Annotated in this window: 108 protein-coding genes and 1 pseudogene (2 of these 109 cut by a window edge); 48 read left to right on the top strand and 61 right to left on the bottom strand. The window is 72.8% G+C overall.

Annotation, left to right across the window (positions count from 1 at the left end; translation table 11 throughout):
- The 4 genes from AB5J51_RS04810 to AB5J51_RS04795 form a co-directional block, all read right to left on the bottom strand.
- Positions 1-109: the 5' portion of an SAV_915 family protein gene (locus tag AB5J51_RS04810; protein WP_369776943.1), read on the bottom strand. Its footprint begins 254 nt before the window's first position; the window shows 109 of its 363 coding nt (coding positions 1-109); it begins with the start codon at positions 107-109; the stop codon falls past the left edge of the window.
- Positions 110-317: 208 nt separating this feature from the next.
- Positions 318-2,723 (bottom strand): ATP-binding cassette domain-containing protein, encoded by a 2,406-nt coding sequence (locus tag AB5J51_RS04805; protein WP_369776942.1) that lies wholly within the window; start codon positions 2,721-2,723, stop codon positions 318-320.
- A gap of 94 nt (positions 2,724-2,817) precedes the next feature.
- Positions 2,818-3,174 (bottom strand): VOC family protein, encoded by a 357-nt coding sequence (locus AB5J51_RS04800; RefSeq protein WP_053789233.1) that lies wholly within the window; start codon positions 3,172-3,174, stop codon positions 2,818-2,820.
- A gap of 111 nt (positions 3,175-3,285) precedes the next feature.
- Entirely contained in the window at positions 3,286-4,314 is a 1,029-nt protein-coding gene (locus AB5J51_RS04795; protein WP_369776941.1) for a cation diffusion facilitator family transporter, read from the bottom strand.
- A gap of 70 nt (positions 4,315-4,384) precedes the next feature.
- Here AB5J51_RS04795 and AB5J51_RS04790 point away from each other — a divergent pair, with 70 nt between their 5' ends.
- Positions 4,385-4,741 carry a helix-turn-helix transcriptional regulator gene (locus tag AB5J51_RS04790; RefSeq protein ID WP_168724395.1) on the top strand — a complete coding sequence of 119 codons (357 nt, stop codon included), beginning with the start codon at positions 4,385-4,387 and terminating at the stop codon, positions 4,739-4,741.
- Between the two features lie 9 nt (positions 4,742-4,750).
- On the opposite strand, the gene AB5J51_RS04785 is transcribed toward AB5J51_RS04790, so the two are convergent.
- From AB5J51_RS04785 to AB5J51_RS04745, 9 genes are all read right to left on the bottom strand, one after another.
- On the bottom strand, positions 4,751-5,002 hold the full coding sequence (locus tag AB5J51_RS04785; protein ID WP_053789235.1) for a hypothetical protein: 252 nt from the start codon (positions 5,000-5,002) through the stop codon (positions 4,751-4,753).
- Positions 4,999-6,921, bottom strand: coding sequence for a peroxidase family protein (locus AB5J51_RS04780; protein ID WP_369776940.1), 1,923 nt, complete (start codon positions 6,919-6,921; stop codon positions 4,999-5,001). The genes AB5J51_RS04785 and AB5J51_RS04780 overlap by 4 nt, the downstream gene beginning before the upstream one ends.
- A 59-nt stretch (positions 6,922-6,980) precedes the next feature.
- Positions 6,981-8,336, bottom strand: coding sequence for an alpha/beta hydrolase (locus AB5J51_RS04775; RefSeq protein WP_369776939.1), 1,356 nt, complete (start codon positions 8,334-8,336; stop codon positions 6,981-6,983).
- 90 nt (positions 8,337-8,426) lie between these two features.
- Entirely contained in the window at positions 8,427-9,857 is a 1,431-nt protein-coding gene (locus AB5J51_RS04770) for a cytochrome P450 (protein ID WP_369776938.1), read from the bottom strand.
- Positions 9,854-11,260, bottom strand: coding sequence for an FAD-binding oxidoreductase (locus AB5J51_RS04765; RefSeq protein WP_369776937.1), 1,407 nt, complete (start codon positions 11,258-11,260; stop codon positions 9,854-9,856). Before AB5J51_RS04765 ends, AB5J51_RS04770 begins: the two co-directional genes overlap by 4 nt.
- Positions 11,261-11,300: 40 nt before the next feature.
- The gene (gene mdlC, locus AB5J51_RS04760) at positions 11,301-12,908 is read right to left on the bottom strand and encodes a benzoylformate decarboxylase (RefSeq protein ID WP_053789238.1); all 1,608 of its coding nucleotides are present in this window, start codon (positions 12,906-12,908) and stop codon (positions 11,301-11,303) included.
- A 296-nt stretch (positions 12,909-13,204) separates the two neighbouring features.
- Positions 13,205-13,591 carry a VOC family protein gene (locus tag AB5J51_RS04755; protein ID WP_030293648.1) on the bottom strand — a complete coding sequence of 129 codons (387 nt, stop codon included), beginning with the start codon at positions 13,589-13,591 and terminating at the stop codon, positions 13,205-13,207.
- 51 nt (positions 13,592-13,642) lie between these two features.
- Positions 13,643-13,855, bottom strand: coding sequence for a hypothetical protein (locus AB5J51_RS04750; RefSeq protein WP_369780214.1), 213 nt, complete (start codon positions 13,853-13,855; stop codon positions 13,643-13,645).
- 76 nt (positions 13,856-13,931) lie between these two features.
- Positions 13,932-14,405, bottom strand: a complete 474-nt coding sequence (locus tag AB5J51_RS04745; RefSeq protein ID WP_136226794.1) for a MarR family winged helix-turn-helix transcriptional regulator — start codon at positions 14,403-14,405, stop codon at positions 13,932-13,934.
- Between the two features lie 124 nt (positions 14,406-14,529).
- Here AB5J51_RS04745 and AB5J51_RS04740 point away from each other — a divergent pair, with 124 nt between their 5' ends.
- Positions 14,530-14,940, top strand: a complete 411-nt coding sequence (locus tag AB5J51_RS04740) for an organic hydroperoxide resistance protein (RefSeq protein WP_030293642.1) — start codon at positions 14,530-14,532, stop codon at positions 14,938-14,940.
- A gap of 102 nt (positions 14,941-15,042) precedes the next feature.
- Here the strand turns inward: AB5J51_RS04740 and AB5J51_RS04735 are convergent, their stop codons facing one another.
- The 6 genes from AB5J51_RS04735 to AB5J51_RS04710 all read right to left on the bottom strand — a co-directional run bounded on the left by AB5J51_RS04735 (position 15,043) and on the right by AB5J51_RS04710 (position 21,097).
- Positions 15,043-16,098 (bottom strand): M4 family metallopeptidase, encoded by a 1,056-nt coding sequence (locus AB5J51_RS04735; protein WP_369776936.1) that lies wholly within the window; start codon positions 16,096-16,098, stop codon positions 15,043-15,045.
- A 104-nt stretch (positions 16,099-16,202) separates the two neighbouring features.
- The gene (locus AB5J51_RS04730; protein ID WP_240805596.1) at positions 16,203-16,928 is read right to left on the bottom strand and encodes an alpha/beta hydrolase; all 726 of its coding nucleotides are present in this window, start codon (positions 16,926-16,928) and stop codon (positions 16,203-16,205) included.
- Positions 16,925-17,734 (bottom strand): DUF1295 domain-containing protein, encoded by an 810-nt coding sequence (locus AB5J51_RS04725; RefSeq protein ID WP_133895793.1) that lies wholly within the window; start codon positions 17,732-17,734, stop codon positions 16,925-16,927. Before AB5J51_RS04725 ends, AB5J51_RS04730 begins: the two co-directional genes overlap by 4 nt.
- Positions 17,731-19,008, bottom strand: a complete 1,278-nt coding sequence (locus AB5J51_RS04720; RefSeq protein WP_369776935.1) for a class I SAM-dependent methyltransferase — start codon at positions 19,006-19,008, stop codon at positions 17,731-17,733. The genes AB5J51_RS04725 and AB5J51_RS04720 overlap by 4 nt, the downstream gene beginning before the upstream one ends.
- Positions 19,005-19,769 carry a DUF1365 domain-containing protein gene (locus tag AB5J51_RS04715; protein WP_369776934.1) on the bottom strand — a complete coding sequence of 255 codons (765 nt, stop codon included), beginning with the start codon at positions 19,767-19,769 and terminating at the stop codon, positions 19,005-19,007. Before AB5J51_RS04715 ends, AB5J51_RS04720 begins: the two co-directional genes overlap by 4 nt.
- Positions 19,770-19,777: 8 nt before the next feature.
- Positions 19,778-21,097, bottom strand: coding sequence for an NAD(P)/FAD-dependent oxidoreductase (locus AB5J51_RS04710; RefSeq protein WP_240805598.1), 1,320 nt, complete (start codon positions 21,095-21,097; stop codon positions 19,778-19,780).
- Between the two features lie 283 nt (positions 21,098-21,380).
- On the opposite strand from AB5J51_RS04710, the gene sigK reads away from it, so the two are divergent.
- The 4 genes from sigK to AB5J51_RS04690 all read left to right on the top strand — a co-directional run bounded on the left by sigK (position 21,381) and on the right by AB5J51_RS04690 (position 25,331).
- Positions 21,381-22,001: an ECF RNA polymerase sigma factor SigK gene (sigK, locus tag AB5J51_RS04705; RefSeq protein ID WP_078987714.1), complete on the top strand. Its 621-nt coding sequence runs from the start codon at positions 21,381-21,383 to the stop codon at positions 21,999-22,001.
- The gene (locus AB5J51_RS04700; RefSeq protein WP_053789245.1) at positions 21,998-22,747 is read left to right on the top strand and encodes an anti-sigma factor; all 750 of its coding nucleotides are present in this window, start codon (positions 21,998-22,000) and stop codon (positions 22,745-22,747) included. Before sigK ends, AB5J51_RS04700 begins: the two co-directional genes overlap by 4 nt.
- A gap of 425 nt (positions 22,748-23,172) precedes the next feature.
- A complete protein-coding gene (locus AB5J51_RS04695) occupies positions 23,173-24,717 on the top strand; it encodes an alkaline phosphatase (RefSeq protein ID WP_206310810.1) in 1,545 nt (514 codons plus the stop codon).
- 65 nt (positions 24,718-24,782) lie between these two features.
- Positions 24,783-25,331 carry a hypothetical protein gene (locus tag AB5J51_RS04690; RefSeq protein ID WP_369776933.1) on the top strand — a complete coding sequence of 183 codons (549 nt, stop codon included), beginning with the start codon at positions 24,783-24,785 and terminating at the stop codon, positions 25,329-25,331.
- A 36-nt stretch (positions 25,332-25,367) separates the two neighbouring features.
- On the opposite strand, the gene AB5J51_RS04685 is transcribed toward AB5J51_RS04690, so the two are convergent.
- On the bottom strand, positions 25,368-25,991 hold the full coding sequence (locus AB5J51_RS04685) for a helix-turn-helix domain-containing protein (protein WP_369776932.1): 624 nt from the start codon (positions 25,989-25,991) through the stop codon (positions 25,368-25,370).
- Between the two features lie 77 nt (positions 25,992-26,068).
- On the opposite strand from AB5J51_RS04685, the gene AB5J51_RS04680 reads away from it, so the two are divergent.
- The gene (locus tag AB5J51_RS04680) at positions 26,069-26,194 is read left to right on the top strand and encodes a hypothetical protein (RefSeq protein ID WP_267887515.1); all 126 of its coding nucleotides are present in this window, start codon (positions 26,069-26,071) and stop codon (positions 26,192-26,194) included.
- The gene (locus tag AB5J51_RS04675; RefSeq protein WP_369776931.1) at positions 26,191-27,657 is read left to right on the top strand and encodes an MFS transporter; all 1,467 of its coding nucleotides are present in this window, start codon (positions 26,191-26,193) and stop codon (positions 27,655-27,657) included. Before AB5J51_RS04680 ends, AB5J51_RS04675 begins: the two co-directional genes overlap by 4 nt.
- Here the strand turns inward: AB5J51_RS04675 and AB5J51_RS04670 are convergent.
- On the bottom strand, positions 27,642-30,881 hold the full coding sequence (locus AB5J51_RS04670) for an amidohydrolase family protein (protein WP_369776930.1): 3,240 nt from the start codon (positions 30,879-30,881) through the stop codon (positions 27,642-27,644). The two genes, AB5J51_RS04675 and AB5J51_RS04670, sit on opposite strands and share 16 nt — an antisense overlap.
- A 228-nt stretch (positions 30,882-31,109) precedes the next feature.
- On the opposite strand from AB5J51_RS04670, the gene pgm reads away from it, so the two are divergent.
- The 4 genes from pgm (at position 31,110) to AB5J51_RS04650 (ending at position 35,901) form a co-directional block, all read left to right on the top strand.
- On the top strand, positions 31,110-32,750 hold the full coding sequence (pgm, locus tag AB5J51_RS04665; protein ID WP_369776929.1) for a phosphoglucomutase (alpha-D-glucose-1,6-bisphosphate-dependent): 1,641 nt from the start codon (positions 31,110-31,112) through the stop codon (positions 32,748-32,750).
- 65 nt (positions 32,751-32,815) lie between these two features.
- Positions 32,816-34,033: an FAD-dependent monooxygenase gene (locus tag AB5J51_RS04660; RefSeq protein WP_369776928.1), complete on the top strand. Its 1,218-nt coding sequence runs from the start codon at positions 32,816-32,818 to the stop codon at positions 34,031-34,033.
- Between the two features lie 183 nt (positions 34,034-34,216).
- The gene (locus AB5J51_RS04655) at positions 34,217-34,876 is read left to right on the top strand and encodes a hypothetical protein (protein WP_053789250.1); all 660 of its coding nucleotides are present in this window, start codon (positions 34,217-34,219) and stop codon (positions 34,874-34,876) included.
- Positions 34,877-35,169: 293 nt separating this feature from the next.
- Positions 35,170-35,901 (top strand): SOS response-associated peptidase, encoded by a 732-nt coding sequence (locus tag AB5J51_RS04650; protein WP_133895787.1) that lies wholly within the window; start codon positions 35,170-35,172, stop codon positions 35,899-35,901.
- Between the two features lie 179 nt (positions 35,902-36,080).
- Here the strand turns inward: AB5J51_RS04650 and AB5J51_RS04645 are convergent, their stop codons facing one another.
- The 4 genes from AB5J51_RS04645 to AB5J51_RS04630 form a co-directional block, all read right to left on the bottom strand.
- Positions 36,081-36,440, bottom strand: a complete 360-nt coding sequence (locus AB5J51_RS04645) for a hypothetical protein (RefSeq protein WP_369776927.1) — start codon at positions 36,438-36,440, stop codon at positions 36,081-36,083.
- Positions 36,437-37,642: an anhydro-N-acetylmuramic acid kinase gene (locus tag AB5J51_RS04640; protein WP_369776926.1), complete on the bottom strand. Its 1,206-nt coding sequence runs from the start codon at positions 37,640-37,642 to the stop codon at positions 36,437-36,439. The genes AB5J51_RS04645 and AB5J51_RS04640 overlap by 4 nt, the downstream gene beginning before the upstream one ends.
- A complete protein-coding gene (locus AB5J51_RS04635; RefSeq protein ID WP_369776925.1) occupies positions 37,639-38,937 on the bottom strand; it encodes an MFS transporter in 1,299 nt (432 codons plus the stop codon). Before AB5J51_RS04635 ends, AB5J51_RS04640 begins: the two co-directional genes overlap by 4 nt.
- 177 nt (positions 38,938-39,114) lie before the next feature.
- Complete coding sequence (locus AB5J51_RS04630; protein WP_369776924.1) at positions 39,115-39,642, bottom strand: DUF5133 domain-containing protein; 528 nt, start codon at positions 39,640-39,642, stop codon at positions 39,115-39,117.
- A gap of 258 nt (positions 39,643-39,900) precedes the next feature.
- On the opposite strand from AB5J51_RS04630, the gene AB5J51_RS04625 reads away from it, so the two are divergent.
- On the top strand, positions 39,901-40,152 hold the full coding sequence (locus tag AB5J51_RS04625; protein ID WP_030155659.1) for an EF-hand domain-containing protein: 252 nt from the start codon (positions 39,901-39,903) through the stop codon (positions 40,150-40,152).
- A 23-nt stretch (positions 40,153-40,175) separates the two neighbouring features.
- On the opposite strand, the gene AB5J51_RS04620 is transcribed toward AB5J51_RS04625, so the two are convergent.
- Complete coding sequence (locus AB5J51_RS04620) at positions 40,176-40,730, bottom strand: DoxX family membrane protein (RefSeq protein WP_136226803.1); 555 nt, start codon at positions 40,728-40,730, stop codon at positions 40,176-40,178.
- 167 nt (positions 40,731-40,897) lie between these two features.
- Positions 40,898-41,182, bottom strand: coding sequence for a hypothetical protein (locus tag AB5J51_RS04615; protein ID WP_053789256.1), 285 nt, complete (start codon positions 41,180-41,182; stop codon positions 40,898-40,900).
- Between the two features lie 222 nt (positions 41,183-41,404).
- Between AB5J51_RS04615 and AB5J51_RS04610 the strand changes: the two genes are divergently transcribed.
- A complete protein-coding gene (locus tag AB5J51_RS04610) occupies positions 41,405-42,295 on the top strand; it encodes a calcium-binding protein (RefSeq protein WP_053789257.1) in 891 nt (296 codons plus the stop codon).
- 65 nt (positions 42,296-42,360) lie between these two features.
- On the opposite strand, the gene AB5J51_RS04605 is transcribed toward AB5J51_RS04610, so the two are convergent.
- Positions 42,361-43,041, bottom strand: coding sequence for a TetR/AcrR family transcriptional regulator (locus AB5J51_RS04605; RefSeq protein ID WP_369776923.1), 681 nt, complete (start codon positions 43,039-43,041; stop codon positions 42,361-42,363).
- Positions 43,042-43,167: 126 nt separating this feature from the next.
- Between AB5J51_RS04605 and AB5J51_RS04600 the strand changes: the two genes are divergently transcribed.
- Together AB5J51_RS04600 and AB5J51_RS04595 are read left to right on the top strand one after the other, a co-directional pair.
- Positions 43,168-44,727: an FAD-dependent monooxygenase gene (locus AB5J51_RS04600; protein ID WP_369776922.1), complete on the top strand. Its 1,560-nt coding sequence runs from the start codon at positions 43,168-43,170 to the stop codon at positions 44,725-44,727.
- Positions 44,728-44,924: 197 nt separating this feature from the next.
- Positions 44,925-45,266 (top strand): hypothetical protein, encoded by a 342-nt coding sequence (locus AB5J51_RS04595; protein ID WP_369776921.1) that lies wholly within the window; start codon positions 44,925-44,927, stop codon positions 45,264-45,266.
- Positions 45,267-45,282: 16 nt separating this feature from the next.
- On the opposite strand, the gene AB5J51_RS04590 is transcribed toward AB5J51_RS04595, so the two are convergent.
- The 4 genes from AB5J51_RS04590 to AB5J51_RS04575 form a co-directional block, all read right to left on the bottom strand.
- A complete protein-coding gene (locus AB5J51_RS04590; protein ID WP_053789260.1) occupies positions 45,283-45,690 on the bottom strand; it encodes a VOC family protein in 408 nt (135 codons plus the stop codon).
- Between the two features lie 214 nt (positions 45,691-45,904).
- A complete protein-coding gene (gene mptB / locus AB5J51_RS04585) occupies positions 45,905-47,374 on the bottom strand; it encodes a polyprenol phosphomannose-dependent alpha 1,6 mannosyltransferase MptB (protein WP_369776920.1) in 1,470 nt (489 codons plus the stop codon).
- Positions 47,375-47,520: 146 nt separating this feature from the next.
- The gene (locus tag AB5J51_RS04580; RefSeq protein WP_053789372.1) at positions 47,521-48,753 is read right to left on the bottom strand and encodes a cytochrome P450; all 1,233 of its coding nucleotides are present in this window, start codon (positions 48,751-48,753) and stop codon (positions 47,521-47,523) included.
- Between the two features lie 155 nt (positions 48,754-48,908).
- Complete coding sequence (locus AB5J51_RS04575) at positions 48,909-51,230, bottom strand: family 20 glycosylhydrolase (RefSeq protein ID WP_369776919.1); 2,322 nt, start codon at positions 51,228-51,230, stop codon at positions 48,909-48,911.
- 167 nt (positions 51,231-51,397) lie between these two features.
- On the opposite strand from AB5J51_RS04575, the gene AB5J51_RS04570 reads away from it, so the two are divergent.
- On the top strand, positions 51,398-51,796 hold the full coding sequence (locus tag AB5J51_RS04570) for a DUF4440 domain-containing protein (protein ID WP_136226810.1): 399 nt from the start codon (positions 51,398-51,400) through the stop codon (positions 51,794-51,796).
- A gap of 4 nt (positions 51,797-51,800) precedes the next feature.
- Here AB5J51_RS04570 and AB5J51_RS04565 read toward each other — a convergent pair whose 3' ends face one another.
- The gene (locus AB5J51_RS04565) at positions 51,801-53,207 is read right to left on the bottom strand and encodes a glycosyltransferase 87 family protein (protein WP_369776918.1); all 1,407 of its coding nucleotides are present in this window, start codon (positions 53,205-53,207) and stop codon (positions 51,801-51,803) included.
- Positions 53,208-53,320: 113 nt separating this feature from the next.
- On the opposite strand from AB5J51_RS04565, the gene AB5J51_RS04560 reads away from it, so the two are divergent.
- Positions 53,321-54,469, top strand: coding sequence for a molybdopterin-dependent oxidoreductase (locus AB5J51_RS04560; RefSeq protein WP_136226811.1), 1,149 nt, complete (start codon positions 53,321-53,323; stop codon positions 54,467-54,469).
- Entirely contained in the window at positions 54,469-54,873 is a 405-nt protein-coding gene (locus AB5J51_RS04555) for a hypothetical protein (protein ID WP_053789265.1), read from the top strand. The genes AB5J51_RS04560 and AB5J51_RS04555 overlap by 1 nt, the downstream gene beginning before the upstream one ends.
- An 80-nt stretch (positions 54,874-54,953) precedes the next feature.
- Here the strand turns inward: AB5J51_RS04555 and AB5J51_RS04550 are convergent, their stop codons facing one another.
- Genes AB5J51_RS04550 through AB5J51_RS04540 form a run of 3 tightly spaced genes read right to left on the bottom strand, consistent with a single transcriptional unit; the run spans position 54,954 to position 56,988 of the window.
- Positions 54,954-55,613: a bifunctional 2-polyprenyl-6-hydroxyphenol methylase/3-demethylubiquinol 3-O-methyltransferase UbiG gene (locus AB5J51_RS04550; protein ID WP_053789373.1), complete on the bottom strand. Its 660-nt coding sequence runs from the start codon at positions 55,611-55,613 to the stop codon at positions 54,954-54,956.
- Positions 55,610-56,275 (bottom strand): DUF2064 domain-containing protein, encoded by a 666-nt coding sequence (locus tag AB5J51_RS04545; RefSeq protein ID WP_369776917.1) that lies wholly within the window; start codon positions 56,273-56,275, stop codon positions 55,610-55,612. Before AB5J51_RS04545 ends, AB5J51_RS04550 begins: the two co-directional genes overlap by 4 nt.
- Positions 56,272-56,988 carry a glycosyltransferase family 2 protein gene (locus tag AB5J51_RS04540; RefSeq protein ID WP_369776916.1) on the bottom strand — a complete coding sequence of 239 codons (717 nt, stop codon included), beginning with the start codon at positions 56,986-56,988 and terminating at the stop codon, positions 56,272-56,274. Before AB5J51_RS04540 ends, AB5J51_RS04545 begins: the two co-directional genes overlap by 4 nt.
- A 124-nt stretch (positions 56,989-57,112) precedes the next feature.
- Between AB5J51_RS04540 and AB5J51_RS04535 the strand changes: the two genes are divergently transcribed.
- Both AB5J51_RS04535 and AB5J51_RS04530 read left to right on the top strand, forming a co-directional pair.
- Positions 57,113-57,973, top strand: a complete 861-nt coding sequence (locus tag AB5J51_RS04535; protein ID WP_369776915.1) for a response regulator transcription factor — start codon at positions 57,113-57,115, stop codon at positions 57,971-57,973.
- Positions 57,966-59,081, top strand: a complete 1,116-nt coding sequence (locus tag AB5J51_RS04530; protein WP_136226814.1) for a sensor histidine kinase KdpD — start codon at positions 57,966-57,968, stop codon at positions 59,079-59,081. Before AB5J51_RS04535 ends, AB5J51_RS04530 begins: the two co-directional genes overlap by 8 nt.
- 58 nt (positions 59,082-59,139) lie before the next feature.
- On the opposite strand, the gene AB5J51_RS04525 is transcribed toward AB5J51_RS04530, so the two are convergent.
- The gene (locus AB5J51_RS04525) at positions 59,140-60,147 is read right to left on the bottom strand and encodes an NAD(P)-dependent oxidoreductase (RefSeq protein WP_053789269.1); all 1,008 of its coding nucleotides are present in this window, start codon (positions 60,145-60,147) and stop codon (positions 59,140-59,142) included.
- A 137-nt stretch (positions 60,148-60,284) separates the two neighbouring features.
- Here AB5J51_RS04525 and AB5J51_RS04520 point away from each other — a divergent pair, with 137 nt between their 5' ends.
- Entirely contained in the window at positions 60,285-60,857 is a 573-nt protein-coding gene (locus tag AB5J51_RS04520; protein WP_369776914.1) for a MepB family protein, read from the top strand.
- A 5-nt stretch (positions 60,858-60,862) separates the two neighbouring features.
- Here the strand turns inward: AB5J51_RS04520 and AB5J51_RS04515 are convergent, their stop codons facing one another.
- From AB5J51_RS04515 to AB5J51_RS04505, 3 genes are all read right to left on the bottom strand, one after another.
- Complete coding sequence (locus AB5J51_RS04515; protein WP_369776913.1) at positions 60,863-61,966, bottom strand: mechanosensitive ion channel family protein; 1,104 nt, start codon at positions 61,964-61,966, stop codon at positions 60,863-60,865.
- Positions 61,967-62,184: 218 nt separating this feature from the next.
- On the bottom strand, positions 62,185-64,932 hold the full coding sequence (locus AB5J51_RS04510; protein WP_369776912.1) for an exo-beta-D-glucosaminidase: 2,748 nt from the start codon (positions 64,930-64,932) through the stop codon (positions 62,185-62,187).
- 86 nt (positions 64,933-65,018) lie between these two features.
- On the bottom strand, positions 65,019-65,801 hold the full coding sequence (locus AB5J51_RS04505) for a class I SAM-dependent methyltransferase (RefSeq protein ID WP_136226818.1): 783 nt from the start codon (positions 65,799-65,801) through the stop codon (positions 65,019-65,021).
- Between the two features lie 245 nt (positions 65,802-66,046).
- Here AB5J51_RS04505 and AB5J51_RS04500 point away from each other — a divergent pair, with 245 nt between their 5' ends.
- The 4 genes from AB5J51_RS04500 to AB5J51_RS04485 all read left to right on the top strand — a co-directional run bounded on the left by AB5J51_RS04500 (position 66,047) and on the right by AB5J51_RS04485 (position 70,029).
- Positions 66,047-67,216 carry an aminotransferase class V-fold PLP-dependent enzyme gene (locus AB5J51_RS04500; RefSeq protein ID WP_369776911.1) on the top strand — a complete coding sequence of 390 codons (1,170 nt, stop codon included), beginning with the start codon at positions 66,047-66,049 and terminating at the stop codon, positions 67,214-67,216.
- A 180-nt stretch (positions 67,217-67,396) separates the two neighbouring features.
- Positions 67,397-67,768, top strand: coding sequence for an Ig domain-containing protein (locus AB5J51_RS04495; RefSeq protein WP_053789274.1), 372 nt, complete (start codon positions 67,397-67,399; stop codon positions 67,766-67,768).
- 108 nt (positions 67,769-67,876) lie between these two features.
- The gene (locus AB5J51_RS04490; protein WP_369776910.1) at positions 67,877-68,458 is read left to right on the top strand and encodes a hypothetical protein; all 582 of its coding nucleotides are present in this window, start codon (positions 67,877-67,879) and stop codon (positions 68,456-68,458) included.
- A 149-nt stretch (positions 68,459-68,607) separates the two neighbouring features.
- The gene (locus AB5J51_RS04485) at positions 68,608-70,029 is read left to right on the top strand and encodes an NADP-dependent succinic semialdehyde dehydrogenase (protein WP_369776909.1); all 1,422 of its coding nucleotides are present in this window, start codon (positions 68,608-68,610) and stop codon (positions 70,027-70,029) included.
- 58 nt (positions 70,030-70,087) lie between these two features.
- Here AB5J51_RS04485 and AB5J51_RS04480 read toward each other — a convergent pair.
- Positions 70,088-72,290, bottom strand: a pseudogene (locus AB5J51_RS04480) (AAA family ATPase).
- A 385-nt stretch (positions 72,291-72,675) separates the two neighbouring features.
- A complete protein-coding gene (locus tag AB5J51_RS04475; RefSeq protein ID WP_369776908.1) occupies positions 72,676-73,029 on the bottom strand; it encodes a PRC-barrel domain containing protein in 354 nt (117 codons plus the stop codon).
- Between the two features lie 151 nt (positions 73,030-73,180).
- Between AB5J51_RS04475 and AB5J51_RS04470 the strand changes: the two genes are divergently transcribed.
- From AB5J51_RS04470 to AB5J51_RS04460, 3 genes are all read left to right on the top strand, one after another.
- A complete protein-coding gene (locus tag AB5J51_RS04470) occupies positions 73,181-73,909 on the top strand; it encodes an HAD family hydrolase (protein ID WP_053789278.1) in 729 nt (242 codons plus the stop codon).
- Positions 73,910-74,489: 580 nt separating this feature from the next.
- Positions 74,490-74,876: an STAS domain-containing protein gene (locus AB5J51_RS04465; protein ID WP_136227554.1), complete on the top strand. Its 387-nt coding sequence runs from the start codon at positions 74,490-74,492 to the stop codon at positions 74,874-74,876.
- A 19-nt stretch (positions 74,877-74,895) separates the two neighbouring features.
- Complete coding sequence (locus tag AB5J51_RS04460) at positions 74,896-75,516, top strand: ATP-binding protein (RefSeq protein ID WP_369776907.1); 621 nt, start codon at positions 74,896-74,898, stop codon at positions 75,514-75,516.
- On the opposite strand, the gene AB5J51_RS04455 is transcribed toward AB5J51_RS04460, so the two are convergent.
- Complete coding sequence (locus tag AB5J51_RS04455; RefSeq protein WP_369776906.1) at positions 75,464-75,907, bottom strand: STAS domain-containing protein; 444 nt, start codon at positions 75,905-75,907, stop codon at positions 75,464-75,466. The genes AB5J51_RS04460 and AB5J51_RS04455 overlap by 53 nt on opposite strands.
- A 216-nt stretch (positions 75,908-76,123) precedes the next feature.
- On the opposite strand from AB5J51_RS04455, the gene AB5J51_RS04450 reads away from it, so the two are divergent.
- Together AB5J51_RS04450 and AB5J51_RS04445 are read left to right on the top strand one after the other, a co-directional pair.
- Positions 76,124-76,438, top strand: coding sequence for a helix-turn-helix domain-containing protein (locus AB5J51_RS04450; RefSeq protein ID WP_053789280.1), 315 nt, complete (start codon positions 76,124-76,126; stop codon positions 76,436-76,438).
- A gap of 150 nt (positions 76,439-76,588) precedes the next feature.
- Positions 76,589-76,864: an isoamylase early set domain-containing protein gene (locus tag AB5J51_RS04445; RefSeq protein ID WP_053789379.1), complete on the top strand. Its 276-nt coding sequence runs from the start codon at positions 76,589-76,591 to the stop codon at positions 76,862-76,864.
- A 103-nt stretch (positions 76,865-76,967) separates the two neighbouring features.
- Here AB5J51_RS04445 and AB5J51_RS04440 read toward each other — a convergent pair whose 3' ends face one another.
- The gene (locus AB5J51_RS04440; RefSeq protein WP_053789281.1) at positions 76,968-77,966 is read right to left on the bottom strand and encodes an LLM class F420-dependent oxidoreductase; all 999 of its coding nucleotides are present in this window, start codon (positions 77,964-77,966) and stop codon (positions 76,968-76,970) included.
- Between the two features lie 226 nt (positions 77,967-78,192).
- On the opposite strand from AB5J51_RS04440, the gene AB5J51_RS04435 reads away from it, so the two are divergent.
- From AB5J51_RS04435 to AB5J51_RS04420, 4 genes are all read left to right on the top strand, one after another.
- Complete coding sequence (locus AB5J51_RS04435; RefSeq protein WP_369776905.1) at positions 78,193-79,224, top strand: hypothetical protein; 1,032 nt, start codon at positions 78,193-78,195, stop codon at positions 79,222-79,224.
- A gap of 72 nt (positions 79,225-79,296) precedes the next feature.
- Positions 79,297-79,686, top strand: a complete 390-nt coding sequence (locus tag AB5J51_RS04430) for a hypothetical protein (RefSeq protein ID WP_136227557.1) — start codon at positions 79,297-79,299, stop codon at positions 79,684-79,686.
- A gap of 78 nt (positions 79,687-79,764) precedes the next feature.
- On the top strand, positions 79,765-80,277 hold the full coding sequence (locus AB5J51_RS04425) for a flavin reductase family protein (protein WP_133895755.1): 513 nt from the start codon (positions 79,765-79,767) through the stop codon (positions 80,275-80,277).
- 142 nt (positions 80,278-80,419) lie between these two features.
- Positions 80,420-80,575: a DUF6131 family protein gene (locus AB5J51_RS04420; protein ID WP_166663055.1), complete on the top strand. Its 156-nt coding sequence runs from the start codon at positions 80,420-80,422 to the stop codon at positions 80,573-80,575.
- A gap of 214 nt (positions 80,576-80,789) precedes the next feature.
- On the opposite strand, the gene AB5J51_RS04415 is transcribed toward AB5J51_RS04420, so the two are convergent.
- Entirely contained in the window at positions 80,790-81,986 is a 1,197-nt protein-coding gene (locus AB5J51_RS04415; RefSeq protein WP_053789286.1) for an aromatic acid exporter family protein, read from the bottom strand.
- Between the two features lie 266 nt (positions 81,987-82,252).
- Between AB5J51_RS04415 and AB5J51_RS04410 the strand changes: the two genes are divergently transcribed.
- Complete coding sequence (locus tag AB5J51_RS04410; protein WP_053789287.1) at positions 82,253-82,990, top strand: glyoxalase/bleomycin resistance/extradiol dioxygenase family protein; 738 nt, start codon at positions 82,253-82,255, stop codon at positions 82,988-82,990.
- 15 nt (positions 82,991-83,005) lie between these two features.
- Positions 83,006-83,218 carry a hypothetical protein gene (locus AB5J51_RS04405; protein WP_053789288.1) on the top strand — a complete coding sequence of 71 codons (213 nt, stop codon included), beginning with the start codon at positions 83,006-83,008 and terminating at the stop codon, positions 83,216-83,218.
- Here the strand turns inward: AB5J51_RS04405 and AB5J51_RS04400 are convergent.
- The 4 genes from AB5J51_RS04400 to AB5J51_RS04385 form a co-directional block, all read right to left on the bottom strand.
- Positions 83,215-84,708, bottom strand: a complete 1,494-nt coding sequence (locus AB5J51_RS04400; protein WP_369776904.1) for a cellulose binding domain-containing protein — start codon at positions 84,706-84,708, stop codon at positions 83,215-83,217. The genes AB5J51_RS04405 and AB5J51_RS04400 overlap by 4 nt on opposite strands.
- 147 nt (positions 84,709-84,855) lie before the next feature.
- Positions 84,856-85,500: a response regulator transcription factor gene (locus AB5J51_RS04395; protein ID WP_053789290.1), complete on the bottom strand. Its 645-nt coding sequence runs from the start codon at positions 85,498-85,500 to the stop codon at positions 84,856-84,858.
- The gene (locus AB5J51_RS04390) at positions 85,464-86,735 is read right to left on the bottom strand and encodes a sensor histidine kinase (protein WP_369776903.1); all 1,272 of its coding nucleotides are present in this window, start codon (positions 86,733-86,735) and stop codon (positions 85,464-85,466) included. The genes AB5J51_RS04395 and AB5J51_RS04390 overlap by 37 nt, the downstream gene beginning before the upstream one ends.
- An 11-nt stretch (positions 86,736-86,746) precedes the next feature.
- Positions 86,747-87,571 (bottom strand): CPBP family intramembrane glutamic endopeptidase, encoded by an 825-nt coding sequence (locus AB5J51_RS04385; RefSeq protein ID WP_369776902.1) that lies wholly within the window; start codon positions 87,569-87,571, stop codon positions 86,747-86,749.
- Positions 87,572-87,800: 229 nt separating this feature from the next.
- On the opposite strand from AB5J51_RS04385, the gene AB5J51_RS04380 reads away from it, so the two are divergent.
- Positions 87,801-88,394 (top strand): DM13 domain-containing protein, encoded by a 594-nt coding sequence (locus AB5J51_RS04380; protein WP_369776901.1) that lies wholly within the window; start codon positions 87,801-87,803, stop codon positions 88,392-88,394.
- 26 nt (positions 88,395-88,420) lie between these two features.
- On the opposite strand, the gene AB5J51_RS04375 is transcribed toward AB5J51_RS04380, so the two are convergent.
- Entirely contained in the window at positions 88,421-89,233 is an 813-nt protein-coding gene (locus tag AB5J51_RS04375; RefSeq protein ID WP_234382631.1) for an MBL fold metallo-hydrolase, read from the bottom strand.
- Positions 89,234-89,276: 43 nt separating this feature from the next.
- Positions 89,277-90,296: a GlxA family transcriptional regulator gene (locus tag AB5J51_RS04370; RefSeq protein ID WP_369776900.1), complete on the bottom strand. Its 1,020-nt coding sequence runs from the start codon at positions 90,294-90,296 to the stop codon at positions 89,277-89,279.
- A gap of 184 nt (positions 90,297-90,480) precedes the next feature.
- On the opposite strand from AB5J51_RS04370, the gene AB5J51_RS04365 reads away from it, so the two are divergent.
- Together AB5J51_RS04365 and AB5J51_RS04360 are read left to right on the top strand one after the other, a co-directional pair.
- Entirely contained in the window at positions 90,481-90,768 is a 288-nt protein-coding gene (locus AB5J51_RS04365) for a hypothetical protein (RefSeq protein ID WP_369776899.1), read from the top strand.
- 109 nt (positions 90,769-90,877) lie between these two features.
- Positions 90,878-91,345, top strand: a complete 468-nt coding sequence (locus AB5J51_RS04360; RefSeq protein ID WP_369776898.1) for a hypothetical protein — start codon at positions 90,878-90,880, stop codon at positions 91,343-91,345.
- Between the two features lie 22 nt (positions 91,346-91,367).
- On the opposite strand, the gene AB5J51_RS04355 is transcribed toward AB5J51_RS04360, so the two are convergent.
- Positions 91,368-91,898 (bottom strand): DoxX family protein, encoded by a 531-nt coding sequence (locus tag AB5J51_RS04355; protein WP_240805637.1) that lies wholly within the window; start codon positions 91,896-91,898, stop codon positions 91,368-91,370.
- 151 nt (positions 91,899-92,049) lie between these two features.
- Between AB5J51_RS04355 and AB5J51_RS04350 the strand changes: the two genes are divergently transcribed.
- A complete protein-coding gene (locus tag AB5J51_RS04350) occupies positions 92,050-92,505 on the top strand; it encodes a Rieske (2Fe-2S) protein (protein ID WP_053789293.1) in 456 nt (151 codons plus the stop codon).
- Positions 92,506-92,561: 56 nt separating this feature from the next.
- Here AB5J51_RS04350 and AB5J51_RS04345 read toward each other — a convergent pair whose 3' ends face one another.
- The gene (locus tag AB5J51_RS04345) at positions 92,562-93,164 is read right to left on the bottom strand and encodes a putative glycolipid-binding domain-containing protein (protein WP_369776897.1); all 603 of its coding nucleotides are present in this window, start codon (positions 93,162-93,164) and stop codon (positions 92,562-92,564) included.
- Positions 93,165-93,356: 192 nt separating this feature from the next.
- Between AB5J51_RS04345 and AB5J51_RS04340 the strand changes: the two genes are divergently transcribed.
- The 3 genes from AB5J51_RS04340 to AB5J51_RS04330 all read left to right on the top strand — a co-directional run bounded on the left by AB5J51_RS04340 (position 93,357) and on the right by AB5J51_RS04330 (position 96,247).
- Positions 93,357-94,778, top strand: a complete 1,422-nt coding sequence (locus AB5J51_RS04340; protein ID WP_369776896.1) for a DUF6493 family protein — start codon at positions 93,357-93,359, stop codon at positions 94,776-94,778.
- A gap of 35 nt (positions 94,779-94,813) precedes the next feature.
- The gene (locus AB5J51_RS04335; protein ID WP_369776895.1) at positions 94,814-95,746 is read left to right on the top strand and encodes a hypothetical protein; all 933 of its coding nucleotides are present in this window, start codon (positions 94,814-94,816) and stop codon (positions 95,744-95,746) included.
- A gap of 120 nt (positions 95,747-95,866) precedes the next feature.
- Positions 95,867-96,247, top strand: coding sequence for a VOC family protein (locus tag AB5J51_RS04330; protein WP_053789298.1), 381 nt, complete (start codon positions 95,867-95,869; stop codon positions 96,245-96,247).
- Between the two features lie 38 nt (positions 96,248-96,285).
- Here AB5J51_RS04330 and AB5J51_RS04325 read toward each other — a convergent pair whose 3' ends face one another.
- Together AB5J51_RS04325 and AB5J51_RS04320 are read right to left on the bottom strand one after the other, a co-directional pair.
- Positions 96,286-96,714: a universal stress protein gene (locus tag AB5J51_RS04325; RefSeq protein WP_053789299.1), complete on the bottom strand. Its 429-nt coding sequence runs from the start codon at positions 96,712-96,714 to the stop codon at positions 96,286-96,288.
- A 25-nt stretch (positions 96,715-96,739) separates the two neighbouring features.
- Positions 96,740-98,248, bottom strand: a complete 1,509-nt coding sequence (locus tag AB5J51_RS04320; RefSeq protein ID WP_136226996.1) for an APC family permease — start codon at positions 98,246-98,248, stop codon at positions 96,740-96,742.
- A gap of 165 nt (positions 98,249-98,413) precedes the next feature.
- Between AB5J51_RS04320 and AB5J51_RS04315 the strand changes: the two genes are divergently transcribed.
- On the top strand, positions 98,414-99,691 hold the full coding sequence (locus AB5J51_RS04315; RefSeq protein ID WP_369776894.1) for an Nramp family divalent metal transporter: 1,278 nt from the start codon (positions 98,414-98,416) through the stop codon (positions 99,689-99,691).
- Positions 99,692-99,726: 35 nt separating this feature from the next.
- Here the strand turns inward: AB5J51_RS04315 and AB5J51_RS04310 are convergent, their stop codons facing one another.
- Entirely contained in the window at positions 99,727-100,710 is a 984-nt protein-coding gene (locus AB5J51_RS04310) for a helix-turn-helix domain-containing protein (RefSeq protein WP_136226998.1), read from the bottom strand.
- 117 nt (positions 100,711-100,827) lie between these two features.
- Here AB5J51_RS04310 and AB5J51_RS04305 point away from each other — a divergent pair, with 117 nt between their 5' ends.
- Positions 100,828-102,054, top strand: coding sequence for an MFS transporter (locus AB5J51_RS04305; protein ID WP_053789303.1), 1,227 nt, complete (start codon positions 100,828-100,830; stop codon positions 102,052-102,054).
- Positions 102,055-102,347: 293 nt separating this feature from the next.
- On the opposite strand, the gene AB5J51_RS04300 is transcribed toward AB5J51_RS04305, so the two are convergent.
- From AB5J51_RS04300 to AB5J51_RS04285, 4 genes are all read right to left on the bottom strand, one after another.
- Entirely contained in the window at positions 102,348-102,782 is a 435-nt protein-coding gene (locus tag AB5J51_RS04300) for a VOC family protein (protein WP_053789304.1), read from the bottom strand.
- A gap of 234 nt (positions 102,783-103,016) precedes the next feature.
- Positions 103,017-104,651 (bottom strand): hypothetical protein, encoded by a 1,635-nt coding sequence (locus AB5J51_RS04295; RefSeq protein ID WP_369776893.1) that lies wholly within the window; start codon positions 104,649-104,651, stop codon positions 103,017-103,019.
- Between the two features lie 228 nt (positions 104,652-104,879).
- Positions 104,880-106,973, bottom strand: a complete 2,094-nt coding sequence (locus tag AB5J51_RS04290; RefSeq protein ID WP_346766499.1) for a SpoIIE family protein phosphatase — start codon at positions 106,971-106,973, stop codon at positions 104,880-104,882.
- Between the two features lie 189 nt (positions 106,974-107,162).
- The gene (locus tag AB5J51_RS04285) at positions 107,163-107,909 is read right to left on the bottom strand and encodes a MerR family transcriptional regulator (RefSeq protein WP_369776892.1); all 747 of its coding nucleotides are present in this window, start codon (positions 107,907-107,909) and stop codon (positions 107,163-107,165) included.
- Between the two features lie 63 nt (positions 107,910-107,972).
- Here AB5J51_RS04285 and AB5J51_RS04280 point away from each other — a divergent pair, with 63 nt between their 5' ends.
- Positions 107,973-108,464 (top strand): DUF6194 family protein, encoded by a 492-nt coding sequence (locus AB5J51_RS04280; protein ID WP_136227000.1) that lies wholly within the window; start codon positions 107,973-107,975, stop codon positions 108,462-108,464.
- 61 nt (positions 108,465-108,525) lie between these two features.
- Here the strand turns inward: AB5J51_RS04280 and katG are convergent, their stop codons facing one another.
- Entirely contained in the window at positions 108,526-110,757 is a 2,232-nt protein-coding gene (katG, locus tag AB5J51_RS04275; protein ID WP_369776891.1) for a catalase/peroxidase HPI, read from the bottom strand.
- A 216-nt stretch (positions 110,758-110,973) separates the two neighbouring features.
- Between katG and AB5J51_RS04270 the strand changes: the two genes are divergently transcribed.
- On the top strand, positions 110,974-111,126 hold the beginning of the coding sequence (locus tag AB5J51_RS04270) for a Fur family transcriptional regulator (RefSeq protein ID WP_133895739.1). It continues 258 nt past the right edge of the window; 153 of the gene's 411 nt are visible here — the first part of the coding sequence; the start codon lies at positions 110,974-110,976; its stop codon lies off the right edge, out of view.

Genomic DNA, 111,126 nt, shown 5'->3' with positions numbered 1-111,126 from the left:
GCCGGATCACGGCCCCGGCTCCGCTTCCCGGCCGGACGGGCACGTACAGGAGCCCGGCCGGGACCCGTTCCTCGGGCTCGGGATCGTCTTCGTACCGGAACAGACACATGGGGCCCTCCCTGAGGAACCGCAAGCAGCGACGGGTGACGCCCCGAGTGCGGGGAGGCAGTCCGGGGCGCGACACCGAAGCTATCCCCGCCCGCCCGTCCTCCGCGCCGGTCCCTGACGCGACCTTGACGGAAAAGGGCCGAGTCCATACACGCCGCTGACGCGCGCCCGCCCGGCTCCGAGAGCCGGGCGGGCGGTGCGGGTCCGGGTCAGGCGCCGACGTAGGCCGCGAGGTGCTCGCCCGTGAGGGTGGAGCGGGCGGCGACGAGGTCGGCCGGAGTGCCCTCGAAGACGATCTTGCCGCCGTCATGGCCGGCGCCGGGGCCGAGGTCGATGATCCAGTCGGCGTGCGCCATGACCGCCTGGTGGTGCTCTACGACGATGACCGACTTGCCGGAGTCCACCAGCCGGTCGAGCAGGCCGAGCAGCTGCTCGACGTCGGCGAGGTGCAGGCCGTTGGTCGGCTCGTCGAGGACGTAGACGCCGCCCTTGTCGGACATGTGGGTGGCCAGCTTGAGCCGCTGCCGCTCGCCGCCGGACAGGGTGGTGAGCGGCTGGCCGAGGCTGAGGTAGCCGAGCCCGACGTCGGCGAGCCTGCCCAGGATGCGGTGCGCGGCCGGGGTGTGCGCCTCGCCGCCGCCGAAGAACTCCTCGGCCTCGGTCACCGACATCGCCAGCACCTCGCTGATGTCGCGGCCGCCGAGGTGGTACTCCAGCACCGATGCCTGGTAGCGCTTGCCTTCGCACTCCTCGCACGGCGTGGCGACCCCGGCCATCATCGCCAGGTCGGTGTAGATGACGCCCGCGCCGTTGCAGGTCGGGCAGGCGCCCTCGGAGTTGGCGCTGAACAGCGCCGGCTTCACGCCGTTGGCCTTCGCGAACGCCTTGCGGATCGGCTCGAGCAGCCCGGTGTACGTCGCCGGGTTGCTCCGCCGCGAGCCGCGGATCGCGGTCTGGTCGATCGACACCACTTCCTCGCCCGCAGGCCCCGACTTTCCGGGCAGTGATCCGTGGACGAGCGAGCTCTTGCCCGAGCCGGCGACTCCGGTCACGACCGCGAGCACCCCGAGCGGGATGTCGACGTCGACATCCTGCAGGTTGTTCGCCGTCGCCCCGCGGATCTCCAGCGCGCCGGTCGCCGTACGCACCTTCTCCTTGACGGCCGCCCGGTCGTCGAGATGGCGGCCGGTGAGCGTCCCGCCGGCCCGCAGCCCCTCGACGGTGCCCTCGAAGCAGACGGCGCCGCCCGCCTGACCCGCGCCGGGGCCGAGGTCGACGACGTGGTCCGCGATCGCGATCATCTCCGGCTTGTGCTCCACGACGAGCACCGTGTTGCCCTTGTCCCGCAGCCGCAGCAGCAGGTCGTTCATCCGCTGGATGTCGTGGGGGTGCAGGCCCGCCGTGGGTTCGTCGAAGACGTACGTGACGTCGGTCAGCGAGGAGCCGAGATGGCGGATCATCTTGACGCGCTGCGCCTCACCGCCGGACAGCGTGCCCGCCGGCCGGTCCAGAGCCAGGTAGCCGAGCCCGATCTCCACGAACGAATCGAGGGTCTGCCGGAGCGCGTCGAGCAGCGGCGCGACCGAGGGCTCGTCGAGGCCGCGGACCCATTCGGCCAGGTCGCTGATCTGCATCGCGCAGGCGTCGGCGATGCTGATCCGCTTGATCTTCGAGGACCGGGCCCCCTCGCTGAGGCGGGTGCCGTCGCACTCGGGACAGGTGGTGAACGTGACCGCCCGCTCCACGAACGCCCGGATGTGCGGCTGCATCGCCTCCTTGTCCTTGGACAGGAACGACTTCTGCAGCTTGGGGATCAGCCCCTCGTAGGTGAGGTTGACCCCGTTGACCTTCACCTTGACCGGCGCGCCGTACAGGAAGGCCTGCATCTCCTTCTTGGTGTACTTGCTGATCGGCTTGTCCGGGTCGACGAAGCCGGACTGGGCGTAGACCTGTACGGTCCACTGGCTGTCCGACTTCCAGCCGGGGATCGTGAACGCGCCCTCGGAGAGCGACTTGGAGTCGTCGTACAGCTGGGTGAGGTCGATGTCCGAGACCGAACCGCGCCCCTCGCAGCGGGTGCACATGCCGCCGGTGCGGTTGAAGGTCGCCTTCACCGTCTGCTTGGCACCGCGCTCGACGGTGATCGCGCCGCTCGCCCGGACCGAGGGGACGTTGAAGGCGTACGCGCTGGGCGGGCCGATGTGCGGGGTGCCGAGCCGGCTGAAGAGGATGCGCAGCATCGCGTTGGCGTCCGTGGCGGTGCCGACGGTGGAGCGCGGGTCGGCGCCCATCCGCTGCTGGTCCACGATGATCGCGGTCGTCAGTCCTTCGAGGACGTCGACCTCGGGCCGCGCCAGCGTCGGCATGAAGCCCTGTACGAAGGCGCTGTAGGTCTCGTTGATCAGCCGCTGCGACTCCGCGGCGATCGTGTCGAACACCAGGGAGCTCTTGCCCGAGCCGGAGACGCCCGTGAACACCGTGAGGCGGCGCTTGGGGATCTCGATGCTGACGTCCTTGAGGTTGTTCTCGCGCGCGCCGTGCACGCGGATCAGGTCATGGCTGTCGGCGCCGTGCAGCGCAGGCGACTGCGCATCCGTCCCCGTGGCCTTGCTCATCGTGTCTCCATCTGCTCAGCGGAGGCCGCCTTCGTGGTCTCCGTCTTCGTCGCCCGGCTCGATCCAACCAGCTTCCGGCCCGTACGTCCGGTCCTCAGCGGTCCTGGAGGAGCCCGAGCACGTTGCCGTCGGGGTCGGTGAAGGTGGCCACCAGGCGGCCGCCGCCGACGTCGTGCGCGGGCTCCTTCACGGTGGCGCCCGCGGCGGTCACCTCGGCGAGCTTCGCCTCGATGTCCGCCACGTGCCAGTAGGCCACCGGCGAGGTCATGCCCTGCGGTCCGCCGCCCGGCACCAGTCCGATGTGCTGGCCCTCGGCCTCGAAGCCGACGTAGTACGACGAGTCGGCCTGCGGCTCCACGCCGAGCAGCGCGGCGTAGACCGCCTTGGCCTTCGCCAGGTCGGAGACGGGATGCAGCACGGTCTTGATTCCCTGGGTGGAAGAGCCGGTCATGGTCGCTCCTGAAGTCGCGGGGTGGGAGACGGTGACGTCCATGACGGCCACGCTAGCCGCGGCCACCGGGCCCGCGCTTCTCGAATCCTGACCGGTCCGGTCGTCCGTTCCTCACCGGCCGCCGTGGTGCGCGAGGACCGCGTGCGGGTCGCCGCGGTCGGCGGTGTGGTCGATGTGGACGGTGGCGGCGGTCAGCCGGGGAACGGCGTGGATGAGCGCGTGCTCGGCTTCGACGGCCAGGGCGTGTGCCTGCACCACCGTGAGGTGCGGGTCGACGACGATGTCTGCTTCGGCGCGCAGCGCGTGCCCGATCCACCGCATGCGGACCTGCCCGGTGCCCCGTACGCCGCTCACGCCGAGCAGCGCGTCGTGCGCGGTGTCGACCAGGGCCGGATCGACCGAGTCCATCAGGCGCCGGCAGACCTCGCGGGCGGCATCCCGCACCACGAGGAGGATGGCCGCGGTGATGAGCAGGCCGACGATCGGGTCGGCGCTCTTCCAGCCGAGCGCCGTGCCGCCCGCGCCGAGCAGGACGGCGAGGGAGGTGAACCCGTCGGTGCGGGCGTGCAGCCCGTCCGCGACGAGCGCCGCGGACCCGATCCGGCGGCCGGTGCGGATCCGCAGCCGGGCCACCCACTCGTTGCCGAGGAAACCGACCACCGCGGCGCCCGCGACGGCCCACAGCCCGGTGATCTCGCGGGGGTGCAGGAGCCGGTCCACGGCCTGGTAGCCGGCCAGGGCGCAGGAGGCGGCGATGGTGAGGACGACGACGATGCCGGCCAGGTCCTCGGCGCGCCCGTAGCCGTAGGTGTAGCGGCGGTTCGCCGCGCGCCGGCCGAGGACGAAGGCGATGCCGAGGGGTACGGCGGTCAGTGCGTCGGCGGCGTTGTGGACGGTGTCGCCGAGCAGGGCCACCGACCCGGACACGGCGACGACGCCGGCCTGGACGGCCGTGGTCAGGCCCAGGACGCCCAGGGACAGCCACAGCGTGCGCATGCCCTGGCGGGAGGTCTCCAGCGCCGGGTCGACCTTGTCGGACGCCGCGTGGCCGTGCGGGGTGAACGCGTGCGCGAGGTGCGAGCGCCGGTGCCGCAGCCGCGCCCGGAACGACCCGTGGTGGTGCTCGTGGTGGTGGCTCACAGCGCGCTCGCTTCCGACGAGGACGACAGGGCAGGGTGGACGCACGCGTCCACCCGCCTATTGTGTGCGTATGAGCGCACGCATGCACCTGTCACCTGCGCAGGGTTCGCACCCGCAAGAACCGGGCCCGCCGGCGTTCGAGGCCGCGGCGGGGATCCTGGGCCTGCTGGCCGACCGCACCCGCCTCGCCCTCCTGCACACCCTGGCCTCGGAGGAGGCCGATGTCGGCACCCTGGCCGCGGCGGTGGGAGCGGCCCGGCCGGCCGTCAGCCAGCACCTGGCCCGGCTGCGGATGTCGGGGCTGGTGACCACCCGCAAGGAGGGCCGCCGCGTGGTCTACGCCCTGACCGACGAGCACCTGCGGCGCCTCGTCGCCGAGGCGCTCGCCGCAGCCGGGCCCGGCAGCCCGGGCCACCGCCGGGTCTGAGCGCCGCCGTCAGCGGGTGCGTGCGGCCGCGTCCAGTTGCTCCGCGGACCGGGCCAGGCCGGCCGCCGCCGTCGCGCAGCGGTCGGCCAGGGCCTCGATCCGCCACCGGAAGGCCTCGGCCTGCGGACCCTTCCAGTCCAGCGCCACGGCCCCCGCCCTCAGCCGCTCCGCGTGCCGGAGCAGCGCCGCGGAGTGGGCCCGCAGCCCCTCGGCGGGCTCGTACCGCTGCTGCTCCGTGCGCGGCGCGGGAATGGCGGTCACAGGGCCCTCCAGGGCGCGAAGGCGTTGGTCACGCCGTCGAGGGCCGGGGCCAGTTCGGGGTGGTGGCGCAGCAGGACGGACACCATGCCGTTCCGGTCCACCCAATCCAGGCCCTCCGCGGTGTAGACCTCGGGCCGGTAGTCGGTGGTGAAGAAGCGGTCGCTCTTGAGTCGCCTGCTCGCCATCAGGATGAAGATCCGGAACAGCGAGTCGCTGAAGCCGAACCCGGCCGGCCGCGGCTCGGCGAGATTGCCGACCAGCGTGTCCACCCGGTCCAGGCGCCCCTCGTACAGCTCCTTGAGCAGTGGCGTGTCGCCCGGGTGCCCGCCCGTCAGCTCCTCGAAGGAGGTGACCGGGCGCTTGCGCAGCATCTGCCGGTACGCGTTGTAGCGGGGGATCCCGCGCTCGCGGTCGCGCAGGATGTCGACGGTGCCCAGGTCGATGTGCTCGCCGGTGAGCCGGGCCAGATTGCGCAGTGCGTCCGGGTGGTTGTGCAGGACGAGGGCGCCGGGGTGGGCGGTGCCGAAGCTGTAGAAGAGGTCGCTCATGCCGTACGCGTCGACCGACGAACGGGTGGCCCTGCCCTGCATCTCGTCGAAGCCGATCGTCGCGCGCACCGCGCCCGCGCGGTGGTCGCGGACGGCCAGCTCGTCGGGGATCAGCGGGTGCAGCCGGTACGCGGAGACGAACTCCTCCGTCATCGAGAACGGCGCCGCGTGGTGGTCGGTCGCGGAGCCCAGGATTCCGCTGAGCATCTCGCCCTTGCCGACGCGTCCGTACGTCCGGCTGACCCAGCGCGGCAGCACCCCGTACCAGTTGGCGTCCATCGCGCGGCGCAGCACCGGGGTGTCGAGGATGCCCGGCGTCCACTCCACCGTGTGGATCTTCGCCATGAGCGCGGTGTTGACCAGCCGCGCGGTGTGGAAGAGCCGCTCGTCGTCCCAGGTCGGGTAGTGGGCGCGCAGGTAGTCGCAGATCGCGTTGTGCTCCTTGGCGAACAGCGTGTGCAGCAGCGACAGGCCGGCCCAGTAGTCGCTGTTCATGCCCGTCCAGTCCAGGCAGGACTTCCCGGGCCGGGGATCGGCGGGCAGCCGGCCGTCCTCGACGATGAGCCGCCCGTGCTCGCCCGTGCGCAGCGCCCGGCAGCGGGCCTCGTCGGAGCCGTAGACCTGCGAGCCGTCCCACCAGTGCGTGACGGTGTTCTCGTACGTGGGCGGCACGTCGGCCGCGGTGTGCGCGACCGGGTCGGGGCGGGTGCGGTTCACGCGCATCGGGCAGGTGCCGCCGTGCTCGGCCCAGTCGTCGTCCTCGGCGAGCGGGACGGTGAACGGCTCGGCCTCCTCGTTGTCGCCGTGGTTGGCCCAGCCGTGGTTCTCGAACTGGATCCAGGCGGCGGCCAGGAGGTTGAGCGTGGGCGCGGGCACGAACCCCTTGCGGGCCAGCAGCTGCCTGCTGATCTCGCGCGGGCTCGGCGACATCAGCTCCTCGTCGGAGTCGGGGAACACCAGGTGCAGCGGGGCGTTGCGGTCGAGCCGGGTGCCGACCCGGCCCATGTCCTCGTCGTACGGGTCGTAGCCCGAGCCGTCGTACGAGCGGTAGGGCGCGAGCGCCGGGGTCGGACGCCTGCGGCGCTCCCCGCCCGCGTCGTACGTGTCGTACAGGTTCTTGCGGCGCAGGTCGTCGCGGAGCACCCGGAGGTTCAGCAGCCCGAGGGGGAGCGGCAGTTCGTGCCATTCGCGGGTGCGGTTGACACGGGCGAAGGCGGCCGAGCCGAGGCGTTCGAGGAGCCCGGGCGGGCCGTACGCGGGGGCCGGCCCCGGGCGGTTGGCCTGCGCGGGGACGCCCGCGTCGGCGGCCGGGGCCGCCGGGGTCCCCTCGCGCGGGGCCGCGGTCTGCTCGGTGGAGGTGGAGTCGGTCATGGGTGTTCCTCAGCGGTCGGCGGACAGGGATGGGCGGGGCGGGGTGGGCGGCGCCGCGGTCAGCGGTCGTAGAGCCGGAAGAAGCGGGTGTCGGTCACCCGGCCCCGGAAGGGCGCGAGGTCCGCGTCCACGAGCGCGCTCGCCTCCGCAACCTCGTACTCGAGGTTGTGCGCGTACCGCTCGGCGGCATGGCACAGCGGGAAGGCGTGCGTGTCGTCGGTCCAGGTGAACTCGGTGAACTGCGCCGGAAGCGCGTACGGGGAGACCGACGAGCGGCCCTCCAGGCTGGGCACCACGTCGTGCTCGTTGACCAGCGAGTAGACCCGCGTCCGGGGATCGGCGGGGCGCTTGCCGTCGATGGGGGAGCCGACCGCCACGACGTGCGTGACCTGGTGGATGCCGCAGAAGTCCCGGTCGGCGGCCAGGTTCATGGCGGTGATCCCGCCCAGACTGTGGCCCACCAGGGCCAGTTCGCAGCCCGAGGGGATCAACTGGCGCAGCGCCTTGGCGACGGCCCTCGAGTACGGGGTGGCCGGCCTCGCGACCGCGTGCACCGCGCCCAGCAGGTCCTGGGGGCTCTCGTCGCTGACGCCGGCCATGCCGGCGAGCTGGACGACGTACCGCTGGACGCCGTCGGGTCCCACGACCTGCTGGACCAGCAGCGTTCCATCGGTGCCCACCGCGTCGATGTTGCGGACGTACCCGGCGATGGTGCCGGTGGTGTCGAGGCACTCGGCGAGCCGGGGGGAGGGCACGAACGGTTCGGCCCGGCCGGGGCCGCGGTCGAGGAGGGCCCAGACCCGTGCGCTGACGCCGAGGACCGGCTCGGAGCCGGTCAGGGTGCGGCCGGTGGCGACCTCCCAGCCCGCCGCGTCGTTGAGGGGGTTCTCGTCGGTGAGGGCGTTCCACGCGAGGATGTCGGCGAACGAGGGGGCCAGCAGGGCGAAGGCGCGCTCGGCGCCCTTGTTGCCGAGCAGGGAACGGAAGACGCGGATCGCCTCCCGCTGGCGGTCCCCCTCGACGGCCCTCAGCACGCGCCCGGTGTCGGGGTCGCCGAGCAGCTCGGGGTGGGTCACGGCGGCGGCCCGGATCCGGGCCTTGAGGCCCGTCACGGCCAGGCTCACCGCGAGGCTCTCGCGGCTGGTGAACACCCCGGCGAGCCAGCCGATCCCGGCGAGCCCGCGGCCGCGCGGGGCCCAGCCGAGCCCTTTCGGGTCGGTGATCGTCCGCAGCAGGGTGCGCCAGGCGGCGGCGCCGCGGGCGGTGCGCGGCAGCCGCGAGCCGAGGGCGAGTTCGGACGCGTACCGGGAGGCGTCCCCCACCCCTTCGGCGGCCTCCGCGAGCAGGCGGCAGAGGTGGTGCAGGGAGTCGATCTCCGGTTCCTGCCCGGTGACGGGGGTCATGGCATCGGTCATGCAGGTGCCCTCCGGGGGCGTGGTGGGGAGCTTTGACGGCCGTGCGGGCGCGGGGCCCGGCGGCTGCCGGTCCCGCGCCGCCGCACGTGGTCAGCGCTGGGCGAGGGTGAGCCGGATGCCGGCCGAGGAGAGGATGCCGGGCAGCGGACGGCAGGGATCCACCGAGGGCCTGCCACCGGCGACCCGGTGGCCCCGCAGTACCGCCGCGGTCAGCAGGGCCGCCGTCAGCACGCCCAGGTGCTCACCCGGGCAGCGCCCGCCGCCGTGGCTGAACGGCGCCATCCGGGTGTCCTGGGCCGCCCCGGGCCGCAGCCACCGGGCGGGCACGAACTGGTGGGCCGCCGGGACGTGTTCGGGATCCCGCTGGTGGAACAGGGCGGGCACCAGCACCACGGTCCCCGCCGGATAGTGGACCCCGCGCCACTCGGTCTCGGCCCGGGTGACCCGTACGAGGTCCGGCACGATCGGGAACAGCCGCAGGGTCTCCTCCACGCAGGCCCGCAGCCGGGGCAGTTCCGCGCCCCCGCCGTCCAGCTCGGACCGCAGGGCCTCCTGCTCGGCCGGATGCGCGGCGAGCAGCAGCAGGGTGCGGGCCACGATCGGGGCGACGGTGTCGAGGGCGAGCAGCCAGTGGTGGGCCTGGCCCACCGCGTCCAGCGCGGCCGCGTCCGGTCCGGCGGCGGCCGGGTGGCTGCGGGCGAGCGCGGCCAGGGTGTACGGCTCCGCCCGGGCGGCGTACTCCTCGACGCGGGCGGCGGCCTTGCGGTACAGCGCCTCGGCGGCCACGGCACGACCCTTGCGCATCCGCATCCAGTTGGCCTCCTCGCGGATCGCGAGCAGCCACCGGGCGAGCTCCTCGTCGCCCGCGGCCGCGTCGCCGAGGACCATCCTGCGCCCGATCCGGGCCACCGTCCGGCGCAGCAGCGGGAAGTCCAGCTCGGAGCCCTGGATCAGGGCGGGCGCCTCCTGCGCGATGACGGCCTGGAAGTCCGTGCACGAGGGGTGCACGGGCCGGTCGGCCGCGAGCACCTCGTCGTTGACGCGCCGGCGCTCCTCGCGGGTGTCGCCGTGGGAGCAGATGACGCCCGTGGGCTCCAGCAGCGACAGGCCCTTGTACTTGTCGGGCGCGTCCATGGCGAGGGTGCGCACCGGCAGTTCGTAGAACCGCCGGACGTCGGCGTGGTCCAGCAGGACCAGCAGGGTCCCCGACAGGCCGCGCACCTCCACGGGCGCCCCGCCGTGCCGGGCCCGCATCGCCCGCAGGGTCGCGGCCGACCAGCCCTGCTGGCCGAGGGCCGCGTACGCCGCCACGACCCGGGGCCGCAGGTGGAAGGCCCCGCGGACGAACGCGGGCAGCGTGTGGGTGGCGGCGAACCGGACGGTCTCGGCGCGCCCGGCCCGGGCGGGCCGCGGTACGGCCAGGGCGGGGGCCCGGCCGGCGGCCTCGGCCGGGGTCCCGGCGGTGGTCCCGTCGGTTCCGGCGGCGGTTGTGGCGGCGGTGCGTTCCGTGGCCTCGGTCATGCCTCCACGACCTTGCCGGGGTTGAGCAGGTTCTTCGGGTCGAAGAGGCGCTTGAGTCCGCGCTGCAGCTCCAGGCTGACCGGGTCGAGTTCGCGGGTCAGCCATTCGCGCTTGAGGGTGCCGATGCCGTGCTCACCGGTGCTGGTGCCGCCGAGGGCCAGGCCCGCGGCCATGATGTCGTCGTACGCGGTCTGGGCTCGGCGGAACTCGTCCGCGTCCGATTCGTCGAAGACGACGGTCGGGTGCAGGTTGCCGTCCCCCGCGTGGCCGAGGGTGAAGATCCGCAGCCGGTTCCGTACGGCGATCTCCTCGATGGTGCCCATGAACTTGGCCAGTTCGGAGCGGGGCACGGCCACGTCCTCGATGAAGGCGGTCGGCCTCCCGCCGAGGGTGGCGGCGAACGCCCCCAGGGCCGGGGTGACCAGCCGCCGGGCCTCGATGACCTGCCGGGACTCCTCGGCGCTGGAGGCGGTGACCAGGTTCCGGGACCCGGCCTCCTTGCACAGGAGGGCCATCGCCGCGAGGTCCCGGCCGGGGTCGGCGGTGTCGCTCTCGATGATCAGCGTGGCGGCGGCGCCCGGGGTCAGCATCGGGTGCCCGTGGTCGGCGACGGCCTGGGAGGTGGCCCGGTCGAGGAGTTCGAGGGCGGACGGGACGTGCCCGGCCGTGGTGATCGCGGCGACGGCGTCCCCGGCCGCCGTCAGGGTCGGGAACTGGGCGAGCAGGGCCAGGGCGGGAGGCCGTACGGGACGCAGCGCGAGCGTGGCGCCGACGATCACGGCCAGGGTGCCCTCGGAGCCGACGAGCAGCCGGGTCAGGTCGTAGCCGGCGACCCCCTTGGCGGTGTCCCGTCCGGTCCGCATCCGGCGGCCGTCGGCCAGGACGAGGTCGAGGCCGCGGACGTAGTCGGCGGTGACCCCGTACTTGACGCAGCAGATGCCGCCGGCGCCGGTGGCGATGTTCCCGCCGATCGTGCAGTGCTCCCAGGACGCCGGGTCGGGCGGGTACGAGAGCCCGTACTCGGCGGCGGCGTCGTTCAGGCGCTTGGTGACCACGCCGGGCTCGCAGCGCACGAGCCGGTTGGCGGGATCGATCTCGAGGATGCGGTCCATCCGGGCGGTGCTCAGGACGACACAGCCGTCGATCGCGTTCGCGGCGCCCGCGAGACCGGTGCGGGCACCCTGCGGGACGACGGGGACGCCGAGTTCGTACGCGGTGCGCATGATGTGCCGGACCTGCTCGGCGGTGCGCGGGAAGGCGACGACGGCGGGCGTGCCGGCCTCGGAGAACGGCGCGGCGTCGCGGGCGTGCGCGGCGAGGGTCTCGGGGTCGGTGTGCAGGACGTCGGCGTGGTCGGTGAGGAGGGTGCGCAGGCGGGACAGGAGGGGGGTGTCGGGGGACATGTGGGGCCTTCTGGTGATGGTGGGGGGCTGGGATCCGGGCTCAGAGGGAGGGGAGCTCGGTGGTCACGGGTACGTCGATGAGCACCGGTCCGTCCTGCTGGGACGCGGAGTCCCGTACGAGCTTGGTGAGTTCACCCGCTCCGTGGGCCCGGTGGGTGCGCACCCCGTAGCCGTCGGCGACGGCCGTGATGTCGAGACCGGGGATGTCGAGGCCGGGCGCGCCCTGGGCGTGCTCGAGCTGCGCGAACCACTGGAGGATCGCGTACTTGGCGTTGCTCAGGACGACGAAGGTGACGGGGACCTTGTACATGGCCGCGGTCCACAGGGCCTGCACGGCGTAGTGGATGGATCCGTCTCCGATGACGCAGACCACGGGCCGCCCGGGTGCGCCGAGCTGGGCGCCGACGGCAGCGGCGGCCCCGAAGCCGAGTCCGCCGCCCGCGGAGAACAGGTAGGAGCCCGGGGTGCTGATCCGGGTGGCTTCGTGGAACTGTGGGACGTTGGAAGGCGATTCGTTGACCCAGAGTGTGTTCTCCGGAGCCCCCTGTGCGATGGCCGTCATGGCGGCGAGCGGGGTGAGGACGCCGTCGGCCGCCTCGGGGAACCGCACCTGCTCGTGCGGGGCGGGCGCGGCCTCGCTGCCGGCCGGGAGCCGGTCCGTGAGCGCCCGTACGGTCAGCGCGAGGTCCGCGACGACCGCGTCCCCGACGGGGGCCTTGGCGGCCTCCTCGGCGTCCCGGGTGAGGAGGACGAGCTCGGTGCCCTCGGGCAGGTGCGCACCCGGGATGTAGGGGTAGTAGCGGAACACGGGCGCCCCGACCACGACGACCAGGTCGTGCCCGGCGAGCTGGCGGCCGAGCGGGCCGATCGCCGGGGCCAGGTCCCCGCGGAACTGCGGGTGGCTGCGGGGGAAGGACACGCGGGCCGAGACGGGCGCCGCCCAGACGGGCAGCCCGGTGCGCTCGGCGAGCGCGAGGACCGCGTCCCAGGCGCCGGAGGCGTCGACGTCGTCGCCGACGACGAGGACGGCGGAGCGGGCGCGGGAGATCCGCTCGGCGAGCGCCGCGACCGCGGCCGCATCGGGCACGGCGGCGTGCGTGATCCGGCGGGCCGCGGCCGCCTGGCCGGCCAGGTCCTGCGCCTCGGTGAGCTCCGCGTCGAAGTCGTCCATGGGCAGGGAGAGGAACACCGGCCCGTGGGGCGGGGTTTCGGCGACCTGCACGGCGCGGGCCAGGGCGGCCGGGACGTCCGCGGGGCGCGGGGGCTCGTACGCCCACTTGACGGCGGGCTGGGGGAGCAGCGTGGCCTGCGGGTTGGAGAGCAGGGCCTCCATGGTGAGCATGGCGCGCACCTGCTGGCCTGCGGTGACGACCATCGGGGTGCGGTTCGCGCGGGCGTTCAGGATCGCGCCCATCGCGTTGCCGGTGCCGGGACCGGTGTGCAGGTTGACGAGGGAGGTGGCTCCGGAGGCGAGGGCGAAACCGTCGGCCATGCCGACGACGACGGCCTCCTGGAGGCCGAGCACGTACCGGAAGTCTTCGGGGAAGCGCTTGAGCATCGGCAGTTCGGTCGAACCGGGATTGCCGAAGACCGTGGTGATACCGCGTGCTCGTAGAACGTCCAGGACTGATTCTCGAACCGTGCGCATTCGGTGTCCTTCCGCGCAGCCGGGGGCACTGTGGGTGATCAATCCAGCACACTGAGTTGATCTTTACAAAAGGCCTCCACGGACCACCCGCGTCTGCTACGCGCACGCTGCGGACCCGCCCCGGTACCGGCCCCGCGCCCGGGCGTGGTTGACGCCGCGTCCATGGGCCGGGCCGGATGTCCCCCCGATGGGTGGAGCGCGCATTCACTCCACCGGCGGGGGCGCGCCGAATTCGGCCGGTCCACGCCCCCGCCCCCGCGAAAGCCGGCGTACGCCGGTCGAGCCGTACGGCTCGTTCAGGGGCGGAAGCGCAGCGGGTGGTCCGCCGGGACCTCCACCACCGCGATGCGGACACCGTCCGGGTCGGCGATCCACATCTCGATCAGGCCCCAGGGCTCCCGCCGGGGCGGCCGCAGCACCTCGGCCCCCCGCGTCCGCAGCTCCTCGTACGCCGCCTGCACGTCGGCGACTTGCAGCCACAGCCGGAGCCCGGGCGCCGGCGGGGTCTCGGCGCGGCCCGAGACCTCGAGGAAGCCGCCGCCCAGGAAGTAGACCGTGCCGCGGTCCGGCCCGGTGCCGAACTCCCGGTAGACGGCGAGCCCCAGCGTGCCGCCGTAGAAGGCGCGCGAGCGCTCCGGGTCCGTGGGGGTCAGCAGGACCCGGCTGCCCAGTACATGCACCATGCCGACGAACCTAAGCCCTCCGTGCGGTGTGCGCCTCGCGGGTGGCGCCCGTCAGCCACAGCCGGGTGCGTACGGAGTGCCCGGTACGTGGCGCTGCCACAGCTCCCGGTCGTGCGGCCCGGCGGTGGCCGCGCACAGCCGGGGCGGCAGCCGCGTCGGGTCGGTCTCCCGGAGCCGGACGGTGTCGTCCCAGCCGGCCGTGACGAGGGTGTGGCCGTCCGGGCTGAAGGCGAGCGCGCCCACCTGGTTCTGGTGGCCGGTCAGCCGGCCGGCCCGGGTGATGCCCCGCGCCGGGTCGGCGGTGTTCCACAGCCGGACGACCGACGGCGCCGGGCGCCCGTCACACCTCCGGGACGGCGGCGTCCAGCGCGGTGGTGAGGCGGTTCAGGCGGGTCTGGAGGTCGCGGATCTCGGCCAGCTCGAAGCCGGTGGCGGCCGCGATCCGGCGCGGTACCTCCGCCGCGCGGGCGCGCAGCGCCGTACCGGCCTCGGTGGGGCCGACGTGTACGGACCGTTCGTCCTCGGTGCTGCGCTCGCGGTGGACCAGCCCGGCGGCTTCGAGGCGCTTGAGCAGGGGTGACAGCGTCCCCGAGTCGAGCCTCAGGTGGGTCCCCAGCTCCTTGACGGGCGTCGTGCCGTGCTCCCAGAGCACCAGCATGACCAGGTACTGGGGGTAGGTCAGGCCGAGGTCCTTGAGGACGACCCGGTACAGGCCGTTGAAGGCCCTGCTCGCTGCGTTCAGCGCGAAGCAGATCTGGCCGTCCAGGCGGAGGAAGTCCTCGTCGCGGAGGGTTTCGGTGGGCTGCTCGCTCATGGGGGCCAGTGTACCCGGGCAAGGCTTGCGGGTCATTTAGTTGTGCACAACTGAATTGTGTGCTCTAGTAGTGGACGTCAGCCGATGACCGGCTGACACGGTCACCACCGCGAGAGGAACCCCGATGGACGCGCTCTACACCGCTGTCGCCACCGCCAACGGCCGCGAAGGCCGCACGGTCAGCTCCGACGGCCAGATCGACCTCGCGCTCGCCATGCCCCCGGCGCTCGGCGGCAACGGCCAGGGCACCAACCCCGAGCAGCTCTTCGCGGCGGGCTACGCGGCCTGCTTCGCCAGCGCGCTCGGCCTGGTCGGCCGGCAGGCCAAGGTCGACACCGGTGAGGTGTCGGTCACCGCGGAGACCTCGATCGGCAAGGACGACACGGGCTTCGGCCTGGCCGTCACCCTGCGTGTCGAGCTCCCGGAGTCCCTCGCCGGCGAGACGGGCGCCCTGCTGGTCAAGCAGGCCCACGAGGTCTGCCCCTACTCCAAGGCCACGCGCGGCAACATCCCGGTCGAGCTGGTGATCGAGTAGTACCGATGAGGGCCCTGTCGGCCCTCGTGGCCAGGGGCGTCAGCCTGGACCTGCTGCCACTGGACCGCTGCTCCGGACCGGAATCCGGAGCAGCGGACAGGGCTACGCGATACCCGGAATCTGCCGGGCCTTGAAAGCGGCGCGGACCGCGTCCGCGGCGCTCTTGCCGTACATCCGCTGTGCCGTCGCGATCGTCGTCAGCGCCGCGTCCTGGAAGCTCGTGTCGGGGCGGAAGCCGAACTGAGCGTTCACGATGATCCGGTCGGCGGTCCGGGCGCCCAGCGCCCCGCGGATGTCGAAGAGCGCGCGGGACCAGATCTCACCGTCCGCGTGGACCTCGCCGACCCGGTCGGCGTACACCTTGTTCCCGTCCACCCGGCGCAGGCAGTGCGGGGCGGTGCTGTAGGAGATCGAGTCCCAGTCGGCGACACAGGCCAGGTCCGCCTTGCGCGGCCATCCGTACGCGGCGTCCGCGTGGTCACCGACCTCGACCGCAAGGTAGTCGCCGAACGCCTCGCCGATCGCACCCGCCTCCGGCGACGTGCCGAAGCCGGGAACCTGCGCGTTGTGCACCGCGTGGCCGTACTCGTGGACGATCACCTCGGCGTCCTCGGCGTCGTCCACGCCGCCCTTGCCGAAGCGGATCTCGGCCTTCTTGTCGGTGAAGAAGGAGTTGTCGGCCCCGTACTGGTTGATGCGGACCGGCTGCGCGCGGTCGTTGGCTCCCGGCAGCTCGCTCCCGAAGCCCAGGCCCTGCAGGTACTCCTGCGCCTCGTTGACCCAGAAGTACGCCATGACCTGCTCGAACTGGTCATCGGTACGGCTGTACGCACCCACGTCCGTGATCTTCGCGGGGGCGCCGGTCTCCGACCGGACGTACGCCCACTTCCCCGACAGCGAGCCGCTGCCGTCCAGGTTCCGCAGTGCGGCCAGGGCATAGGCGGAAGCGGGCACGGCCCCGGTGGAGTCCTTGCCGTCGGCGAGGCTCTGATCGCCCGAGGACTGGACGGGGTTGACCATGAAAAGGCGGGCCTGGGGCAGCCCGGCGTAGGCCGCGTCGGCCGCCGAGGGCAGCGCCGAAACCGGGCCGGCCAGGGTGAACAGTGCTGCGGTGGTGGTCGCCGCGGCGATCAGGCCGCGGGATGTGCGGCGAGCCATAGACATCCTCCCGTAGTGGGGTGGTGGCGAGGTGCGGCCGTGATCCTTGCGCATCCCCCGCCCCTTTGACCAGGGCCTCGACCGATTTCGCGGCCACTGCTCGATCACTGCTGCCGCATACGGGACGAGTCGCTCGTGTCGACGGTGCACCGAGACCCGGCCGGCCCGGGTACCGGGCCGGTGAACAGTTCCTCCGGGAGGGCGGTCAGGCCGAGCAGGCCCAGCGTGGTGTCGGTGGCCATCCGGTGCCAGGTGCGCGCCTGGCGGAGCATCGCGTGCCGCCCGTGGGGCATGACGATGCCTCCGGCCCGGGCGCCCCGCGCACGGGCCCGCCGTACGTAGTCCCAGGACGCCTGCGCATCGGTGACGCGGTCCGCCGCGTCGTGCAGGAGCACCACGGCCGTGTCCCCGAGATGCAGCACCGGTTCGCCCGGCGGGCACCACGGCGCGAGCCCGACCACGGCGCGGACCAGCGGGTCGGCCGCCGCCCGCAACGCGGCCCGGCCTCCCATGGAATGCCCGACCAGCACCACGGGCAGCGCTCCGACCCCGCAGCGCAGTTCGCGCAGGGCCTGCCAGACGTCGTGGACCGGATCCGCGCGGTGGCCGTTCCAGCCCCGGTGCGCGTACCGGACCTCCGCCACCACCACGTCCTGCGCCGGCCCGGCCTCCGCGATGGCCCGTGCGAAGGGAAGCATCCGCAGCCCCGGCAGGTTCGGCCGCGGCGGTGCCTCGAGCCCCATCGGCCGGCCCCCGTGCAGCAGGAGCACCGCGGCGGCCGGGTCCCGCGGCACCCGGCGCAGCGCCAGCGCGCCCGTCGGCTGCTTCATGCGTGGCCCCGCCAGGGCGGAAGCGGGAGGAACCCGCTGGTACGGGCGATGTAGCCGGCGTAGCCGGGTCGCTCTGCCATATGGGCCTCCATCAGGCGCTTGCCGCTCCCCATGATCAGCAGCAGCGTCATGGCCACGGGCGACACCAGGCACAGCAGGGCGGCCCGCCATGTGCCGCAGGCCATCAGGTAGAGCCCCCACCAGACCAGGAAGTCGCCGAAGTAGTTGGGGTGGCGGGTCCATGCCCACAGCCCCCGGTCCATGACCGTACCGCGGTGCGCCGGATCGGCCCTGAACCGGGCGAGCTGCAAGTCCGCGACGGCCTCGAAGACCAGCCCCACCGCCCAGAGCACGCCGCCGAGCACGGCGAGCGCGCCGATGGGGGAGCCTGCGTACGAAGCGCTCTGCACAGGCAGGGAGACCAGCCAGACCAGGCCCGCCTGGAGCAGGTACACCTTGAACAGGGCGCGCACGTGCGGGTTGCCCCGCCCCCGGGCGAGGAACTTCGCGTAGCGGGGGTCCTCGCCGTGCCCGCGGCCGCGCCAGGCGATGTGCACGGCGAGCCGCACCCCCCACACGACGGTGGCGGCGGCGACCAGGAGCCGCCGGCGGTCGTCCCCGTACCCGGAGGACAGGGTGTACGAGACCGTCGCGACCGCGGCGAAGGCGAGGCCCCAGGCGATGTCCACCGTCCGGTGCAGGCGCCGGGCCGTCCCGACGGCGAAGGCCAGGAGCAGTACGGTGACGGCCGTGGCGGCGGCAGCGGCCAGATTGCTCCCGAGGGCTTCCCAGGAGGCGGGGTTCACGGCCGCGCTCCCAGCGACAGGTCCTCGGTCAGGAGCAGTTGCCGGACATCCAGGTAGCGGGCCCGGAACCCCGCCTCGGAGTAGGCGAGGTAGAACTCCCACATGCGCCGGAACGTCAGGTCGAAGCCGAGCGCCGCCACGGCGCCGGCCTGCTCCGTGAACCGCTCCCGCCACAGCTGCAGGGTCTGCGCGTAGTGGTCGCCGTACCCCTGGTCGGAGACGATCCGCAGCCCCGCGCCCGACGAGTGCGCCTCGATGGCCTCCCGGGAGGGGATCAGGCCGCCCGGGAAGACGTACTTGCTGATCCAGGTGTGCGTACGGGAGGTGTGCAGCATCTGCTCGTGGCCCATCGTGATGGCCTGCAGCGCGATCCGCCCGCCGGGCGCCACCGCATCGCGCAGGGCGGCGAAGTACGTGGGCCAGAAGTCCCTGCCGACCGCCTCGATCATCTCCACGCTCACCACCGCGTCGTACCGGCCCTCCAGATCGCGGTAGTCCCGCAGTTCGACGTCCACCCGGTCGGCCAGCCCCGCGGCGGCGATCCGGCGGCGGGCGAGGTGCTGCTGCTCGGCGGAGAGGGTCACGGTCGTCACGTGTGCCCCGCGGGCGGCCGCGCGCAGGGCGAGTTCGCCCCATCCGGTGCCGATCTCGAGCAGGCGCTTGCCCGGGCCGACGCAGGCGAGGTCCAGCAGCCGGTCGATCTTCCGGTGCTGCGCGGCAGGCAGGCTCTCACGGCGCGCGGGGAACGCGGTGAAGACGGCGGAGGAGTACGACAGGGTCTCGTCGAGGAACAGCGCGAACAGCTCGTTCGACAAGTCGTAGTGGCGATGGACGTTCTGCCGGGCCCCGGCCCGGGAGTTGAGCTGGGCCTCGGGCCTGCTCCGCACCCACGCCCCGCGCAGCCGGCGCAGCGGGCCGGGAACCAGGTCGTCCACGTGCGCGGCGAGGACGGTCAGCAGGCCGGTCAGATCGTCGCTGTCCCATTCGCCCGCCATGTAGGACTCGCCGAAGCCGATCAGGCCGTGCGCCCCGATCCGGCGGAAGAACGCGTCCGGGTCGTGGACCGTCAGCGACGGCCCGCTGCCGTGGGGCGGCTCGGCGCCGAACCGGCAGCGCAGGGGCAGCGCCGCCACGGCACGGCGGACGAGGCGGCGGGCGACGGCCGCGTACCCGAAGGGCGCCGTCGGCGGGCGCACCACATCAGGCCACGCGTGTGCGTCGATCGAGTACCGCTCCACGGGTTCGTCGGCGGTTCGGGGGAGGGAAAGGGTCACGGGGCGATGCCTTCCTCGGGTGCGCGTTCGGGCCGGGGCTGGACGGGCAGCCCGCGGAGCAGCAGGTGGATGCCGTGGCGCCGGATCCCGGCCCAGACGGCGGCGGTGGACCACGGCCGCCGGGCGGCGGCGCGCAGCAGGGCGAGGGGGGTGGCGGGGCGGTGCCGGCCGCGCAGGGTCGCGGTGAACGGCCGTTGCCCGGCGCGCTCGAGCCGGACGATGACCTCCAGGCGCTCCCGCGGCGCCGGCAGCCGCATGAGGTAGCGGCCGTCGACGGGGAAGAACGGCGAGACGTACAGCTCCTTCGCCACCTCGGCCCGGTCGGCTCCGTCCGTACGCAGCAGGTGGCAGTGGCGCTGCCCGTACGTGTTGTGGACCTCGGCCACCACGCAGACCGGGGCGCCGGAGCGGTCGTGGCACCAGTACAGGGTCAGCGGGTTGAAGACGTACCCCAGGACCCGGGCGTGGGCCAGCATCAGGACCCGCCCGCCGTCGAGGTCCACGTCCCGGGAGGCCAGGTACGCGTCGAGGCCGGCCCGGACGGTCGGTGCGGCGGCGTCGAAGTGGTCGCGGGCGTCGAACCGGGCCAGGGCGCGCAGCGGCCATGGGAGCCGGGGGAGGGCGTCCAGGTCCACGAGCCACATGTACGTGCGGTGCCGGAAGGCGTGCCGCACCGGGGCCGTCCGCACGTGGGAGACCACGCAGTCGTACAGGGCCGGCACGGCCACGGCGGGGAGGGCCGGGCGTTGTCCCGGCGCCACCGCGGGGGTCACCACCGGACACCGAGCGCGGCGGCGGCCCGTACGCCCGACCGGCAGCCGTCCTCGTGGAACCCCCACCCGTGGTACGCCCCGGCGAAAGCCGTGACGGAGGTGTTGAGGCGGGGCAGCGATCGCTGCGCGGCCACCGACTCGGGCGTGTAGACGGGGTGCGCGTACTCCATGCGGGCCAGCACGTGCTCGGGGTCGATCCGCCCGCCCGCGTTCAGCGTGACGACGTAGCCGGTGTCGCCCGGCAGGCGCTGCAGCCGCGTCATGTCATAGCTGACCCGGACCCCCTCCGCCCCCGGGCGGCAGTCGGCGAGGTGGTAGTTCCAGGAGGCCCGGGCCCTCGGCGAGCGCGGCAGCAGGGCCGTGTCGGTGTGCAGCACGGTCGGGTTCACCTCGTACCGGAAGGCGCCGAGGACCCGCTGCTCGTCCCGGGTGGGGTCCGCCAGCAGACGCAGCGCCTGGTCGGGGTGCGTGGCGATGACGACGGCGTCGTACGCGTCGGTGATGCCGTCGTCGCTGCCCACCAGGACGCCGCTCGGTATGCGGTCCACCCGGACGACCGGGCTGGCGGTCCGGACGTTGCTGATCTCCTTCGCGACCTTGTCCACGTAGGCCGCGCTGCCGCCGGTGACGGTCCTCCACCGCGGGGAGCCCGTCACGGACAGCAGCCCGTGGTGGTCGAGGAAGCGGAACAGGTACGCGGCCGGGTACTCCAGCGCGGTGTGGGCCGGGCAGGACCACACGGCGGACACGAGCGGGGCGATGAAGTGGCTGACGAAGTACGGGGAGAACCCGCCGTCGGCGAGGAACGCCCGGAGGGTGTACCGCTCCGGTCTGCCGCCGGCGGAACCGTCGCCGGCGCAACTGCCACCGCCGGGACCACCGGCGACCGGACCGTCCGCGTCCAGCAGGCGGCGCGCGCGGCGGTGGAAGAGCGGTACCTCCGCCAGCATCCGCAGGTACCGGGCGCGCAGGGCCGCCCGCCCCGTGAACAGGCCGAGGGGCCCGCGGGCACCGGCGTACTCCAGGCCACAGCCGTCGCACCGCACCGACATGCTCATCTCGGAGTCCTGCGTGGCCACGCCGAGTTCGCGGAAGAGCCGGAGCAACAGGGGGTAGGTGCGCGCGTTGTGGACGATGAACCCCGAGTCCACGCCCACCGTACCGCCGCCCGGAGCGGGCAGTTCATGGGTGTGGGCGTGGCCTCCCAGCCGGGGGTCCGCCTCGTACAGCGTGACGTCGCAGGCCTTTTGCAGGACGTAGGCGGCGGTCAGTCCCGCCACACCGCCGCCGATCACGGCCACGTTCCTCGTACGCACAGTTGCTCACTCCCCACCGTTCGCCACGCCGTCGTCCGTGACGGCGGTTCACCCCTGCTTCGCAGCCGAAGTGCCGGCGGATTGGTGGCAGTTGCCGCATGCGCCAATCAGTTGCGGCGCAGCCGGCCGCAGGTGGTGCACATCGATCGCGAATTGGCGAGCGGGTTGACCAATCCGCACAGATGTCCGCTCCGAAGACCGGTCGAGAACGCAGACCTGGCAGCATCCGGAGCGGTCGGCTCTCTTCGTGGAAGGGCCGGTGCCTTCGACAGGAAGGACTGTCATGCGACGGACGGACCGCGGCGGACCATCCGCCACCACCGGGCAACCGCTGCCCTTCGGCGTCCCCGATGCGGTGGGCCCCCGGCTCGAAGACCTGATGTCCCGGGTGGCCCGCGGTGACAAGGACGCGTTCTCCGCCCTGTACGACGCGCTGTCCGCGACCGTCTTCGGGGTGGTCGTCCGGGTCGTACGCGACCGTGCCCAGTCCGAGGAGGTGGCGCAGGAGGTGATGATCGACCTGTGGCGGCAGGCCGCCCGCTACCGCCCCGAACAGGGCAGCGTGCGCACCTGGGCCGCCACCCTCGCCCACCGCCGGGCCGTCGACCGCGTCCGCTCCGCCCAGGCCGCGATCAACCGCGAGTACGACCAGGCCGCCCGCGACCAGGCGCGCCCCTTCGACGAGGTCGCGGAACAGGTCGAAACCCGGCTGGAGAGCGAACAGGTACGGCGCTGCATGCGCGGCCTGACCGAGATCCAGCGCCAGGCCGTCACGCTGGCCTACTACCAGGGCCTGTCCTACCGCGAGGTCGCCGAGACCCTGCGCACACCACTGCCGACGATCAAGACACGCATGCGCGACGGGCTCATCCGGCTGCGCGACTGCATGGGGGTGACCACATGAAGAACGACGGGGAACTGCACACCCTCACCGGCGCGTACGCCCTCCACGCACTCACACCTGCGGAGCACGAGGTGTTCACCGCACACCTCGCCGACTGCCCGTCCTGTCGGCAGGAGGTGGCCGAATTCTCCGCCACCGCCGCCCGCATGGCCGCCGCTGCCGCCCTCCCACCGCCCGCGCGGATGAAGGAAGAGGTCCTGTACGGCATCGACTCGGTCCGCCAACTGCCCCCGCTGCTGCCCGCGGCGGCCAAGCAGCTCACGTTCGGCGCCGTCCTGCGCCGCAAGGCCGTTCCGCTGGCCCTCGCCGCGAGCCTCGCCGCGGCGGCCGCCCTCGGGGGCGTCAGCGTATGGCAGGACCAGCGCACCGACGAGGCCCGCCAGCAGGCGGAGGCCTCCGAACGCCGCCTCCAGGACCTCACCGCCGTGATGGCCGCCCCCGACGCCCGTACGGTGCACGGCCGCACCACCGGCGGCGCCACCACCTCCGTCGTCAGCTCCAAGCTGCAGAACCGGGCGGTCTTCATCGGCACCGGGCTCCCCGACCCCGGCGAGGGCAGGACGTACCAGCTGTGGTTCGACGACCACGGCACCATGCGCCCCGCCGGGCTCCTCACGCACGAGGGGGCCACGCTCATGCAGGGCGGGCTCCGGGGCGCCTCCGGGGTGGGACTCACCGTTGAACCCGCCGGCGGATCCGCCCGGCCCACCAGCCGGCCCCTGATGCTCCTCGCGCTGCCGGCCTGACCAGCAGAAACGGGTGGCCGGGAATAGACGGCTCATACCCCTTGACTCGCACGAAATAGGGAGGAAACTCATCAATACACCGGACAACCAGAGAGAGCCGCACTCACTTCCGGAGACGTCCTGAAGTCCGCGTGACCCCCATCTCGGCTCTGGCCAGGCCCCCGGCAGATCCTGTCGGTGCGGGAGCCGTCAGTGACGGCTGATACTCCCGGAACCGGAACAGGACCGCCGGGGACTGCTCTGTCCGGCGCCGGGGACTGCTCCGTCCGGGGGGTTCTGGTTTCCGGGAGGGGCAAGGTCCTGCGGAACCCGGGTGCGAGCCTGCCGCGTTCGACTCGGCGCCATCCTTCGATGGGGGCGTGTTCCTTTGGCCCTCCTACGGTCGGCATGCCCGCGCAGCGCCTTCCGAGGGGGATTTCCCACACATGCGTCGCAGTGCCCTGAACACACCGAAGATGCTGGCCGTTCTGGCCCTGGCCGGGGCCGTGGCCGCCGGTACGGCCGTCACCGCCAACTCCGCCACCCAGCAGGGAGACCAGGGGAGGGAGATCCACAACGTCATCTACCTCCTCGGAGACGGCATGGGCCGCACCCATGTCACCGCCGCCCGCGACCGCTACTTCGGGCCCGCCGGCAAGCTCACCATGGAGTCGCTCCCGTTCACGGGCGCGGTCGCCACGTACGCCGTGGAGAAGGGCAGCCAGAAGCCGGCGCTGGTCACCGACTCGGCCAGCTCCGCCACCGCCTGGTCCTCCGGCGTCAAGACGTACAACGCGGCCATCGGCGTCGACTCGTACGAGAAGAAGACCGCCACGCTGATGGAGCAGGCCAAGGCGGCCGGCTTCGCCACGGGCAACGTCTCCACCGCCGAGATCACCGACGCCACCCCGGCGGCCCAGTTCAGCCACGCACTGCTGCGCGGCTGCCAGGGCCCGGTGTACTCCGAGGCCGCCTGCCTCCCCAAGAAGGAGGACGGTACGTACGAGCCGGCGCCCCAGGACAAGACGCTGATCACGCCGATCGCCGAGCAGATTTCCCGCAACGGCACGGCCGACGTCATCCTCGGCGGCGGCCTCGCCCGCTTCGAGCCGGACGACCAGAAGGCGCTGCAGGCCCAGGGCTACCAGGTGCTCGGCAGCTTCGGCGACCCGGCGCTGCCCGCCCAGACCGCCGCCAGCCAGAAGGTCGCCACCAAGGGCGAGCTGGACAAGGCCAACGGCAAGAAGGTCGTCGGCCTGTTCAACCGCGGCAACCTGACCGTCGAGCAGGCCAAGGCCGGCCTGCCCGCGGAGGCCCCGCAGAAGCAGGAGCCGACGCTCGCGGACATGACCAAGAAGTCGATCTCGCTGCTGACCGACCGCAAGCAGCAGGACCGCAAGAAGAGCAAGGGCTTCTTCCTCCAGGTCGAGGGTGCCCAGATCGACAAGCGCTCGCACGCCAACGACGCCGCACAGACGCTCGCCGAGGTCAAGGCCTTCGACGACGCGGTCAAGGCCGCGTACGAGTTCGCGAAGAAGGACGGCCACACCCTCGTGGTCGTCACGGCGGACCACGAATGTGCCGGCTTCAACATCATCGAGAAGGGCTCGTACACGAACGCCGAGGCCGTCGCGCCCCCGGCCAACGTGGACGCGGGCAACACGGCGAACAACAGCGCCCCCGCCCGCGCGGCCTCCGGTGCCAAGGACCCGGCCCGCTCCGGCGGAGCCGTCAACGGCGCGGGCTCGGCCGACGCGAAGAACTTCGCGCCCGCCACGTTCCGTACGCCCGACGACCCGGCCGGTGTCAAGGACGGCAGCCCGGACGCGAGCCTGTGGCTGACGTACCTGTCCGGCAACCACACCGGCGCAGACGTGCCGATCTTCGCCTACGGCCCCGGCGGCAGCGTCTTCGCCGCCAGCCAGAACAACACGGAGCTCTACGGGAAGATGTACCGCGCGCTGTTCAGCCGGGCTCCCCACCAGCACTGACCTTCGGGCAGCCGGGGCCGGGAGGGCAGGTTCCTCCCGGCCCCGGCCCTTTCAGGAGCGTACCGATGAGAAACCTCCCCCGCGCAGCGGCCGCCGTGCTGGCCGCCGCCCTCCTCGTGCTCGCCGCCGGCTGCTCCGGCACTACGGACGCCGACGGCGCCCGCGGCGGCGCCGGGAAGCCGGCCGGTTCCGCCGCCCCGGTCGCGATACCGGCGCCGGGCCGTGCACCCGCACCGGCCGCGGTCCTCGCCCCGCCGCCGAAGCCGGGTGAAATCCGCCTCGAGCCGGGCCCGTTCACCGACCGGGTGCAGCTGACGGCGCTCACGCTCGCTCCCGCCGGGAAGCCGGGCGTCACCGGGCACCTGGCCATCACCTCTGACGTCAGCGACGTACTGAGCCTGGAGCTGCGCGCCGCGTACTACGACGCGGACGGCCGGCTGCTGGGGACGGGCACCTTCCACTACCAGGAGGAAGGCGCGGACGCGCCTGCCGGCGACCACCACGAAGGCCCGCGCGCGGGCGGAGACGGGATCGACTTCACCGTGCCCGCGGAGCAGCTCAGCGGTACCCCGTCGAGCGCCGTCCTCTCCCTCCCGGTCCTGGTCAACGAGTAGGGCCCCGGCCGCCGGTCTTGCGACGGCCCCGCGCCGTCAGCCGCGGGGCTTCGCGCGGACGTGCATGCGCTCGCCCTGTCTCCCGAACAGGCTGAGGATCTCGACGGGCCGTCCGTCGGCGCTGCTGAACCAGTGGGGCAGCCGGGTGTCGAACTCGGCGACCTCGCCGGGGCCGAGGACCAGGTCGTGCTCGGCGAGCACCAGGCGCAGCCGGCCCTCGAGCACGTACATCCACTCGTAGCCCTCGTGCGTACGCAGGTCCGGCTCGCCGCCCCGGTCGGAGATGACCAGCTTGTACGCCTGGAGGGGGCCCGGGCTCCGGGACAGCGGGACGAACGAACCGCCGCTCGGCAGCTTCCGGGGCGTCAGCCGGACCCGGGGATCGCCCACTTCGGGGGCGCCGACCAGGTCGTCCAGCGGCACGTGGTACGCACCGGCCAGCGGCAGCAGCAGTTCCAGGCTGGGGCGGCGCTGCCCGGACTCCAGCCGGGACAGGGTGCTCTTGGAGATGCCGGTGGCCTCGGAGAGCGTGGCCAGGGTGAGGCCGCGCTTGGCGCGCAGCCGCTTGAGCCGGGGGCCGACCTCGTCGAGGACCGCTCGGTACGGCAGCGGCGGAGTGTCCGGTGGCGTGTCCGACGGCGTGCCGGAGGGTGTGTCCATGGAGGCATTCCACCCCGCTGTCCCGGAAACAGCAACAAGAGTTGTCGTGTCCGGGCGGCGGGGCCAGGCTCCACGGCATGAACCCACACAGTGAGCGGCTCGACGCCGTCCAGGAGCGCGCGTTCGAGACGATGCGCGCCGAGCTCCCCGGCAGCGTCCCCATGCTCGATCCCGAGGCGCGGCAGGAACGGAGCGCACGGTGAAGCGCCTCGACGCAGGGCGCGTCGGGGCGCCGTCCGGGAGTGCCGAAGGGACGTCGGCCTCGGTCCGGTGGGCGCTCGCCGGCCTCTCCCTGTCCATGCTGCTGTCCTCGCTCGGCACCAGCACCGCCAACGTCGGCCTGCCGACCCTGGCGCAGGTGTTCAGTGCCTCGTTCCAGCAGGTCCAGTGGATCGTCCTGGCCTATCTCCTCGCCATCACGACCCTGATCGTCAGCGTCGGCCGGCTCGGTGACATGATCGGCCGCCGCAGGCTGCTCCTGTCCGGGATCTCCCTGTTCACGGTGGCCTCGGTGCTGTGCGGCCTGGCCCCCACGCTCTGGCTGCTGATCGCGGCCCGGGCGGCGCAGGGCCTCGGTGCGGCCACCATGATGGCCCTGACCATGGCGTTCGTCGGCGAGACCGTCCCGAAGGCGAGGACGGGCAGCGCCATGGGGCTGCTCGGCACCATGTCCTCGATCGGCACGGCGCTCGGCCCTTCGCTCGGCGGTCTGCTGCTCGCCGGCCCCGGCTGGCGGGCGATCTTCCTCGTCAACGCGCCGCTCGGCGTGCTCGCACTGTTCCTGGCCCGCCGCCACCTGCCCGCGGACCGGCGGGACGCGAAGAGCGGGCGGGGCCGTTTCGACCACGTGGGAACGCTGCTCCTCGCGCTGACGCTCGGGGCCTATGCCCTGGCCATGACCGTGGGGCGCGGCAGTTTCGGTCCGCTGGGCATCGCCCTCCTGCTGACTGCCGTGCTCGGAGCGGGCCTGTTCGTACGGGCCGAGGCGAGAGCGGCGTCCCCGTTGATCCGCTTGGCGGTCTTCCGCGATCCGCTGCTGAGCGCGAGCCTCGGCACGAGCGCGCTCGTCTCCACCGTGATGATGACGACGCTGGTGGTCGGTCCGTTCTACCTCTCGCGTGCGCTGGGGCTCGGCGAGGCCCTGGTGGGACTCGTCCTGTCGGTCGGCCCGCTCGTCGCCGCGCTGACCGGTGTGCCCGCCGGCCGAATAGCGGACCGCTTCGGCGCACACCGCATGACCGTCGCGGGGCTCGCCGGCGTGGCCGTGGGCTGCGGCGCCCTGTCCGTCACGTCGGTGACGCTCGGCGTGGCCGGCTACATCCTCCCCCTCGTGGTCACCACCGCCGGCTACGCGGTGTTCCAGACGGCCAACAACACCGCCGTCATGGCAGACGTCGGCCCGGACCAGCGCGGCGTCATCTCGGGAGTGCTCAACCTGTCCCGCAACCTCGGGCTCGTGACCGGCGCGTCCGTGATGGGCGCCGTGTTCGCGCTCGCCTCGGCCACGACCGACGTCACGACCGCGCATCCCGGGGCCGTGGCCCACGGAATGCGGATCACGTTCGCCGTCGCGGCGACGCTGATCGTCGCCGCGATCGCCCTCGCCGTGGGAGGTCGTACGCTCGCGCGCCGCCGCCCGGGCGGCGGACGCTACCCGGGGGCGTGACAGCAGCCGTCGCGCAGCATCAGGTGCCGTTCGCCGCGCCAGTCCACCGGGTCCGCCTGCCGTTGGGCAGGGCCGCCGGCCGACGGGGTACCGGCCGCCGGGGTGCAGGCCGCCACGAGGTCGTCGGTCGTGTGCGGTACGCCGCCCCTGAGGACGCCGGACGTCCGGACGAGCGTGTCGAAGTCGGTGAACGGGTCCCCGTCCACGATCGTCAGGTCGGCGATCCCGCCGGGCCGGACCGTACCGAGTTCGTCGCCGAGCCCGAAGAGCCGGGCCGGCAGGACGGTCACCGTACGCAGGGCTTCGACGGGGGAGAGCCCGCCGCGGTGCAGGGCGCGCAGCCCCAGGTGCAGGGAGAGCCCGACCGGGACCAGTGGCGCGTCCGTACCCAGGGCGACCAGGCCCCCCGCCGCCAGCAGCCTCTGGTAGACGTCGGTCTCCCTGCGCAGCGTCGCCAACTGGGCGGCCGTCGGGGCGGCTGCGGCGGACCGGCGCACCAGATCGGCGTCCCAGGGCGCCATGACGGCCGTGACCCGGCGGTCGTCCGCCAGCGTCGGATCGGCCCCGATCAGCACGGTCGCCGCGAAGGGGGTGGCGATCATCGCGAGCCGTCCCCCACCCCCGCCGTAGATCTCGGTCACGTCCTGGTGGGAGTGGCCCGAGGCGGTGAGCACGTGCCCCGCCTCGGCGCGCTCGGTGGCCTGCAGATGGGTGGTCAGATCCTGGCCCGTCTGAACGGCCAGGGAGGCCAGATGACTTCCGCACCGGACCCCGAGCCGGTCGTGGGCGAACCGGGCGGCCTCCGCCATCACCCAGGACGGGGCCCGCACATAGGTCTTGACGAAGTCCCAGTCGAGCGCGGCACCCCGTTCCAGGGACCGCCGCAGACCCTGCGCCGTGCGGTGGGCGCGCCCCATGCTGTACGCGACACGGGCCCCGTCGAGGAGTTCGCCGCTGGTCAGCAGCCGCGGCCCCGCGAGCTGCCCCGACGCCACCGCCTCGCGGATCCGGGCCTGTTCGTACGCGAACCCGCCCAGTGAGACGGCCGTCGTGATCCCGTACGTCAGCTGGCCCACGCTCTGGCGGCCCCCGTACGTGCTCTGCCACGGGTGGGTGTGGGTGTCCCACAGACCCGGGACGACCGTCCGGGCCGAGGCGTCGACGTACCGGCCGCCCGATGCCGACGGCCGGGACGCGCGGTGGGGTTCGACGGCGGCGATGCGTCCGGAGCGGACGACGACGTCCACGTCCTCCCGCACCGTCTCGCCCGTGCCGTCCCACAGCCGCCCGGCATGCACGACGGTGTCGGGCGGCGTGGGCCGGCGCCGGTCGAGCGGCAGGCGGACGGTCCTCGGCGGTCCGCCGTCCACGCCGATGAGGCGCAGCCGCGTACCCGAGAGGTACAACAGGGTCTTCGAGTCACCCGACCACGAGGGATGGTCGGCGGGTTCGGCCGTCAGGGTGCGCAGGGTGCCCCGCGGGGAGCCGTCGGGCGCGACCGGCAGCAGGCACAGCGCGGATTCCACGATCACCGCCATGAAGCGGCCGTCCGGCGACCATACGGGCCCGCTGTCGTAGCGGTCGGCGACGGAGACGTGTGGGCCTACGGGATGGAGGCGGTCGGAGCCCGAAGCCGCATCGACCACCCGGACCAGGTTGTAGCCCTCCCTGAACCGCATGTTGAGCCGATTGCGGTCGCACAGGGCGATCCGGGATCCGTCGGGCGACCAGCTGGGCCGGCCCGGCAGCCCGCCCCCGCCGAGCGGCGCGGCGAGGACGCGCTCCGTGCCGCTCGCCAGGTCCCGTACGAGGAGCCGCCCGACCAGGTCGAGGCAGGCGAGCCGGCGCCCGTCGGACGACAGCGCGGGGAAGACCCGGCCGCCGGCCGCGACCGTGCTCTCCGCGCCCGTGGCGAGGTCCCGCCGGTGGACCGCCATCAGTCCGTCGCGGTCGTCGCAGTACAGCAGGGACCGCCCGTCGGGCGCCCACGAGGGGGCGAGCAGATAGCGGGTGGGCGCCGCCTGGCGCAGCCGCCGGGGCGGGCGGCCGCCGGAGGTGGTGCCGAGCCACAGCGCGTTCAGGGCGGCGAAGGCGACGTACCGTCCGTCAGGGGACAGAGCCGGCAGGTGGATGCCCCGGACCGGCCGCACGCGGCCTTCGTCGCCCAGGTCGTACTGCTTCGTCCGGTAGCGCGGACGGTCCGCCGCCACCCGCGCGCGGAAGGGGATCGTCCGGGGCGCTTCCGGCTGCTGCGGGCGGACGAGCGTGAACCGGCCGTCGACCGTGACCAGCAGCTCCCCGGCCGCCGTCCAGCGCGGCGGCTGGGCCGCCACGTCCCCGGCGACGGCCACCGGCCGGCCGTCGACGACGAGGGCGCAGGAGGCGTCCGGCGGGGGCGTGGTCCGCAGCCAGGCCGTACGGCGGCCGTCCGGCGCGACGGCAGGGGCCAGGAGCTGCGCGGCCGGTTCCTGCTCGGTGAAGGCGACGGTGACGGGACCCGATCCGTCCGCGGGTACGGAGGCGATGGTCCGCGCGTCCGTGCGGGGTCCGATCGCGGCTGCCGTCACGGTCGCCCGGACGAAGAGGATCCGCTCGCCGTCCGGGGACCACGTGGGGTCGAAGTCCTCCCAGGGGCCGCTCTGCAGGGGACCGTCCTGCCCGGCCAGTCCGGTCACCGGGGTGACGGCGCCGCTGCCCAGTTCCAGCACGTGGATCCGGTACGGGGCCCCGCCGACCGGATCCCCGGCGCGCTCGGAGGCGAAGGCGATGCGCGTGCCGTCGGGCGACCAGGCCGGCCCGCGGTGGTCGAACGGGCCCTCGGTGCGCTGCTGCAGCCCGGTTCCGTCGGGCCGCATGGTCCAGACGTGGTACGTGCCGCTGCCGTAGGCGCAGAACGCCAACCATGAGCCGTCGGGGGAGTGGACGGGCCGGCTGGCCTCCAGGGCCGCCGCGGTGAGCGGCACGGCGTCGCCCCCGGAACCCGGCACCGACCACAGCACGTTGTGGATCTCGGCGATCAGCCGGTCCCCGCCCGGAGACAGGCTCGCCGCGCCGTTCGTGGCCGCCGTGAAGGAGAGCGGGGCCGGCGCGGCCGACGGAATGCCGGTACGGGCCGCTGCCGAGGGTCCCGCTCCGAGGAGCTCCGCCGCGCCGACGGCGCCCGCGGCCGCGAGCAGCCGGCGGCGGGACAGGGCCCGCGGGTCGGTGTCGAAGGGGGCGTTCATCAGCTGCCACGTCTCCGCAGTCGGGGTTCCGGGGGCCGGGATGTGGGCCGCCGGGCTCAACGACCTGCCGTCCCCGCGGTCACCCCGGGACGCAGGAGCACTGCGTGACCGGGCGCACAGGCACGGGCCGAGTGGCGAGGCGGCGGTGCGGGCACGTTCAGGGGGCGACACAATGACCACGGTTGTTCTCTTTGATTCAGTACGGATCCAGTACGGAGGAATGGGCGGATGCTCAACGAAAGAGCGGGGCAGCAGGCGCGCCCGGAGGACCTGGTCGACGTGGCCCGGCTCGTGACCGCCTACTACGCCCTGCACCCCGATCCGGCGGATCCCGGCCAGCGCGTCAGCTTCGGCACCTCGGGACACCGCGGCTCCTCGCTCGCCACGGCCTTCAACGAGGACCACATCGCCGCGACCAGCCAGGCGATCTGCGAGTACCGGGCCCAGCAGGGCATCGACGGCCCCCTCTTCCTCGGCGCGGACACCCACGCCCTGTCCGAACCCGCCCGGGTGACCGCCCTCGAGGTCTTCGCCGCCAACGACGTGACCGTGCTCGTCGACGCCGCGGAGGGCTACACCCCGACGCCCGCGGTCTCGCACGCCATCCTCACCCACAACCGTGAGCGCACCTCGGCCCTGGCCGACGGAGTGGTGGTCACCCCCTCGCACAACCCGCCGGCGGACGGCGGCTTCAAGTACAACCCGCCGCACGGCGGACCCGCCGGCTCCGAGGCGACCGGCTGGATCCAGGAGCGCGCCAACGAGATCATCACCGGCGGCCTGAAGGAGGTCCGGCTGATCCCGTTCGCGCGGGCGACCGCCGCCCCGACCACCGGTACGTACGACTACCTCGGCACGTACGTGCGCGATCTGCCCTCCGTGCTCGACCTGGACGCCGTACGCGCCGCGGGGGTGCGCATCGGGGCCGACCCGCTCGGCGGGGCCTCCGTCGCGTACTGGGGACGGATCGCCGAGGAGCACCGCCTCGACCTGACCGTGGTCAACCCGCACACCGACCCCACCTGGCGGTTCATGACGCTGGACTGGGACGGCAAGATCCGGATGGACTGCTCCTCCCCGTACGCGATGGCCTCGCTGATCGAGGGCCGGGACCGGTTCCAGATCGCCACCGGCAACGACGCGGACGCCGACCGGCACGGCATCGTGACCCCGGACGGCGGTCTGATGAACCCCAACCACTACCTCGCCACGGCGATCGGGTACCTGTACGCCCACCGCGAGCAGTGGCCGGCGGCCGCGGGCATCGGCAAGACGCTGGTGTCCTCGAGCATGATCGACCGGGTGGCCGCCGACCTGGGCCGCGAACTGGTGGAGGTGCCCGTCGGGTTCAAGTGGTTCGTGGACGGACTCTCCGCGGGCACCATCGGCTTCGGCGGCGAAGAATCGGCCGGAGCCTCCTTCCTGCGCCGCGACGGCTCCGTGTGGACCACCGACAAGGACGGCATCATCCTGGCCCTGCTGGCCTCGGAGATGCTGGCGGTCACGGGGCAGACCCCCAGCGAGCGGTACGCCGGCCTGACGGCCCGCTTTGGCGAGCCCGCGTACGCCCGCATCGACGCGCCGGCCACCCGCGAGGAGAAGGCGGTCCTGGGCCGGCTGTCCCCCCGGCAGGTCACCGCCGACACCCTGGCGGGGGAACCGGTCACGGCGGTGCTGACGGAGGCTCCCGGCAACGGCGCCGCCATCGGAGGCATCAAGGTCACCACGGAGAACGCCTGGTTCGCGGCGCGCCCGTCGGGCACGGAGGACGTCTACAAGATCTACGCCGAATCCTTCCTGGGCCCCGACCACCTGACCCGCGTACAGGAGGAGGCCCGCTCCGTCGTATCGGCGGCCCTCGCCGACTGACCCGCGCGCGGCGCCCCGCCCCAGTAGGGTGGCGGGCCCCGGAAGAGCGCGCGGAGGGAGCACGTATGCGAGGCGGTACGGTCGCGGTGGTGGGCGGCAGCATTGCGGGCTGCGCCCTGGCGTCGGCAGCGGCCCGGGCGGGCGCGGACGAGGTGGTGGTGCTGGAGCGCACCCACGGACGGCTGGCGGACCGCGGACTGGGGCTCTGCATCCACGACGGGCGCGCCGCCGAACTTGCCGCCACCGGCGCGCTGCCCGCCGGCATCGCCGCGCACCGGCTGACCCGGCGCAGGTGGGTGGTCCGGGACGACACGGCGGCCGGGCCGGCCGGCAGGGTGTTCTGGGAGCAGCCGTTCCCGTTCCACTCGTACCACTGGGGTCTGCTGTGGAGAGGGCTGCGCGAGGCGACACCGGCCTCGGTGGTCTACCGGCAGGGCGCGGCGGTGACCGGTGTGGCCGGCGACGGCGAACGGGCCGAGGTACGGCTGGCCCAGGGCACCGCGGAGGCGTTCGACCTGGTCGTCGGCGCCGACGGGTACCGCTCGGTGGTGCGCGAGGCGGTCTGCCCCGAATCCCGGCCGGCCTACGCCGGGTACGTCTGCTGGCGGGGGAACTTCGACGCCCGGCGGCTGGAGGCGCTCGGCGACGGCGGCTGGCCCGCCGAGTCGGTGACCACCGTCTGCTTCGGCGGCGGAAGCTGCGTCATCTACCGCATCCCCGGGCCGGACGGCCCCCGGGTGAACTGGGTCCTGTACGCCATGCCCCCGCAGACCGGGCGGCTGCCGTTCGACGACCCGACCAGCTTCCCGCCGGGGCGGGTCACCGAGGAACTCGCCGCGCACCTCGGCGCGTTACTGGACCGGGAGTTCCCGCCGTACTGGGCGCGGGTGCTCGGGCTGACGGAGCCGGCGGACACCTTCGTCCAGCCCATCTACGACCTGGAGACGGCGCGGACGACAGCCGGACGCCTGCTGCTCGCCGGCGACGCGGCCACCGTCGTGCGCCCGCACAACACCAGCGGGGCGGCCAAGGCCCTCCAGGACGCCACCGCCTTCGAGGACGCCTGGCGCCGGGCGGGCACCTGGGACGAGCTGCTGCACGCGTACCAGGCCGCGCGGGGCGCGGCCGGGCGGGAGATGGTCGCCCTGGCCCGCCGCCTCGGCCGGGGCCAGGTGGAACAGACCCCCGCCTGGGCCGCGATGAACCACCGCGAGGCGGAGTCGTGGTGGCAGGGACAGCTCGGCGGCGCCGCGGACATCGGCGGCCAGGCCATGACCCCGTAGCCCGCCGCCGATCCACGACCGTGCCGCGGACCGGAACTCCACCCGTAACTGACCGGACATTCCTGCCACTTGTTATCGACCAGGCAGCGCGTTGCCGCCCGTGGCGCGGTACCGCAGGCCCTACGGTGATCCCGATGCGCCCCCGGGCGCAGCACCATGAGCCCGTGGTCAGGGAGTTGAGGCATGAAACAACGGTTGGGTGTCCTGGTCGCGGTCTGCGTCCTGGCGTTCGGGGCAGCCGGTACGGGAACCGCGCAGGCGAGTCCCGAAACCCATGACTGCCCGGCCGGGGAGATCTTCGCCACCAACAACACCGCGGTCATCACGGACCCCGACGACGCACGGCTGCGGACCCGGCTGACGCGGTTCGACCACGAGGTGCGCCAGATCATCCGCACCAACGGTGCCAGGCCGGGGACGTCGACCCTGCTGGACGGCGTCTTCTGGTCCGGCGACCTGAAGCAGACCACGTACGAGCGCTCGCGGGAGTTCGACGTCGACAGGGTGGGCGCCGACGGGCTCCACCACATCGCCGACGTCATCCGCAAGCAGTACCGCCAGGAGTCGGTGCTCACCTTCCGCTGCCTGCCGCGGACGTCACCGCAGGCCGATGCGGTGGAGATCCAGGCCCCCGGCGTCTCCGCGCCCCGGCTCCGTGAAGCGCTCCTCGCGAACCCGGAGGCCCGCGAGCGCCTCGGCGGCGGCTCGGTCACCGCGGGCGGCCGGCTCGTCCTGATCGCCCCGATCGCCGACCTCCCGCTGGCCCGGCGGCTCACGGCCGAGCTCGGGGTCGACTGGGACACCGCGAGGGTGCGGTACGGGGACGAGGAGTTCGTTTCGTAACCGCCGGGCTTCCGCAGGCCCCGTACGAGCGGCGCCCCGCCGTACGGCCGACGGGCACCGGCCCGATCGGACCCGCTCCGACCTGCGCCGACGCCGGCCGATCGGACCAGGCCGCACTTCCGTCGCTGAGCGGGGCAGCGGCATGGCGGCCTACGCTGGAGACGGCGGCCGTCCGCGGTGAGCGGCCCGGGCGGCCGCCCCGGTGGCTGCGGGCACGTACCCCTCCTTGAATCCCGCGCCCGCGGCGCCGGTCCGGCGGCCGGGGGAGCCGTCGCGGTGGGAGAGTGGATGCCATGTGCGGTCGATATGCCTCCAGCCGGGCCCCCGAAGACCTGGCCGGCCTGTTCGAGGCCCGCTGGGATCCCCGGGAGACGCTGGCGCCGAGCTGGAACGTTGCCCCCACCGACGAGGTCTGGGCGGTCATCGAGCGACCCGACCGCGGGACCGGGGAGGTGCAGCGCCGGCTGCGCACCCTGCGGTGGGGCCTGGTCCCTTCCTGGGCGAAGGACCCGAACGGCGGCGCCCGGATGATCAACGCGCGGGTCGAGACGGTGCACGAGAAGCCGGCCTACCGCCGTGCCTTCACCCGGCGCCGGTGCCTGCTGCCGGCGGACGGCTTCTACGAGTGGCAGTCCGTGGCCGCCACGGCCACGGCGAAGGCGTACAAGCAGCCGTACTTCATCGCCCCGGAGGACGCCGAGGTCATGGCCATGGCCGGGTTGTACGAGTTCTGGCGCGACCCGGCCGTGACCGACGAGGACGACCCGGCCGCCTGGCTCGTCACCGCCACGATCATCACCACCGAGGCCGCCGATGCGGCCGGCCGGATCCATCCGCGCATGCCCCTCGCCGTGTCCCCGGAGGACCACGACACCTGGCTGGATCCCGCCTACCAGGACGTCCACGGCCTCCGGGCACTCCTCCACACCCCCGCCGACGGTCGCCTCGACGTCCGGGCGGTCTCCACGGCGGTCAACAGCGTCCGCAACAACGGCCCGGAGCTGCTGGAGGCTCCCGCCTCCTAGGGGGCCCTGCGCGGGGCCGCCGTCAGGCGCCGAGGGCCGCCGGCGGCCTGGTGCAGCGGGTCGTTCCGTTCCCACACGCTGCGCTGGCGCAGATCCGCCGGGTCCGCGGTGTCGAACGGGAAGCCTGGCTCTGCCCCAGATGCGCCGCCAGTCGGTGTGGCATCCGGCACCGGCGCCCTTCACCAGGTCGCCGGCCCGCTCTCCAGCAGCGGTCGCAGTTCGTCCGTCAGGTTCTCCCAGGCCGGGGGGCCTCCGCCGCCGGAGTTGTACCAGTCGCTGTACCCGCTGCACGGGCTCGTCTGCGGCAGCACGGCCAGGACGTCCCGAGGGGCGGCGAGCTCCTCGATGTGGGTGTGGGCGGTCCAGTCGGTGCGGTCGCCCGGCCCGCCGTGCAGCAGCCACGGGACGGGCCACGTCCGGGTGGCGGTCTTCGACCAGGCCGCAGGCAGCAGCAGCCGCACCGTGCACTGGTGTCCGCTGCGCGGGCAGCACCGCTCGCGAGGCGCGGAGCGGGAGGTTCCGGGCGCCGAGCCGATCACACCGCAGCCCCTGCGGTCGCCGGGCCCTGTACGGTCAGGGCGTGCGGAGCGCGGCCCGGATGCGCAGGCAGGCGCAGCGGGCGGCTGCCCGGAGTGAGCGACCCGAGCACGCGCGGACCCGCGGCTCCGGTGCACCCCGGGGCGTTGCCCGGGAGGCCGTGCAGGCTGAGGTACCCGAGCACCGCGAACGCATACGCCTCCTTCGCCTCCGCGGGCAGCCCCAGCTCCTGCGACGCGCGTACCGCGGTGCCGCCCGCCAGCTCGTCGCGGAGCATCGCCATCAGCGTCGGGTTGCGTACCCCTCCGCCCGACACGAAGACCTCGGTGGCGGCGAGAGGGCGCAGCGCATCGGCCACCGTACGGGCGGTCAGGCGCGTCAGCGTGGCGACGAGGTCCTGCGGCGGGAGCTCGCCGCACCCCGCGAGCCGCGCCCGGAGGTAGCCCGCGTGGAACAGCTCCTTGCCCGTCGTCCGGGGAGCCGGCATCCGGTAGTAGGGCTCCCCGGAGAGCAGCCGGTCGAGCAGCCCCTCGTGGACGCGCCCGGAGGCGGCGAGCACGCCGCCCTCGTCGTACGCGAGCCGCCCGGCGGTCAGTTCACGGACCGCGGCGTCGATCAGTGCGTTGCCCGGGCCGGTGTCGAACGCCACGGGATCGGCGCCCGCGGGCAGCACGGTGACGTTGGCGATCCCCCCGATGTTCAACGCCGCGGGCACGCCGGGGCGCCCGCGCAGGAGCATCAGGTCGATCAGGCTGACCAGCGGAGCCCCTTGCCCGCCCGCCGCCACGTCCCGCGTCCGGAAGCCGGAGACGACGGGGCAGCCGCTGCGCTCCGCGATCCAGGCCGGTTCGCCGAGCTGCAGCGTGCCGTGCACCCGGCCGTCCTCGGCCCAGTGGTACACCGTCTGCCCGTGCGAGGCAACCAACTCGGCCAGCCCTGCGCACAGTTCCCGGTCGGCGCGGGCGGCGACGGCCGCGAATGCCTGGCCGATCCGGGTGTCGAGGCGGCAGACCTCGGCCAGGGTGGTCGCCGCGGGCGGCAGGGCGGCGGCGAGGGCCTCCCGTACGTCGTCCGCGTACGGCTCGCTGACCATGCCGAGCGGCACGAGGCGCAACGTGCCCTCCTCAGGGGACGGTTCGAGGTCGGCGGCAGCGGCGTCGACGGCGTCGTACGAGGTCCCCGACATCAGCCCGATCACCCTCATTGCAGCGGCTCCCGGTGGGCGCGCCCGCGCAGGGCCAGCAGCGCGGGACAGCTGAGGGCGCAGGCGCCGGCGGCGTAGTACGCGGGCACGGCGGGGTCTCCCGTCCGTGCGATCAGGGCGGTGATGACGAGTCCGGCGCAGCCGGAGAACACCGCGTTGGCGAGGGAGTAGGCCAGGCCGAGCCCCGTACAGCGGACCCGGCGCGGGAACATCTCGGCGAGCATCGCCGGTCCGGGCCCGGCCAGCAGGCCGACCAGCGCACCCGCGAGCAACACGGCCCCGGCTCTCGCCCACGGCGATGAGCCGGGGGACTGGAGCAGGTGGACGAGGGGGAGGGCGAGCACCACGACTCCGACGGCCCCGCACAGCATCACCGGGCGCCGGCCGATCCGGTCGCTGAGCGCCCCGGCGGGCAGGATCGACGCCGCGAACCCGGCATTGGCGAGGGCGGTGGCGAGCAGGGCCTCGCGGAGGGAGGCACCGAGCGTCGCCTGGAGGTAGGACGGCAGGACGACGAGGAAGGTGTAGCCGGCCGCCGACCAGCCCATGATCCGCCCGATGCCCAGTACGACGGCCCGCGCGAGCTCCCGGGCGCCGACCGGAGTGTCCCGGCCGTCTCCCGGGGGAGCCCCGGGAGGCTCCTCCAGCGCCGTACGCAGCCACAGCGCCACCGCGCCCAGCGGCAGGGCCAGCAGGAACGGGATCCGCCAGCCCCACGCGTACAGGGCCTCGGCGGGCAGTGCCGTCGCCAGGGCGGCGGCCGTACCGGCCCCGGTGAGCAGGCCGAGCGCGACGGTGAACGACTGCCATGCCCCGTAGAGGCCGCGGCGGCCGGCGGGCGCGTACTCGGTCATGAGGGAGACGGCCCCGCCGAACTCGCCGCCCGCGGAAAGCCCTTGCAGTACTCGCAGGAGCGTGAGGAGCCACGGGGCGGCGCCCCCGATGGCGGCGCGGGTCGGAAGGAGGCCGATCATCGCGGTGGCGAGGGTCATGAGGCCGACGACCACGATGAGGGTGGGCCGCCGCCCGAGGCCGTCACCGAGTCGCCCGAACAGGACGGCGCCGACGGGCCGGAAGAAGAAGGCGAGTGCGAACGAGGCGTACGTGGCGACCAGCGCCTCGGCGCCGCTGCTCCCCTCATGCCGGAAGAAGTTCGCGGCGATGACGGTGGCCAGGCAGCCGTAGACGCCGAACTCGTACCACTCGACGAGATTGCCGACCGAACCGGCGAGCAGCGCCCGGCGGGAGGTGGTGGTGCGGCGGGCGGCCGCGGGGTGCAGCTCGAGAGGTCTCACCCGTGCTCCGTGCCCCCTCGCTGGGACAGCGACGCCTCCGCCGGATCCGTTTCAGCAGTTCGGCGGCCCCCGACCGGCCGCGTACGGGGCCGGAGGTCCTCGCCGGACGGCAGGGGTTCGAAGGAGGGCTTGGCCGTGGGCCCGGGGCCGGGCCGGCTGCGCCGTCGCGGCGGAGACTCACCACCCGTGGCGCTCTGTTCTCGCGTCCCGGACCCTCCTCCTCAGCGTGGTGCCGGGCCATTCGGCGCCGACGAGCAGTTCGGCCGAGCGCAGTGCCGTGCTGGCGTTCCGTTGGCCCATCAGGATGCACAGGGTGTACGTGGTGTCGTCGAGCTCCTTGCGCACGGCGGGGTCGTGCGGCGCGGCCAGAGCGCGGCGGCGCAGGCCGCGGTGCCGCTTCAGCAACCTGCCGATGGCCTGCGGATCGGGGAGCAGCCGCGTGGACGTCTCGGTCGCGGGCGGTACGGCGGCGGCGGACCTGGCCCCGTCCATCGCGGCCTGCAAGGCCGTGCCCAGGGCGGCCGGCAGCGCGCGGCAGCCTCCCAGGGCGAGCACGGCCTCGGCCGTCTCGAGCAGGGCGGCTCCGGCGGCCCGCGCCGTGTCCGCCAGGATCTGGCGCGCGGTGTCGCAGCCGCACGGCACGACCGCCATCAGTACGGTCACGGCTTGCTCCGTGGCGGAGTGCTCGGGTGATGTCTCGCTCATCCGGGTGTTTCCTCCGGCTGCTGGGTCGGCTTGCGCTGGTGTGGGCGTCGTTGCCTGGGGCACGGCCTCGTGCGCCGATGGGTTCGGATTCCTCATGGGAGGGTGCCGCTGCCCGGCCGGGCGGCAGCGGGCCATGTCCGGACCGGGCTTCGCCCGCCCCTCATGCTCCGGGAGACCCGCGCCCGCCGTCCGGCGTGGGCGGCGCCGTAGGCTGGCGGCAGGCAGCCCCTGCCGACTCCTCCCGGAAGGACGTACGTGATGAGTGCGAAGGCCCGCAAGCTGTTCGAGGCGCTCGATCTCAACCATGACGGCACCCTGACCCGCCTGGAAGTGATCACCGCCCTGCGGACGAAGGGCCCGACCCTGGCCGCCAACGGCGACCTGCCGTTCTGGGGCCTGGGCGATGTCGATGCCTCGTCCGCGCTCTTCGACGCCGCCGACAAGAACGGCGACAACGTGCTGACGTTCGAGGAGTTCGCCCGGGAGGTCGACCGCCGCTTCGGCTGGTAGCCCCTGTGAGCGGGCGATGGCGGCTACGCCGTCTGCCCGTCGGCGTCCTGGCCCGGGCCGGACGCCTCGGCGGCGGCGAGCGTCGCGGCCCGCCGGTTGAGGACGACGGTGGCCGCGGCCGCGCTGAGCGTGAAGGCCAGCACCACCGTGGCCGGCCGGTCCAGCCGGTGCCGGGTGGCGTGGTCGAGCGAGAAGCGACCGGGCCCGGAAAGGCCGAGGCAGGCCGCTACGAAGCCGAGGAAGGCCGGGTACTCCAAGCCGCCGCCCTGGGCGAAGAACCCGGCCGGCGCGTGCACCGCGGCGGCTCCGGCCATGGCGCCCGCCGCGGCGGCGCCGGCCGCCGGGGTCGCAAGGCCCAGGGCGAGCAGCGCGCCACCGCCGGCCTCGCCGAGTCCGGCTGCGATCGCGCTCTCCCGTCCCGGGGTGAATCCCATGTGCTCCATGCCCCGGGCCGTGCCTTCGATACCGGCTCCGCCGAACCAGCCGAAGAGCTTCTGTGCCCCGTGGGCGATCAGCACACCACCTGCCCCCAGGCGCAGGGCGAGCAGTCCGAGATCCTTGCGATGGGTGAGCGGCATGAGGACAGACCTTTCCTTGGGCGCGGTCGCCACGACCTGGTACGTGCGGGGTGGTGCGTGTCACCAGGTCTCAAGCTTCACGTGAGCACACCGCGTGCGCATGCGGTGTGCCGCCACCGGCGCGTCCTGGACCCCGTCCGGACGCAGCCGCTGCGAACGGTGCCGGATCAGCTGTCGTCCATCACCGCATCGCAGGAAGGGCACACCAGGCTCGCCTCCTGCGGCGGGTACCACGGGGAGCCCGGCTGCTCGGACGGGGTCCAGTGGGCCGGTGCCATCGCGAAGGTGTCCTTGCCGCAGACCGTGCGCGGGCCCGGCTCGGTGGTCGTCCCGGGCGCGGCAGGCGCGGCATGCACCTGGCGGACGGGTGCCTCGGTGCCCTGGGCCGGCCCCTTGCCGGCGCGGGTCGGCGCCGGAGTGTCGAGCTCGTGCACCACGATGATCCCGCTCATACCTCGACGGTAGGCGACCGTCCGGGAACCCGCCCCCTCGAGGCGGAGCGGACTCCGTCCGGGTGTGCGGCCCGCTTCAGGGCGGGGCCAACCGAGCGTAAGGCATACAAAAGGCTAGGCATTTCATTGCTTTCAGGTGATTCACCCCATATGTTCCCCACGGATTCGAGCCTGGTTCCTCGGATGGCCGGGCAGCTGTGACCACTCCCACCGGAGGTCTGTATGCCTTGTCGTAAGTCACTGACCCTGCTGACCGCAGCCGCGCTGCTCTCCTTCGGGGTCCCGGCAGCGGCCGCCGACGCGCCCGAGGCCACCTGCTTCGGCCGCGCGGCGACCCTGACGGGGGCGGGCACGATCGCCGGGACGGCGGGCGACGACGTCATCATCGGGTCGGCGGGTGTGGACACCATCGACGGGCTCGGCGGGGACGACCTGATCTGCGGACTGGGCGGCAACGACACGATCGCCGGAGGCCTGGGCAACGACCGGCTGGACGGCGGCGAAGGCGCGGACCTCCTCCGCGGCGACCTGATCGCCACCGGAGCCGCCGTCGACGGCGGGGGCAATGACGTCCTCTTCGGCGGGCCGGGTGACGACCGCATGGGCGGGGACAGCATGGCCTTCGGCTCCAGCGCGTCCGGCGGGGGCGACGACGTCCTGTTCGGCGAGGAGGGGAACGACGCCATCATCGGCGACAGCCGTGGCGGCATCAACGCAACGGGTGGCGGCAGGGACGTCATCGACGGTGGGCCCGGTGACGACAGCATCACCGGCGACTCCTCGGCCGAGGCCAGCGCGGCCGGCCACGGCGCCGACGTACTCATGGGCGGGCCCGGCGTCGACGCCATCATCGGCGACAGCAACTCGGGTCACGCCGCGCACGGGAAGGGCGAGGACGGCGTGGCCGCGAAGCCCGCCCGCCCGGGCCGCCAGAACCGCCCGAGCTCGTCGGCGAAGCCTGCCCAGAGCGCGCCGGCAGTGCTCTCCCCGGCGGACGAGGCGGCGAGCGGCAATGACGTCATGGACGGGGGCGACGACGTGAAGGACACCTGCGACGGCAACGACGGAAGCGACGTCGCCGTCCGCTGCGAGACCGTGACCAACGTCCCGTAGCCGGACGGCCGCGGCCGTCGGGTCACCCCGCGCGCGGAAGGCCGCGGCGTCCCCGGACGCCGCGGTCAGCGGATGCCGTACCGCGCGGCGATGCCGTCGATGACGATCTGCAGCCCCTCTTCGAAGTGCTCGTCGTACTCCTGGAAGAGATGTGCACCGGCGGCCGCCGTGAGCGGGTAGTCGGCCATGCGCTCGCTGCGCTCCGCCACGTCGTAGCCCTCCCGGCGCTCGCCCGGGACGGGGTGGACGCCCTGTTCCTCGATGACGAACCCCAGTGTGTACGAGAAGGCGGTCGTCATGGCCCGTACGGCCTGCGGCAGTTCGAACCCCTGCGCCAGCAGGTCCCGCAGATAGGCCTCGGACTGTTGTGCGTGCTCGGTTCCGGTGAAGCGTGACCCGGTGAACACGCGGGCTCCGTCGCGATAGGCGAGCAGGGTGCGGCGCAGACCGCGATTGGCGACCAGCATCCGCTCGCGCCAGGGCGTCGAGGGGCCGTCCGCCCCCCATTCCGCCGGGCTCGCGGCCATGCGCCGGAACATCTCGGTGGCCATCTCGTCGATCAGCTCTTGCTTGTTCTTGAAGTGCCAGTAGAGCGCCGGCGCCTTCACGTCCAGTTCCTGCGCGATGGCGCGGAGCGTGAGCTTGTCGAGCCCGCTCTCATTGAGCAGCCGCAGCGCGGTCTCGGCGACGGTCAGGCGGCTGAGCGGCGGGACCCGGGGCGGCGTCTGCTGCGGCTTGGCGTTCATCGTCTGCCTGTCTCCCGGGTGCACTCGTTCGAGGGTTGACAGCTTAACAACGTTAAGGGCACTCTTGCGATATCAGGCTCCTTAACGCTGTTAAGGAGGGGTCCTGCTACGCGAACGGGGCGACCGATGACGCAGCACGAGAACGAGCACGAGTGCGAGAACGAGCGGAAGAACGAGAAGGAGCAGAGGCACGAGGTCATCGCTGCCCTGGCGGACCGGCGGAGCGACGTCCTGATCGTGGGCGCCGGCCCCACCGGCCTGGTTCTGGCCTGTGACCTCGCCCGGCGCGGCGTGCGCGCGCTGGTCGTCGAGCGGTCGCCGGAACTGTTTCCCGGTTCCCGGGGCAAGGGCATTCAGCCGCGGACCCTGGAGGTTTTCCACGATCTCGGCGTCCTCGAGGAGATCACGAGGTGGGGCGGCCGAGCGCCGATCGGCATGACGTGGCAGGGCGGCACCCGCGCCGGCGAGTACCGCATGTTCGACGACGTCGAGTCCACCGAGGACGCGCCTTATACAGGGCCCTGGATCCTGCCCCAGTGGCGCACCCAGCGGATCCTGCTCGACCGGCTCCGCGAGCTGGGGGGTGACGTCGTGTTCGGGGTCGAGCTGACCGGACTCGACCAGGACGCCGAGGCCGTCACGGCCACGCTCATACCGACGGGAGGCGGGAGTCCGGTGACCGTCCGTGCGGGGTACGCCGTCGCTGCCGACGGCGGCCGGTCCACGGTCCGCCGGCTCGTCGGCATCAAGATGACCGGCGAGCGCGTCGACCCCGCCCCGATGCTCGTGGCCGATGTGGTCATCCCGACGCTCGACCGGGACAACTGGCACATCTTCCCGCCCGCCGCGGACGGCACCGGATTCGCGGCCCTGTGTCCCCTGCCGCATGCGCAGGAGTTCCAGTTCGTCGCGCAGCCGGCGCCGGTCGGCAACGAGATCCCGGCGCAGGACGTGCGCGCGCTGGTCGCCGCATTCACCCACATACGGGCCGAGGAGGTCACGGAGGTCCGCTGGGCATCGGACTTCACGGTGAACGCCGCTCTCGCCGACCGTTTCCGTGACGGCAGGGTCTTCCTTGCGGGCGATGCCGCCCACATCCACTCGCCGGCGGGCGGCCAAGGGCTCAACACCAGCGTCCAGGACGCCTACAACCTGGGCTGGAAGCTCGCCGCCGTCCTGCATGACGAAGCCCCCGAGGCGCTGCTGGACACGTACGAGGAGGAGCGCCTGCCCAACGCCGCGGCCATGCTGGGGCTGTCGACCCGCATCCACCGCGGCGAGGAGCGGCGCGGCGCGGCCACCCGGCAACTCGGCCTCGATCAGCGGGACTCGTCACTCACCCGCGAGACGCGTACCGGTCTGGCCGAGGACGCCCTCACCGCGGGCGACCGTGCGCCGGACGGCCGGCGCGACGGGCTGCGGCTCTTCGACCTCTACCGCGGCACCCACTTCACCCTGCTCGCCGTCGACACTCCGCTGCCGGACCGGCTGCCGCCCCTCCCGGGCCTGCGTACCGCGCAGATAGGTCCGTACGAGGTGTACGGACGCGGCCTGTACCTGGTCCGCCCGGACGGATACATAGCCTGGGCCGGCTCCGCCACCGACCCCCTCGACGCCTCGGCCGACGACCTGCACGCCTGGGCGGCCCAGGTCACGCAGCCGCACCGGGTCGGGTCACACGGTTAGGCGTCGGGGCGGGCCGCACGGGCTCGGCCGGGCGGCCGAGCCGCCCCCTCGCGCTGGACGAAGCGAGAAGGCGGCAGGGCGCGTCCGGTCACCGTCGGCGTGGAACGCAACCGCGCCGACACCCGTCTACCCGGCCGGTAAGGAACAGGACCGGCCGAGGTTGCCGCGCGGCGCCCTCCCACCGTCAGGAGCATGCTGTGCCCCATGAACGCCGCCCGCGCGCGGCCGCCGTGACCGGCTTCGCCGTGGCCGCCGCCCTGCTCGTGTTCACGGCCTTCGGCATCTACCGGGGCACGGCGCCCGGCCTGCTGCCGGAGAGCAGCTGGGGAGCCTGGCGTCAGGAGGAGATCGGCCACTGGTCGGCGCACATCCGGGTCAGCCGCTGGACCCACGCTGCCGAAGCCGAGATCCACTGGGGCAAGGCCGAACAGATCAGCCTCCGGGCGTACGGCGATGCGGACCGCGACACCTCCGTCATGAACGGCGGCATCACCTTCACCCTGACTCCCGAGGGCAGGCTCACCGGCAGCCACCCTTGAGGCACCCGCGTGCCGGCTACGGGCGGGCGTAGGGGCGGGTCATGATCTCCATGTTGTGGCCGTCCGGGTCGGCGAAGTACGCGCCGCGGCCGCCGAACAGGCGGTTGATGTGCCCGGGTTCGGCGTGGTGGGGGTCGGCGTAGTAGGTGACCCCGACCGCCTCCAGACGGGCGATCACGGTGTCGAACCGCTCGTCGGGCACGAGGAACGCGTAGTGCTGCGGCTGGATCGGCTCGTCGGTCATCGCGTAGTAGTCGAGCGTCACGCCGTTGCCGAGGTCGACGGGCAGGAAAGGCCCGAACGGAGCGCCGACCTCCAGCCCCAGGATCACGGCGAGGAACTCGGCCGACAGCTGCCGGTCCCTGGCGTGGACGACGGTGTGGTTCAACTGGACGGCGTTCGGGTACTGCTGAGTGTTCTGCATGAGTGGTGTGTCTCCGGTTTCGGGATCCGCTGGAACGGCGCCACACGCGGGCGCCCGGGAGCAAAACGCGGAGAAAGCGGCGGGCCCCTGGCCCGCCCCGTGCTCACGCCGGGGCCGGGAACCCAACTCGTACATGGCCCAAGGCCGACCCGGCAGTCACAACGCCCACCTTAATGATCACCACGGGCCGGGACAACCCGGCTCCTCGCCGCGCTCACCGGCGCGTTCTGGCCGCCGAGCGGACCCACGCGCGCTCCTGCAGGAGAAGGCGGGGTACCGCCCCCAGCCGCAGCGGACCCCATGCCGCGAGTGCCGCCACGGCCGCCGATGCCCCCGTGACGGCAGCGAGCGCGTAGGGCCACGTGGGCCCCGTCCCGCTGGGCAGCACGATCACGATCAGCCCCAGCACCGCCAGCCGTGCCCGGGTGTCGTCCAGCAGCCGCCAGGCGACCGCCGCCAGGGGCACCGTCCCCCACAGCACGTACCAGGGCTGTACGACCGGAGCGGTTACCACCAGTCCCAGCATCGCCATGCCGGTGGCGTACTCGGGGCCCGTACGCGGGGCACCCCACGCGCAGTAGGCCACCGCGCACACACCCAGCAGCATCCCCACCGAACGCGCGGTGGCGATCGCACCGGCCGCCGTGCCCGTGCCGAACCCCTCGGCGAACAGTCCGAGCACCCGGCCCAGGTCCGTGCTGGGCGAAAGCACCGTGTACACCTGCGTCGGGCCCCGCAGCGTCGACAACCACCCCCAGCCCTGGCCGCACACACCCACGCCCAGCACCAGCGCCGCGAGGGCGACCAGCGAGATCCCCGCCGCCCGCGACCAGCCCGAACGCCGGTGGGGCCGCCCGCCGACGGACCACGCGGCGGCGCACAGCAGAGCCACCGCGGCGGGAACCTTGACCAGCACGGCCGACGTGAGGACGACGGTGCCCAGCACCCAGCGGCCCCGGCGGAAGGCCACCAGCCCCGCCAGCATCAGGCCGATCATCAGCGCCTCGTTGTGCGCCCCGCCCACCAGATGCACCAGGGCCAGCGGGTTGAGCACGGCCGCCCACAGAGCCCCGGCCTCCCCGCCGCCCCACCCGGACGCGAGACGGCCCATGCCCCAGACGATCAGCCCCAGCCCCACCAGGGCCACAGCCCGCATCCCCAGCACCGCCGCCACCGTGTGGTGTTCGCCCGTGACGGCCACCACCGCACGCGTCGCCGCGACGGCCACCGGCCCGTACGGTGCCGGTGCGTCCTGCCACATCTGCGGCACGTTGCCCGCGAGCGGGCCGCCGAGCGCCGATGGTCCAAGCCGGTACACGTCCCAGCCCCGGCCCGCCAGTGCGCCCTGCGCGACATAGCTGTACGCGTCGTTGCTGAACAGCAACGGCCCCGGTACGAGGGGCAGGACCCAGGACCACAGCACGGAGCGCAGCTGTCTGCGGCCGACGGGCTCCCCGCTGCGCAGCAGCCCGCCCAGCCGCCACCAGGCGATCACGAGCAGCACCAGCCCGGCGTACGAGGCCGCAGCTCCCAGCACTGTCTGCGCCGGGCTCCGCTGCGCCCACACCCCGTCGGGGACCCCGAAAGGCAGTGCGCCGGCCGACCAGCTCCCGGCCCCCAGCAGCACCGACCCGAGCGTTCCGAGCAGCCGGCAATCCCGGACCGCGACCCCCACCTCCGCCATGGCGGCAGCCTAGGGTGGAGGTGGTCGGTGATCGGCCCGCGCAAGGCGTCGGGGAAGTGAACTTCGGGGGTCGTTCCGCTCTCCCGCCGGCCGGCTCCGCCCACGCGGGCGGTGGCTCCGCCGGGATGCGGTCAGCGGTCAGCGGGTCATGCCGAGGGACCGAGACGGACGGGCAAGGTCCGGTGGCCGTTGCTGATCAGAGAGGCGACGGGCACGAGCTCGTCCGCGGGAACCGCCAGTTCGAGGGCCGGGAACCGGTCGAAGAGCGCCTCGAGCGCGGCCACGACCTCGAGCCGGGCCAGCGGGGCGCCGAGGCAGAAGTGGACGCCGTGCCCGAAGGCGAGGTGGTCCTTCGTGACCCTCGTGACGTCGAAGGCATCGGCATCCGGGCCGTGCCAGTCGGGATGCCGGTTGGCGGCGGCGTACGAGGCGAGGATCGCCTCCCCCTTGGCGATGGTCCGTCCGTCGGGCAGGGCGATGTCCGCCACGGCGAAGCGCATCGGCAGGTGCTTGACGGCCGCCTCGTGGCGCAGGGTCTCCTCGACGACGTCGCCCCAGCCGCTGCGGCCGGAGCGGACGTGGTCCAGCTGGTCGGGGTGGGTGAGCAGGGCGGTGACCGCCTGGTCGATGACGTTCACGGTCGTCTCGTACCCGGCACTGATCATCAGGAACAGGGTGTCGGCCAGTTCGGCGTCGGAGAGCGCGGAGCCGTCGCCCTCCTCGTCGCGGGCGGCGATGAGGAGCGAGGTCATGTCGTCGCCGGGCACGGCCCGCTTGGCGGCGACGAGCTGGCCGAGGATTTCGTAGGCCCGGACCGCGTTCGCGGCAGCCTGCTCGGGGGTGAGGGTCGTGTCGAAGACCCCGTCCACCACGGAACGGAACTCACCGCGCTTCTCGTCGGGGAGGCCCATGAGGCGGCCTATGACCGCAATGGGCAGCGGGTAGGCGAGCCCCTCGCGCAGGTCCGCCACCTCACCGGGCGGGAGGGCGGCGAGTTCGTCCAGGAGGCCGGTGACGATGTCCTCGACGGCGTCGCGGAGCAAGGCGACACGGCGGGCGCTGAACGCAGGGGCCACCATCCGCCGGAGCCGCCTGTGGTCGGCTCCGTACGCGGTGAACATGTTGCGCACGGCGACCCAGACGGCGAGCGGCCACGTCTCTACGGCCTGCTCGAACTCCGGCCAGTGCGCGCGGGCGTCCTTGGACACGTCCGGGCTCGTGAGTAGCTCCTTGAGGAGCGCCGGATCGGTGACGGCCCAGGCCGTCACGCCGAGGACGTCGACGCGGGCCGCGGGTCCCTGGGCGCGCAGCAGCCGGTGCTCGGCGTGCCGGTCGGAGCCGGCCGGATCGAGGACCAGCGGGTCGGTGGAGTGGTTCACGCGGAACTCCTTGAGGAGACGGTCGTGTTGTCGTAACCGAGTGTCCTCCATCCCTCGCACAACGCGTTCAGTGGGCAAGGTGTCCCAGCGGGCGGCGGGCCGAACGTCCCCCGGCTCAGGCCGTCGCCGGGAGACGTCCGCGAGCTGCCGTTCCGTCAGGTGATCTGCCACCGCTGGTAGCCCGACCCGGAACTCGTCTGCTGCGTGACCAGGGCGCCGTCCGCACCCGATGCGGTGGTCAGCAGGAGCGTGCTCTTCTTGTTGGCCACCGCGTACTCGCCTGCGCCGAGGGCGGTGATCAGCCAGCGCTGGCTGTCGCCCCCGTTGCAGGTGGCCTGGACGACGGCCGCACCGGGCGCGGTGGAGCCGCCCGAGACGTCCGCGCACAGCCTCGACGAGCCGTTGACCACGGAGTAGGAGCCGTCGGCGTCGAGCGTCAGCTGCCACTGCTGGTTGGGACCGCCGTGTGGTGTCCAGGTGATCAGCTGGGCGCCGGAGGCGCTGGAGCTCGCCGGGTCGTCGAGGGCCTTGCCGGCCGCGACGAGGGACCGGGTGCCGCTCAACTGGCCTGCGTACACCTCGAACTCGTACAGCGAGTACCCGTACGTGGTGCCGCGTTTGGTCCCGTACACGCGAATGTAGCGGCCGGAGCCGGACAGTCCGTTGAGCTCCTGGACCCCGCCGGTTCCGGTCGTGGTCGAGTACACGGTGCGCCAGGTGGTCGCGTCGTCGGAGAGCTGGATCTGGAAGGCCTTTCCGTACGCCGCCTCCCAGCGCAGCACCACCCGGCTCACGGCCTGGCTGGATCCCAGGTCGACCTGGAGCCACTGCGGGTCGGCGTAGGCGCTGGACCAGCGGGTGCCGGGATCACCGTCGGTGGCGAGCGAGGCCGGGAAGTTGACGGTCTCCGTGCTGGAGGCGGTGGTCGGCCTGTTGCGGGCGAGGTTGCCGGGCTGGGCGAGACTCGGCCAGGCGGGGTTGTGCCCGACCGCGGCCGCGATCGGGGTGAAGGAGGCGTACGTGCTCGCCGGCTTCGGCGAGCCCCAGGTCTGCTGGGCCAGGGCGCGCAGCGGGTACATGATGCCCGCCGCGATCTGGTCCTCCGTCTCGGCGTTCGGGCTGTCGCACCACACGTGGATCAGCGAACCGGGGTTCTTCGAGGGGTCGGTGAGGGTGGCGCCGCCCTCGAAGCGGTCGGGGGTCCAGGTCTCGTACATCCACTTCGTGTCGGGTTTGGCGCCGCCGAGCACGTAATAGGTCGGAGTCCAGGACTCGTTGGCGACCGTGTGGCCGGCCGCCGCGAGTTGCTGCGGGGTGAGCCCGTAGCTGTACCAGTACTCGACGAGGATGCCGGCGTTCGGGGTGACGGTTCCGTCCCCGGCCTTGATGCCGTCGTTCCACATCCGGGTGGTCTTGCCGGCCGCCCGGACCAGGCCGTCGGCCCAGTTCACGAACCCGTAGTAGGTGTCCTTGGCAGTGGCGCCGGCCCCGTAGTGGGCGCGGGCATAGCTGAGCAGCTGCGGGTACTTGGCGTAGTCGGTGACGTATTCGTCCGCGCCGATGTGCCAGTACGGGGCCGGGAACAAGGGCAGGTACTCGTTCACCAGGTCCTTGATCAGGGTGTACGAGGCCGGCAGCGAGAGATCGATGGAATCGGGGCTGGCCGTCCCGGAGCTGTTCTTGAGCCTGAGCTCGGGGTGGGCCGCCAGGATCGCGTTCATGTGCCCCGGGGTGTCGATCTCGGGAACGATCGTGACGTGGTACTTCTGCCCGAGCGCGACCAGGTCGGCGATGTCCTGCTTGGAATAGTGGTCGGCGGAGACGATCTCCGGGTGCGTGGAGCTCTCGAGGCGGAAGCCGAACGTGTCCGACAGGTGGAAGTGGAAATAGTTGAGCTTGAGGTAGGCCAGCTCCTTGATGTGCTGCTTGACCCAGTCGACGGTGAAGAACTTCCGGCCCTGGTCGATCATGAGCCCCCGCTCCACCTTGGTGGGCCAGTCCACCGCCGTGCCGGCCGGTACCGACGGCGACTGGTGCAGGAGCTGGAGCACCGTCCGGGTCCCGTAGAACGCGCCGGTGTCGGTCCCGGCCTGAATGCCGACGGACTGACCGACGGTCAGCCGGTAGCCCTCGGCGGGCAGGCCGGGGTCGCCGAGGCTGAGCGCGATGTCGCCGGGGGCGGCGCTCCCGGTGACGACGCTGACGGGGCGCCCGGCCAGCGCGCCCAGGTCCTCGGCGAGTGTTGCGGCCTCGTCGGAGAGCTGGGCGGTGTAGGCGGGGTCGACGGCGATACGGCTGGCGGCGGTGAAGGCGTACGTACCGGTCCCGGCCGTCCACTGGCGCAGCGCCGGAACCGTCTGTGGCGGCCCGGCGGCAGCCGGCGCGGCCCCGGGGCCGGGCCCGGCGACGGCGACACCGGGTAAGGAGAGGGCGGCCACCGCGCACACGGCGGCGATGAGCAATCTGAGCAGACGCATGGCAAGTCCCCGAGTGGATGGGAGGGAAGGGGAGTTCGAAGGGTCGGCCAAAGTGCAGCCAAAGTGCAGCGCAGTGCCGGATGCATGTCAATACCTGCTCGAAACCCGGTCCCATCGAGCAGGATCGCGCACCGGTGGTGGGAAGGGGGGCGTGTTACCGTCGCGTCATGTCCAAGGTGGAGATAGACGCGTTGACCGCCGAGTTCTTCGGCGCCTTCGACAACCGGGGCGGCGGGCCCGCCGACGTGGCCCGCATCCGGCGGCTGGTGCTTCCGGGCGGTGTGATCGTCAAGACCGGCCCGGAGCTCACGGTCTACACCGTGGACGAGTTCGTCGAGCCCCGCGAGAAGCTGCTGAACGAGGGGCGGCTGGTCGAGTTCTCCGAGTGGGAGACCTCCGAACGGACCGACATCGCCGGCGACATCGCGTCGCGCTTCGGCGCGTACCGCAAATCCGGGATCCTGGACGGAGAGCCGTTCGTGGGCGGCGGGACCAAGACCATCCAGTTCGTCCGCACCCCGGAGGGCTGGCGGATCGCCGCCTTCTCCTGGTACGACCAGCCCTGACAGGTCAACAGCGGCGATCAGCCGTACGGATCGCGCGCCGGCGTACCGCCGTGACCACGAGCACCAGGAGCACCGCGAGGCCGTACGCCGTGGCGCTCACCGCCTCGCGCGAGCCGAACGCCTGGCCCGTGACGTACACGGCGGGGCCCGCGACCGCGATCCCGAGCCACTCCCAGCGTCCGTCCAGCGCCACGAGCGCGACCAGCAGCAGGGCGTACCAGGAATAGCCCGGTGTGAGCAGCGCGAACGCCCACCCCGTCACCAACAGCGCTCCGCTCCACGGACGTCGGGGATCCCCGCGCCACAGCACGTACCCGCACACGCCCGCCATCGCGGCGATCAGCACCGGCAGCGCCCAGCTGTCCGGAAGCACCAGCCGCAGCAGCGCATAGCGGGAACCGGCCGAGGCGTCCTCGTACCCTTCCTCCTCCACGTAACCGCCGAGGTAGCCGAGGACGGACCCGCGCGAGAGCAGGACGTACGGCAGGTACGCGAGCGCCGTGACGGCGGCGGCCGGCAGCAGCACGGCGACCGCGTCGCGCACCCGGCGGACGCCCGACAGGGCGCCCGGGAGCACGATCGCCGGCATCAGTTTGGTGGCGACGGCGGCGCCGAGGACCAGCCCGCCGCCGACCCGTCGCCCGAGGCGCGGTGCGGCCACGAGCCCGAGACCGGCCACGGCCAGCAGCACCCCCAGGACGTCCACGTGCGCGTTGTTCACCGCCTCGATCGGGACGGCGGGGCACCACGCCCAGTACGCGGCCTGGCGCGGGTCCGTGCCCCGGCGGCGCAGGATCAGCAGCAGCGCGCCGGTCACGCCGAGGGAGAGCACCCCGGCCCCGATCTGGAGCGGCTTGTGCCGGGCGTCTTCGGGCGAGAGCCGGTCGACGGTCAGGAAGTACGCCTCCGCCACGGGCGGATAAATGGTGTGCACGGCCGGACGGTTGATCCGCGTGCAGTGCGGGGAGCCCCCGGCGTCCCCCGTGTCCCCGCCGGCCGGGATCCGGGCCCGGTCCGGGCCGGTGCACGCGGCAGCGCCGGTGGGGAAGAGCCACGGATCGCGCAGCCGGGCCAGCGCGGGGTCCTGCGGAGCGTGGTCGTACGGGGAGATGCCGGCGGACTGGACCCGGCCGTCCCAGGCGTAGCGGTACGAGTCGGTGCTGGTCCGGGGCGCGGCCACCAGCCCCGTCGCCGTCACCGCGACGGCCCCCGCCAGCACCAGCGGCCCGACCAGGCCGGCCGGGACCCGGCGCAGCGCGAGCAGGGCGACCGTGAAGAGCGCCCAGCAGGCCGCGTACCGCCAGGACAGTCCGGCGGGGTCGGTGAAGTAGCCGTCGTGGCGGATGGTCCACGCGAGGACGGCGACGAGGGCGGCGAGGGCAGAGAGGCCGAGGGCGGTACGCAGGTTCACAGCCGCAGCGTTCCAGGCGACGGCTGCACATCGGGGTGCGGCGCCGCGCATGTCCGTGTTTCGTAAGGTGTCCGAACCGCCTCCGAGCGCCTTGTCGGGGGTGTCATGGGTCCATGCGCTTCCCACTCCCTCTCCCGCCCGACCCGCCCGTCACCTTCAAGGCGCGGCTGCACGACGCCCGTACCGCGACCGCCGTCGGCCGCTGGCTCGGGCTCGCCTTTGCCGTGTGTTTCGTGACCGGCGTGCTCAGCCACTACTTCCAGCACCCGCCGGTCTGGCTCGCCGACCGGCTGCCGAGCCGCCCGTACTGGGGGTACCGGTTCACCCAGGGACTCCATGTGGTGTCCGGGATCGCCGCGATCCCGCTGCTGTTGGTGAAGCTGTGGGCGGTGTATCCGCGGCTGTTCGAGTGGCCGCCGCTCAAGTCGGTGCGGCACGCGCTCGAGCGGGCCTCCGTGGCGGTGTTGGTGGCGGCCGGCGTGTTCGAACTGTTCAGCGGGCTGCTCAACACGTTCCAGTGGTATCCCTGGCCGTTCTCCTTCGTGCCCGTGCACTTCGCGCTGGCCTGGCTCCTGGTGGGCGCGCTGATGGTGCACGTGGCCGTGAAGTGGCCGCAGATCCAGGCCCATTGGACCCGCCGCTCCCCGGGGACGCTCGCGCTGCCCGAGGCCGACGGCCCGGACCGGCGCGCACTGCTGGTGGGCGTCGCGGCGGCGGTGGGGGCGGTGACGCTGACGACCGCCGGGCAGTCCGTGACCGGGCTCGGGCGGCTCGACCTGTTCGGCCCGCGTGACCCCGCGGTCGGACCGCAGGGGCTCCCGGTGAACCGTACGGCGGAGGCGGCCGGGGTCACCGCGGCATCCGTACGGGACTGGCGGCTGACCGTCGCCGGCCCGCGCCCGTACACCCTCACCCTCGACGAACTGCGCGCGATGCCGCAGTACGAGGTGACGCTGCCCATCGCGTGCGTCGAGGGCTGGAGCAAGAACGCCCGGTGGACCGGGGTACGCGTACGTGACCTGCTGGACCGCGCCGGAGGCGGCCCGGGCGCCCGCGCGCGCGTGGAGTCGCTGGAGGCGGCCGGCGCGTACCGGGTGATGGAGATGGGCCGCGAGTACGCCCAGGACCCGCTCACCCTGCTCGCGCTGCGCCTGAACGGCGAGGAGCTCTCCCCGGACCACGGCTACCCGGCGCGGATCATCGCCCCGAACCGGCCCGGCGTGCTCCAGACCAAGTGGGTCGGCCGGCTGGAGGTGGCGTGATGGCGTACCGGTACCTGGTGGCGGGCCTCGGGCTGGCCTTGATGGGCCTGGGCGGCGCCCTGCTGATCCAGCAGCCGTCGCCCTGGCGGATCGCGCTGTGGCTCGCGGGCGCGGTCGTCGTGCACGACGGGCTGATCGCGCCCCTCGTGATCGCGGTCGCCGTGCTCACGGGCGCGTTCGGCCTGCGTTTGCGCGGGGTCCCGCGCGCGGCCCTGATCGTCGCGGGCTCGCTGACGGCGATCGCCCTGCCGCCGCTCCTGCGGCCGGGCGGCGCGGCCAACCCGACGGTGGTACCGCTGGACTACGTGCGCAACTGGCTGCTGACGATGGCCGCCATCGCCGTGGCCGCGGGCCTGTGGGCCGGGACGCGCGCGGCGCTGCGCGGGGCGCGCCGCAAGCCCTGAGCGACAGGACGTACGAAAGCGGCTGACGCGGTTCCACTTCGCGTCAGCCGCCTTCGTACGTCCCGGTCAGCGGTGTGCGGTCAGCGTCGCAGCTGTACGAACGCACGGCCCTCGGCATGCCAGGTCACCGCTCGGCTCCAGCCCGCGTCCGCCGCCTCGACACGCAGTGCACGGGTACCGAGCCGGGCCCACGGGAACGGTGCCCCGCGTCCGCCGTGACCATCGTCGACACGGACGTCGACGCGCTCGTCGACGTCCACGGTGGCCACCTCGACGAGCAGCGAGCCGCCCGGGGCCGCGAGCTGCGCTGCGCGGCGCAGCAGCGCGCCGGGGTCGCCGCCGATGCCGATGTTGCCGTCGATCAGCAGGACCGTGTCCCACCGGCCCTCGCTGGGCAGCGGATCGAACACGGACCGGCACAGGGCGCTTCCGCCGGCGCGTACGGTACGGGTCACCGCCTCCGGGGTCACGTCCACGCCCAGCGCGAGATGCCCGCGGCGGGCGAGGGCGGCGACCAGGCGGCCCGGTCCGCAGCCTATGTCCAGGACCGGGCCGTCGCAGCGGGACAGGACGGTGGCGTCGGCGCTGTCGGGTTCGGCGCACCAGCGCTCCACCTCCAGCGGCAGCAGCCAGCCGTCGGAGCGGCGCAGAAAGAGAGGTCCTTGGCCGGTGCGCAGGGCCTCGGAGTACGGGTCGGCCCGCCAGGCCCGGGCGGCGGGCTCCGTCAGTTGCGCGGTCATCGGACGGCCGCGCACAGCTCGGCGTGCAGGGCGGCGAAACGGGTCCCCGGGGCGGCGGCTGCGACCTCCGCCGCATCGTCCGGGGTGTCGACGTCGCGGAGCGCGGGGAGGTCCCGAACCGACCGCCCGGACGCGGTCAGCCGCAGCCGCTGCACCTCCCCGGTCTGCGGTACGGACATGGGCACGCCGATCAGCAGCGCGGGATCGGGCTCGGCGAGCCCGAGGGCCCAGAAGCCGCCGTCCAGGGCCGGGCCGAACCAGGCGTTCGTCCGGCTGAAGTCGAGTCCCCGGGCCAGGAGTTCCGGAGTGACCTGCGGGGTGTCCATGCCGATCAGCAGCGCGGGACCCTCGTACAGGGCGAAGGCCGCGGCCAGCCGGAGGTCGAGCACGCCATCGCGCTGCGGGACCACCTCGATCCCGTCCGGCAGCCAGTGTCTCGGTGCCCCGTCGAGGTAGAGGACGCGCCGCCGGGCCGGCGTGGAGAGGACGGCGTCCAGGGTGTCCTGCAGCGCGGCACGGGCCAGGGCCGCGGCCTGCTGCGGGGTGAAGTGCGGGGTCAGCCGCGTCTTGACCCGGCCGGGGACAGGAGCCTTGGCAATGACGAGAAGAGTGCCCTCGCCGGTGCTGGGATTGCTGCCGGGGTTGCTCTCGCCCGTACTCATGCGCCGGCCCCGCCGGCCGGGACGGACCGGGTGCCGGGCGCCTCGGCCAGCACCCGCTGCATGTCGCGTACCGCATGCCAGGTGCCCCGCCAGGTGCCGGTGACCTTGGACTTCCCGGAGCGCGGCAGGTACGGGACGTCCGTCTCGGCCACCCGCCAGCCCGCGTCGGCGGCCCGTACGACCATCTGCAGCGGGTAGCCGCTGCGCCGGTCGGTCAGGTCCAGGCCCAGCAGTGCCTCGCGGCGCGCGACCCGCATCGGTCCGAGGTCGTGCAGCCGCAGCCCCGTACGGCGATGCAGCATCCGCGCCAGCGCGAGGTTCCCGGCGCGGGCGTGCGCGGGCCACGCGCCGCGGCCCTGCGGGCGGCGCCGGCCGAGCAGCAGGTCGGCCTCGCCGGCCGCGACCCGGGCCGCCATGGGAGCGAGCAGGGCGGGGTCGAGGGAGGCGTCGCAGTCGCAGAAGCAGACGAGGTCGGCGCTCGCGGCGAGCAGCCCGGCGTTGCAGGCGGCGCCGAAGCCGCGCCGGGGTTCGCTCACGACGGTCGCCCCCAGACTGCGGGCGATGTCGGCGGAGCCGTCGGTGGAGCCGTTGTCGACGACGATGGCCCGCCAGCCGGCCGGCACCCGCGCCAGCACCCACGGGAGCGCCTCCGCCTCGTCGAGGCACGGCAGTACGAGGTCCGCCCGGGGCGGCACACAAGCAGAATCAGTCACGCTCCACACCGTAGGAAGCGGACGCGGACGAAAGGGGCTTCAAGTCCTTACGAAACGCGGACGCCGTGCGGGATGGGGGGAAGGCGCATTCCACGCGGCCGGGGGCGGATGCCAGTCTTGGGCCATGGCAGTCAGCAATACGCAGAGTACGGACGAGAGCCGGGACGCCGTCGGCCCCGGCGGGGCGGGTACGCCGGACCGGTTCACGGGCAGCGTCCTGGTCGTGGAAGACGACCCGACCGTCTCGGAGGTGGTGGCCGGATACCTCGACCGGGCCGGCTTCGCCGTGCGCCGGGCCGCCGACGGACCGGCCGCCCTCCGCGCCGCCGAGGAGCAGCGCCCGGACCTGGTGATCCTCGACCTCATGCTCCCCGGGATGGACGGGCTGGAGGTCTGCCGGCGGCTGCGGGCGCGCGAGCACGGCGCCGAACCGCGCGGAGGCCGGGGCGGCACCCCGCCCCTCCCGCCCGTCCCCGTCATCATGCTCACCGCACGCGGTGACGAGGACGACCGGATCCTGGGCCTGGAAGTCGGCGCGGACGACTACGTGACCAAGCCGTTCAGCCCGCGTGAACTCGTCCTGCGCGTGCAGTCGGTGCTGCGCCGGGCCGTCCCCGCCCGGCCGGCCGCCGGCCCCCGGCTCACCGCGGCGGGCCTGAGCCTGGACCCGGCCGCCCGCCGGGTGACCAAGGACGGCCAGGAGCTCGCCCTCACCCTGCGGGAGTTCGACCTCCTCGCCTACTTCCTGCGCCACCCCGGGCAGGTCTGCGACCGGGAGCGGCTCATGCGCGAGGTCTGGGGCTGGGACTTCGGTGACCTGTCCACCGTCACCGTCCACGTCCGCAGGCTCCGCGGAAAGATCGAGGACGATGCGGCGAGCCCCCGCCTGATCCAGACCGTATGGGGCGCCGGTTACCGCTTCGACGCCCACCCCGCCCCGGCGGCCCCCGCCACGGCCCCCCGGACGGAGCTCGGACATGCGTGAGCAGGACCTGCTGCTGATCGCCCTGTACGCACTGCTCGGCGCGGGCGGCGCCGGAGCGCTGGGCGCGCTCGCCCTGCGGATGCTGCGGCGCCGCAGCATCGCCGTCTCACTCGCCGTCGTGACCGCCGTCGCCGTGTTCGCGATGCTCGCCGGGACGCTCACGGTGGCCTGGGCGATGTTCCTCTCGACCCACGACCTGACCGTGATGACCACGGTCGTCGCCGTGGCGGCCGCGGTCTCCCTGGGCACCGCCCTGCTGCTGGGCCGTCAGGTCGTACTGCGCTGCCGCGAGCTCGTCGCCGCCGCGCGGGTCTTCGGCGAGGAGGGCACGTTCACCACGCCCACCGTGCCCGCCCCCGCCGAACTCACCGCGCTCAGCCGTGAACTGGCCCTGACCAGCGAACGCCTGGAGGCGTCCCGGGAGCGCGAGCGGGCCCTGGAGACCTCACGGCGTGAGCTGGTCGCCTGGATCTCGCACGACCTGCGCACCCCGCTGGCCGGTCTGCGGGCCATGTCGGAGGCGCTGGAGGACGGCATGGCCGCCGACCCCGCCCGCTACCACCGGCAGATGCGCACCGAGGTGGACCGCCTCAACTCCATGGTCGGCGACCTCTTCGAGCTCTCCCGCATCCACGCGGGCGCCCTCAGCCTCAGCCCCACCCGGTTGAACCTGTACGACCTGGTGGGCGACGTCCTGGCCGGAACCGACGCCCTCGCCCGCGAGCACGGCGTACGGCTGGTCGGCGACGGCGTCGCACCGCTCCCGGTGGAGGCGGACGGCAAGGAGATGACCCGCGTCCTGTCGAACCTGCTGGTCAACGCCATCCGCCACACCCCGGCAGACGGCACGGTCGCGATCGCCGCCGAATCCCGTGGGGGAGCGGTGGTGCTGTCGGTCTCCGACGCCTGCGGCGGCATTCCCGAGGAGGACCTCACGCGCGTGTTCGACACCGGCTGGCGCGGCACGCAGGCCCGCACCCCTCCTGGAGGCGCGGGCCTGGGCCTGGCGATCGTCCGGGGCATCGTGGAGGCCCACGACGGGCACGTACACGTCCGCAACGTCTCCGGCGGCTGCCGCTTCGAACTGACCCTCCCGGCCCCCGCCTAGGGAGCGGAGGGCCGGGGTCCGGAGAACCGGTGGCCCGGCCCGGTGGACCGGTGGTGGCTCAGGGCGTGTCCGCCCCGGCCGCCAGTTCCGCCATCCCGGCGGCGAACGGCACCACCGGCCGCCAGCCCAGTTCCCGGCGCAGGCGCGCCGAGTCGGCGGTGATGTGCCGGACGTCGCCCAACCGGTACTCGCCGGTGACGACCGGGTCCGGGCCCCCGCACGCGGAGGCCAGGGCCTTGGCCATGTCGCCGACGGTCCGCGGATCGCCGCTGCCGACGTTGTACGCGGCGAAGCCGCCGGCCGCGCCGCCCGCGGATTCCAGTGACTCCAGGGCCACCGCGTTGGCCACCGCCACGTCCCGCACGTGGACGAAGTCCCGCCGCTGGCCGCCGTCCTCGAAGACGCGCGGTGCCTCGCCCCCGGCCAGCGCCGAACGGAACAGCGCGGCGACCCCCGCGTACGGGGTGTCGCGGGGCATCCCCGGCCCGTAGACGTTGTGGTAGCGCAGCGAGATCCCGCGACCGCCCGTGGCCCGCGCCCAGGAGGCCACGAGGTGCTCCTGGGCCAGCTTGGTGGTGGCGTAGACGTTCCGCGGATCCATCGGCGCATCCTCTCCGACCAGCCCGGGCGCCAGGTCGGCGCCGCAGGCCGGACAGCGCGGCTCGAACCGGCCGGCGGCCAGATCGGCCTCGGCACGCGGCCCGGGCCGGACCACGCCGTGGGCGGTGCACTCGTACCGCCCCTCGCCGTAGACGACCATCGACCCCGCGAGCAGCAGCCTGCCCACGCCCGCCTCGGCCATCTGGGCCAGCAGCACCGCCGTACCGAGATCGTTGGCCGACACGTAGCCGGGTGCGTCCCCGAAATCCTTGCCCAGGCCGACCTTGGCCGCCTGGTGGCAGACCGCGTCGACGCCGGTCAGGGCCTCCCGGACCTGCCCGGGATCCCGGACGTCCCTCCCGTCCGCCGCCAGGTCGAACACCACGGGGTCGAGCCCCCGACCTGCCAGTTCGGAGACGATGTGCGAGCCGATGAAGCCCGCTCCTCCAGTCACGAGTACGCGCATGATCCGACGCTATGCCGCACCGTGGCCGATGAGGCAGATACCCGGCCGCACGTCACGGATCCGTAAGAACGAACGCGGGCCCGACCGTCTGCCGGTCAAATGTTCGAATGGCTGGGTGTGTGTGACAGGGTGAACGGATGACGGAACACCGCGAGGGCTCTGCCCCTCACCACCCCCGCACCGGACCGGAAACGTGGTCGGACTCGATCGGGGTCCCCGGCGATCTCCTCGCGGCGAAGTCGCGTGTCTACGACGCCTGCGGGTTCACCTGCTCGCAGCCGGAGCCCGAGGCCGAGAGCGCCGAATACGCTGCGCACGCGTTCGTCCTCGACGGCCGCCGTGTCCGGTTCCGTGCAGCCAGGACGACGCCCACCAAGGTGGGCCAGTTCGTCACCGTGTGGAAGAGGTCCGCGCGCGGGCCCATCGCGCCGTTCGACGTCGCCGATCCCGTGGACCTCATCGTCATCAGCAGTCACGACGGCGAGGGCTTCGGCCAGTTCGTCTTCCCGATGGACGCCCTGCGCCGGAACGGCGTCGTATCGGTGGACGGTTCCGGCGGGAAGCGCGGCTTCCGCGTGTACCCGCCGTGGGTGACCACCGCCAACCGCCAGGCCGGGCGCGCGCAGGAGTGGCAGGTGGAGCACTTCCTCCACCTGCCACAGGACGGCCCCCTCGACCGGGCCCGCGCCGAGGAGCTGTACCACCCGTAGACGAGTCAGCCGGTGGTGGCGGGCGAACGCGTCGGAGCCTCGCGCTGGTGCGGAACCGGGGCAGGCGTCGACGCCAGGAGCTCGTCGCGGTGGAGTGCGACCGTGCGGGTGGGGGCGGGGATCGAGATGCCCTCCGCCCGGAAGCGCTGGTGCAGGCGCTTGATGAACTCGTGCTTGATCCGGTACTGGTCGCTGAACTCGCCGACGCCCAGGATCACCGTGAAGTTGATCCTGGAGTCCGCGAACGTGTGGAACCGGACGGCCCCTTCGTGGTCGGGGACCGCGCCGTTGATGTCGGCCATCACGCCGTCGACCACCTCGAGGGTCACCCGCTCGACCTGCTCCAGATCGCTCTCGTAGCCCACACCCACCTGGACCAGGATCGACAGCTGCTGCTCGGGCTGCGTGAAGTTGGTCATGTTCGTCCGCGCGAGACGCCCGTTGGGGATGATCACCAGGTTGTTCGACAGGTTGCGGACCACGGTGTTGCGCCAGTTGATGTCGACGACGTAACCCTCCTCACCACTGCTGAGGCGGATGTAGTCACCGGGCTGCACGGTCTTCGAGGCGAGGATGTGAACGCCCGCGAAGAGGTTGGCGAGTGTGTCCTGCAGGGCCAGGGCCACCGCCAGACCGCCCACGCCGAGGGCCGTGACCAGCGGCGCGATGGACACGCCCATGGTCTCGAGCGCGACGAGCACACCCATCACGAGCACCACGATCCGCGTGATGTTCACGAAGATGGTCGCCGATCCGGCCACCCCGGTCCGCGCCCCCGCCACCGACTGGACGAGCCCGGAGACGACCCGGGCGGCGCTGAGCGTGGCGATGAGGATGAGCAGGGCGGTCAGGGACTGGTTCACGAAGGCCAGGAGCCGTGCGTGCAGCGGCAGGGTCGAGGCGGCCACCGCGACGCCGGCGATGACCGCCGCCCAGGGGGCCAGCGTGCGCAGCGCGTCGACGATGATGTCGTCCCCGCTCCAGCGGGTCCGCTCGGCGTGCCGGCCCAGCCAGCGCATCAGGGCGCGCAGCAGTAGTCCGGCCAGGGCGCCCGCGGCGACCGCGATCCCGGCCACCAGCCAGTCGTGCAGGACGAGTTCCCGGTTCAACGGACGCCCTCCGCTTCGCGCGGGACCGGGGGAGCGGCGACGGGCGCTGCGGGTCGTCGTATGAGGTGTGTCGTCACCTTGTCACCTGTCAGTTTGTCGTGCATGGAGCCTCGTTCGGGCGCGTGTACGCATTCCGGAACGGGCTGCCATCCTGCCCCATGGGCCGGGGGACCACTGCAGGCGGGCCGGTGTCCGCCGCCCCCGCCCGGGCGACGGGCCTACCGGCGTGCTGCGGCCGGGACCGCGGCCGTCGGCGTGTTCCAGCCCGAGACCCTGATCCGGGGCGCGGACCCGCGCAGATCGGCGGTGCGGTACGTCGCCGTCACGGTCACCGACTCACCGGGCCAGAGGCTGACCTGATTGTCGGACCACTGGACGGGCAGGACGGGGACGTCCTTGTCGTCCACCAGATGCAGGTCGGTGAGCAGCGCCGGCGTGTTCCCGCCGCCGGTGTTGCGTACCGTGACGGTGGTCGTCGAGGTCTGCGGCGCACCGCTGTTCACGGCCGTCGTCGCGGTGGCGGCCACGGAGGCCTGCGCCATGGACCTCAGCCCTGTGAGGTCGGCGTAGGCGGTGGCCGGGGTGTGGTACCAGTCGCTCTTGCCGTAGTCGAGGACGTCCCGGCGCGTCGAGAGCCAGTACACGTTGCGGCTCACCTCGCGGCCGGCGGAGTCCGTCAGGACCAGCCGCGCGAGATGGGTGGTGGACAGGCCCTCCACCGAGGCCGGAAGGGTCAGCGCGGTGGTCTTCGCGCCGTATCCTGCGACGCCGAGTCCGGTCACGGTCCGGTCGTACTTCTGCGTGCCGTCCGTGTTGAAGAGGGAGACCCGCGCGGTCAGTCCCGACACCGCCGCCGCGCGGCGGTTGACGACGGCCACCGTGCGGTCGTCGTACGCGTACTGGATGTGCAGCGGCTCGTTCGCCTTCTTCGCACCGAAGTAGGCGCCGCCCTGGTCGAGGAAGCGGTCCACGAGCTGCCAGTGCAGCGAGGTCCAGCCGCTGTTGAACATCCAGTAGATCACCCCCGTCGACGGCTTCGAGGCGTCCGTGGCGTTGCGCGCGTACGCCTCGAATTGCGCGCGCACGTTCTCGTACTGGGCGAGCTGCGCCTTCGCGACGTAGTCCTCGAGGCTGCGGGGGGCGCCGTACCGGGCGGTCAGCGCATCGTCGTACAGCTCGAGCGCGGCGTAGGTGCGGGAGGGGGAGCGGTGGTACTGCGGGGCGGCCGGGTCCTTCCAGAGGGCGGTGAGCTCGGCGGGGGACATCATGCGGCGCAGGGTGTCGAGCGTGGGGACGTCGGGGCCCGCGCTGGTCTCGGAGTTGAAGCCGGTGGCTCCGCCCTCGCGTTTGTCGTACCAGTAGCCGGGCGGCTCCCAGTCGTAGGGGCCGGGCATCCGCATCCCCGAAGGTCCGCTGAGCGGGGCCGACTTGGCGGAGGCGGCGGGGATCACCGGGGTGGGCCAGTCGGCGGCCTTCAGCGCGTCGAGATAGCCCTTCTCGATCTCCGCGTCCGGGGCGAAATCGCTGCCGATGAGGAAGGAGACGACGCTGGGGTGATCGCGCAGGCGCGCGGCCTCGGCCGCCATGGAGGCCTTGGCGACCGGGTAGTCGGCGGTGGTCCAGCTCTCCCCGGCCTCGGTGCCGTTGACCTCGCCCTCCCACTTGGTACAGCACTGCCAGCCCGGCAGGGTGAGGATCCCGTACCGGTCGGCGAGGTCGAAGAACTCGTCCGGCTCGAGGTGCCCCTCCAGGCGCAGGGTGTTGAGGCCGAGGTCGCGTGCGTACGCCAGCCGGTCCTCGGTGTAGGTCCGGTCCCAGCGCAGCAGCTGGTCGGGGGACCAGCCGGCGCCCCGGATCAGCAGCGGCCGGCCGTTGACGGAGTACTGCCGGGCCCCGTCCTTGTTGAGGGGGGCCTGCACGCTGCGGATGCCGAAGCCGTGGCGGGAGCGGTCGGACACGGTCCCGGACCCGCCCGCGGACGGGGCACCGGCCCCGGGCACCGTCACCGTCAGGTCGAGCCCGTACAGCTCCTGCGCGCCCATCCCGGCGGGCCACCACACGCGCGGCGAGTCGAGGTGCAGCCGGGGCGTGTCGGCCGGGGCGAAGGCCACCGTCTTCGTCTCGTGGGCGCGCAGGGACACGTCCCGGCGGAAGGCGACGCCGGTGCCGGTGGGTCCGGTGGGTCCGGCGGCGCCGATGGTCCCGGAGAGGGTGGCGGTGACGGCCTCGGCCGAGTCGTTGCGCACCTGCGCCTTGACGGTCACGTCCGCTGAGGCCAGGGACGGCATCGCCAGGCTGGTGACCACGTGCGCATCGCGCAGGGCGACGGGTCCGCCGCGCCGTACGAGCACGTCGCGGACGATGCCCATGTTCTCGTCCGGGGGCGGCTGCAGCCAGTCGAGCCAGCCCATGGTCAGGTTCTTGCGGGGGTTGTTGGGCTTGATCCGGAAGGCCACCGCATTGGCGCCCGGCGTCACCAGGCCGGTGACGTCGAGCTCGTGACGGGTGTATGCGCCGGCGACCTCGGAGGCGCTGGCGACCTGTCGGCCGTTGACGAATACGTCCGCTGCGGAGACCACCCCGCTGAAGTCCAGGTACGTACGCGAGGAAGTGTCCTCGACGGTGAACTCGGCGCGGAACCACCACGGCACGGTGAAGTCGGCGGCCGGGATGCGCTGCTGGTTGGTGGAGTAGAACGGGTCGGGGTGCTTGCCGTCCGCGACCAGGGCGGCCAGCACGGTGGAACGCGGCCCGGCCGGGTACCAGCCCGCCGTCGGGTAGCCCGGGGCCGAGACGGCGGCCGCCGCGTCGGAGACCTCGGCCGTCGACCGGATGGCGTACGCGGACAGGGGCGTGGCGCTTCCCGGCGCCGCGGGGACGGCGGTCACCGCCCGTACGTCCGCCGGACGGGGGGAGGGAGCCGCGGCAGGAGCACCCGCGACGAGCGCACCCAACAGGCCGAGCACGGCCAGGACCCGGGTTTCCCACCGGGCAACCCGAAGAACGCGAACAACACGGACAGCAGAGGGGAACACGGTGGTCTCCGGGAGGCTCAGGCGGCTAGGGCGGAGGTGATCACCAGCGGCGGTTCGGCCCGCTCCGCGGCCCACCCGTACCGCTGCACGAGAGCCGGGTCGGCGACGGACAGCGCCTCGTCGACAGTCGGCCGGCGCTGGGTGACATCGCGGAAGCGGGCGCGCTCCAGCAGGGCCGGAAGCAGGTCCACGGGCCAGGCGTGGTTGCGTACCTCCTGCCAGGAACCATCGGTGCGTCGCAGCCGTAGCGGCATCTCGTCGCCCGGCCGGTACGCGGCCCCCGCCGTGCCCACGCGCAGCGATGCGTACTCCAGCTCCGTACAGGCGGGGTCGGTGGTCAGCAGCACGAGCGGGGCCCCGGGCCGCAGCAGGCGGCGGATCTCGGCGAGCACCGCGAGCACGGCCTCCTCGGTCGGGAGCGAGGCCAGGACGTGGTTGCACATCACCGCGTCCGCGGACCCGTCGGACAGGCCGGTCACCCGGCCGTCCCTGACCAGGTGGAACTCCGCCACCTCCGTCGCCGTGCTCCGGGCCAGCGCCAGCATCTCGGCGGACGTGTCCACCCCCAGCACCCGCGCGCCCAGCAAGCGCGCCGCCCGGTCGGCCACCCGCCCGGGCCCGCAGCCGTAGTCCACGAGCACCCCGTCCTCGCCGATCCGCCGGCGGGACAGGGCCTCGAACACGAACGGATAGCCGAGCAGCCAGTCCGTGGCCGCCTCCACCGCCGCGAACGCCTCTGCCCCGGCAGGCCCGGACCAGGCGCCGCCCTCTTGCACGTGTTCCTCCGACCCGTTGCTCACAGCTCCCCACTATCGGCCCGGCGGGCCGGGCGACGGCAGCGGCGCGCCCGTCCGGCACGCGGCTCAGGGCCACGGGAGCGGAACCGCCGGCCGATCCGCTCCGGCCGCGTACGACGGTCGGCCAAGTGGGGCGAGTGAGCCGCTGCCCCGGGGCGGCTGGTGTTTCCGGCCCCGGAAGCCGGGCAGTGTGGTGGACTCCGGCCCCGGCCCGGCTCCGTGGAGCCGCACGTCTCGAAAGGCACGACATGACCTCGCCTGTCGGCAGCGAGCTGCTCCCCAACGCCCGTGAGCTGTTCGACATCCCCGACGGCATCGCCTACTTCAACACCGCGAGCCTGGCGCCGACCCTGCGCAGCAGCCTCATCGCGGGCGAGGGCGCCCTCCTCAAGCGCGCGCAGCCGTGGCGGATCCAGGGCGCCGACTGGTTCAGCGGGGCCGAGCAGCGCAGAGCGCTGTTCGCGGAGCTCATCGGGGCAGCCGCGGACGACATCGCCCTCGTACCGGCGACCAGCTACGGGCTCGCGGTGGCCGCCGCCAACCTGACGGCGCCGGCCGGCAGCCGGGTCCTGGTCCTCGCCGGCGAGTACCCGTCGGGCATCTACACCTGGTGGCGGTTCGCCGAGCGTACGGGGGCCTCGATGCTCACCGTGGACCGGGAGCCCGGCCGGACCTGGACCGAGGCCGTCCTCGACGCACTCGCCGCACACGACGACGGCGTGGCCGTGGTCTCGGTGCCCCGGGTGCACTGGACCGACGGCGCCCTGCTCGACCTGGACCGGATCGCCGAGGCCACCCGGGCCGTGGGCGCCGCCCTGGTCGTCGACGCCAGCCAGTCCGCCGGGGCGATCCCGATCGACATGCGCACGCTGCAGCCCGACTACCTCGTCAGCGTCGGCTACAAGTGGCTCCTCGGCCCCTTCGGGCTCGGTTACCTGTACGTGGCTCCGGAACACCAGGAGGGGCGGCCGCTGGAGGAGAACTGGATCCTGCGCAAGGACTCCCAGGACTTCGCACGGCTCGTCGACTACCGCACCGAGTACCAGCCCGGCGCCCGCCGCTTCGACGTCGGCGCGCGCACCGCCTTCGAGCTCACCCCGATGGCCACCGCCGCCCTCGAACAGCTCTCGGCCTGGACCGTCCCCCGCATCGCCGTCACCCTGGCGGCGACCACGGCCCGGATCGCCTCGGCGGCCCGCGAGCGGGGCCTGCCCGTTCCCGCCCCTCGGGGACCGCACATGCTCGGCATCACGGTCCCCGAGGGGCTCCAGCAGCGCGTGGTGGCCGCGCTGGAGGAGGCGAACGTGTTCGTCGGGGCCAGGGGCTCGGCCATCCGCATCAGCCCGCACCTCCACACCACCGGCGCCGACATCGACCAGCTGCTCACTGCGCTGGACACCGCGCTGAACCGGTCTTGAACGCCTGCAGCCGAGCAGGTCGGCCGGAACTGGCCCGCGCGGCGTTCTAGAGGAAATCGCATACCCGTGCGTAGGATTCCGGCGTCCCACCGCACTTTGAACACAGCTTCCACACAAGCGAGTTCGGAGGTCATGTTGAGATCCAGCAAGCGTGTCCCGCGTCGATTAGCGACCCTGGCCGTGGGCTTGGCGGCCGTCCTGGCCGCCCCCGTCGGCTCCTCGGTGGCGGTTGCCGCCGTGCAGCCCGCCACACCTGCGGCCGGCTCCGTGGCCGCAGCACCGGTGGTGGGCTTCCCCGGCAACCAGGTCAACTACCAGTACGACAGCGTCCGGCTGCAGATGACCGCCGGAGGCGGCACGACCCCGTACAGCTGGTCGGCAGCCAATCTGCCGTCCGGTCTGACGATCAACTCCTCGTCCGGGCTGATCTCCGGCGTGACGCGCACCAGCGGCAGCCGCACCGTGACGGTCACCGTCAAGGATGCGCAGGGCGCCACGGGCTTCACCACGTTCACCTGGCGCGTGATCCGCGACGCCTGCCCGCGCTGCTGATCCGCCGGCCCTGAGAACCCCGTCGCGGGCGGGGCGGCCGGCGCACCCCGCGCCCCGCCCGCGAACCATCGGTGCCGCGCAGGCGTCCCACCGGGGGAGGGGGTGTTCATGTCAGGAGCTGAACCGCAGGTGCGGCGGCTCGTCGCACTGGTGCCCGTCATGGCGGCCGCGGCTCTGTACGCCTGGGCCCACTGGTGCTACGGCGGCACCTCGGCGCCGTCCGGCACGGTCGCGCTGGCGGGCGGAGCGGTGCTCGTGGTCGGCGCCTCGGCGGCGTACTTCGCCCTGGTGCGCGGGAGCGGCAGTCTCTTCGGGGCGCTCTTCCTGGCCCTGGGGCTGCTGCTGACCGTGACGGCCGCGGATCAGGCCGCCTCGCGCGGGGAGGTCGCCCTGTGCGTCGTGCGCGATGTCCAGGCCAAGGTGCAGGGATCCGCCGGAGAGGGCGCTCCGGCGGAGAAGACCGTGTACCGCCATGTGCTGGACTGCCCCGGCGGCTACCCCGATGAGCTCGGGGACGACCGGCGCATCGCCGACACGGGTGCGGAGGTCCGGGTCGCCTACGACGCCCGGCACCGGGCGTCCCCGGCCCTGGAGGGCGAGAACTCACCCTGGACGGCCGGATCGTGGGCCGTGGCCCTGCTCGCCACGAGTACGCTGCTGGCCGCTGCCGGGCGCGGCCCGGACGCGTAGGCCGGGCAACGGCTCGGGCAGACGCTCCGGTGGCCTCGGCGATCGAGTGAATCCGCTTCCCGTACTGACACGCCACGGCGCCGTCCCGGGCGGACGCGGCGGGCCCGGTACGGTCCGATGCGACGCATCGAGGACGAGGAGAGCCTGACGTGCCCATCGCAACCGTCAACCCCGCGAACGGCGAGACGCTCAAGACGTTCGACGAGCTGGGGGCCGAGCAGATCGAGCAGCGCCTGGCGGCCGCCGATTCGGCCTTCCGGAGCTACCGCACGACGGGGTTCGCCGAGCGTGCCCGCCTCCTCGACCGTGCGGCCGACCTGCTCGACCAGGACCAGGACGAGATCGCCCGTACGATGACGCTCGAGATGGGCAAGCCGCTGGCCGCCGCCCGGGCGGAAGCGGCCAAGTGCGCGAAGGCCATGCGCTGGTACGCCCGCAACGCCGAGGAGCTGCTGGCCGACGAGCACCCCGCCCAGGCCGAGGTGGCGGACGCCGGAGCCTCACGCGCCCGGGTCCACTACCGCCCCCTCGGCGTGGTCCTCGCGGTGATGCCCTGGAACTTCCCCCTCTGGCAGGTCGTCCGCTTCGCGGCGCCCGCGCTGATGGCGGGCAACGCGGGGCTGCTCAAGCACGCGTCGAACGTGCCGCAGACCGCGCTGTACCTGGGCGACCTCTTCCGGCGCGCCGGTTTCCCCGAGGGGGCGTTCCAGACGCTGCTGGTGTCCTCCCGTGCCGTCGAAGGCATCCTCCGCGACCCCAGGGTCGCGGCGGCGACCCTCACCGGCAGCGAGCCGGCCGGCCGGTCCGTCGCCGCGATCGCAGGTGACGAGGTGAAGAAGACCGTCCTGGAGCTGGGCGGCAGCGACCCGTTCGTGGTGATGCCGTCGGCCGACGTCGAACGGGCCGCAGCGGTCGCCGTCACGGCCCGGGTGCAGAACAACGGGCAGTCCTGCATCGCGGCCAAGCGCTTCATCGTCCACGCCGATGTCCACGAGGAGTTCACCCGCAGCTTCATGGCCCGGATGGCGGCGCTGATCGTCGGCGACCCGATGTCGGAGTCCACGGAGGTCGGTCCGCTCGCCACCGAGCAGGGCCGGGCCGACGTCGAGGAGCTCGTGGAGGACGCCGTACGGCGCGGAGCCACCGCCCTGTGCGGCGGGGGGCGGCCGAAGGGCCTGCCGGACGACCTGTCGGGGGGCTGGTTCTTCGAACCGACCGTGCTCACCGGGATCACCCCCGAGATGCGGATCCACCGCGAGGAGGCGTTCGGCCCGGTGGCCACCGTGTACCGGGTGCAGGACCTCGACGAGGCGGTGGAGCTCGCCAACGACAGCCCGTTCGGCCTGAGTTCGAACGTCTGGACCCGTGACGAGGCCGAGCAGGAGCGCTTCGTACGGGACATCGAGGCCGGCGGGATCTTCTTCAACGGCATGACCGCCTCCCACCCGGCACTGCCCTTCGGCGGCGTGAAGCGCTCGGGTTACGGACGCGAGCTGTCGGGCCACGGCATCCGCGAGTTCTGCAACGTCACGACGGTATGGCACGCCGCCGAGCCCGGCAGCGGCTCCTAGGCAACAGCCGGATGACCTGCCCGGACAGTTCGTGTGAGTCATTTGCGCCGGCATCGGTTCACTTCGAGGGCTGGTCACCGTGGTCGTCTTGCAGCATATGGCGACGTTCCTGTTCGCGCTTGGAGTAGGCGGCTGCACGGATCGCCTCGTCGCTCTCCAATCCCGAACCCAGCGCGCCGCCCACGGTGGCGAGCGAAGCGACGAACCAGGACAACGTCAAGTACTCCGTGGTGTGCAGCGGGGTTCGTGTCATGGAAGCGAACACTCGGTCGTTGAGGATGAACAGCGCCCACGCCAAGTTGATGACGATCAAGCCCACGTAGCAGAAGAGCACACCGATGCCCACGGTCATGACCGTCGAGGCGTTAGAGCCTCGCCCTCTGCCTCGCTCCGGCGAGCCCTCTGTTGAGCGGTGCCACAGTTCCCCGTCTACGATCAGCCAGCCGATCACGAGCCCGACGGACCCGACCATGGCGATCGCGAGGCGTGGCGCGCTCAGGGCCTCGGCCAGGCTCCAGGTGGTGGAGTTCACGGTGGCGACTGCTCCTGTGGCCAGTGCGGCCGCCAGGGCTTTCGACAAGCCGGGCACCAATCGCCACGGCCGGTTGGCGCGGACCACACCGACGAGCACCCTCAGGTATCCGCGGGGCCCGCTGACGACGTACCTCCAGGATGCGTGCCGTCCGTCGTCCAGTACCTGTAGCAGCAGGTTGAAGATGTCCGGGTGGGCCTTTTCGACCTCGTCGAACAGCACGACGCTGTACGGCTTGCGGCGCACCGCCTCGGTGAGCTGCCCGGCCTCCTCGTAGCCGACGTATCCGGGCGGGGAGCCGACGAGCCGGGACACGGTGTGCTTCTCCTGGAACTCGCTCATGTCGAAGCGGACCATCCGGTCGGCGTCTCCGAAGAGCAGTTCCGCAAGTGCCTTGGCCAGTTCCGTCTTGCCGACTCCCGTGGGTCCGAGGAAGAGGAAGCTGCCGGTGGGCCGGTCGGGGTCTCCCATGCCCGCCCGGCCGCGGCGCACGGCCTGGGACACGGCGGTGACTGCCTCGTCCTGGCCGACCACCCGCTCGTGCAGGGCCTCTTCGAGCTTCGTGAGCCGCTCGCGCTCGGTCTCGGTGAGCTGGGAGACGGGAATGCCGGTGCGCGCGGAGAGCACATCGGCGATGTCCTCGGGAGTCACGCTCCCGGCCGGGGCACCGCGGACCTGGTGGTGGGCCTCGTAGGAGTCGCGAAGCCCGCTCAGGATCTCGACCGTCTCCTCGACGGTGGGTTCGCGCACCATGACCGGCTGGAAGCGACGTTCGAGCGCGGCGTCCTTCTCGATGTACCGGCGGTACTCGTCGATGGTGGTGGCGCCGACCACGCTGAGGTCGCCCCGGGCGAGCGCGGGCTTGAGAAGGTTGCCGGCGTCCATGGCACCCTCGCCGCCTCCGCCGGCGCCGACGACCGTGTGCAGTTCGTCGATGAACACGATGATGCCGCTCTCGGCCTCCGTGACCTCGTCGATCACCTTCTTCAGCCGCTCCTCGAACTCTCCCCGGTACTTGGATCCGGCGACCAGACCGGCCATGTCGAGGCTCACGACGCGGCGGTTGCGCAGGGCCTTCGGGACCTCTTCGGCGACGATCCGCTGCGCCAGTCCTTCGACGATGGCGGTCTTGCCGACGCCGGGATCGCCGATGAGCACGGGGTTGTTCTTGGTGCGCCGGGAAAGGACCTCCACGGTCTGCTCGATCTCCTCGGCCCGGCCGACCACCGCGTCGAGACGTCCGCTGCGGGCCTCGTCGGTGAGGTCGCGCCCGTACCCGTCCAAGGTCGGGGTGTCGCTGTGATCGCCCGACGCCGCCTTTCGGCCGGCTCCGCCGCCACTCAGCAAACCGGGGGAGACTCCCTCGGACCCCAGCGTGCGTGCGAGGCTGGAATCGTCCAGCAGTGCGGCGAGGATGTGCTCCGGACCGATGTACGAGGCACCGGTCGCCTGGGAGTGGGCGTGGGCGGCGAGCAGAGCGCGCTTCACCGCCGGCGTGAGCCCGGGTTGGCCGGTTCCGGTACCGGTGGGAAGGTTCTCCTGCAGGTCCGCAGCCAGCTGGTCCGGATCAGCGCCCGCCTGCTCCAGCACCTGCGTGCACGGTGTCGAGATCGGACCCGTCCTCGGCCGCCCGGCCGCCTGCCGCCGTCAGCAGCTCGTGCGAGGAGTCACTGAGCAGTCGCCCGATGGGCACGCGCTGCACGGCCGGCGGCGAGGCCGCCGGACTCATCCCGAAGAAGCGGCTGAAGAGTTCGGAGAACGGGTCGCCGGACCCGAAGGGCGAAGTCGTCACGAGGATCGTCCCGTCCGGCGGGCGGCACAGCGGCTGTGCGCAGCCTGCCGTAGTCGAATTGCCGGTACACGGCCATTCTTCGCCCGGTCGTCCCGACGTGCGAACGCAGCAGGTGAGGGACGGGCGTGCCGGGCAGTTGGGCACCCCTCGCGACTGCACTCCATGTGAAAACCGGCGACCTGATGAAGGCGTCTCTGCATCTCGCGCCGTGGCGGCCGGCCGTGGGGATCGCCCCGTAGCTCACCGACGCCGAGCCGGTCACACCGGCGATGATGCAGGCCATGCTCGGCTTCACCTCTGACGCCCGCCCACGGGCGCCGGCTCAGGCCCGGTGCGAGAAGCCCTCGTAGTAGCCGCCCAGCACGCGGTGGTAGTCCGCATCCTCGAGGTGCTTCTCCTTGTCGAACTCCGGGGCGGACTTGATCTGGTCCTTGGTGAGGCCGACGTGGATCCTCTCCTCGTCCATGTCGATGCGGGTGACGGTGCCGGCCGGCAGCAGTACGTGCTTGCCGAAGATCCACGGGCCCGTGTCGACGACGACGTACGAGGCGTCGACCCCGTCGGAGTGCTTGTCGACCTTGCCGATGCTGCCGTCGAGCGCCTCGACCTTGTAACCGGTCAGATCGGTTCCGGTCAGGCGCCCCGTCGTCTCGCGATAGATCCACACGTTGATCATTGGGGTTCCCTCCTCGCGTCCCGGGACCGGGGTTCCCTGGGGCGCCTGCCCAGCCCGTTCCGGTCCACACCACCCCGTTCCACCGCCGGGCATGCGGGGCGCTCCGGCGGGTAGGCGCGGCCTGTGTTCCCCGCGGTGAAGGAGGGCACGTATGAGCCGCGTAGACCGCGAGAACCGCGCCGCGCTGTTCGATGTGGACGGGACGCTCGCAGACACCAATCACCTGCACATCGCGTCCTGGTGGGAGGCGCTCAGGCAGGCGGGACACAGCGTGCCGATGCACGCCATCCACCGGGCGATCGGACTGCCGGGCGAGGACCTCCTCGCCCATCTGCTGGGCGAAGGCCGGGACAGGAGCGAGGACGCCGCGCTCAGCGCCGCGCACGACACCCTCTACGGGACGTATTTCGACCGCCTGCCCCGGCTCGACGCGGCGGACGAACTGCTGCGCACCCTCGACCGGCGGGGCTGGCGGGTCGTCCTCGTCACCTCGGCCGGAAGCGCCGAGCTCGATGCGCTCAGGCGGGCCGTCGACGCCGACGACGCCATCACGGCCACCGCGAGCTCCGACGACGTGGAACAGGGCAAGCCGGCACCCGACCCCGTGCACCACGCCCTCGAACTCGCCGGTGCGCCGGCGCACCGCTCCGTGTTCGTCGGCGACACGGTATGGGACATGAAGGCCGGCACCCGGGCCGAGGTCACGTGCGTGGGGCTGCTCTGCGGCGGGATCCCGCGCCTCGACCTCGAAGAGGCCGGCGCCCGCGCCGTGTACCGGGACCCGTCCGACCTCCTCGACCGGCTCGACCAGAGCCCCTTCGGCGTGGAACCGGCCCGTACGGGCACCGGTCGATCCCCGGAAGGGAGCCACGCACGATGATGCACACACCCACCCGCCGGGCCCTGCAGGGGCGGTCGCGGCGGAGCCACACCTTCCGTTTCCGTCGAACCGGGAGGATCGGCATGGGCACGCCGCCGAACGACCCCGTACCGCCGAGTCCCACACCCGCGCCCGGCCCGGGCCCCGGTCCGGTGCCCGGCCCGCTGCCGGGGCCCGTTCCCGGCCCGGGCGGACCCGATCCGGTGCCGCCGGCCCCGCCGCAGCCCGAACCCGACCCGCCGGCACCCGTTCCGCCGCCGGACCCGCACCCCCGGCCCGGACCCCTGCCCGGCCCGGCGCCCGCCCCGGAGCCCGTCACCTGACGCCTCACGCGGGAGGTGAGGGCTTCGCGTGCCCGCGGTGTGAGGCTCGCGCCACGTCGCTCGTACCCCGGGCCCTGCGCCAGGGTGAATGCGGGCGGGCTGACCGGGAAGAAGGCTATGAGGACCGGCGGCACGGCGTGCGGACCACGCACCGGGCCAGGGCTTCGGCAGGGACCGTATCGGCTCGGCGCAGGCGACCGGGCGACGTGCTCTCGCCGGAGGGCCCGATGTGCGCCGGAACGGAACCGGAGTACCCCATGGCAGCAGATGCGTACGGCACGGGCGGCGGCGCGACACCGCGTTTCGCGGCGGATGTCCGCTGGAGTGGACGCACGGCGGTCGTCACCCTGACGGGGGAGCTGGACCACGACAGTCCGGAACCGCTCGTCGAGGCCCTGGGGCAGGCGCTGGCACAGGATGCCGAGCGGATCGTCGTCGACTGCGGCCGGCTGACGTTCTGCGATTCGACCGGTCTCAACATCATGTTGCGGGGACGGCTGCAGGCGGGAGAGGCCGGCAGTGCGCTGGAGCTGGCCGCGCTACGGCCCGTGGTGGCCCGCATGTTCGACATCACGGGGGCGAGGGCCCTGTTCACCGTGCACGCAGAGCTGCCGGCAGAACTGACCGGACGGACGAGGCCGTGAGGCCGGGGCGGAGCGGGTGATGAGCGAGCCGATGGCGTCGGAAAGCCGGATCAGGCGGCTCGGCCTGTACGGCGCCGGCAAGGTGGTGGGGCGCTGCCGAGACTTCTGCCGCAGCGCTCTCGAGGACTGGGCCTGGCCCGGACCGGCGCAGCTGACCGGGCTCACGGACGGGGACCGCGATGCCGCCGTCGACGACGTCCTGCTGCTGGTGTCCGAGATGGTGACCAATGCCGCCCTGCATGCGGGCGGGCCCACCGAACTCGTCCTCCAGCTCGGTAGCGGCGCCCCGGAGGCCTCTCCCTGGCGTGCCGGCGACCTGTGCATAGAGGTGAGCGACGCGAGCTACGCGCTCCCGCAGCTCCGGCCGCCGACGGCTCTGGGACTGCCCGGCGGGCACGGCCTGATGGTGATGAACCGGCTCGCCCGGCGCTGGGGGGTGACGCCCCGGGAGGGCGGGAAGTCCGTCTGGGCCGAGGTGACGGCTCCGGTCCCGGCCCGACTGCACGCCTCGCGGTCCCGGAGGGCGTCGGCCTGCGCATGGTCGGACGGCACATGGTCGAACCGCGTTCCACCGCGGCCCGGCCGGTTCAGCGACGGAGCCCACCCCGAGGGCCATCGGGGCGCCCGGCGCGGGAGCTGACCGCCTCGGCCGGATACGGCCCGGGACCGTTGCCGTCCGGATGCGGCCGGGGCCCGTTGCCATGGGGGAAATACGCGAGGGTGCCGGTCAGGGCGAGCAGCCGCGCCACCCGGGCACTCATGCTCCGGATCCGGAAACGCCGGTCGCGATCCACACCTACACCTGCCCTCAGACGGGCATGCAGCAGGACGTTCAGGAACGAGCAGTCGCAGAAGGTCACGCCAGACAGATCGAGCACCACCCCTGCGGGACAGGCGCCCAAGGCGGAGATCAGGACGTCCTGGACTTCCGCGGCACAGTCCTGATCGATTTCTCCGGCGAGGACGATCAGCGCGCCGCCCGCGCCATCCGGTTCCACGCGGACGGTCGCGAGGGCTTCTTCCGACCGCACCGTCGTTGCGCCTTGCCGAGCTGGGGACATCTCCGTCTCCCTTGGCCCAGTCGTATCGCTGTCATCTCGATCGTCCGCCGGGTTCCGTCATGCGTCAAGAAATACGGGAAATATATTTCACGTTTTCCCTTACACGTCTTCTGTCACCCGTCTCGCCTTACACGACATGCCTTACGCGACTTGTCTCACGCGAATGGAGCGGCGCATGATGGAGACATGGACAGCAGCTCAGAGCGCCGCGCCACGTGGACGTTCCTGACCAACCATGCACGGGTCCTCGTCGCCATCTCGCGGGACCCCGGAGTTCGTCTGCGCGACGTCGCGGCCACTTGCGGACTCACCGAGCGGACCGTCCAGGCGATCGTCGCCGACCTCGAAGCGGACGGGTACCTGACCCGCTCGCGCGACGGCAGGCGCAATCGGTACGAGATCGCCGAAGGAGCGATGTTCCGGCACCCCGCCGAGGCCGGCCACGAGGTCGCGGGCCTGCTCGACCTGCTCGCCGAGGACATGTCCCCGGCGAGGCGATAGCGGGCCGGCGGCCGGAGCCGGAGCGGCTTCCGGAAGGCCGGGAGCAGCCACACGGGTGGTGCGGCGGCCGTGTTGCCGGGTGTGGAACCCCGCGGGCGACACGATGGACCGGGCTCCATGCCCGTCCGTGTCTTCGTGGGAGGCCTGTTCATGCTCGAACGCAAGCTGCGCAAGGACCGTACCGAGGTGACGTTCGTCCTGCCGGGCGACGAACCGCCCGGCCCGGTCAGCGTCGTCGGCGACTTCAACGACTGGAAGCCGGGTACGCACACGCTGACTCCGCGCGCCGACGGCTCGCGCGCCGTCACCGTCAAACTGCCGACCAAGCAGGTGCATTCCTTCCGGTACCTGGCAGCCGGCGACTACTGGTTCGACGATGCGCACGCAGACGCCCACGACGGCACCAACGGCCGCCTGCACACCTGAGGCCGTTGTTCTGAGACCCTTCTTCCCGATCGGCACGCGGGAAGACGAGAACGCCTCCCGGCACCACGCCGGTGCCCGGGAGGCGGGATCCCGTGGTGAGGGGTCAGTCTTCGAGGGTTGCCGACGGCCCGGCCGGGCGCATCGCGCGCAGCGCGGGGAGCAGGGTGGCCTCGGCCCACTCGAGGAACGGGTACTGGTGTGCTCCGCCCACCTGCACGAGTGCCACCTCCGTGAAGCCGGCGTCCACGAACGGGCGGACGGCGTCGACGAAGACGTTCACGTCCTCGCCGCACGGGATCGACTCGGCGACGTCCTCCGGGCGGACGTACCTGGACGCCTGCTCGAAGGCGGCGGGCCCCGGCAGCTCCGCGTTGACGCGCCAGCCGCCCAGTGACCAGCGGAACTGCTCGTGGGCGCGCTTGACGGCCGTGTCCCGGTCGACGTCATGGCAGACGGCGAGCTGGCCGACCTTCGGCTTCCCGGCGCCGCCCGATCGGTCGAAGGCCTCCAGGAGTTCCCTCTCGGGATCGATGGCGATCGCCAGATCGGCGAGCCTGCCCGCCAGCTCGCAGGAGCGGTCGCCGGAGACCGCGACGCCGATGGGAGGCGGCTCGTCGGGCAGGTCCCACAGGCGGGCGTTCTCGACGTCGAAGTACCGTCCGTGGTGGTTCACGGAGCCCCCGCCGAAGAGTTCGCGGATGATCTCCACGGCCTCCTCCAGCATCTCCAGGCGGATGTGCGCGGCCGGCCACCCGGGGCCGACGACGTGCTCGTTGAGGTTCTCGCCGGAGCCCAGGCCCAGCCGGAAGCGCCCCTCGGACAGCAGTTGCACGGTCGCCGCCTTCTGGGCCACGACCGCCGGGTGGTAGCGCACCGTCGGGCACGTCACGTACGTCATCAGCGGGATGGCCGTCGTGGCCTGCGCCGCCGCTCCGAGGACGCTCCACGCATAGGGGGAATGGCCCTGGGCGTCGAGCCAGGGGAAGTAGTGGTCGGAGATGACGGCGAAGTCGAACCCCGCGCGTTCGGCACCGACCACGTGCTCCACCAGCTCCCGGGGGCCGGCCTGCTCGGTCATCATCGTGTATCCGAATCGCACCATGCGCTGCGCCTTACCGGTCTCCCGCCCGCGAAACCTGCCGGTCGCACGGCGGACGTGCGATCACGGACCGTGGGCAGATGCAGGACGGCGGTCCCCCGAAAGGGGGAGAAGACAGGGGCGGGCCGGACGGAACGGACCAGGACCGCCGTGGGAGTGCGAGGTTGCCGGTGGTGGTCGGGTGACCCGGCCGCCGCGTCCCGCCGCCCGGATGTCCGAGGAGCCGGTCATGGTCCTGCCGCCCGCGATCCGCGAAACCCCGTCCGAGGGCGTCGGACGCCGTTCGCTCCTGCTGGGCACGGCCGCCTGGTGCGCCGTTGCGGCAGGCTGCTCGCCGGGTACGCAAGCGTCTCCCGCTCCGCGGCGCGCCACGCCTGCCGAGGCCGCGCGTGCACCGGTCTCGCCGGCGCCCTCGGCGGGTCTTCCGGCCGCGGTTCCCTGGCGGCCGGGTCCGGGCGAGATCGAGCCCGCGGTCAAACTCGCCGCCGTACGGCTCGTCGAGGCGCTCGGGACCTGGCCGCCGGGCCAAGGCGGCCCGCGCAACGCGGCGCAGCGGGCCGCGGCGCTCGGCATCGCCCGACCGCTGGCCGCCCGGCTCGCCGCCGAAGCGGGGCCGCTGACACCCCCGGCGGACCAAGCCGTCGTCCGAGTGATCGACGCACAGTACGGCGGGCTCCTGCCGGACACCGCGAGCGTCCTGATCCCCTGCGCCCAGACCACCCGTACCGGCGGGGTCGTGCGCCAGGGCGGAACCACCGTCGACGTCCGGCTCGACCGGACCCCAGGGGGCTGGGCCGTGACCGCTCTGCACCCCGGCCGCCCGGGGCCCGCCGCGCCGCTCGGCGCCTCGGCGCGGACGGTGCTCGCCCAGCCCCGGATCGAGCTGCCGCCCGACTCGGCCGCGGACATCCGCAGCGGAGCGGTGCACGAGAGCGTGCTGCGCGCGATGCTCCGGCTCGCCGAGAAGTACCGGGTGTCGGTCAGCGTGGTCCGGTCGGGGCACCCGCTCAACGTGTTCGGCACGAGCCGGCCGAGCGACCACCCGGTCGGCCGCGCCTTCGACGTCTGGGGCATCGACGGGCATCCCGTCGTCGACCCCGCGACCCCGCGCAGGCTGATCACCGCATTCATGCGCTCGGCAGCGGCCGCGGGCTCGTACAACGTCGGCGGCCCGGTACGTCTTTCGGGTGGAGCCACGCCGAACCAGTTCTTCTCCGACGACACGCACCACGACCACGTGCACGTCGGCTTCACCGGCTGACGCCGCGCCCCGCCCCCGGCGCACGCGGGGACACGCCCGGGTTGCAGGGCGGACCTTGTAGCATTCCTGCCCATGTCGAAGCCTGACGACCTGCTGGTCGCCATCGCCGCCGCGGTGGAGTCGCAGCAGACCAATCAGATGTCGTTGACCGTGCTGGTGCAGGGCGCCGTCATCACCGGCCGCCTCGCCCCCGAGAGCGCATGGCGGCGGCGGGTGGCCGAAGTCCTGGCGGATTCGGACCGGCTCGGTCCGTTCGCGAGCGTCTTCATGGATGCCGAAGGGGCCGAGGGGACGGACCTCCCCCTGCGCAACGCACCACATCCCCCCTCCTACCTGCACTTCCACGTCGCCAGGATCCTCCAGGGCACCGTGGGCATCCCCGAGACCGGTGGCATGTACCGGATCGCCATCAAGGACGTCAGCGCTTGGACGATGGGCGACTTCAGCTACTCCGAACCCTGAGACCCGCGGCGCGGGCAGCGGGCGCCGTCGCCCGGACGGCCCCGTTTGTGCCCGTGCCCGGCGGGCAGGCGCACCCACATGCCTGAGCTGGAGGAACCGGAGACGGGGACCGAGCCGAACTCGGTCACCGACGTGCTCGACGGGCCCGTGTACGTGGTCACGGCGGCGGCCGTCGGCGAGGTGGCGGGTTGCCTCGTGGGCTTCGCCTCGCAGTGCTCGATCCATCCGCCGCGGTTCATGGTGTGGCTGTCCACGCTCAATCACACGTACCGCGTCGCCCGCCGCGCCTCCCACCTCGCCGTGCACGTGATGCGCCGTGACCAGCAGGCGCTGGCCGAGCTGTTCGGCGGCGAGACCGGTGACCGGGTGGACAAGTTCCGGTCGGTCGCCTGGCAGCGCAGTACGGACGGCAGTCCCGTGCTCACCGACGCCTGCGCCTGGTTCGTGGGCCGCATCGAGCGGCACGTCGAAGGCGGCGATCACATGGGATTCCTGCTGGCGCCGACCGAGCAGTCCCCGCCGGTCGAAGGCGTCCCCGTCCTGCTGCGGTACCGCGACGTCAAGGACCTCGAGCCCGGTCACCCTGCCTGAGGGCGCGACGAGCGTGGCGGACGGCACCCGGGCCCCGGCCACCGGCTTCAAATACGGGCCCCGTCGAGGCATGAAATGCGGCATTGATGGTACACGCAGGGTGTCCTGGTGCACTCAGGTACTGGGGCCCTGGGAGGTTGTCGTGATAATCCTCGGAGTAATCCTACTGATCATAGGATTCGTCGCCGGAATCTCGATTCTGTGGACGATCGGCCTGATTCTCGTCGTGGTGGGCCTGATCCTCTGGCTGCTCGGCGCTGTCGGGCACGCAGTGGGAGGCCGTAAGCACTACTGGTGACGACGGCCCGGGCGGACCCCGTGAGGGCCCCACCCAAGCGCGTGGTCCCCGGCAGGGCGGATGCCCTGCCGGGGATTCGCCATGACGGGCGAGCGGCGAAGTCGCTGCGCCGTGCGGGTGAGTGGGCGGTGTGCCGCCGCGCCTCGGCGCAGGCCGACCCGGGCTCGGCCTCGCCTGCCGCGGGCGCCGGTACGCGCGCGTGAAGGGCGTGCCGTTAGCCCGCACCGCCCCGCCACAGGCGCTGGAGCTGCGGGCGCCGTGTGCGGGCCGTGCGCGAGTGCCGGTCGAGCTCCTCCACGAGCCGTTCGGAGCGCTTCTCCACCCCCAGTTCGTCCAGGACCCGGTCGGCTTCCGCGAGCAGGGCCCCGTACAACTGCCACGTCTCCGGCCGTGAGCGCGCCTCCTCCTGCAGCAGGTGCGCGGCCCGCTCGCGGCTGATCCGCGCCGCCGCGAGCTCCTGCGTCAGCCGGACCTCCGCCTCCTCCGCACTGGCGGTGATCTGCGCGGTGATCAGTACGGCGAAGTGCTCGAGCGCCATCGCCATGTGCCCGAACAGCTCCCGCAGCGCCTGCGCGAGGTGGTCCGAGAAGAGCGGGCCGTCCGTGCGCGTCTTGGCCAGGTCGGTCAGCGTGCGGCAGCAGACCCGCAGGACGACGGCGCAGATCTCCAGCGTGTCGAGTCCCGTACGGAGCACCAGGCGGAAGAGCAGTGCCTCCTTCACCCGGGGATTGAGGCGCAGGCTGTCCTCGGCCTGCCGCAGCGCCGAGTCCACGTGCGCGATGTCGTTGTCGAGCCGCCGTGCCTCGTGCAGCCGTGCTGCCGCCTGCTCTACCGGCGTGTGCTGGTGCAGCTCGTCGCCGAGGTGCACCAGCAGGTTGCGCATGCGGCCCGCCAGCGAAGTGATCGCCTCGCTCGCCGGCGCCACCCATACGGGCGGTGCGAGGAAGAGGTTGAACAGGAGCCCCACGACGGCCCCGATCAGCGTCTCCAGTACGCGGTCCCAGGCGGTGGCCGCCACCTGTGTCACCCCGAGCACCAGCATCGCGCTGATCGCGACCTCGGGGACGAACTCGTCGACCCGCACCAGATGGCCCACGACCAGCGAGGTGAGGATGACCAGGCCCAGGCTCCACCAGGTGAGGCCGACGAGGGCGCTGAACCCGATGGCGACCAGGACACCCGCGACCACCGAGTTCACCCGCCGGATGCCGGTGGTCAGGGTGGTGTAGAGGGTCACCTGTACGACGAGCAGCGCCGTCAGGGGTGCGGTCAGGGGCGCCGGCTCGCTGCTCAGCCAGAGCGCGACGACGTAGGACACCACGGCCGCCGCCGTCGACCGGAGGGCCTGTACGACGGCGGGCTCCCGATGGCGGCGGACGAGCGAACGTACGGTGACGATGACTTCCGGCATACGTGCCTTCCTTCCCGGACTCGGCTGCCCCACGCGTCACAGGGATCAAGAAGGCACGTCCGGATGTGCGGCCGTTCGCCGCGTCCGCACTCCGTACGCCGTACGTTGTTTTCCGGCGGCAGCCTCGCCCGAGACACGGGTGGCCCAGCCTCGGAGCCGGTCACCCGGCCCCGGGCTAGTGTGGGTCGGGGGGAGGTCGAGGGAGGTCGGTGCCGTTGTCGACGTCAAGCCATGAGGTCTTCGGCGCGCCGTGCTGGGTCACCTTGATGGCCCGCGATCTCGATTCCGCCCATCAGTTCTACGGCGCCGTACTGGGCTGGAGGTTCCGCCCGACCCGCCTCGGCGAGGGATTCTCCGTCGCGCTGCAGGACGGCGTGCCGGTCGCCGGAATCGGTGCGCTCGCCCCACGCCTCGGTGTCCCGGTGGCATGGACCCCGTACTTCGCCGTCGATGACGCGGACGACACCGCCGCCCGGGTGCGCGAGCGCGGCGCCACGATGGCGGTGGGCCCGCTGGCTTTCGGGACCGGGCGCGCCGCGCTCGCAGCCGACCCCGACGGCGCGGTCTTCGGCTTCTGGCAGGGCGAGGTGATCCCGGACTGGACGGCGCATCCCGGCGGCGCCGCCGGATGGCTCGAGCTGCGCACCCGCGACGCCTTCGCCGCGGCCGTGTTCTACGGCGAGGTGCTCGACTGGGCCTGTGAGCGCCCCGGGTGCTGCGACGTCTCGTACGAGCACGGCCGCGTCGTCGTCCGACGCGGCCGCGACACCGTGGCCCTGATCAGCGGCGGAGCCATTGAAGAGGCCCCGGATCCGCAGGTCCGGCCGCGCTGGCACGTCCACTTCCACGTACCCGACCTCGAAGCCGCCGTGGAAACCGGCGTCCGGCTCGGCGGCCGCACCGTCTCACCGGTCCACACCACGGCCTCGGGGCGCCGGATCACCCTGAGTGACCCGGACGGCGGCCTCTTCACGGTGGTCACGGCCCCGGACAAGCCCGCTTGATGAAGGAGGAGAACGATGCAGATGGATGAGCTCTCGCGGTTCCTGAAGGCCCTGAGCCCGGCCCGCCGGGAGGAGATCGAGCAGATGCCTCGCGAGCGGCAGGCGGAACTGGCGGCCGCCTGGGAGGCGGAACTGCGGGACGATCACGCGCTCGACACCCTCTCCGAGCTGTCACCGCCCGCTGCCGAGAGCGAAGCGGCCAAGCGCGTCACCGGAGACACCCCCTAGCCGCGGGCGGCGAAGGCCTTCGTGAAGGCGAGGGGTTCCTGGACGATGGACGAGCACGTCGCGTCGGCGGAGTTCTTCGCGCCGCCGGGGCACTGCTTGTCACGGGCGCCGGACCACATCGCGAGCCAGCCGAGGCCCTTGGACCGGGCGAACTCCACGAGCTGGGTGGCGTCGTCCACCTTGAACACCTCGCTGGAGACGTCGTTGACGCCGATCATCGGCGTGACGGCCACCGTCTTCCACGCCGCCGCGTCGCTCAGGCCCAGTACGCCCTTGATCTGCGCCTGCGTCGCGGTGGCGGCCTGGATGGCGTAGCCGCCCATGTCGCCGCTGTACGCCGGGCCGTAGTCCATCGCCATGATGTTGACGGCGGAGACCGCCACACCGTTCTGCTTGGCATTGGCGATCAGGTCGACGCCCGGCTGTGTGAGCCCCTCGGGCATCACGGGCAGGGTGAACGAGACGTCGAGCCCGGGATGCGACTTCTGCAGCTGCGCGATGGCCTGCGCGCGCCGGCTGTTCGCCGCCGTGTCGGGCAGGGCCGCGCCCTCGATGTCGAAGTCCACCTTGGTCAGCTTGTACGTGTCCACCACCTTGCCGTACGCGGCGGCGAGGTCGGCGGGTGAGGCGCACGCCAGGCCCAGTTCGGAGCCGGCCGCACCGCCGAACGACACCCGGACGTCCCCGCCCTTGGCGCGCAGTCCGGCTATCTGGGAGGCGACCCGGTCGTCTCCCAGGGCCGTGACACCGCCCCACAGCGGGGAACAGCCGCCGCCGGAGGTGATGAAGGCGAGGTTGAACTCCTTCACGCCGGTCTTGGCCGCCGTGTCCAGGAGATCGAAGGCCGGGTACAGCGAGGTGTCCACGTACGGCGCGAACCCGGCCGACGTGGTGGTGCCGCCGCCCGGAGGCAGGGTCGGGGTCGGCTTCGCAGTGGCCGTCGCCGTCGACGTCGCCGTTGCGGTGGGGGCGGCCGTCGGCTTCGAGCTGGGCGAGGCGGAGGCCGTCGGCGCGGTGGTGGGACGTCCGCTGGGGCTGGGCGTCGGCCCGGTGGCCGGGGAACACTTCTCCTTGTTGATCAGGCACCCCGTGGGGCTGCCCGGGGTCCCGCTCGCGCTGGTCACGAACCCGACGGTGACCGAGCCGCCGGCCGTGAGACCGGCCGTGTCCCACCGGGGCGGCTTGACCGTCACATGCTGCCCGTTGACGGTGTGTTCGCCGTTCCAGAGGGAGGAGAGGGCCGTGCCGGCCGGGAGGTCGAACTCGAGGGTCCACTCCTTGAGCGTCCCGCCGCTGCGGTTGGTGATCACGTACTGCCCGGTGTAGCCGGTGTTCCAGCTGCTCGACTTGGTGAAGGTCGCGCCGACCGATGCTGCCTGTGCGGTACCGGTCAGCACCAGGGCGGTGCCCCCGACGGCCGCCGCGACGGCCACTGCCGCGGCCGCCTTCGCCTTGGCGCTCGTCGTACGGCGATGGGAATTGCCAGCCATGAGGACCTGCCTCTGTGCGGGGATGAGGTTCGAGCAGCACGCTAGCGACCGGAAAACGGACAAACGTGCGGTTCGGGCCCCACTCCCGCGTTCTTGAGGCCGGCTTAAGGAACGGATCGGGGAGGGTTAATGACCGCCTCCCCGTGCTCACCGTTTCAGGTAGGCCAACACGGCCAGCACCCGGCGGTTGTCGTCGGGCGACGGCGCGATCCGGAGCTTCGCGAAGATGCCGGCCGTGTGCTTGGCCACGGCGCTCTCGCTGATGTGCAGCCCGCCGGCTATCGCCGTGTTCGACCGGCCCTCGGCCATCAGCTCCAGGACGTCGTGCTCCCGCTGCGTCAGCCCGTCCGTCAGCCCGCGGGCGTCACTGCGCGCCAGCAGCTTCGCGATGACCTGCGGGTCCATGGCCGTACCGCCGGCCGCGACGCGGCGGACCGCGTCGACGAACTGCCCGGTGTCGGTCACCCGGTCCTTGAGCAGATACCCGATGGCCCCGGCGCCGTCCGCCAGCAGCTCGTTGGCGTAGAGCTGCTCGACGTACTGGGACAGCACGAGGACGGGCAGGCCCGGGCGGCGGCGCCGCGCCTCCAGTGCCGCCTGCAGACCCTCGTCGGTGAACGTCGGCGGCAGCCGTACGTCGACCACCGCGACGTCCGGCGCCTCGTCCAGCAGCGCCCGCAGCAGCGCCGGGCCGTTGTCCACGGCCGCCACCACCTCGCAACCGTGCTCCCGGAGCGTGCGCACCAGCCCGTCCCTCAGCAGGAATAGGTCTTCGGCGAGGACAACGCGCATGGAATCTCCATCGTCACGGTGGTCGGGCCGCCCTGCGGGCTGTGCAGGACGAGGATGCCGTCGAACGTACCCAACCGGCGGCGGACACCGCGCAGTCCGGTGCCGCCGGCGCCGTCGTCCGCGCCGCCCCGGCCGTCGTCGACGACCGCGATCCGCAGCAGCGCACCCTCGTGATGTTCCAGGAGCACGCTGACGCGCCGGGCACCGGAGTGCTTCGCCGCGTTGGCCAGAAGCTCGTTCACCGCGAAGTACGCGGCGGACTCGACCGGTGCCGGCAGCCGGCCCGGCAGCCGGTTGTCGACGTGGACGTCGAGGAAGCTGTCGAGCGCCAGCGACCGGACGGCATCGCCGAGGCCGCGGTCGGCCAGCACCGGAGGATGGATGCCGCGGGTCAGCTCCCGCAGATCCTGCAGGGCCCGCGCGGAGGTCTCCCGGCCGTCCCTCAACAGACCGCGGGCGGCGGCCGGATCGGTGTCGATCAGCTGGGCTGCCCGGTCCAGTGCCATGCCCAGGGCGACGAGGCGGGCCTGGGCGCCGTCGTGCAGATCCCGTTCGATACGGCGCAGCTCGGCCGCCTGGATGTCCAGGGCCTCTGTCCGCGTATCGGTCAACTGCTCGACGCGCCGGGTGAGTTCGGTGGTACGAGGTGCGGACAGCAGCGACCGGCTCCAGCGCGCGTGGAGGCGGAGCACCGCGGGTGCGCCGCACACGCCGGCGGCGATGAACGCGAGGCCCAGCACCAGCGCGGCGAGCATCGTCGGGGTGCTGTGCACCGGAACGAACGCATACCAGTTGCCGTCACCCAGCCGCCGCCACACCAGCGGCTGCACCAGCGCGCCGAACGCCCCGTACTCCACGAGCGCGAGGGGAACGGCCACGAGCAGCCCGCCGACCAGCGGCTCCAGCCAGGCCCAGACGAGGTCGCGCCAGAACCCCTCGTCGCCGAGGACCGCCGCGACCCGCGTACGGCGGGACGCGGTGCGGTCCACCGCCAACGGCGCGGGCGGGCTGATCCGGACGCCGCTCCACCCGGTGGCCCACCCGCGGGAGCGGTCCGACAGGGCGCGCAGTGCCTTCGCGGCGGGCGGCAGCAGCGGGAATCCGGCTCCGACCGGCAGGAGCAGCAGGGCGATCACCACGAGCCCGCCGACGCAGGACACGGCGAGGGCGAGCAGGCTCAGCAGCTGGCAGCGCACGACGGCGGCCCAGGGCCGCGGGCCCGGCTGCGCCCTCACCGCATCCTCCGTCAACGCGCCCGACCCGCAGCCCGACCGGCCCCGAGGGCCCACACGGCGGCCGCCGCCAGAGCGGCCAGAGCAAACAGCACCATCGGGAGAACAGCTCCTGATTCCTCGTCCATGAACAGCAACAGGCCCAAGTTGATCAGCATATGAAATCCTCCGGCGAGCAACAGCCGTGACCCGCCCGTTCGTTCCAGTGCCGACCCCAGCACCACCGAAAGGGACACGGTCGCAACGAGGAACGCCCCCGCGTACGCCGGGTCCTGCGCGAAGACCTGAACGTGCCAGACGCCCCACAGCAGACCCACCGTGACCGACGACGCGAGCGGGCCGCAGCGCGTACGGAGCAGAGGCTGGAGCAGACAGCGCCAGCCGAGCTCCTCGCCGCACGCACCGATGAACTGCGCCACCACGATCACGGTGAACGGATGGCCCAGCGCGCTCGGGCCGGTGAACCGGACGTCTCCGGTGGCGACGCCGTACGCGGTCGCACAGACGGCGACGATCAGGGGCGCGGTGCCGAGCAGCAGGACGCCGCGACTGCCGTGGTTTCCGCCGCCGCGCAGCGCCCCGGCGAGCAGGCTCCGGATCTCGCCCGGCCAGAGCAGCGCAACGACCGCGACTGCGAGAGCCGGTCCGAACTGCGTCAGTTGGACGACCTCGGTGGGGATCGGCGTCCCCGCCTGGGTGGCGCCCAGCGCGCCGGCCGCCAGGAAGGCGACGGCGAGGAACACCGCCGCCTTCGCCGTGATCCGGCCGCCCGGCCCGGCGACGGGTGGCGCACCTTCCGCGTCCGGTATCGCCAGGGTCTGTTCATCGGCGTTCCCCATGTCCTCAGCCTCCGTCAGGGGTCGAACTGGTACGCCGTCGACGATGCCTTCAGCCGAGGCCGCAGCCACTGCACCTGGTTGCCGGGTGGGGTGTACCCAGATGCACCCCACCCGCAGCGAGCCGCCTGGCCTGCGGCGGACGTAAGACTTCCGTCATCAGGGAATCCTGGCGCTCGGCTCACCCGCCCGCGTTGAATGGCAAGGAACGCATCGACGAAGAGGGGCTGTCATGACGAGTACGGGTACGGGGGCCGGGGCCGGGGCCGCAACAGGGTCGGCGTCGGGGACGCGCCCGCGGCGCCGCCGGCTGCTGGCCTGGGTGCTGGTCGCGGCCGCGCTGGTGCTGGGCGCCGGGCTGTACTGGGCCCAGCCGTGGAAGCTCTGGCAGAACTCCACGGTCAACGAGGCGCTGCCCACCGCCTCCACCGCCCCGGGGCCCTCGCGGCCGGGAGCCGCTCCGGCGCCGGGGCCGAAGATCGTCGCCCAGGGCTCCCTGATCAGCCACGAGCACAGCACCACCGGCACGGTGAAGCTCATCAGGCTGCCCGACGGCTCGCGCACGCTCCGGCTCGAGAACCTCGACACCAGCAGTGGCCCCGACCTGCGCGTGTGGCTGACCGACGCGCCGGTGAAGGAGGGCGCGGACGGCTGGTTCGTCTTCGACGACGGCAAGTACGTGAGCCTGGGCAAGCTCAAGGGCAACAAGGGCGACCAGAACTACGAGATCCCGGCCGACGTGAACCTCGCCGACTACTCGAGCGTCACCATCTGGTGCGACCGCTTCAACGTGTCCTTCGGCGCCGCGGCTCTCCAGGCCGCCTGACCGGCCGCCCCCGCGCCCTCGCCACCTCAGCCGAGGGTCTCGCGAGCACCGGGCGTGAGCCAGCGGAGGCGGTCGCCGACGCCGGCCGCGGCGAAGGCGGCCGTGATCCCGGCCCGGTCCTCGCTGAAGTGCTCCCACGACGCGTAGTGGACGGGGACGGCCGTACGGGCGCCCAGCGAGCGGGTCAGGGCCGCGCCCTGGGCCGCGTCCATGGTGATGAGCCGGCCGTCGCCGAAGGCGGCGATCCGGGCGGCGCCGAGATGGAGGAAGGCGGTGCCGATGCTGAACCGGTCGGCTATCGCGTCGAGTTCGTCCACGTAGACGGTGTCGCCGGAGAGGTACACGGCCTCGCCCTCGCCCTGGCCCTCCTCGTCCCCCTCGGCCTCGATGACGAAGCCGATGACGTCACCGACCGGCCCGTGGACCCCGGGGGTGGCGGTGATGCGCAGGGTCGTGCCGCGCACGGTGAGCTCGTACGTGGCCCACGGCGCCAGGCCCACCGCCTGGCCGCCGAGGCGGCCCGCGCCGCTCTGCGTGGTCAGGACGGGCCGTCCGGCGAGCAGGGTGCGGCCGGCGGCGTCCAGGTTGTCGGGGTGGTCGTCGTGGCTGAGGAGCACGGCGTCGATCGGCGGCAGGTCCGCGAGGGCGACCGCCGGGCCGGCCGTGCTGCGCAGGACGACCGGATCGTGGCGGTACTCGGCGGGCGCGGGGTCGAAGACCGGGTCGGTCAGCAGGCGCAGACCTGCGATCTCCAGCAGGACCGTGGCGGTGCCGATGTGGGTGGCGGAGAACTTCACGGTGGTGGCTCCAAGGTGGGTGAGGACGTGCGGGATCGTCACCGCACCCGGTGTGCCCGGGCGCGGCGTGGTTGCGGGTCGGGGTTCAGGCGGCGGTACGGAACCGGCTGCGGTACTCGCCCGGAGAGGTGTCCAGCCGGTCGCGGAAGACGCGGTGCAGGGATTCGACCGAGCCGAACCCGCAGGCGCGGGCGATGTCGGGCGCGAGGCGTGAGGTGCGTTCCAGGAGCCGGCGCGCCGCCTCCAGCCGCATCCTCTCCACGTAGGCGCCGGGCGTGCTGCCGGTCTCGGCCCGGAACACCCGGGCGAAATGCCGCTCGCTCATGGACATCCGTGCGGCGAGCGCAGGCACGGACAGGTCGGCGTCGAGGTGCTCGCCGATCCACCGCCTCAGTTCGCGCAGATCGGCGCGGCTGCCGGCCGGGTGGGCAAGGGGCACGCTGAACTGGCTCTGGCCGCCCGGCCGCTGGAGGTACATGACCATGATGCGGGCGACTTCGAGGGCGACCTCGTCCCCGTGGTCCTCGGCCACGAGTGCCAGGGCGAGGTCCATGGACGAGGTGATGCCGGCGCTCGTCCACATCCGGCCCGAGCGGACGAAGATGGGATCGGGGTCGACCTCGACGGCGGGGTGGTCCGCGGCGAACCGATCGGCGGTGGCCCAGTGGGTGGTCGCCCGGTGGCCGTCGAGCAGACCGGCGGCGGCGGTCACCTGCGCGCCCACGCACACCGAAGCGACCCGGCCCGCGGCCGGTCCGGCCTCGCGGAGCCAGGCCACCACCGCGGGGTCGACATGCGGCTCGGGACCCTCGGCACCGATCCGGATCCGGCCCGGCACCACCAGCGTGTCGATCGTTCCCTGCTCGCAGAACAGTTCCTCCACGTGCAGGCGTACTCCGGCGGAAGTCTCCACCGGACCGCGCCTCTCACCGGCCAGGTGCACCTCGTAGCCGCGAGCGGGACCCGGGTGCCCGGCCCCCAGCACGAGGTTCGTCATGGCGAAGACCTCCGCCGGACCCGTCACGTCGAGCGCGTCGATCCCGGGGAACATCGCGAACACGACCACGTGGGGGCCGGAGAGGGGGGAGTGCGGGCGGGAGTTCATGACCCCAATATCCGGGCCGGGCCCATGCGTCTGCAATGACGGGCATCTGCAGGATCCGGACATCACTCCGAGGCGCCGGACCGGCGCAGTTCCGGTGACGATCCGGTCTCGGATGCGGTGCTCACCGTTGCTTTCGCCGCAGGCGGTCCGTTTGGCGGACATGGAAGCTTCTACGCGTCCAGTCGTGTCCCCCGATGTGTCTTTCGCAGAGCTCAACGGCGCGTACTGGATCGACTCCGACTCGTCCCTCCACGGTGCGGAGGAGTGCAGCCAGTGCGCCCTCCTGCGTGATGCCGCCGCCCCCGGGCGCCCGGCGGCGGGCGTCGACGGCCCGGCCTTACGGGACGACCCGGCAGCGGACACCGCCCGGTGCAGCGGTATCAGGTGGGTACTGACGACCGGGCGGCCGTTACTGCTGACCTGCGCGGCGATCACCGTCACCGCGGCGCTGGTCACCGTGACGCTGGGCTGATCGAGGTGCGGCCGTACCCCTGTGCGTGCGGCCGCGGCTCCGCCGTCCGCCAACCCCGCTGGTCCTGCGGGCCTTTCGGAGAGTCCGTCCGTGCGCGTAGCGTGTTCACATGACTACGACACCGGCTGAGGCGGGCGGGTCGAACGCGTCACCGGACCGGGCCCGCCCGCGGATGGAGATCCGCAACCGGCAGACCGCCGGGCTGGCGTTCCGCGCGGACCCGTGGGCCGCGGGGAAAGCCGGTGCCCGGGCAACGGCCACGGTCCGGTCCTGGGGGTACGCACACCTCGACGAGCCGGATCTCGAAGCCGCCGTACGGCGTCTCGTCGACGCGGCGGTCGCCGACGGCGGCAAACGGATCAGCGTCCACCTCGCCGATCAGGACCACCGCATCCTCGCCGTCGCCCTCAGCCACGTCGCCGGCTCCGCTCCCGACGCGGGCGCCGTCCTCACCGAACTCGCAGCCTTGCGTACGGTCGTCAGCTGCGGCAGCGACGTCGGGCCCGACGGGCGCCGGGTATGGGCCCTGCTCGACGCCGCACCGCCGCGCCGCGGCAAGGGGCTTGACGGAGCCTGACCTGAGTGGGGTTCCCGGTGGTTCAGGACGGGACGGCGGTGGCCGGGTTCCGTCCGGACCTCGCGTGCGCCGACGCCGGCCGGCGCCGCCGACGGTGCAGCAGCGCGTCGAGCGAGAGCGCAGGGGCTCCCGCGAGGATCAGCGGCGTCCAGGCCATCAGGTACGCCAGGTCGTTGCCGTAGTAGTACGGGGTGGTCGGCCAGCTGATGGTCAGCCACAGGCTCAGCGAGATCAGGGCGCCGCCGAGGGCGGCGACCCGGGTCAGCAGCCCCGCCAGGGCCCCCAGCCCGACGGCCAGTTCACCGAGGGCCATCGCGATGCCGAAACCCACCGGGTTCTGCGAGGAGAGTTCGATCAGTCCGGGCAGGGCGGCCGAGTCCCGTACCGCTTCCATCTGCTGTCCGATCGAGCCGTCACCGGCAGCGGACAGGAATGCCGCGTCGGTCAGCTTGTCCAGACCGGCGTAGACGAAGGTGATGCCGAGGAAGAGACGCAGCGGCAGGAGTGCGTACTCGGCCGCTCGGGTGCGCAGGTCGGAGGATGTCGTAGTCACACCCTGGACACGCAGGAACCCGGGCTCCGGTTCGCCCGGAAATTCGTGAGGGACGCGTTGAACCGCCCGCCGCTTCCCTGCGTGTTCCTGCTGAGGCTGGAGTGGCAAGGGATGCTCCGGTCCGCTTCCGGTACGAGAAGGAGATACGGCCATGGGTGACACCACGCGTCGGCGCACGGTTCTCGCGGCGGGCGCCGCCACGCTGGCAGGCACCGTCCTGAGCGGCTGCGGCAACGACGGCGGGTCGGAGGCGGCAGCCGACAACGCGCCGGCCGCCGCACCCTCGGCGGGCGGTGGCAGCGGCGGCGGCGCAGGAGGCGGGCAGGCGCTCGCGCAGACGTCGGAGATCCCGGTCGGCGGCGGCAAGGTGTTCAAGGACCAGAAGGTGGTGGTCACCCAGCCGATGGCGGGTCAGTTCAAGGCCTTCTCGGCGACTTGTACGCATCAGGGCTGCTCGGTCGCGACGGTGAAGGACGGAAACATCGTCTGCCCCTGCCACCAGAGCCTCTTCAAGATCGCGGACGGCACGGTCGCCGGCGGCCCCGCCACCCGTCCGCTGGCGGCGGCGAAGATATCGGTGGAGGGCGACAAGATCTCCCTCGCCTGAACCGGTCCGCCGCCGGACTCGCCGAGCCCGGCGGCGGACGCCCGCGCCGCTCGACGTCAGCTTCCGTTGTCGCGGTATGTGCCGTCGTCACCCAGGTGGGTGGTGGCCAGCCCCGGGTAGTCGAGGACGAGTCCGGTGCTGTCGAACTCCACGTCACTGCGGAAGCCGTCGGAGGTGTACCGCACCCGGTGACCGCCGAGCGGGGTGTACGTCTGCGTGGACGGGGTTACGGTCAGTTCCGGTACGGCCACCCAGGCCATCAGGAACTGCTGCTCGGGGACCTGTTCACCGGCGAGGTGGAGCCCGTGGCGGCGTACGGGCATGGTGTTGGTCAGGGGGCAGAGACCGAGGTCGCAGTCGAGGGCGCCGTCGAACTCGGCACGCGCCTGCCCGTCGACCGTCCACCGCCCTTCGTCGTCGCGGCACAGCGCGAGTTCGCGCTTCGCATGGCCCGGCCCCTCCACGCTGACGTGCAGCGAACGGGTGACGAAGCGCGGCCCGGTCTCGAGCCGGTAGCCGACCCAGTAGGGGCCGCCCTCCAGGGCGATTGCCCGGCCACGCGCGTGGAGCCGGTCTCCCTCGAACTCCCCCCAAGCGGTGTCGTATCCCTTGCTGGCCCAGACGTGCCAGGTGCGGGTGAAGCGTACGAAATCGTCCATGAGGCGATCTTCCCGCACCGGAGGCGCCGCGCCGGGGCGGCCACTGGGGGCGTCGTGGGCGGGGGCTCCTGGCGGCACGGACCGCCTGCCGCAGGCCGGTTCCTGCTCCGCTTCCACACCCTGCCGGGCTTGTTATCCTCGCGCGCCGGCCGAGGTCCGGGCGGACAGGGGGAAGGGGAACAGGTGGGGCACGTGGCCGAGGAAGCCGTACCCGCGCCGCTCGCCGTGGTGGCGGGATCGGCCGCGGAGCTGATCGACGGGGACGGCGGAACCGTGACGGCGTACGAAGCGCTGCTCGATGCCGTGGTCCGGTGGGCCGGACGGGATCGAGCAGCGCTCGCAGAGGCGCTGCGCCCGGTCGTGGAGCGCTGGGGTGGTGTGCATCAGCCGCGGGTGCGCGCCGCCGCGCGGCTGCTGGCCGTCGTACGGTGCGCCGCAGAGCCGGTCGAGGAGCGGGCGGTGGCGGACCGGCGTGAGGCCGGGTCATGGCTGGAGACCTGCCAGCACGAGGCGGTCCTCCACGTGGTCGGCGCACGGATCGCGGAGATCTGCGGGTGGCTGCGGCACGGCGAGACCGTGCCGATGCTGCTGGCCACGCCGAGCCGGGCCGACGGCGCCGTGGACCCGTACGACCTGGTCATGCGGCTCACCGAGTACGAGCAGGAAGGCGCCCGGCCGGGGCCCGCCGACCTGGGGCAGGCGCTGCTGCGCTGCTGTGGCGGCCCCGCCGACGAGGACGTCGTGCGCGCGGCGGCCGAGCTGGCGCTGCCCGAGGGCCCGCGCATCGCCGCATGGCTGCGCGCGGGCGGGCTGCCGCAGCCGGGTGCGGCCGTGGTGCGGGAGCCGGGTGCGCCGCAGCGGCCGAGCCGCCGGTACGGGGCCCGGGTGGGGCGCCGGGTCCTCGTCGGGACCGAACCCCTGGACGGGCGGGGTGACTTCCCCCGGGGGTTCTGGTCGCTGTTCCGGGGCTTCGAGCCGCTGATCGGCTGCAACCATCTGCTGCTGGGGCACCGGGAGCGGCATGCCGCCGCCGCACTGCCGTGGCATCCCGAGATCGTGGCGGCCCGGCTGTTGACGGAGGTCGCGGCCACGGCCGACCAGGACGGGGCGGGCAGCCCCGAGTTCCTGCCCGCGCTGGCGCAGAGCCCGGGCCCGGCCGGACCCGCCGTCCATCTGGCCCTGGCGTACGGGCTCGGCGCGCGCCCCGACGCCGACCGGGAGGCGGCCGTCGAGGCCTTGCTGGTCCTGGCCGCGCAGGGCGGCCTGGAGGGCGTGCTGCTGGGCGGTGAGCTGGCCCGGCTGGTGCTGCTGGGCACCCTGCGGCTGCCGGTGGTGACGGAGTCGCTGGCCCGCGCCGCCGGTGCCGGTGCCGGTGCCGGCGCGGTGTGGCCCGTGCTGGCTGCGATGCTGCCCGGGCTGCTGGCGGCGGTGCAGTCGGGAGCCGTGGCCCGGCCGTACGTGCCGCTGCTGGCGTTGGCCGCGGACTGTGCGCAGGGCTGCGCCGCGCGTGGCTCCGTCGCCGAGGTCGATGCGCTGGCTGCGCGGCCGGGCTCGGCGCAGTCGGTACGGGAAGCCCGCCGACTGCGCGACGTACTGGCCGGGCGGCGCCCGTAACGCCGCAGGACCCGGTGTGCGTCATGGTGGATGTCGTGGACGTCGATGCTGATGTGGATGCGGTGGCCGACGAGCTGTACGGGCTGGTCCCGGCCCGGTTCACCGAGGTCCGGGACGAGCGGGCGGCCAAGGCCCGGAAGGACGGGCAGGCGCAGGCGGCCAGGGCCATCGCGGGGCTGCGGCGCCCCACACGGGCGGCGTTCGCCTCGAACCTGCTGGTGCGGCGGCGCCCGAAGGAGGTGGCCGCCTTCCTCGAGCTCGGCGCAGCGCTGCGCCGGGCCCACCGGTCGCTGGACGGCACCCAGCTGAAGGACCTGTCCCATCAGCGGCACGTGGTGGTCGCCGCACTGGCGCGCACCGCCCGGCAACTGGCCGAGGCGGAGGGCCAGGCGGTCAGCGAGAGCGTCGCGCACGAGGTGGAGCAGACCCTCCACGCCGCGCTCGCCGATCCGGACGCCGCCGAGCAGTGGTCGAGCGGACGCCTGGCCACTGCGCTGACCCCGCCGGTCGGTTTCACGGGCCTTCCCGCCACGGCCCCCGTACGCCTGCAGCCCGCCGTCACCCGGACCGAAGCCCCGCCGAAGCCGAAGCCGAAGCCGAAGCCGAAGCCGAAGCCGAAGTCGACGCCGAAGCCCTCCCGCGCGGCGGAGCAGCGCCGGGCCCGGCACGAACAGGCCCGCCGCAAGGCCGAGGAGACCGGGGCCGAGGCCACGGCACGGGAGGCGGAGCTGCGCGAGGCCGAACGGGGGCAGCGCGACCACGAACAGGCGCTGGCCGAAGCCGATGCCCGGGTCGCCGAGCTGGAACGGCAGCTGCGCGGGGCGCGGACCGGACGGACCGAAGCACGGCGCGCCCTGGCCGAGGCCACCGGCCCGGTCAGGGACGCCGCCCGCGCGGCGGGTGCGGCGCGCCACAACGCCGATGCGGCCGCTGACCGGCTGGCGGAGTTGCCGGGGGCGCAGGAGTGACCGGGGCGAGCCGCCCGCTCCCGGTCGCCTCGGGCCGCCGGGCGGCCTGGGGCGACCGGAGGGACACTGGAGCCAGGGGGCCGATGCCGGATGAGCTGCGGCGAACGGAGGGCGACCACCATGCTGGGAGACAGCAAGGGATTCAGCGGCTACTCGGTGGACGACATCGAGGGCGCCAAGGGCTTCTACGGCGAGACGCTCGGACTGCGGGTGTCCGAGGAGAACGGCCTGTTGACCCTGCACCTTGCGGGGAACACCGATGTCATGCTGTACCCGAAGGAGAATCACGAGGCCGCGACCTTCACGGTTTTGAACTTCCCCGTGGACGACATCGACCAGGCCGTCGATGAACTGGCGTCCCGCGGCGTGACGTTCGAGCGGTACGAGGCGTTCGACCAGGACGCCAAGGGAATCGCCCGGGAGACGCCCGGCCCCGCGATCGCATGGTTCAAGGACCCGGCCGGGAACATCCTCTCCGTGCTCCAGCCGAACGGGATGTAGGTCAGGCACAGGGCCCTGTGACGCGCCGCCCCGTGCGCCTACTCCTCGGTGTCGCCCCGCGTCGGCACGCACAGCACCGGGACCGGCGACAGGTGCAGCAGTTTGTGCGGGGTGGAGCCCAGCAGGGCGCCGCGGATCGGGCTGTCCCCCCAGCTGCCGACGATGATGACCCGCGCACGGTGCCGCTCCGCGGCGTCGAGCAGGGCCTGGGCCGGTTTCTCGTCGACCACTTCGACCGTCGACGGGACGCCCGCCTCGTCGGCGGCCTCGACGGCCCGCGCGAGGGCGCTGCGCCCCACCTGCCGGATCGCCTCCCGGTGCGCCACGTACTCCTCCCCGGCGGCGCCGGGCGCGGCGGCACCGTAGACGAGGACGAGCGGTTCGCCGAAGGCGGTGGCCACCTCGAGGGCCACCTGCAGGGCCCGTTCCGCGCCGGGTGACTCGTCGTACCCCAGGACCACGGACATCAGGTACTCCTTCCCGACCGCGGGGCTACTGCTTCCTGCCGTGGACGAGCTCCGGATCGACCACGCCCCGCCGCTCCTGCCAGAACCTGCCGTCCCGTACCCGCCAGAAGCACATGATCAGCACGCCGACCACGGCGATCCCGATCCCGATCACGAGCGGTGGGCCGAGGCCGAACCAGGAATCCCCGCTGGCCGAGTTCTCCGGATTCGACATGTCGTCGATCGACTCCTCCAGCAGCCAGGCCAGCAGACCTGCGCCGATCAGCGGCCCGAGGCCGATGAGCAGGAAGTTGTGCAGGTTCTCCAGCAGGTGGCGGCGGTAGTAGACGGCGCACGCCACCCCCGTCAGCGCGTAGTAGAAGGCGATGAGCAGGGAGAGCGCCGTCAGCGAGTCCAGGAGGGCGTTCTCGCTGATCTGGTTGACGATGAGGTACCAGGCGATGGCGATGCCGGCGACCCACCACGTGCTCACGTCCGGGGTCCGGAACCGCGGGTGGATGTGTGCGAGGTCCGGCGGCAGCGCGTGCCGCCGGGCCATCGACAAGGCCGTCCGGGAGGCCGGGATGATCGTCGTCTGGGTCGAGGCGAGCGCGGACGTGCAGACGGCGAGGAGCACCACCCAGTCCCAGCCGCCCATCACCTCGTGCGCGAGCACGGCGAAGATGGCCTCCTCCTCGTCCGCGTTCTCGGCGAGGAAGGCGGTTCCGGCGTAGCCGACGATGGCGAAGCCCACGGACAGGTAGGTCACCAACAGGACCACGGTCGACCAGATCCCGGCCCTGCCCGGCGCCGTGGCGGAGTCCTTCACCTCTTCGGTGAGGTTCACCGCGGACTCCCAGCCCCAGTAGATGAACACGCCGAGCAGCAGCCCGCCGGTGAGGGCGCTGCCGCCCGCGCCGAAGGGGTTGAGCCAGCTGAGGGACGGCTCGATGGAGTCGAGGGTGCTGGTGTCGGCGTAGACGCGGTAGAGGGCCACCACCGAGAAGGCCAGGAGGAAGAAGACCTGGGCGAGGATCAGGATGTCCTGGAGGTGGGCCGACAGCTCGGTGCCGATGACACAGATGGCGGTCATGGCGAGGATCACCACGACGGCGAGGGTCTGCCGGATCACCGTGTTGTCGGCCCAGGAATCGAGGCCGACGGCGAGCAGGCCGAAGTTGACGGCGACGTCGGCCAGCGAGCCGATGACCAGGACGCCGGTCATCGTGATCGCCCAGCCGCCGAGCCAGCCCGCCCAGGGGCCCATGGCCCGTGTCACCCAGGAGAACGTGGTCCCGCAGTCCTGGTCGACCTTGTTGAGGTAGTAGAAGGCGGCGGCGATCAGCAGCATCGGAACGAACGACGCCAGCATCACGCCGGGCGCGTAGATCCCGGCCAGCGCCACGATCGGCCCGATGACAGCGGCCAGTGAGTAGGCGGGCGAGGTGGAGTTCAGGCCGATGACGAGCGCGTCGAGGAAACCGATCGCGTTGTGTTTGAGCTCCGCGTCCGGGATTTCTGCACCCGCTGCGCCGCCGGCACTGTCCTGGGCCATACCGCCCATCGTCGTGCACCCGGCGTCGCTGCGCGAGGCGCGTGCGCTGTCCGGGGGCCCGCGGCCGCCTGTGTTGGGTGACCAGGGAGGGCCTCTTGCGCGGCGGCCGCCGAGCCGCTTGGGTGACCGGGCCACCGCAGGTGCGAACGGGAAGGCGGCAGACGTATGGCGGAGACCCTGCAGACCGGCACGGGGGAGAGTGGGAACAGTGCCCCGCGCAAGGCGAACTGGCGCTACATCGGCCCCGGCATCGTGGTCGCCGCGACCGGCGTGGGAGCCGGCGACCTCGTGGCCACGCTCGTTGCGGGCGGCAAGTTCGGCTACACCCTGCTGTGGGCGGCGGTGATCGGCTGCCTCGTCAAGATCTCCCTCGCGGAAGCCGCCGGCCGCTGGCACCTCGCCACCGGACGCACGCTCTTCGACGGCTGGCGCAGCCTCGGATCCTGGACCACGGTGTACTTCGCCGGGTACGTCGTCGTCTGGGGCTTCGTCTACGGCGCCGCCGCGATGTCCTCGAGCGCCCTGCCGCTCGCCGCGCTCTTCCCGGACACCATGGACCTGAAGGCCTGGGCCGTCCTGTGTGGCCTGGTGGGTCTGGTGTTCGTGTGGTTCAACCGGTACGCCGTCTTCGAGAAGGTCATGACGGTGCTGGTCGGCGTCATGTTCCTCGTCACCGTGTATCTCGCGGTCCGGGTCACGCCGCACCTCGGCGCCGCCTTCGCCGGCCTCGCGCCTGTCCTCCCGGACGGTTCGCTGATCTACACGCTCGGTCTCATCGGCGGTGTCGGCGGCACGATCACCCTGGCAGCCTACGGCTACTGGGTCAACGCCAAGGGCTGGACCGACGCGGGCTGGATGAAGGTGATGCGCCTGGACAACCGGGTCGCCTACGTCACCACCGGCATCTTCGTCGTGGCCATGCTCTTCGTCGGTGCCGAGCTGCTGCACTCCTCCGGCGTGGCGATCGCGAAGGGCGACCGGGGGCTGCTCGACCTCACCGGCATCCTCGCGGACCGCTACGGAACACCGACCGCCAAGCTCTTCCTGGTCGGCTTCTTCGCGACGTCCTTCACCTCGCTGATCGGCGTGTGGCACGGCGTGAGCCTGATGTTCGCCGACTTCGTCACGAAGTACCGCCCGGCCCTCCTCCCGGACGGGACGAGCCGCGAGAAGTCCCTGCCGTTCCGGGGCTACCTGCTCTGGCTGACTTTCCCGCCGATCAGCCTGCTCTTCCTCGACCAGCCGTTCGGGCTCGTCATCGTCTACGGGGTCATCGGCGCGTTCTTCATGCCGTTCCTGGCCCTCACCCTGCTGTGGCTGCTCAACAGCTCGCGTACTCCGGCCGGTTGGCGCAACGGCCTGCTGAGCAACGCGATGCTGGCGGCAGCCGGGCTGCTGTTCGTGGTGCTGTGCGTACAGCAGGTGCGGGAACTGCCCTGGTAGCAGCGCGCCACGGGGAGCGGGGCCGGCGGGGGCGATCAGGAATGCGGGCCGGCCAACTGGTCGCCCAGCGGGCTGCGTCGGTACAACACCTGCCGTCCGTCACGGGCCCGGGTGACCAGGCCCGTGGCGTGCAGGACGCGCAGGTGCTGGGACACGGCGCTCGGGGTGACCCGGAAGCGGCGCGCGATCTCGACCGTGGGCAGCGGCTCGGTGAGGAGGCCGAGCAGCCGGGCCCGGGGCGCGCCGAGCAGCGCCACGAGAGCGGGCGCGTCGGCCGCCGGCGCCGGGGCCCACATCGTCGCCACCCCACGGCTGGGGTACATCAGCAGCGGTGGTTCCTCGGGGCTGACCGGGGGTGCGGGCTTGTGGGCGAACACGGAAGGCACGAGCAGCAGCCCTCGCCCGGACGCGGCGACCTGGTGCCTGCTGATCATCTTGTCGATGTGCAGCACTCCGTCCTGCCAGCTCAGGTTCGGATGCATGCCGGCGAACAGCAGGCGGGCGCCGCCCATGGCCAACTGCCGGGCCCGGTAGGTCATGTCGGCTTCGAGCAGCAGCCGCATCCGGGGCCACATCGGCTCGACGGCGATCTCCCAGTACCGCTGCAAGAGCTCACAGATGGCGTCGCGGACTTCGAGGACCTGGGCATCGTCCGTGGCCATGGCACCGCGCAGGGCCTCGGGCAGCGGATCCGGTGCGTGGGCGGCCGACAGGTCGCGGCGCACCAGGTCCGGGGAGGCCGCGCGGACGACGGCCAGTTCCTCCTCGAAGGAGGGGGAGAAGCTCGTCGGCCGCGGCGTCAGGAAGTCGGGAAGGGTGAGCCGCTGCGCCACCAGGGACATCAGCAGGCCGGTGTCGAGCCCGTCGAGCCGGCCGAGGACGGACCTGCGCCACGGCAGGTGCACCGCCGACAGGCCCGGGTCGCGCAGCACGCGCAGACTGAAGATGGTTTCGCTCAAGGGCGAGAGCGCGAACCGGGTGTCCGCGAGGTCCTCGACACCGAGCACGAAGCTGATCATTAAGCGGGACGCTACATCAATTGGCAGCGGAACGCGGGTGCCGTGGACTTCCGCACATGACACACACGACTCCTGCACGGTGCACAGCCGCGCCCGACGACGGGCCGGTGGACTGACATGAACCGCAGGATGGTTCTGATCCTGTCCCTGACCTGCGCCGTCGCCGTGGGCAACCTCTACTTCCCGCAGGCGATCGTCCCGCTGATCGCCGCAGGTCTGCACACCTCTCCCGATGCCGCCTCCATCGTGGTGACCGCCACTCAAGTCGGCTACACGGCCGGCATCTTCCTGCTGGTGCCGCTGGCCGACCGGCTTGCGTACCGCCCGTTCCTCGTCATCCTGCTCGCCCTCACCGGCCTGGGCCTGCTCGCCGCGGGTTGTGCACCCACCCTGGCGCTCCTCGCCGCCGCCAGCGGTCTCATCGGGGTCACCACCGTGGCCGCGCAGGTCATCGCCCCGCTGGCAGCCGGGCTCGTGGCAGCCGACCGCCGCGGGGCGGTGATGGGCACGTTGCTGAGCGGCTCCATCGGCGGCATGCTGCTGGCCCGCACGTTCAGCGGGACGCTCGGCGAATGGCTGGGCTGGCGGGCCCCCTACCTGGTGGCCGGGATGGTCGTCCTGCTGCTGGCGGCCGTCCTCGGCTCCACGGTACCGGCCGCGGCCGCGCCCTCGCGCGAGCCGTACCGGACACTGCTGACCGAGCCGCTGCGTCTGTTGCGCGCCGAGCCCGAGCTGCGCCGCTCCTGCGTCTACCAGGCCTCGGTCTTCGCCGGGTTCTCGGCCGTGTGGACCTGTCTGGCGCTCCTTCTCACCGGCCCGGCCTACGGCTTGGGCAGTCAGGCGGTCGGGATGCTCGCCCTGGTCGGCGCCGCCACCATGCTCTGTACGCCGCTCGCCGGACGCTTGGTGGACCGCAGGGGGCCCGGCCCGGTGAACCTCGTCTGCCTGCTCGGGGTGCTCCTCTCCGCCGTGGTGCTCGCAGCCGGCGCCTCGGGCGGGGCGGCGGGGTTCACCGCCCTGGCGATCGGCACGCTCCTGCTCGACCTGGCGATGCAGTCCGGCATGGTCGCCAATCAGGCGCGGGTCTTCGCCGTGCGCCCCGAGGCCCGCGGCAGGCTGAACACCGCGTACATGACCTGCGTCTACCTGGGTGGCAGCGCGGGTTCCTGGCTCGGAGTACGCATCTACGGCCGGGCCGGGTGGTGGGGCGTGTGCTTGCTCGTGGCGCTGCTCGCCGCCCTGGCCCTGGCCCGCCACTTCGCGAGGACTCCCGTGGCTTCGCGAGCGCGGCGGAGCCGACCCGCGCATGCGCCCGCTCCCTCGGGTTCGACGACCGGCGGATGACGCGGAGCACCGCCGGCGCCACGGGCCGGGTGCGCGGTCCCGTGCGCGCCGTGCGCCTAAAGCGCGGGCAAAGCCCAGCCTTTCTCCGTGCGATGCCCAGGGGGGCACGGACGACGGCCGGATCGGAAGATGGGGCGGCCGAGGGTGCCCGGCGCTGTCCGGATCACCCTCGGCCACTCGTCGGCGATGTCGTTGACATGGTCGTCGCCACCCCGTACCGGTACCTGCTCGTGGGCGCCGAAGGGTGGTTCTGGATCAGAGAGTTGGTGCCGTGGGACGGCGTTCGCCGCCGCTCAGTCGAGGCAGAACTCGTTGCCCTCGATGTCCTGCATCACGAGGCACGACTCGTTGACGCCATCGGCAAGCAGCAGCTGCCCGCGTACCGCGCCGAGCGGGATCAGTCGTGCGCAGGCGGCCTCGAGTGCGGCAAGGCGCTCTTCACCCACGAGCCCCGTGCCGACCCGCACGTCAAGATGCACCCGGTTCTTGACGACCTTGCCCTCGGGAACGCGCTGGAAGAACAGCCGGGGGCCCACGCCTGTGGGGTCGGCGCATGATGCGAACTCCGGACCCGGCTGCTCAGGCGGCACGGCGCGATCGAAGTCTTCCCAAGTGGCGAACCCCTCCGGCGGCGGTGCGACGTACCCCAACACCTCGGACCAGAAGCGAGCGACGCGCGCAGGTTCTGCGCAGTCGAAGGTGACTTGGAACTGCTTGATCGATGCCATTGGCCCATCATAGGGGCGGGTCTTTCGTCGACTCCAAGGGCCGGCCCCCGGTCGGCGGACTCGACAACACCGCCCGCGTGCAGGTGAGTTGTGGCGCTGAGCTTGCGCCCCGGTGATGGCGCCGGTCTGGCCGGACGCGTCCGGGACGAGCATGCGCAGTGCCCCAGGAGGCGGCCGATGGCTTTCTCCCGGGGCACTGTCGTTCACACCTGCCGGCGGATCGGTTCCCCCGGATCAGTTCGTCTGGTAGACGCCGAAGATGTCGACCACGAGGTCGATGGGGTCCCAGCCACGGTTCCAGAAGTCGACGATGCCGTTGTTGCCCATGCCCGCCTGGACCAGGTTCGGGACGGTGTTGCCCTTCTTCCAGTTCAGGTTGGAGGAGTTGGGCGGCGTCGGCCAGATCTCCCAGCCGTTGTCGTAGTCGTACAGGCTGTTCGGGTCCGGGGACACCGTGAGGTAACCGTCGCCCCGGGGGTTGGTGACCGTGGTGTTCAGCACGTACGCCGTGTTGCTCGGGCGCGTGGTGGACAGCGGCATGTAGATGTAGCCCTGGCCCTCCAGCTGGCCGTACGGCCAGTCCGCGGGGTCGCGGGTGTCGAGCAGCCGCTCCGGCAGGAACGGCAGGTAGGCGCCCTGGCTGTCCGGGCTGTAGTAGCCGACCACGTCGACGATGACGTCGGTGCCCTTCCAGGCGCCGTTGCGGACCTTGATCGAGCCGTCGGGGCCCACCGGCACGATGACCGAGTTGGCGACGGTCTGGCCGCCGCGGAAGTTCAGGTTGGACGTGGTCGGGACCGACCCGCCGCTCGGGAAGACCGTCAGGTGGCCGTCATCGCGCGGGTTGGTGACGGTCACGTTCAGCGCCACGGCCGTGGCGCCGTACGGGATGCCGCCCTTGCCGGTGATCTGGACGCCGATGGTGCCCTGGCCGGCGACCTGTCCGAGTCCCTCGCGGGTGTCGAGGAAGCGCGAGGGGGACAGCGGGGTGTAGCCGCTGGAGGAGGTGCGGGTGAAGTAGCCGGTGATGTCGGCGATCAGGTCGACCGGCTCCCAGCCGCCGTTGTAGAGGTCGACGTAGCCGTTCTTGTTGACCGGAACGATCACCAGGTTCGGGACGGTCTGGCCGGCCGAGAAGTTCACGTTCGACGTGGTCGGACGGTCGCTGCCCTCGGGGAAGACCGTGACGTGGCCGCCGCTGGTGGTGTTGGTCGCGGTGACGTTGAGGACCACGGCCGTGACACCCGCGGGGATCGCGCCGTTGCCGGAGATCTTGACCCGCGTGGTTGCGTACGGAGCGACCTTGCCCTTCGGCGCACCCGTGCCGTCGCGGGTGTCCAGCAGACGGGTGGGCGCGTACGGGGTGAAGTCGGAGCCCGGCGTCACGACCTGCAGCTGGTTGACGGCCCGCTCGCCCGAACCGTCCGACAGCGTGACCTTGATGGTGTACGAGCCGATCTCCGAGTAGGAGTGCGTCTCGGTCGAGTTGGTCGGCCCGTTGGCGCCGAACGTCACGCTGGTGCCGTCACCCCAGGCGACGTTGACCGAGAGCGCGGTGCCCGGGTCGCTCGTGACGGCGACGTCCAGGCTGATCCCGCGCGCGCTGGTGCCCTTGGCGATCAGGCCGACCGTCGGCTCCGACGCGGTGACGCCCTCCGCCTGCGGCGAGGCGGCGGCCTTGCCGTTCGCCTTGGCGGCGGACGAGGTCTGGACCGTCTGCTCGGCAGGGCTCTTGAAGGTGGTGAAGTTCGACGCCGCGGCCTTGTTCAGGTCCGCGTCGGGCACGGTCACCCCGTGCGTGCCCGCGGTGCCCGGCGTGGCCGGCCCGGCCTGGGCCACCCCCGGTATGAGACCCACACTGGCTGCCACGACGGCAGCGGACATTACGAGTCGGCGATTGCGCACCGGCCCCCCATTTCGGTTCACGCTTGAACAGGTTCGAAAGCTCGCTCAGAGTACACAGCCGCAGAGCCTTGATCACGGGGGTGGCCCTGTTTGACCGCCGCGAATCCACGGGGTCCGTCGGGCCCGGCGGACAATCGGGGCGAGGCGGTACCAGGCGGGCGGGCGAGCGGGAGGCCGGACCCGTGAGGGAGGTTACCGCAGAGTCTGCTCGGTCCAGATGGTCTTGCCGGCGGGGGTGTACCGGGTGCCCCAGGCCTGAGCGAGCTGGGCGATGATGAACAGCCCGCGGCCGCCCTCGTCGACCACACCGGCGTGGCGCAGGTGCGGAGCCGACGGGCTGCTGTCACGTACCTCGCAGGTGAGGACGCGGTCGTTGATGACGCGCAGCTCCAGCGGCGGGCTTCCGTACCGGACGGCGTTGGTGACGAGCTCGCTGACGATGACCTCGGTGTCGAAGGCCGTCTCCTCCTCCACGTTCCAGTCGACGAGCTGACTGCGGACCAGCCGTCTGGCGGTGGCGGCGGCCGTCGGGGCGTCCGGGAGCTGCCAGACGGCCACCCGGTCGGCGGGGAAGGAGCGCGTGCGGGCGAGCAGGAGCGCGGCCGGGCCGGGCGGGGCACCGCCCGCGAACGCGTACAGGATGTCGTCGCGCAGGTCCTCCAGGGAGCGGTCGGCCTGCGCGAGCAGACGGCGCAAGACGTCCCCGTCGGCGGTCGGCTCCAGGGCCGGGGCCGGCGTGTCGGAGAGGATCAGCAGAGCGCCCTCGGGGATCTCGAAGGCCGTCGCGGCAAAGGGCGTTGCCTCGGCGCTCCCCAGCAGGGACCCGGACGGCACGTCGGGGACCTCGGAACTTCCGTCCGGGTGGACGACGACGAGGTTCGGGGCGCCGGCTCCCGCGACCGTGCAGGTCCGGGTCAGCGGGTCGTAGACGGCGTACGTGCAGCGCGCGGCGAAGGCCTCGCGGTGCACCGGGTCGGCGGTCGGCAGGTCAGCACGCTCGGCTGCCAGGAACGTCGCCGTGTCGTTCAGCCGGGCGAGGAGCTCGTCGGGTTCCATGTCGAACGCGGCCAGGGAGCGGACCACCGTGCGCAGCTGCCCCATGACACCCGCGGAGTGGAGCCCCTGGCCGAGAACGCCGCCGACGACCAGTGCCGTACGGGCTCCGGACAACGGGATGGTGTCGTACCACTCCACCCCCCTGTCGGAAGGCAGCAGCAGGTACGCCGTCTCCAGCGCCGTGTGCGAAGCCGGGCGGCGCGGGAGGAGCTGCCGCTGGACGGTCGCGGCGATGGTGTGCTCGCGCGTGTAGCGGCGGGCGTTGTCGATGCACAGCGCCGTGTGGTCTGCCAGCTGGAGCACGAGACCGACGTCCTGTTCGTCGTAGGGATCGGGCTGTTGCGTCCGGTACAGGCTGATCAGGCCCAGCACGGTGTCCCGTACGGTCAGTGGAGCCGTGATGAGGTGATGCGCCCCCGCTGCACGGATCGCCTCCGCGCGGTCCGGATCCGCCGCGAGCCACGGGAGGCCGCCGTTCAGGGCTACCGCGCGGGCCCGCAGGTCGGAGAGGGCCTGCGTGTAGGGCGTGGGGGCGGGCAGGGCGCGTACGTCGCCCAGCGGATGCGCCTGCGGCTCCTCGGCGGTGCCGGCGCCGGGGTTGCTCCCGCTGTTGCGGAAGGCGGCGCGGCGCAGCGGCACCTCGAGGGGGAGGGGGGCGAGCGGGGGCTCGTCCCCGCGCAGTACGGCGTCCACCACCTCCACGACCGCGACGTCGGCCACCCGCGGTACCACCACGTCCACGAGTTCCTGGCAGGTGGCCGTCACGTCGAGGGTTCGCCCCACCCGCTCACGGGCGATGCGCAGCACCTCCGCGCGGGCACGCCCCTTCTCCCGCTCGGTGACCTCGACCACGGCCACCGCGAGGCCGAGCACCTCCCCGGACGGCGACTCGAGGCGGAAGACGGAGACCTCGTAGAAGTGCTCCTTGTCGGGTCGCGCACGGCGGCGGGCCCGTAGGACGTGCCCGACCACGGCCACACCACTGTCCAGCACTCCACGCGCGAGGTCCACGGCCTCGTCGGCGTCCACGACCCCGTAGGCCTCGTCGAAACGGCGCCCGACGACGTCTTCCATGCGCAGGTCCTGCATGGCGGGCGTGGCGGTGTTGACGCGCAGGACGCGGAGATCGGTGTCCAGCAGGTGCAAGCCCACGGGGGACTGGCTGAACAGGGCGTCCAGCATCGCAGCCTCCGGCCCGTCCAGAGGCCCGGCCGACTCGCTCCGGGTCACCTGAAACACCCCTCTCTCATGCTCGTTCACGGGCCAGGGGGCGGTGCTGTCGCCGGGGCGGGCTTGGCGCTCGATGTCCCGGCCCGCCACGCCGGCCGCGGTCCGGTAGGGCGACTCGAGGCCCGGACACCGACATCTTCACCCCGCCGCACGGCAAATTCCCGGTACGGCGTACGGCGCGCGGATGCGTTACGCCGAAGTCGGCCGGTCCGGGACGGCCCGGTCCGCGAGGTCGATGACGGCCCGGAGGGCGGCAGCGGCGTCGAGAAGTGCACGGGAGCGCAGCTCGATGCTCGTCTCGCGGGCCGCCAGCGCCGTCTCCACGGTCTCCCACCGGTGCCCGCGCCGCAGCTGGGGCATCAGGGCGCGGAGCGGATCGATGCGGTACCCGGCGCCGCGCAGCTGGTGGACGATCCTGGCATCGCGGACCTGCGCCGGTGAGTAGCGTCGCGTCCCCCGTCCGGAGAGCCTGTCGGGGATGACGAGCCCCTCCGCGTCCCAGTGCCGCAAGGTCGAGGCGCGGACCCCGAGGGCCGCTGCGAGTTCGGACACGCCCATCGCGTCCGCCGGGCGTACGCCGCAGACCGGCTCGGCCGAGATCGCCCGGGCGGCCTCCCTGGCGAGCCCCAGATCCGTACGCTCCCGGTCGAGCCGGGCGTGAACCGCGTCGAGGAGGGCGAGCAGCCGAGCGGTCGGGCCCTCGTGAACGGCGCGCACGATCCGCTTGGCCTCCACCGGGCCCGTACCGGCTGCCAGCGCCCGGTAGGCCAGTACGGAGTTCAGGTGGACCTCGCCGTAGACCCGGTAGCCCGCAGCGGTGCGCGCCGCGGGCGGCACCACGCCGTCGCGCTCGAGGTTGCGGATCTGCTGAACGGAGTAGCCGGCCCGCCGCGCGACGTCGACCGTCCGCAGTACCGACGATTTGAGGGTTGGCACCGATTTTCTCCCGCGTACTGCGGCCGAAGTCTCCACAAGCACTTTAATGAAACGCTTGCGGACATGACCATCGACGAGATCACCGACTTCGTGAGCGCCCTCGAGGGAGTACTGGCCGTCAGGCCGGGGCCCGGCGACGGATCGCCCGAAATCGGCTGGGGCGACACGTTCTTCTACCACGCGCCCGACGGCGTCGTCCCGACAGCGGCCCAGCCCTTCGCGACGATCGTGACGAAGGACCACCCGGGCGACGCGGCGTCGCGCCTGGACCGGCCGGACACGTTCCGTGTCAACGTCGCCGCCGGGAGGGAGGAGTTCATCCGCCGGACGGGCCGCGCGCCGCGCGATCCGGCCGCCGGCGGCGACCCCGGCGCCGGGGACACCGTGCTGGCGCACCCGGTCTACGGCTCTCTCGGCTGGCTTGCCGTGGTGAATCCGGGCCGGCGCACGGATACGGCCCTGCGTGAACTGCTGCGCCACGCGCACCACCTGGCGCGTGCGCGCCACGATCGGCGCAGGGGCACGGCGACGGGCGACGGAGGCCCGCAGGGGTGAAAAGGAAGGGGACGCCCGGGCCGGTCGGCCGGTGAGGGCAGACCGGCCCGGACGTCACGAATCAGACGAGGTCGAACCGGTCGAGGTTCATGACCTTGTCCCAGGCGGCGACGAAGTCCTTCACGAACTTCTCCTTCGCGTCATCGCTCGCGTAGACCTCGGCGAGCGCACGCAGCTCGGAGTTCGAGCCGAAGACGAGGTCGGCGCGGGTTCCGGTCCACTTCACCTCGCCCGTGGTGGCGTCGCGGCCCTCGAACGTGTTCGCGTCCTCGGAGGTCGCCGTCCACGTGGTGCCCAGGTCGAGCAGGTTGGCGAAGAAGTCGTTCGTCAGCGACTCGGGGGTCGTGGTGAGCACGCCGTGCGACGACTGCTGGTGGTTCGCGCCCAGGACGCGGAGCCCACCGACGAGGACCGTCATCTCGGGGGCGCTCAGCGTCAGCAGGTTCGCCCGGTCGAGCAGCAGGTACTCGGCCGGCAGCCGGTTGCCCTTCCCCAGGTAGTTGCGGAAGCCGTCGGCGACCGGCTCGAGCGCCGCGAACGACTCCACGTCGGTCTGCTCCTGCGAGGCGTCCGCACGGCCCGGGGTGAAGGGGACCTCCACGTCGAAGCCGGCGTTCTTCGCGGCCTGCTCGACGCCCGCACCGCCGGCGAGCACGATCAGGTCGGCGAGCGAGACCTGCTTCCCGTCGGTCCGGGCCGAGTTGAAGGAATGCCGGACGCCCTCCAGGGTGCGCAGGACCGTCGTCAGCTGGTCGGGCTCGTTGACCTCCCACCCGCTCTGGGGCTGGAGGCGGATGCGTGCGCCGTTGGCGCCGCCGCGCTTGTCGCTGCCGCGGAAGGACGAGGCCGACGCCCACGCAGTGGAGACGAGCTGGGACACCGACAGGTCCGAGGCGAGGATCCTGCTCTTGAGGGAGGCGATGTCCTCGGCGTCGACGAGCGCGTGCGTCACGGCCGGGAGGGGGTCCTGCCAGAGCAGGGTCTCGGACGGGACCTCCGGGCCGAGGTAGCGCACGATCGGGCCCATGTCGCGGTGGGTCAGCTTGAACCAGGCGCGGGCGAAGGCGTCCGCGAACTCCGCGGGGTTCTCCAGGAAGCGCCGCGAGATGGGCTCGTACGCCGGGTCGAAGCGGAGGGAGAGGTCCGTCGTCAGCATCGTCGGCGCGTGGCTCTTCGACGCGTCGTGGGCGTCGGGGACGGTGCCCGCTCCGGCGCCCGCCTTCGGACGCCACTGGTGTGCGCCGGCCGGGCTCTCGAACAGCTCCCACTCGTAGCCGAAGAGGATCTCGAAGAAGCTGTTGTCCCACGTGGTGGGGGTGTTGGTCCAGATGCCTTCGAGGCCGCTGGTGATCGCGTCGGCGCCCTTGCCGGTGCCGAAGCTGTTGCTCCAGCCCAGGCCCTGAGCCTCGATCGGAGCGCCCTCGGGGTCGGCGCCGACGTTGTCCGCGGGGCCCGCACCGTGGGTCTTGCCGAAGGTGTGGCCGCCCGCGATCAGGGCGACCGTCTCCTCGTCGTTCATCGCCATCCGGCGGAACGTCTCGCGGATGTCGCGGGCCGCGGCGAGCGGGTCGGGGTTTCCGTTCGGCCCCTCCGGGTTGACGTAGATGAGGCCCATCTGGACCGCGCCGAGGGGGCTCTCCAGCTCACGGTCGCCCGTGTAGCGCTCGTCGCCGAGCCAGGTGGTCTCGGGACCCCAGTACACGTCCTCGTCGGGCTCCCAGACGTCCGCGCGGCCGCCGCCGAAGCCGAAGGTCTCGAAGCCCATCTGCTCCAGGGCCACGTTGCCGGTGAGGATCATGAGGTCGGCCCAGGAGAGGCTCTGGCCGTACTTCTTCTTGACGGGCCACAGCAGGCGACGGGCCTTGTCGAGGTTGCCGTTGTCCGGCCAGCTGTTGAGCGGGGCGAAGCGCTGCTGTCCCGCTCCGGCGCCGCCGCGGCCGTCGCTGATCCGGTACGTGCCGGCGCTGTGCCACGCCATCCGGATCATGAACGGGCCGTAGTGCCCGAAGTCGGCCGGCCACCAGTCCTGCGAGGTGGTCAGCACCTCCGCTATGTCCCGCTTCACCGCGGGGAGGTCGAGCGTCCCGAACGCCTCGGCGTAGTCGAACTCCTCGCCGAGGGGGTTGGCCACGGCCGGGTTCTTGGCGAGGATCTTGAGGTTGAGCCGCTCGGGCCACCACTGGCGGTTCCCGCCGCCCTGAGTCGGGTGTGCGGCGCGCCCGTGCGCGACCGGGCACCCGCCTCCGCCCTCCGTCCTCGCGTCTACGTCGTTTGCATCATGGTTCTCAGACATGGGAATCCTTCCAAACCGGGCGGATCACGCTGCTAAGGAAGTGCGGTGGCGGAAGCGGCGTACGGGCGCGGCTGTCGTGAGGGTTGGCTGCCGACCGAACCGATCCTACGATGGACTCAATCCAAGTCAAGAAGCACAACAAACCCATAACCAATAGGGATCCGGACCGTTCTCCAAACGCCGGGTGTCCCACCGAACCTGAATGGGTGAACCGAGATGAGTGACCTGCTGGAACGACTGCGCGGGCGTGGCTGGCGGATGACCTCCCAGCGGCGTGTCGTTGCGGAGGTGCTCGACGGGGACCACGTGCACCTGACGGCCGACGAGGTGCATGCGCGTGCGGTGGAGCGGCTGCCGGAGATCTCGCGG

It is taken from the genome of Streptomyces sp. R33 (genome assembly GCF_041200175.1).
Lineage (GTDB): Bacteria > Actinomycetota > Actinomycetes > Streptomycetales > Streptomycetaceae > Streptomyces > Streptomyces katrae_B.
This window is presented reverse-complemented; position numbering and strand designations above follow the sequence as displayed.

Bases quoted from the DNA above. Each gene is read 5' to 3' on its own strand.
- AB5J51_RS04305 (WP_053789303.1), top strand. From the start codon at position 100,828: ATGAACCGCAGGATGGTTCTGATCCTGTCCCTGACCTGCGCCGTCGCC.
- AB5J51_RS04610 (WP_053789257.1), top strand. From the start codon at position 41,405: ATGCCTTGTCGTAAGTCACTGACCCTGCTGACCGCAGCCGCGCTGCTC.
- AB5J51_RS04805 (WP_369776942.1), bottom strand. From the start codon at position 2,723: ATGAGCAAGGCCACGGGGACGGATGCGCAGTCGCCTGCGCTGCACGGC.
- AB5J51_RS04440 (WP_053789281.1), bottom strand. From the start codon at position 77,966: ATGGTGCGATTCGGATACACGATGATGACCGAGCAGGCCGGCCCCCGG.
- AB5J51_RS04470 (WP_053789278.1), top strand. From the start codon at position 73,181: ATGAGCCGCGTAGACCGCGAGAACCGCGCCGCGCTGTTCGATGTGGAC.
- AB5J51_RS04350 (WP_053789293.1), top strand. From the start codon at position 92,050: ATGGGTGACACCACGCGTCGGCGCACGGTTCTCGCGGCGGGCGCCGCC.
- AB5J51_RS04690 (WP_369776933.1), top strand. From the start codon at position 24,783: ATGAGAAACCTCCCCCGCGCAGCGGCCGCCGTGCTGGCCGCCGCCCTC.
- AB5J51_RS04475 (WP_369776908.1), bottom strand. From the start codon at position 73,029: ATGATCAACGTGTGGATCTATCGCGAGACGACGGGGCGCCTGACCGGA.
- AB5J51_RS04300 (WP_053789304.1), bottom strand. From the start codon at position 102,782: ATGGCATCGATCAAGCAGTTCCAAGTCACCTTCGACTGCGCAGAACCT.
- AB5J51_RS04630 (WP_369776924.1), bottom strand. From the start codon at position 39,642: ATGAGCGAGACATCACCCGAGCACTCCGCCACGGAGCAAGCCGTGACC.
- AB5J51_RS04530 (WP_136226814.1), top strand. From the start codon at position 57,966: ATGCGTGAGCAGGACCTGCTGCTGATCGCCCTGTACGCACTGCTCGGC.
- pgm (WP_369776929.1), top strand. From the start codon at position 31,110: ATGCTCAACGAAAGAGCGGGGCAGCAGGCGCGCCCGGAGGACCTGGTC.
- mptB (WP_369776920.1), bottom strand. From the start codon at position 47,374: ATGGCGGAGGTGGGGGTCGCGGTCCGGGATTGCCGGCTGCTCGGAACG.
- AB5J51_RS04615 (WP_053789256.1), bottom strand. From the start codon at position 41,182: ATGAGCGGGATCATCGTGGTGCACGAGCTCGACACTCCGGCGCCGACC.
- AB5J51_RS04685 (WP_369776932.1), bottom strand. From the start codon at position 25,991: ATGGACACACCCTCCGGCACGCCGTCGGACACGCCACCGGACACTCCG.
- AB5J51_RS04385 (WP_369776902.1), bottom strand. From the start codon at position 87,571: ATGGGGAACGCCGATGAACAGACCCTGGCGATACCGGACGCGGAAGGT.
- AB5J51_RS04655 (WP_053789250.1), top strand. From the start codon at position 34,217: ATGAAACAACGGTTGGGTGTCCTGGTCGCGGTCTGCGTCCTGGCGTTC.
- AB5J51_RS04330 (WP_053789298.1), top strand. From the start codon at position 95,867: ATGCTGGGAGACAGCAAGGGATTCAGCGGCTACTCGGTGGACGACATC.
- AB5J51_RS04535 (WP_369776915.1), top strand. From the start codon at position 57,113: ATGGCAGTCAGCAATACGCAGAGTACGGACGAGAGCCGGGACGCCGTC.
- AB5J51_RS04590 (WP_053789260.1), bottom strand. From the start codon at position 45,690: ATGCAGAACACTCAGCAGTACCCGAACGCCGTCCAGTTGAACCACACC.
- AB5J51_RS04650 (WP_133895787.1), top strand. From the start codon at position 35,170: ATGTGCGGTCGATATGCCTCCAGCCGGGCCCCCGAAGACCTGGCCGGC.
- AB5J51_RS04450 (WP_053789280.1), top strand. From the start codon at position 76,124: ATGGACAGCAGCTCAGAGCGCCGCGCCACGTGGACGTTCCTGACCAAC.
- AB5J51_RS04370 (WP_369776900.1), bottom strand. From the start codon at position 90,296: ATGAACTCCCGCCCGCACTCCCCCCTCTCCGGCCCCCACGTGGTCGTG.
- AB5J51_RS04445 (WP_053789379.1), top strand. From the start codon at position 76,589: ATGCTCGAACGCAAGCTGCGCAAGGACCGTACCGAGGTGACGTTCGTC.
- AB5J51_RS04670 (WP_369776930.1), bottom strand. From the start codon at position 30,881: ATGAACGCCCCCTTCGACACCGACCCGCGGGCCCTGTCCCGCCGCCGG.
- AB5J51_RS04395 (WP_053789290.1), bottom strand. From the start codon at position 85,500: ATGCGCGTTGTCCTCGCCGAAGACCTATTCCTGCTGAGGGACGGGCTG.
- AB5J51_RS04700 (WP_053789245.1), top strand. From the start codon at position 21,998: ATGAAGAACGACGGGGAACTGCACACCCTCACCGGCGCGTACGCCCTC.
- AB5J51_RS04600 (WP_369776922.1), top strand. From the start codon at position 43,168: ATGACGCAGCACGAGAACGAGCACGAGTGCGAGAACGAGCGGAAGAAC.
- AB5J51_RS04625 (WP_030155659.1), top strand. From the start codon at position 39,901: ATGAGTGCGAAGGCCCGCAAGCTGTTCGAGGCGCTCGATCTCAACCAT.
- AB5J51_RS04730 (WP_240805596.1), bottom strand. From the start codon at position 16,928: ATGAAGCAGCCGACGGGCGCGCTGGCGCTGCGCCGGGTGCCGCGGGAC.
- AB5J51_RS04660 (WP_369776928.1), top strand. From the start codon at position 32,816: ATGCGAGGCGGTACGGTCGCGGTGGTGGGCGGCAGCATTGCGGGCTGC.
- AB5J51_RS04310 (WP_136226998.1), bottom strand. From the start codon at position 100,710: ATGATCAGCTTCGTGCTCGGTGTCGAGGACCTCGCGGACACCCGGTTC.
- AB5J51_RS04780 (WP_369776940.1), bottom strand. From the start codon at position 6,921: ATGACCGACTCCACCTCCACCGAGCAGACCGCGGCCCCGCGCGAGGGG.
- sigK (WP_078987714.1), top strand. From the start codon at position 21,381: ATGCGACGGACGGACCGCGGCGGACCATCCGCCACCACCGGGCAACCG.
- AB5J51_RS04345 (WP_369776897.1), bottom strand. From the start codon at position 93,164: ATGGACGATTTCGTACGCTTCACCCGCACCTGGCACGTCTGGGCCAGC.
- AB5J51_RS04775 (WP_369776939.1), bottom strand. From the start codon at position 8,336: ATGACCGATGCCATGACCCCCGTCACCGGGCAGGAACCGGAGATCGAC.
- AB5J51_RS04755 (WP_030293648.1), bottom strand. From the start codon at position 13,591: ATGGTGCATGTACTGGGCAGCCGGGTCCTGCTGACCCCCACGGACCCG.
- AB5J51_RS04500 (WP_369776911.1), top strand. From the start codon at position 66,047: ATGACCTCGCCTGTCGGCAGCGAGCTGCTCCCCAACGCCCGTGAGCTG.
- AB5J51_RS04740 (WP_030293642.1), top strand. From the start codon at position 14,530: ATGGACGCGCTCTACACCGCTGTCGCCACCGCCAACGGCCGCGAAGGC.
- AB5J51_RS04360 (WP_369776898.1), top strand. From the start codon at position 90,878: ATGACTACGACACCGGCTGAGGCGGGCGGGTCGAACGCGTCACCGGAC.
- AB5J51_RS04680 (WP_267887515.1), top strand. From the start codon at position 26,069: ATGAACCCACACAGTGAGCGGCTCGACGCCGTCCAGGAGCGCGCGTTC.
- AB5J51_RS04695 (WP_206310810.1), top strand. From the start codon at position 23,173: ATGCGTCGCAGTGCCCTGAACACACCGAAGATGCTGGCCGTTCTGGCC.
- katG (WP_369776891.1), bottom strand. From the start codon at position 110,757: ATGTCTGAGAACCATGATGCAAACGACGTAGACGCGAGGACGGAGGGC.
- AB5J51_RS04790 (WP_168724395.1), top strand. From the start codon at position 4,385: ATGAGCGCACGCATGCACCTGTCACCTGCGCAGGGTTCGCACCCGCAA.
- AB5J51_RS04405 (WP_053789288.1), top strand. From the start codon at position 83,006: ATGCAGATGGATGAGCTCTCGCGGTTCCTGAAGGCCCTGAGCCCGGCC.
- AB5J51_RS04425 (WP_133895755.1), top strand. From the start codon at position 79,765: ATGCCTGAGCTGGAGGAACCGGAGACGGGGACCGAGCCGAACTCGGTC.
- AB5J51_RS04415 (WP_053789286.1), bottom strand. From the start codon at position 81,986: ATGCCGGAAGTCATCGTCACCGTACGTTCGCTCGTCCGCCGCCATCGG.
- AB5J51_RS04525 (WP_053789269.1), bottom strand. From the start codon at position 60,147: ATGCGCGTACTCGTGACTGGAGGAGCGGGCTTCATCGGCTCGCACATC.
- AB5J51_RS04320 (WP_136226996.1), bottom strand. From the start codon at position 98,248: ATGGCCCAGGACAGTGCCGGCGGCGCAGCGGGTGCAGAAATCCCGGAC.
- AB5J51_RS04745 (WP_136226794.1), bottom strand. From the start codon at position 14,405: ATGAGCGAGCAGCCCACCGAAACCCTCCGCGACGAGGACTTCCTCCGC.
- AB5J51_RS04765 (WP_369776937.1), bottom strand. From the start codon at position 11,260: ATGTCCCCCGACACCCCCCTCCTGTCCCGCCTGCGCACCCTCCTCACC.
- AB5J51_RS04520 (WP_369776914.1), top strand. From the start codon at position 60,285: ATGACGGAACACCGCGAGGGCTCTGCCCCTCACCACCCCCGCACCGGA.
- AB5J51_RS04570 (WP_136226810.1), top strand. From the start codon at position 51,398: ATGTCCAAGGTGGAGATAGACGCGTTGACCGCCGAGTTCTTCGGCGCC.
- AB5J51_RS04490 (WP_369776910.1), top strand. From the start codon at position 67,877: ATGTCAGGAGCTGAACCGCAGGTGCGGCGGCTCGTCGCACTGGTGCCC.
- AB5J51_RS04550 (WP_053789373.1), bottom strand. From the start codon at position 55,613: ATGACCGCGCAACTGACGGAGCCCGCCGCCCGGGCCTGGCGGGCCGAC.
- AB5J51_RS04315 (WP_369776894.1), top strand. From the start codon at position 98,414: ATGGCGGAGACCCTGCAGACCGGCACGGGGGAGAGTGGGAACAGTGCC.
- AB5J51_RS04575 (WP_369776919.1), bottom strand. From the start codon at position 51,230: ATGCGTCTGCTCAGATTGCTCATCGCCGCCGTGTGCGCGGTGGCCGCC.
- AB5J51_RS04435 (WP_369776905.1), top strand. From the start codon at position 78,193: ATGGTCCTGCCGCCCGCGATCCGCGAAACCCCGTCCGAGGGCGTCGGA.
- AB5J51_RS04770 (WP_369776938.1), bottom strand. From the start codon at position 9,857: ATGACCGAGGCCACGGAACGCACCGCCGCCACAACCGCCGCCGGAACC.
- AB5J51_RS04620 (WP_136226803.1), bottom strand. From the start codon at position 40,730: ATGCCGCTCACCCATCGCAAGGATCTCGGACTGCTCGCCCTGCGCCTG.
- mdlC (WP_053789238.1), bottom strand. From the start codon at position 12,908: ATGCGCACGGTTCGAGAATCAGTCCTGGACGTTCTACGAGCACGCGGT.
- AB5J51_RS04410 (WP_053789287.1), top strand. From the start codon at position 82,253: ATGGCCCGCGATCTCGATTCCGCCCATCAGTTCTACGGCGCCGTACTG.
- AB5J51_RS04545 (WP_369776917.1), bottom strand. From the start codon at position 56,275: ATGAGTACGGGCGAGAGCAACCCCGGCAGCAATCCCAGCACCGGCGAG.
- AB5J51_RS04735 (WP_369776936.1), bottom strand. From the start codon at position 16,098: ATGGCTCGCCGCACATCCCGCGGCCTGATCGCCGCGGCGACCACCACC.
- AB5J51_RS04400 (WP_369776904.1), bottom strand. From the start codon at position 84,708: ATGGCTGGCAATTCCCATCGCCGTACGACGAGCGCCAAGGCGAAGGCG.
- AB5J51_RS04640 (WP_369776926.1), bottom strand. From the start codon at position 37,642: ATGAGGGTGATCGGGCTGATGTCGGGGACCTCGTACGACGCCGTCGAC.
- AB5J51_RS04280 (WP_136227000.1), top strand. From the start codon at position 107,973: ATGACCATCGACGAGATCACCGACTTCGTGAGCGCCCTCGAGGGAGTA.
- AB5J51_RS04430 (WP_136227557.1), top strand. From the start codon at position 79,297: ATGTCGAAGCCTGACGACCTGCTGGTCGCCATCGCCGCCGCGGTGGAG.
- AB5J51_RS04325 (WP_053789299.1), bottom strand. From the start codon at position 96,714: ATGTCCGTGGTCCTGGGGTACGACGAGTCACCCGGCGCGGAACGGGCC.
- AB5J51_RS04560 (WP_136226811.1), top strand. From the start codon at position 53,321: ATGCGCTTCCCACTCCCTCTCCCGCCCGACCCGCCCGTCACCTTCAAG.
- AB5J51_RS04380 (WP_369776901.1), top strand. From the start codon at position 87,801: ATGACGAGTACGGGTACGGGGGCCGGGGCCGGGGCCGCAACAGGGTCG.
- AB5J51_RS04555 (WP_053789265.1), top strand. From the start codon at position 54,469: ATGGCGTACCGGTACCTGGTGGCGGGCCTCGGGCTGGCCTTGATGGGC.
- AB5J51_RS04465 (WP_136227554.1), top strand. From the start codon at position 74,490: ATGGCAGCAGATGCGTACGGCACGGGCGGCGGCGCGACACCGCGTTTC.
- AB5J51_RS04460 (WP_369776907.1), top strand. From the start codon at position 74,896: ATGAGCGAGCCGATGGCGTCGGAAAGCCGGATCAGGCGGCTCGGCCTG.
- AB5J51_RS04605 (WP_369776923.1), bottom strand. From the start codon at position 43,041: ATGAACGCCAAGCCGCAGCAGACGCCGCCCCGGGTCCCGCCGCTCAGC.
- AB5J51_RS04800 (WP_053789233.1), bottom strand. From the start codon at position 3,174: ATGACCGGCTCTTCCACCCAGGGAATCAAGACCGTGCTGCATCCCGTC.